A 115,343-nucleotide genomic window follows, 5' to 3' on the forward strand; every position below is an offset into this window, starting at 1 on the left:
GCTTTGCCGAAGCGGTTTGCGAGGAATGCATCAAGCGTGATGTCTTCCTGACGAACAAAGCCCTTCTGTGCAATTTCGCCCTTAGCAAGCATGTCGAGCACGGCGCAGATTGCCGATGCTGTCGTGATCTGGATGCCCGAACGAACGATCTTGCCGACCTGATTGGCATAAACCTTGTTCGCATAGGTTTCCTGAACCAGACGGCCGTTTTTGGTACCCGAAACAGTTACGAAAATGACGATAACGTCCTGAAGCGTGCTTGGCAGAGCGTTTTCAAAGATGTCTTTGAGCACTTCGCGACGATGACGCAGGCCAAGATCGTTAAGCAGTGCCTTCATCAGCGCTACGTGACCTGGATAACGGATCGTGCGGTAGTTGAGCGTGCGAACTTTGCCTTCGAGCGTGTCGCAAAGTGTGCCGAGACCGCCCGAAGTGTTGAATGCTTCATAGGTTACGCCGTCGAGCGAGAATTCTTCACGCTCTTCAAGAGCTGGGACCTTGGTCAGCTTGCCGTTTACGATGGCTTCACATGGCTCGATATATTCATTGATCAGCCCATCTGTGCTCCAGGTTAGGTTGTAGTTGAGAGCATTTGATGGGAACTCCGGCAGAGCGCCAACGCGCATACGCACGTTTTCGAGCGTGTCAAAGCGCTTTGCGAGATCGTAAGCAACGATCGAGATGAAGCCTGGAGCCAGACCACATTGCGGAATGAATGCAGTCTTTGCATCTTGTGCCAATTCCATGACGCGCTTGGTGCTGGCCACGTCTTCGGTAAGATCGAGGTAATGCACGCCAGTCTTGGCTGCAGCTTCTGCGATCAGTGTGGTGAGCTGGAATGGAGCAGCGCTCAGAACTGCAAATTTGCCAGTGAGAACGGCTTCAAGAGCCTTAGCATCTGCAATGTCGAGAGCCTGTGTCTTGACTTCCGCACCGGTATCCAGCGCGTCGAGCTGTGCCTGCGAACGGTCAACAACCGTCACAGCATAATCACCCGTCGAAGCGAGAAGATCGGCAATGGTCGCGCCAATTTTGCCCGCGCCTACAACAACGATCTCTTTCATGTCTTTTCCCCTATAAGTCTGTTTGGGTAATGCAATTTCGATAAATAAAGAATCTCACAAATTTCGGCGAAAAGAAGCATTTAAACTGACGATTTCACGTTGTTTGTTTGTGCGATATGACGTATCTAATATGCATTATGACGACAAATGCTGACCTGACCCTTATAGCCCTGCTGCGCGAAAACGCCCGCGCCTCAACCGCCGACCTTGCAAGAAGGCTCGGCGTGTCACGCACGACCGTACAAAGCAGGCTGGAAAAGCTGGAAAAGCGCGGTGTAATCGAAGGCTATACCGTTCGAATCGCTCCTGAATTTGAACGCGATCTGGTGCGTGCGCATGTGCTGGTGACAGCGTTGCCGAAGTTCGCGCCAAAGGTTGAAACAGCACTTCGCAGCATCATGGCTGTCCGAACGCTTCACTCGGTCAGCGGCCATTTCGATATGATTGTCGTGGTCGAAGCGCCGTCAATTCAGGAACTGGACATTGTTCTCGATAAGATTGGTGCGCTCGAAGGTGTCGAACGCACCATGTCTTCTATCATTCTGTCGACGCGGATTGATCGATAGTCAGTTCTTCGAACTGCCTTCCCAACCTGCATAAAACACACCGGGCTGCTTCTCCATGAAATGCGTAACGGCGTCGATTTCCTCCGGGGCAATCGATGTGCTGACGAGGGTTGCCAAAATTTCGACAGTCTCGGCGTTACGATCCGTGATTTCGACATCTCCGACTGGGTATTTCGCCTCGTCCAGCTTCTCGACTAGCAATTCGCGCATTTCTTCCATGGCCTGATGAGACGCAATCACACGCACCTCATAGGTCTGCTCTAACGCCTGCTCATCAATTGGAATACGGTTGATGAGATTAACGAGCGGTCGCAATAACGTATTTCCCAGCAAAACGTATAGGGTCAGAAGTGCAGCTTCCGCCAGCATGTCTGTGCCTGCGCAGGCACCAACGGCTGCTGAGCACCAGAGCGTCGCAGCTGTGTTCAGCCCACGGACGTTCATGCCCTCTTTCATTATCACGCCGGCGCCCAGAAACCCGACGCCAGAAACGACATAAGCGATAACACGCAACGCCTCGGCGCTACCTGCAAGACGCGCAGCCAGATCAACGAAAGCAGCTGCCCCCAGCGCAACAAGCGCGTTGGTACGCAATCCAGCAGTTCTCTGGCGATATTGACGTTCGGCGCCGATCATCGTGCCAAAGATAAACGCGGCGGTGAAGCTCACCGCCGTGTCGAGGAATGGATAAAGATCAAAGGTATTCAAAAACTGCATGGTCAAAAATCCGATTTATGCCAGTGCGTTAGCAGATCAGATTAATGCAATTATGACGATAATGTCAGTCTGCTCAGTTGCCAACAAATTCAAATTTGTCGACATCGACTAGTCCGCGATCCGTTATCTTCAGATGTGGGATAACTGGCAACGCAACAAAAGCCAGCTGCAGAAACGGTTCTTCCAATACTGAACCGAGCTCTTCAGCTGCATGGCGAAGCGCACGTAGTTGCTCTCTGACGGTTTCGTAAGGTTCAACGCTCATCAGTCCGGCAATAGGCAGAGGCATTTCCGCAAGCACTTTGCCATCGCGTACAACGACAAATCCGCCTTCGATTTCGCCCAAGCGGTTGGCCGCAGCTGCAATGTCTTCATCCGAAACACCGACCACACAGATATTGTGGCTGTCGTGGCTGACGGTTGAAGCAATAGCTCCGGCTTTAAGGCCAAAACCATGCACGAAGCCGGTGGCGATGTTGCCATTTTTACCATGTCTCTCAACGACCGCGATTTTGACCACATCGCGCTCAAGATCGGGTTCCACACCATGCGGACCAACTTTAAGATCAAACTCCAGGCTTTCCGTGATGATCTTTCCCGGAATAATGCCAATTGCACGCGTTTTGCCGCTGTTGGATTGTGATCTGAAGCTTGATGCACTGACAGTGGGCGCTTTCACGCTGTTGCGTCCGACTTCCGCAACTGATCCACGTGTTGAGAACAGTTCTTCCGAAACCACCCTGCCCGCAGACAGAACGATTTCAGCATTGCAGCCTTCAAGACTGTCGACGACCACGAGATCGGCGCGCTGCCCCGGCGCAACAAGTCCGCGATCAAACAGCCCGAAAGCGCGCGCTGCCGAAACACTTGCCGCGCGATAAATCGCCAGCGGCTCTACGCCTCCAGCAATTGCCGTGCGGATGAGATAATCAAGATGGCCCTGATCAGCGATATCGAGAGGATTGCGATCATCCGTGCAAAGCGCCAGAAACTGCGAGTGCCGTTCAGTGATGATCGGCATCAAAGCATGCAGGTCTTTGGAAACCGAGCCTTCACGCACCAGCACATGCATACCCTTGCGCATCTTTTCCAGCGCTTCTTCGGCACTGGTCGCTTCATGCTCGGTGCGAATACCGGCAGAAATATAGCCATTCAGATCCAGCCCACGCAGAAGCGGCGCATGACCGTCAATATGACGTCCCTGAAAAGCCTTGAGCTTTGCCATGCATTCAGGGTCTTTTGAAAGCACGCCGGGGAAATTCATGAACTCAGCAAGGCCGATGACCTTCGGATGATCGGCAAAGGGCAGCAGATCATCGATCAGCAGTTCGGCACCGGATGTTTCCATGTGGGTCGCAGGTACACAGCTTGAAAGCTGCACCCGAATATCCATGATCGTTTCAAGCGAGCTATCGAGGAAATATTGCAGGCCTTCTACGCCGAGAACATTGGCAATCTCATGTGGATCGCAAATGACCGTTGTGACGCCCTGTGGCAGCACACAACGATCAAATTCATGCGGTGTCACATTGGACGATTCAATATGGAGATGCGTATCGATAAAACCCGGCACAACAATGCGACCGGAAATATCAATTTGCCTCTTACCCTGATACGTGCCGAACGTTCCCACAATACGATCACCGCTAATCGCAATGTCGCTTTCAACCAGTTCGCCGGTTACAAGATCGAAGAAGCGGCCACCTTTCAACACGATATCGGCAGGCTCACGACCGGCACCCTGATCGATCATCTGTTCAAGCATTGGCTCACTCCATTCAAATCATTTTCGGAATCAATTTCCCGAAAATAACATAATGAAGCGGTTTCAACGCTGATATTCAATCATGCGGCTGCGGTTGAGTACCAATTCAAGCCTGTTGTCGCCAAGCATATGGACGCAAATGCGCTTGTTCCATGGACCATCCCGCAACGTGAACAAAGCTCTGCCATTACCGAGATCTTCAAGCGGCATAAGCTGACGCGTAGGTCCGATACCCATAATGATATGGCCGTTATCGATAGTGAAAGATGCACCATAAAGAGGAGCGCTCCAGTGACCGTCAAACTCTTTATTGACTGGTCTCGCCTGAACTGGAAGCAACTCTCGCTTCACATGGCCGATTTCGCCTTGAAGCACCTCACCGTCCCAGCGCAATTTCATTGGCGAGGATGGCGATAATGAAGAGGCCCAGTCTTCTCCTATATTGTAGAGCCGATCTTCAGCGCCAAGATAATTGGCAACACCGCCACGCATCTCAAGCCAGAATGGACCTGCATCGGCGACATATAATCCATCAGGGATAGCTGTCGTCATTTCAGGAAGCGACAGCCCGTTGAGAGCAGCCATGCAGTCACGGGCAATCTTATATGTATCAGCATCTTCTCGATTACAGACAACAATCATGCCTGTTTTGTCTGCGGGGTCGAGAAGAAAATAACTTTTATAGCCGGGATGCGATCCACCATGGCCGACGAAGCGCTTGCCATTGATTTCGTTCCACCGCAGGCCAAGGCTATAGCCTGTCGGGCGACCGTCGCTCAAAAAGTGTTCCGCTGAAAGCGTCGAAAGCAACCCACTAAATGCACCTTCACCTTTAAGTAGCGCTTGCGCCCAGTTGGTGAGAGCCATTCCACTACCTGCAAGGCTGCCCGATGCTGATAGATGCAAGCCTGCCGAACTTTCCTGCCATTTATCTCCGTTTTTCCAATAGCCGGGAACAAGCCCTTTAACCGGGTCGGCCCAGACATCTGGAACTTCAAGGGAAGTGTTCAGCACCGCATTGATTTCAGATTTCACGAAGTCGTTGAAACTCAGTCCTTTGCGCTCCAGTGCTGCTTCAACCAACCTATATCCCGTATTCGAATAGGAGATCTCACTGCCAGCACTGAAGTTCAGCCGCGTCATCGACGACAGAAAGTCGATAAGGCTATCCGCGTCCGTATGCGTGTAGACCGATAAGCCCAATAAGGTCAGACTTTCGCGCACATCGGGCAGACCTGATGTCATATCAAGTGCGCGTCCGACGGAAACATCTGCCAGTGGGTTTTGCAGTTCTGGAAGGTGATCGCCAAGCCTGTCATTCAGACTGATTACATCAGCATGACGCAACACCATGGCGCAAAACACATGCTTGGTGATGGATGCATAACGAACGACCGTATTGGCCGTAAAAGGCGTGCCGGACGGCAGGCTTTCCAAACCACCTGCATAGGCGAACTTAACGCCATGGGCGTCAAATCCGATGATTACCCCGCCGGGTTCATTCTTGCTCCACGTTCTGGAAAAAACTTTTGCAGATAAAGACGCTGCATTCCAGTCAGCATGAATGGGCATGGAAACTCCGTCAGGCGGTTCATGGAACCTTGGCGGCTCCATGTATGCGAATGTCATAATGTACGTTTGCGTAGATTGCCTGAAGATTAAGTGAAAACTCCGGCAGCGTCGCAAAATCGACAGCAGATAATTCGGATTCTTTCTCCCGCGCAAGCCCCTGAGAATATTGAATTTTATGGGTTACTTTTAATAGTGCCTTAAATACATTATCGCTTATGTAATTGGCAACGCCATAAATGGCGGCTTTGTGAGGCGGCTAACGACATACCTCCATTGACTTCTTCTCGTCAGAGACTGCTTGGCAAGCTATCCACATCTTCTCCCCAATATTTATCGATTCTTTTTCGTTTTTTTTCCTTTTAACCATTAACATTTTCGAATTTATTCTATTATTGCGAGTGAGAAGTTGATCCCGAGCAAAATTGCAGTCATAAAAGTGTAATAACCATAATGCAGGTTCCGGCACCTCGAGCGGTAAATTCGCTCTTGATGTTTACGTAACCTCATTTCCGAGGAGGAAATATGCTTACCCGTCTGATCACGACTTCAGCGCTCACTGGCGCTCTTGCTCTCACCATTGGTTCACAGGCTTTCGCTCAGACGGAGCTAAGCTGGTGGCACGGTATGACTGGCGCCAACAACGAAATGATCATTGAACTTACAAAAGAGTTCAATGAAAGCCAGAGCGATTATAAGATCGTTCCTGTTTACAAGGGTAGCTATCCTGAAACGTTGAACGCAGGCATTGCTGCATTCCGTTCCAAGCAGCCGCCAGCGATCATTCAAGTTTTCGACGCTGGTAGCGGTGTCATGATGGCTGCCGAAGGCGCTATGGTTCCAGCTGCAGACGTGCTTGAAAAGGGTGGATTCAAGTTCGACAAGTCGCAGTATCTGCCAGGCATTGTTGCTTATTATTCGAAGCCAGACGGCACGATGCTGTCGTTCCCATACAACTCGTCTTCGCCGATCCTTTATTATAATAAGGACGCATTCAAGAAGGCTGGTCTTGACGAAAACAACCCGCCAAAGACCTGGCCGGAAGTTTTTGAAGCAGCCAAGAAGATCAAGTCGAGCGGCGCTTCTGCTTGCGGCTTTACCTCGACATGGCTCACATGGATTCAGACTGAAAACTTTGCCGCATGGAACAATGTTTCCTATGGCACCAATGAAAACGGTCTTGGCGGCACCAACGTCGAACTCAAGATCAACGAGCCGCTCTTCGTTGAGCATTTCCAGGCAATTGCCGATCTCGCCAAGGATGGCACCTTCCGTTATGGCGGTCGTACATCTGAAGCCAAGCAGCTTTTCACCTCCGGTGAATGCGCAATCCTGACGGAATCGTCGGGTGGTCTTGGTGACGTTATTAAATCTGGCCTTAACTACGGTATCGGTCAGCTTCCTTATTATGAAGGCCATGGCCCTCAGAACACAATTCCGGGCGGCGCCAGTCTCTGGGTGTTTGCTGGTCTCAGCGATGACCAGTACAAAGGCATTGCGCAGTTCTTCAACTTCCTTTCGCAGACCAAAATTCAGCAGAAGCTGCATGAAAAGTCCGGCTACCTGCCTGTGACTATGGCCGCCTATGAAGCAACCAAGAACTCGGACTTCTATGAAAAGAACCCGGGTCGCGAAACGCCAATCCTTCAGATGATGGGCAAGGCACCAACGGAAAACTCCAAGGGTGTGCGTCTCGTCAACCTGCCACAGGTTCGTGATATTCTGAATGAAGAATTCGAAGCCATGCTCGGCGGCAAGCAGGATGCAAAGACTGCTCTCGATAACGCTGTAAAACGCGCGAACGAAGCGATTGCTGCAGCTCAATAATCTGATGAACTAAAGCGTGCCGCCTGCCCTAAGGGCTTGGCGGCATTGCTATCCGCAAGGAAACTCCCCGTGCAGAAAGTCACGTTTCCAAATAAAATCTTACCCTACTTCCTGCTGGCACCGCAGATCATATTGACTGTGATCTTCTTCTTCTGGCCAGCAAGTCAGGCGATTTATCAGTCCTTCATGCGTGAAGACGCATTCGGGCTGAAATCTACATTTGTCGGGTTAGCCAATTTTACCAATGTGCTATCCGACTCCAATTATCTGCATTCCGTTCAGGTTACGATTGTCTTCAATCTTCTGACCGCTTTTGTTGCCATGGGCGCAGCCTTGTTGCTTGCAACTGCTGCCGACCGTGTCATTCGCGGCAAGACATTCTACCGTACCCTGCTGATCTGGCCTTATGCCGTAGCGCCTGCCGTTGCAGGTATGTTGTGGTTATTCATGTTCAATCCTGCCATGGGCACGCTTGCCTATCTGCTTCGCAGCAGCGGCTTTGCATGGGACCCATTGCTCAATGGCAATCAAGCCATGGCCATGATCGTAGGTGCTGCGGCCTGGAAACAGATTTCCTACAATTTCCTGTTCTTCGTTGCTGGACTTCAGGCAATTCCGAAATCGCTTATTGAAGCAGCGGCCATTGATGGCGCGCGCGGCGCGCGGCGTTTCTGGTCGATCGTATTCCCGCTTCTGGCACCAACCACATTCTTCCTGCTGGTGGTCAATACGGTTTACGCGTTCTTCGATACGTTCGGCATTATCCATGCTGTAACCGGCGGCGGCCCTGCCAAAGCCACTGAAACCCTGGTCTACAAGGTTTATAACGACGGCTTCGTCAATCTTAACCTCGGCTCCTCCTCGGCGCAGTCGGTTATTCTGATGATTATCGTGATCGCCCTGACCGCATTCCAGTTCCGCTTCATTGAGAAGCGCGTGCATTATTCGTGAGTGAGGCGACCATGATTGAAAAACGCCCAGTCTCAAATCTGTTAGGCCATCTGATCCTCATTATCGGGATCATCGTGGTTGCCTTTCCGATCTATTATACCTTTGTCGCTTCGACACTTACGTCTGGCGATATTATTCGCCCGCCAATCCAGCTTCTGCCCGGTGGGCATATGATGGAGAATTATGGCGACGCCATTTTCGGTGGCGTTGAGCGTGTGGTTGGCGTGAGCCTCGAACGTCTCCTGTGGAACTCGTTCGTTGTTGCGATGTTGATCGCAGTCGGCAAGATTATCATTTCTTTTATGTCGGCTTTCGCGATTGTGTTTTTCCGCTTTCCGTTCCGCATGTTCTTCTTCTGGATGATCTTCGTCACGCTCATGCTGCCGGTCGAAGTGCGTATCCTGCCGACCTATAAGGTTATCGTCGATCTTGGTATGATCGATACCTATGCAGGTCTCACGCTACCGCTTATGGCATCGGCGACAGCGACGTTCCTCTTCCGTCAGTTCTTTCTCACCATTCCGGGTGAGCTGGTAGAAGCAGCACGCATCGACAATGCAGGGCCATTCCGCTTCATGCGCGACATCCTGCTTCCGCTGTCGAAGACGAATATCGCTGCCCTCTTCGTCATTCTCTTCATTTATGGCTGGACCCAGTATCTTTGGCCGCTGCTCGTTACCAACGATGCGAAAATGAACACCATCATCATCGGCTTGCGTCGTATGGTGGATTTCGCTGATGCTTCCACACCGTGGAACTACGTCATGGTAACGGCCATTCTGGCTATCATACCGCCGATCCTCGTTGTTGTGCTAATGCAGCGCTGGTTCGTCAAAGGTCTCGTGGAAACGGAAAAATAATGAGCAAGATCATTCTTGATAATGTCCGCAAGAACTATGGCGGCGGTATTGAAGTCATCAAAGGCGTTTCGCTGGAGATCAAGGACGGTGAATTCGTCGTTCTGGTTGGTCCATCCGGCTGCGGCAAGTCCACGCTTCTGCGCATGATTGCAGGCCTTGAAGGCATCACTGCTGGCACAATTTCTATTGGAGACCGCGTTGTAAACGATGTGGAACCAGCAGAACGCGACATCGCAATGGTGTTTCAGAACTATGCGCTCTACCCGCATATGTCAGTTCGCGATAACCTCGCCTATGGCTTGAAGAACCGTAAAACGCCAAAGGACGAGATCGAGCGCCGCATCGCCAAGGCTGCGAAGGCGCTTGAAATCGAGCAGTTCCTTGATCGCAAGCCCCGTCAGCTTTCTGGTGGCCAGCGTCAGCGCGTTGCTATGGGGCGCGCTATCGTGCGCGAACCGGCTGCATTCCTTTTTGATGAACCATTGTCGAACCTTGATGCGAAGCTTCGCGTGCAGATGCGTGTTGAAATAAAACGCCTACAGCGTTCGCTTGGAACAACCAGCGTTTATGTGACTCACGACCAGATGGAAGCCATGACCATGGCAGACCGTCTAGTGGTGCTGAACGCCGGCAATATCGAACAGGTTGGCACGCCAATCGAACTTTACGAAAAGCCAGCTTCGACCTTTGTTGCGACCTTCATCGGCTCACCGTCCATGAACCTTCTGGAAAGCGGCGAGAAGAACCTTTGGCAGCCGGGCAAGGCTGTAACGCTTCCTTCGGACAAATACACGTTCGGCGTGCGTCCGGAAGATATTCGCATCATCGAGAACGGTGAACCGGAAGCCGACGGATTCAATGCAGAAGTTCGCATCGAAGCCATCGAACTCGTTGGTGCTGAAAGCTATATCCATAGTTCACTCACTGACGGCAAGCCGCTGATCTTCCGCGTTCAGGGCCGTTCTGAACATACGATTGATGAAGTTGTGAAGATTGGTGCGTCGGCAAAAGACGTTCATATTTTTGGTGCCGACGGTCGTCGCCCAGGCAACTAATTTCAACATTGGGCGTTCAGGATTCTGAGCGCCCAATGCATTAGAATTCGATTTACAGCGGTTCAGTTAAGGATGAATCGTTGAAACCGCTGTAACTGTTTGTTTTTACGCATTATCCTACGCAAAACCGCTTCGCACTTTTGCTGGAAATGCTATAATTATCCGTTTTCGTTTTCTTTGTTATGCGCTACAAAAAGTAGAATATTTTTCTCTTTCTGAGGAATGCGCATTACATGACCCATCAGCAGATACTGTCCTTCGCAGTGATTATTCTCATGATGGGGGCATTTATCTGGGGCAAATTTCGCTACGATATTGTGGCTCTTTGTTCGCTGCTGCTGGCTGTTGCAGTTGGTGTCGTCCCTTTCGATCAGGCATTTACCGGTTTCAGCGATGATATCGTTATTATTGTCGGCAGTGCTCTGATTGTAAGTGCTGGGGTCGCCCGTTCGGGTCTGATGCAGGAAGCCGTGCAACGATTCCTGCCAGATATAAACAGCGTGCGATTGCAGCTCGCGGTACTGGTTGCCATTGTGACCGTTCTATCCGCATTCGTGAAAAATGTCGGCGCGCTCGCGATCATGATCCCGGTTGCCTTTCAGTTTGCCCGACGCTCCAACGTCTCACCTTCTACCTTTCTGATGCCGATGGCATTTGGTGCACTCCTTGGTGGCCTGATGACGCAAGTGGGTACCTCGCCCAATATCGTCGTTTCTCGAATAAGAGGTGAAATGGTTGGCGAGCCATTCACAATGTTCGACTTCACGCCAGTCGGCGCGGTTCTGGCAGCGGTAGGCCTTGTTTATCTGGTTACGTTTTATTGGCTGGTTCCGCAGCGCACGCGTGAAAACATTTCGCTTGATGAAGCCATCAAGATCAAGAATTATGCTTCAGAAGCAAGCGTGCTTGGCAACTCTACCATCGTCGGCAAGCGCATCAGCGATCTCATCAAGCCCGCCGAGGGCGAAGCTATGGTGACGTCGATCATTCGCAAAAACAGCCGCATCACTCCCTTGCCCGATACTGTGATTGTCGAGAACGATATAGTTCTGCTCGAAGGTGATCCCAAAGCACTGGATACGGTCGTCAGCTCTGGCAAGCTTACCCTGTCCAAGAACCGCAACCCATCAGAAACGAGCGGCTCAACAGAAATCGAAACTGTTGAAGCTGTGATTGGAACCAATTCCCGCCTCGTCGGCCTCAATGCGCAACAGCTTGATCTTTACGCCCGCTATGAGGTCAATCTGCTGGCGGTCAGTCGTCCCGGCCAGCGCATTTCCGAACGTCTTAGTGAAGTGCGTCTGAGTTTTGGCGATGTTGTGGTTCTGCAGGGCAGGCAGGCAAGCCTTTCAAACTTTCTGACAGAATTTGAACTACTGCCATTGGCTCGCCGCAAGTTGATGCTTGGCAGTGTGAGGCGCGGGCTTATCCCGCTTGCAATCCTGATTGCAGCGATTGGCGCTACCGCGCTCAGTCTTGTTCCCGTTGCCGTCGCATTCTTTGCTGCAGCAGTTGCGATGCTGCTTTTCAAGGTCATACCGATCAATGAGGTCTATGACGAGATTGACGGGCCTATTCTGGTGATGCTCGCAGCGCTTATCCCGGTATCCGATGCTTTAAGAACAACGGGTGGCACTGAACTGATTGCCGAAGGCTTGGCCAGTATCGGTCACCAGCTACCACCAGCTGGTGCACTGGCGCTTATTCTGGTTACGGCCATGATGGTTACGCCGTTTCTCAATAATGCGGCAACTGTGCTGGTGATGGCTCCGATTGCGACAAGCTTTGCCTCTGGCCTTGGTTTTAAACCGGAAGCTTTCCTTATGGCCGTGGCAATTGGTGCGGGTTGCGATTTCCTCACACCAATCGGACACCAGTGCAATACACTTGTGATGGGACCAGGCGGCTACAAGTTCAGTGATTATCCGAGACTTGGATTGCCACTATCAATCATTATCGCGCTTGTGACTGTGCCTGCACTGATGTTCTTCTGGCCTCTAAGATAGCTCAGCCTTCGCAGAGCGGAGCCACTCAAGGCTTTCTGCGACGATTTTCTCGATCGGATCGACAACATCCACGCGGAACACCAAAGGTTCACCAACCGGGCTTTCCAGCGTGGCAAGCTGGCTTTCCAGCATTGTTACCGGCATAAAATGGCCAGTACGATGCCCCATATGTTCATGCAGAACTTCAAAGCTTCCATCAAGAAACACGAAAGCCAGTTGCCCACCAACCGCTGCACGCAAGCAATCCCGATAGCTCTTTTTCAGCGATGAACATGAAACAATAAGCCCCTGCTCTGCAACGGCCATTCGCTCGCCGATTTTATCAAGCCACGGCCACCGGTCTTCATCCTGCAAAGGAATGCCGGACGCCATTTTATCGACGTTGGATTTTGGGTGAAGACTGTCCCCCTCCAGAAAGGGCAGATTAAGAGCTTCTGCCAGCTTTTCGCCAACCGTCGATTTTCCAGACCCGGACACACCCATAACGATGATATGCAAATTCATTGTCCTTAAAATGTTTCGAGCTTGAGATTGACGCGGCTGGCTGCACCCACGACGTGCTGGCGCATGACTTCGCGTGCTTTGAGAGGATCACGCACCGCAATCGCATCACGGATCGCCTGATGTTCCGCGATCGTGATTTCGACGATCTCTTCAAGCACAGCACGCGCGCGTGCAGCACGTATTGCCTGACTGATACGCTCCGCTATGAAACCGAGCACAAGCGGGAAATATTCATTATGCGTGGCAGCTGCGAGCGCCCGGTGAAAAGCGAGATCCGCAGCGATCCCCTCATCCGTCCACTTTTCTCGGCCAGTCATTTCAGCGAGAGCTTCGTCTAGCCTGCTCATGTCTTCGGCTGTGTGATGCACAGCGGCGAGGCCTGCGGCTTCAATCTCCAGCGCCATACGAAGCTGAAACAGGCTTTGAAAATGATCCCGGTCAGCGAGTGTTTCCGGTTCAATGCGGATCGCTTGGCGACGGTCGGGTTCGGTGACGAATGCACCAACACCCTGACGCGTTTCGATCAATCCTTCATTACGCAACTGGGCAATCGCTTCACGGATGACCGAACGGCTAACGCCGAAGCTCTGTGCAAGATTGTGTTCGGTCGGCAGTTTTTGCCCCGGCCGAAAACTGCCTTCAGTTATCTGTCGCACAATCTCTGAAGCAATACGGGCCGGAAGTTGCTCGTTGCGCCTGATTTCACCGAACACGTTCCGCTTCTCCCTCTGTATTCCTTAGATCTGATTTGTCGTCAGTCCTGAACCAAGTCAAGCGAAAGCTGACATCCGGGATTCATGATCGCATCTGGATCAAGAGCATGTTTAAGCCTTGATAGAAGAGCTTTTCTCACAGGATCAAGCCGCTTTTCGAAATCATCGCGCTTCAAACGCCCAATGCCGTGTTCGGCACTGATACTGCCAGCATAGCGATCAAGAACTGCGTTAATCGTCTCTTTAGCGAGTTTGATTTTCTTATCCTTGATTGCGAGATCGAGGTCGTTTGGCGGGATGACATTAAGATGCACATTGCCGTCACCAACATGACCATAAGAAATCGCAAGACACTCTGGCAGGACTGCAGCAAGTTCTGCCTCTGCCTCCGCTACGAATGTTGCGAGCTTTGATAAGGGTACAGAGATATCGGTGCGAAGGTGTTTACCACGCAGCGCCTGACCTTCATTCATTCCTTCACGAAATTGCCAAAGGTTTTGCGCTTGTGCACGCGACGAAGCGATGGTGCCATCAATCACAAGACCGCTTTCCAATGCTTCGCTCAAAAATGCTTCCATCAAGGCCGCAGTATCGACCAGACCCGAGCCTGAAATCTCCATCAACACATAAGCGGGATATTGCCCCAATGGAGCAACGAGATCCGGAATGGCCTCTTGTGCAAGGGTAAATGCCATCGGCGGCATGAATTCAAAGGCGGACATCAAATCGCAGCACTGAACGCGCGCGCGACGATAAAGCGCAATCGCATCTTCGAGCGAATTGAGCCCAAGCATCGCGGTTTCGACTTTGTCGGGCAAAGGCATCAGTTTGATTGCAACAGCTGTAACAATACCGAAAATGCCTTCTGCACCGATAAACAGCTGCTTGAGATCAATACCGCGGTTATCTTTTCGTAAGGTGGAAAGGCCGTTGAAAATTGAGCCGTCTGGCAGAACAACCTCAAGTCCCAACACCAATTCCCGTGTCATACCGTAGCGCAACACATTGACGCCACCGGCATTGGTGCTGACATTGCCGCCAATACGGCAACTTCCCTGCGCTCCAAGCGCTAACGGGAAAAACATGCCCTGCGCCGCGAGCTGATTCTTCATTTCGAGGAGAATGCAGCCAGCCTCGACAATCGCTGAAAAATCGTCAGGGTCGACTTGCCTGATGCGGTTCATACGCTCAAGACTGAGAATGACCACGTCACTCTGACCATCGGGTACACCGCCCTGCACCAGACCGGTGTTTCCACCCTGAGGAATGATTCCAAGCCCCTGTGCGCGGCTCGCTTTAACTGCTAGCGCAACTTCTTCTGTGCTCCGCGGACGCAAGACGGCAACTGCGCCATGTTGTACATCGCCAGGAAAATCGCGGCAGAAACGTTGCATCGCATCTGGATCGGTCAGGACCATATCATTTCCAAGCGCCTGCTTCAGCGCTTCTTGCTGTTCCGTGTTCATTTCCAGCACTTCCTGCATGTCAAAACCTCGCACCCAACGACAACACCGCTTCGCAGAAGACTTCGATCTACGCGAATAACGGCAGTTCGGCAGGCTAATTCATCCCAATTGCGTTGTTCGACGCATAAAAGAGTTTTCAAGCTTTGAATATATAGTTATCAGACAACCCTACAATATAATTTTGGAGGAGTTAGATTGTGAGCTTTTCAGCACAGACGGAAATGATCCGCCTCTGATTTGGACATAGTCGCGTCTCCGCGCCGAAACCATCCAATAGCATCTTGAACTGAACAAACCGGGAGGAATATCCGTGCAAGACAAGCATACTCTGAACTCGTCCATCATTTTGCCTGAAGACAGCGCGTCGGCAGTGCTCATTGGGCGCGTGTGGTCGAAGGCTGAAAATGGTCCCTGCCCCGTATTGGTTGTAAATGGCCATGTGCATGATCTTTCCAGCCTTTCTGCAACCGTATCGGGTCTGCTGGAGCGCAAGGACTTGGTGGGTGAGCTGAAAGATATCAGCCGTTTTGCTGACCTTGGTGCGCTTGACGATTATCTTTCTGGCGAAAAGGGTGAACTGCTTGCTCCAATTGATCTTCAGTCGATCAAGGCTGCAGGTGTTACCTTCGCCGACAGTATGCTCGAACGTGTGATCGAAGAACAGGCGAAGGGTGATCCAAGCCGTGCGCGTGAAGTACGTGACCGTCTGGCACCTGTCATCGGCGACAGTCTGCGCGGCGTAGCGGCAGGTTCTGAGAAGGCGGCACAGGTTAAGGCGTTGCTTCAGGAGATGGGCCTCTGGTCGCAGTATCTGGAAGTCGGCATTGGCCCCGATGCTGAAATTTTCACAAAGTCGCAGCCAATGTCTTCGATGGGCTGCGGTAATACTGTCGGCATTTTGCCAATTTCACAATGGAACAATCCTGAGCCGGAAGTGGTGCTTGCTGTTGCATCTGACGGTCGCATCGTGGGCGCAACGCTTGGCAATGACGTTAATTTGCGTGACGTGGAAGGCCGCTCAGCACTTCTGCTCGGCAAAGCAAAAGACAACAACGCATCATGCGCCATTGGTCCATTCATCCGGCTCTTTGACGGCAATTTCACCATGGATGTTTTGCGTAAGCTCAAGCTATCGCTGAAAGTAACTGGTACTGACGGTTTCGAGATGACCGGCGAAAGCCCGATGGAAGCGATCAGCCGTGATCCGGAAAACCTTGCCGGACAGATGATGAACCGCAACCATCAGTATCCGGATGGCGCTGTTCTTTTCCTGGGCACCATGTTTGCACCGGTCAAAGATCGTCGCGGTGCTGGTCAAGGCTTCACGCACGAAATCGGCGACAAGGTGGAGATTTCGACGCCTAAGCTTGGACGACTCGTCAACTGGGTCGATCGTACCGATAATTGCGCCGAATGGACTTTCGGTGTTCGCGCGCTGATCCAGAACCTGCAGAAGCGCAATCTGCTCGACAGAATTTGATACTGAGAAAGGCCGCATATCAGATGATATGCGGCCTTTTTTATTAGCTTAATGGAATGGCATTGCCATCTTTGGAAGATTGGTAAGTGCCCGACATTGCGTCATATTTTGCGCGAATAGCATCAAGTCGTTTTTCCAGTCGTGAGCGATCGGGCTCCGGTAGCGAAGCCACCATCTTCGGAATCGAATGACTGTGCCAGAAACTGTTGTCGCGGTTGTAACCACCTGGCTCCAGCGTGAAGACTTCTTTGAGAATTTTCAGATCATGCGGGATCGAAAAAGCGTCGCGTGAATCTTCGTGGCTGAACAGATAGTAGAAATTATCGAAACCACTCCAGGTTATCGCAGACAAACACATAGAGCATGGCTCGTGTGTGGAAAGGAAAACCATTTCCTTCGTATTCGGACGTCCCTGCTCAGGCATTTCATAGAAACGCTTCAACGTATGGACTTCGCCGTGCCACAGCGGATTTTCGGTCTCATTATTAGTTTCGGCAAGCACCAGAGATAAATCAGACTTGTTCAGCAGAGCCGCACCAAAAACCTTATTGCCTTCTGCAACACCCTGTTCTGTCAGGGGTATGACGTCTTTTTCGACAACCTCAATCAGTTTTTCGAGCAGTTTCAATTCATCCGGTGTCATTACCTCAACTCCCTTAGACTAGAAAGAAAAACGCCGGGGTGTTGCCCCGGCGTTTCGTGTTATTCTGGGAAGAATGCGAAGCGGATCACAAACAGTGCCGCGACGATCCAGGTCGCCAAGTGAACTTCACGAGCCTTGCCCGTTACAGACTTCAGCACAACGTAGCTGATGAAGCCAAAAGCCAAACCGTTGGCGATAGAGTAGGTGAACGGAATGGACAGTGCCGTAAGAGCGGCTGGAGCTGCTTCCGTGATTTCATCCCACTTGATTTCCGACAGTTCACGCATCATCAGACATGCGACATAGACAAGCGCCGGTGCCGTTGCATAAGCAGGTACAGAACCAGCCAGTGGCGAAATGAAGAGCGCTGCGAGGAATAGAAGGGCGACGACGAGTGCCGTAAGACCCGTCCGACCACCAGCCTGAACCCCAGAAGCGCTTTCAACATAAGCGGTCGTGGAAGACGTACCGAGCAGCGAACCACCGAGAATTGCGGTGCTATCCGCAAACAATGCCTTACCCAGACGGTTTGGCTTGCCCGGTTCAATCAGTCCGCCACGCTTCGCGACGCCGATCAGCGTGCCGGTCGCATCGAACACTTCAACCAGTACGAAAACCAGAATGACGTGCAGAATGCCGGTGTGCAGTGCACCCATAATATCGAGCTGCAGGAATGTAGGCGCAAGGCTCGGAGGAGCGGAGAACACACCACCAAACTGCGTAATGCCAAGCGAAATCGACGCAATGGTAACGACAAGAATACCGATCAGGATCGCACCACGAACCTTGAGCGCATCGAGAGCTGCAATGATGAAGAAACCAGCAATCGCCAGAAGAGGACCAGCTTCGCGCAGATCGCCAAGACCGACGAGCGTTGCAGGATTATCAACGACAACGCCTGCGCTCTTCAAACCGATCAGCGCCAGGAACATACCGATACCGGCAGCAATCGCACTTCTTAGCGAATGTGGAATACCTTCAACCAGCCAACGCCGAATACCTGTCACTGTCAGGAACAGGAAGATGACACCCGAAATGAAGACCGCGCCGAGTGCCTGCTGCCAGGAAAAACCCATGGCGCCAACAACGGTAAAGGCGAAGAAGGCATTGAGGCCCATGCCGGGTGCCATGCCGATTGGCCAATTGGCGACAAGCGCCATGACAATCGAACCAAGAGCTGCCGCAAGACAGGTGGCTACGAATACCGCATTGCGATCCATGCCCGTGGTGGACAGAATATCAGGATTGACGAAGATAATGTAAGACATCGTCAGGAAGGTGGTCACACCAGCGATCACTTCCGTTCTCACCGACGTGCCATGTTCCTGCAATTTGAACAGCTTTTCCAGCATGATCCCTCCAGGGCAAAAAGCGCGCATTGAAAGGCACCAATAAACAGCCGAGCGCAATTGCTTGCGACCAGCCGGTTGAAATCGGTGCAATCTGTTGCGATTGCCGTATTTGTTAGCCGCAGCCGCATTTTACGCGAGCGGATTTGTTCCCCATACACCCAACGCGATCAAAAACACAGTTCTGCCGCAAGAATGCCTGCTTATTAACGTGATTTAGTTTGGACTGACTTTCAAACCCGCGCCAGTCACCTATTCAGGCTTTAATTTTTGAAAGAGCTTCAAAAATGGTAACTGTCTAAGTTGCCAATCTTAAAGCTATCTATCTGATTAAATGGTAGTTTTTAGCAAGATGCCGGTTCCATACATGCCGAAAGCGAAAAACGTATGTGCGACAAGATTGAGGATACGGACATTTCGCGCGTTTGGCAAACGCGATGCAGCCCAACCGATTCCCAATCCTGGTTGAAGCAGAAACCATCCAGCTGCAACCGTCAGGATGCCGAATATCCATGCAGGTAGGAAAATCGGATTCGCAAACCACGCCGCGCCGCCATAAAGCGCAAAGATAATGCCATAAAGAATGCCGACCGCGTAATGACCGATCCAGCCAAGTGCAACTTCGTGTGCATAAGGCTTTGATGCTGAGATGTCATCGTGGAATATCTGCCCGTCACGCAAATGCCAGAACCAGCGGCCAACGAGCCCCCAGTTGGGACGAGATTGACCGGGAAGCAGTGATAGAACCAATGCCCAGACGTCCATCACGATCGTCGCACCAATTCCGATCAATATACCATTGACGATGAGATTAAGCATGGGCTGGTCCTCGCGGTGTCGGGTAGCCACATAAACGTGTGACCACCCGACACGCAAGGCATATAATCAGTTTGAATGAATGCCCGACAATAAGACAAACGCAAATATGCTTCGCGTTAACAGTCGAAGTAGTTTTTCGGCCATGAAAGACTCGATAATTTGGCGGCGATGAAGACTGATAAACTATCATTGGCATCTTTTGAGATGCCGTCTTCATCGCCAGCCCCCGCAACACTTGGATATATCGAGAGCGCTCTGCTGTTCAAGTGACAGAAGTCCCATATTAGATATCGTTTTGTCTCATTGGCCGTTGCCAGAACAAGGCGCGAATAAGTCTGCAGCCTTTGGTCGGATACGGAATTTTCTGAGAAACTTTACGGGCGCAGAGAACGGCCCTTCAACAGAATAAATGTATAATATACTTATTAAATAACAAAAGCGCCGGGACTGGAGCACCGACGCTTTGTTACATTATTTCAGTTTCACTTTTGGGGCGATCAATTATCAGCCGCACCATCAGTGATTACTTACCGAAAACTGCGCTCTGGATCTGCGAACGCGATACGCCGATATCGGCAAGAAGATGGTCGTCCATTGCACCCAGTTCACGGATTGCGCGACGACGGGAAACGTACTGCTGGAATTTCTGACGAATGTTCATTTCTTTTCTCCTCGTTGGATGCCTCTTAAATAGTCTTTTGCACAAAATTCCACCACGGATATGATTGCAAATGAGGCATGCGTTTTCGGTGGAGCTCGCCTTCTTGAAAACGCCGCAATCGCCTACGCCATAGGGGATAGCGGTAAGTCGATTTTTTGAGTTTTTACCAAATTGTCTTTTGCAAAACCGGCTTCAATCGATTAATCCGGTCATTGGAGGAGATTATCTCTAGCCCCCTGCGGACATCACCATGCTTTACGGTATTTTTCTCGCGTTTGCGTCCTATGCTGCATTCGCTATAAGCGACGCCTGCGTCAAGTTTCTCGACGGCACATTGTCGCCTTACGAAATCGCCTTTTATGGTGCCGTTCTGGGTGTGTTAGCCATACCGTTCATCAAGAAACCCGAAGATGAATGGCTCGATATGTTTCGAACCACAAATATAAAGCTGTGGTTACTTCGCACACTTACCGCTGCGATGGGTGTCATCGGCAGCGTTGTCGCCTTCACACATCTGTCGATGGCCGAAGCTTTCGCGCTTATCTTTCTGCTTCCGGCTTTTGTGACGATCCTTTCCGTGCTCTTTCTTAAAGAGCAGGTCGGCTGGCGTCGTTGGTCGGCCGTGATTATCGGTTTTATCGGTGTGCTTGTTGTGCTGCGCCCTGGTTTTCGCGAACTCTCTATCGGTCATCTCGGCGCGTTGGGCGGCGGGCTTGGCGGCGCATTCAGCATCGTAATCTTTCGCGCAATGGGTAAGAAGGAAAAGCGTATCTCGCTTTATACCGCTGGCCTTATCGGACCGATCCTTATCTGCGGCGCATTGATGATCCCGAGCTATCAGACACCTTCAGCCGTTCAATGGGGCTATCTCGCGGGCTATGGACTGCTTGCAGCCCTTGCAAATATTCTGCTGATGCTGGCAGCACAACGTGCACCGGCAAGCGCTATCGCCTCCCCGCAATACAGCCAGATGATCTGGGCAATTCTATTCGGCTATTTCATTTTCCATGACCATATCGATCTGCCGATGCTTATCGGCATTATCCTGATCACAATTTCCGGCCTGTTTACTTTCGTTCGCGAACGCCAGCGTGGTGTGGAAGGTCCGGCGGCAGTAGCGACTTCCGATCCATCACCCGCCTTGGCGGAAGAGAAATAGCCCAATCCTCTCACAGGATTGATTATTATAGGGCGATATCAAACCCGAAACTGGTTTTCAGTTTCGGGTGACGTGCTATAACGGCTCACGTTCATGTCCCGCCCACGCTTCTACCTGAAATTCCATCAGTCAATCAAAAGCGTCCTGCGCGGGATTTGGCACGACAACGAGATTGAAGAAGGATGAAGACGATGGCCGAGAACCGGGCAATGTGGACCTATTACAAAGGCGAATGGCATGAAGGCGATGTTCGTATTCTTGGTGCCGCCTCCCACGCGACCTGGCTTGGTTCGCTCGTATTCGACGGCGCTCGCCTTTTTGAAGGTGTGACACCTGATCTTGATCGCCACTCAGCGCGCGCAAATGATTCAGCGCGTGCGCTCGGTCTGGCACCAACGCTCAGCGGCAACGACATTGAAGCTTTGGCTCGCGAAGGCCTCAAAAAGTTCGAGCCCGGCACTGACGTATATATTCGCCCAATGTACTGGGCCGAAGAAGGCGATACCAGCACGGTTGCCGCCGCACCTGAATCGACAGATTTTGCGCTGTGTCTCGAAGCAATCCCTATGGTCGAGCCAAAAGGCTTTACCATCACGACAACATCCTTCCGTCGCCCTTATCTTGAGGTGATGCCCGTCAATGCCAAGGCCGCATGCCTTTATCCGAATAACGGCCGTATGCTCCGTGAAGCAAAAGCTAAAGGCTTTCACAATGCGCTGGTTACAGACGTTCTCGGCAATGTTGCCGAAACTGCTACATCCAACGTCTTCATGGTGCGCGGTGGAGAAGTCTTCACGCCAGTTCCGAATGGTACTTTCCTCAATGGCATTACGCGTCAACGCGTGATCGGACTGCTCCGCCAGGCAGGCGTCAGCGTTCATGAAACCACGCTCTCGGTGCAGGATTTCCGCGAAGCAGACGAAATCTTCTCTACCGGCAATATGAGCAAGGTGGTGCCGATCATCGGTTTTGGTGAACTTAAACTCGAGTATGGCGCTATAGCCAAGCGCGCGCGTTCGCTCTACTGGGAATGGGCGCATAGCTGATAAATACAGCTTAAACCCTCGTTTGATTCCAATAACGGTTACTGCCTGAATGCTTGAGCATACCCCTTTGTTTATGACAGTAGCCGTTGTTGCAGCCTTTCTGGTGGGCTTATCAAAAGGTGGCTTGCCATCTGTCGGCACGCTTTCAGTGCCTCTGATGGCGTTGGTGATCTCACCTGTAACGGCAGCAGCTCTTCTGCTGCCGATCTATGTCGTCAGCGACATGTTCGGTCTCTATCTCTACCGTCATCATTTCTCGAAACGTAATCTGGCGATCCTGACGCCAGCCGCCATCCTCGGCATCGGCCTTGGCTGGTTCTTCAGCTCGCACCTTTCAAGCACGTTCATTGGGATGCTTGTGGGGCTTGTCGGTCTCTTCTTTTGCTTCAATGTCTGGGTTGGCGCAAAGTACCGCCGTCAGGCGCGTAAAGCCGATATTCCCCGTGGCACCTTCTGGGGTATCATCACCGGTCTTACCAGCTTCGTTTCGCATTCTGGCGCACCACCATTTCAAATGTATGTCCTGCCGCAACATCTCGAAAAGCTGGTCTTCGCAGGCACTTCGACCATTCTTTTTGCAATCGTCAATGCGGTTAAGCTCATTCCTTACTGGCAGTTGCAGCAGTTTTCCAATCTCGACTGGTCACTCGGTCTCTGGCTTTTGCCTGCCGCTATTATCGGTACGTTCGTTGGCGCAAAGCTCACACGCATCATGCCGGACGGTCCGTTTTTTCTTTTGGTGCAGCTCACGCTTTTCGGTCTTTCAATCAAGTTGATCGCCGACTGGGTTCTGCCATTCCTCTCAGCCTGACGGGCACTTGCCAGCCGCATTTGCATAAGCCACTCTGCCCGTGAGGGAGGATGCGGGTATGAAAAATGCGGATGCGATCATAATTGGTGCGGGCCTTGCCGGGCTTGTGGCAGCACATGAACTGACAAGTGCGGGCAGAAAGGTCATTCTGCTTGAGCAGGAAGGCGAAAATTCGGTCGGCGGACAGGCCTTCTGGTCGCTCGGCGGCCTTTTCATGGTGGACAGCCCCGAACAACGCCGTCTTGGCATAAAAGATAATCTCGACCTCGCCCGCCAGGATTGGCTCGGATCTGCACAATTTGATCGCCCGGAGGATCATTGGCCGAAACAATGGGCAGAAGCCTATCTGCAATTTGCAGCGGGCGAGATGCGTTCCTGGCTGCACAGTCTCGGTGTGCGATGGTTTCCGGTCGTTGGCTGGGCAGAGCGCGGCGGCGGACAGGCTCATGGCCATGGCAATTCGGTTCCACGTTTTCATTTAACGTGGGGCACAGGGCCAGGCGTGGTGGCTCCTTTTGAGCGCCTTATGCGAGAAGCAATCTCTAGTGGCCTGCTGACACTCAAATGCCGCTACCGCGTCAATGAGATTATAACAAGCAATGGACGAGCAAGCGGCGTGCGCGGTGATATCCTGACTCCATCGACAGTCGAGCGCGGGCAATCATCATCACGCGATGTTGAGAGCCAGTTTGAGCTTACAGCCAATTGCGTGATTGTCACCTCGGGCGGCATTGGCGGCGATCCGGAACGTGTTCGTAAGGCATGGCCGCGTGATCGCCTTGGCAATCCACCTCAGAATATGGTGCTTGGCGTACCTGCGCATGTGGATGGGCGCGGCATAGACATCGCCATCGCCGCTGGCGGGCATGTGATCAATGGTGACCGCATGTGGCACTATACGGAGGGGCTGCGAAACTGGGACCCGATATGGCCCAATCACGGCATTCGTATTCTTCCGGGACCATCATCCATGTGGTTCGACGCGGAAGGCAACAGGATGCCCTCACCTTGCCTCCCTGGCTTCGATACGCTCGGCACGTTGAAGCACATTCTCGCAACGGGGCATGAATATTCGTGGTTCATACTGACCGAAAAAATCATTCGTAAAGAATTCTCGCTTTCCGGTTCTGAACAAAATCCCGACCTGACCGGCAAAGACTGGAAACTGCTTATCAAAAGCAGATTAGGCAAAGCCCCGCCCCCGCCAGTCAAGGCATTCATTGACCATGGTGAGGATTTCGTCACGGCGAAGAGCCTTGAAGAGCTTGTGGCCAAGATGAACAAGCTAACCGACAGTAAGCTGCTGGATGCAACACATATCCGCAACCAGATTGAAGCACGCGACCGCGAAGTCACCAATCGCTATTCCAAGGACGCGCAAATCATGGCCATCCACAATGCGCGATCCTATATCGGCGACAAGCTGACCCGCGCTGTCCCACTTCATGCTTTGCTTGATCCAGCCAATAGTCCGCTGATTGCAGTCAAACTTAATATTTTGACCCGAAAAACACTAGGCGGGCTGCATACCGACATTAACGCAGCAGTTTTGGACAAGAACGGCGCGCCGGTTGCTGGCCTTTATGCAGCTGGCGAAGCAGCAGGCTTTGGCGGCGGCGGCTATCATGGCTATAATGCGCTAGAAGGAACCTTCCTTGGTGGCTGCATCTTTTCTGGACGAACAGCGGGACGCGCTGCAGCAAAGATGCTCTGATGGTTCGCCTGTGACGGAACCAGAACCACCAGCCCTGCGTTCGTTAAACAATGACGTCATGGAGGCAAATCATTATGGTTGAACTGGTCAACAATATCGAAAACATCGAATTCATTATCGCCAAGGCGCGCGAATATGATGTGCAAGTTCCGGCGGTCGATGAAAACCCTGGTTCCAATGCTTCCGATGACGGCGATATCGATATTCTTGATGCTTCGGTTGATAATCCGACGCGCAAGGAGCTTGTCGCGGCAATTCGTTCTCTGAATGAAGACGAGAAGGTTGAGTTGTTGGCTTTGGTCTGGGTTGGTCGCGGGGATTTTAGTGCTGAAGAATGGGATGACGCTCTTGCGACCGCAAGTGATCGTCACAATGGACGCGAAGCGAAGTACCTGCTCGGCATACCACTCTTGGGCGACTACATCGAAGAAGGTTTGGAAACGCTCGGTATCGAGTTTGAAGCCTACGATAATGAATAAGAAAAATTGATGTTTCCATTGATCGTTGTGTTTTGACGGCGTCATAGCTGGCGGTTAGTCTGCGCGGCAACTAGTATGGCGAACCTGAAATTCGTATCACTGTGAAGCAACCGTCTGAACGAATTTCAGGTTCGAAGCCATACTAGTAAACTATTGAATCTAGTGTGGTTTATGGATTTGAAGTTCCAAAACGTGAATGCAACATAAATGATAGGAACTTCAAATCCACCACACTAGGGAAACGGGTGGTTCGCCACCCTTAGGATAAAATTCAAAGCATTGGAGGATTTCATCATGCTTCAGAAAAATCTGGATCAGAAAACGGATTTCTATATCGACGGTGCATGGCGGTCCCCGCTGGAAGCAAAGACCATCGAAGTCATTAATCCGGCCAATGAGAAGCCTTATGCAGCGATTTCTGCAGGCTCTGCAGCGGATATTGATCTCGCAGTAGCTGCAGCGCGCAAAGCGTTTCCTTCTTGGAGCGAAACGCCTGCTGAAGAACGTATCGGCTATCTGCGCCGTATTGTTGAAATCTACGAGCGTCGCCTTGAAGAAATGGCCCAGGCTATTTCCAAGGAAATGGGTGCCCCAATCAAGCTTGCGCGAGAATCTCAGGCCGCTGCCGGTCTGTCGCATACCAAGGCTTTCATCGCTGCCTTTGAGAATTTCGAATTCGAAGAAATTCTATCGCCAAAGCATCCTAATCAGGCCATTGTGCATGAACCAATCGGTGTTTGCGGACTGATTACGCCATGGAACTGGCCGATGAATCAGATCGCACTCAAGGTCATCCCTGCCCTTGCCGTTGGTTGCACAGTCGTGCTCAAACCATCCGAAATAGCACCAATGTCGGCGATGCTTTTCGCCGAATTCGTCGATGAAGCAGGTCTGCCGAAGGGCGTATTCAACCTCGTTAACGGCGAAGGTCCTGTCGTTGGCGAAGCCATGTCACAGCATACAGACATCGACATGATGTCGTTTACCGGTTCGACCCGCGCAGGAACGGCTGTTTCGCGCGCAGCGGCTGCGACCGTCAAACGCGTTTCGCTGGAACTCGGCGGCAAGTCACCAAATATCGTTTTTGCTGATAGCGATCTGGAAAAGGCAATCGAGCGTGGTGTGAACCATTGTTTTGAAAACACCGGCCAGTCCTGCAACGCGCCAACACGTATGCTGGTTGAACGCTCGATCTATGAACAGGCGGTCGATTTTGCCAAGAAGACTGCGGCAAAAACGTCAGTCGATGACCCATCCCAGGATGGCGAGCATATCGGCCCACTGTCGTCATCAATTCAGTTCGACAAGGTGCAGGCGTTGATCCAGAAGGGTATTGATGAAGGTGCGCGTCTCGTTGCAGGCGGCACAGGTCGCCCCGATGGCATTTCTGAAGGCGATTTCGTCAAGCCAACCATCTTCGCCGATGTGAACAACGAAATGACCATTGCACGCGAAGAAATCTTCGGGCCCGTGCTGGCGATGATCCCTTTCGATACGGAAGAGGAAGCGATCGCTATCGCCAATGATACGCCATATGGCCTGGCTGCCTATATTCAGACAGGTAGCCCGGAACGTGCAAAACGCGTGGCACGTAAACTCCGCGCTGGCATGATCCAGATCAACGGAACGTCGCGTGCGCCCGGCAGCCCATTTGGCGGCTACAAGCAATCCGGCAATGGTCGCGAAGGCGGCAAGTGGGGTCTGGAAGACTTCATGGAAGTGAAGCTCATCAGCGGCTAAACGTATCCACCTTGTTGAAATGAAAAGCGCCGGAAACCCGGCGCTTTTTTAATGGGAATCCTGCCAGCTACCCTAAGTGGCAAAACGGGCACATGATGGCTTTGTACCCCCGAACCTGTTCCTTGACGGACGAAAGACAAACACAGCAATCAACCGTCAAGGGATGGGTTTATCAGTAAGCCGCACCCAGCTTCAGACTTGCGAACTCCGGTGAATCCAGAAGATCCTGATGATGGGCGCGAGCAACATCTGGATGTGAGCGCAGACGGCTCTTCAGATTGTTCTGGCCCACTTCACGGAACAGCGTGTTAAGCGGATCAACGCTCACACCGCGCTCTTTGGTTTTAAGTTCTTCCGGCAGATCAATGACTGGGATCGTCGCGTCATAGCGAGCACCAAGGAAGAAGGCGACCGAGAAACGCTCTGTTCCGGCGGGCGGCGCAACAACACCATGAACATCGGCGCGAACAAAGCCATTGGTTGCCAATTCAAGCAATTCACCAGTGTTGATGACAAACGTACCCGGCACAGGCGGCGCATCAATCCAGACGCCATCTTCACGCTGTACACGCAGCCCAGGAACAACATCCTGGAGCAGAACGGTAACGAAACCACCGTCCTTGTGTGCGCCAACGCCCTGATCGCTTTCGGCCACATCACGACCCGGATAACGGATAATCTTCAAAAGCTGTGAAGGATGCGGATCATAAATCTGTGCGAAGAAATCTTCGCTCTGACCAAGTGCTTCGGCAATCGCCTTGAGCACATCAATGCCAACGCGGGTAACTTCCGCCTGATAGGCAAGCAGCAATGGCTTTAGTTCCGGCAAGGCGCCCGGCCACTGGTTTGGGCCGATCAGACGCTTCCACGCGGGGCTATCCGGACCGATTTCGGCAGGCTCGGCCTCGGTATTAATGTCGAGCTGCTCTCGCCAATCCTGCTCACCGCGAGTGCGCTCAAGACCTGCACGGTTATAGCCACGGAAATGCGACGTGTTAATCATCTCAATCTTGAGCTTTTCTTCGGTCGGCAACGCGAAGAAGCGCTTGGCGGTGGCCACGACATTTTCGATCAGCTTTGGATCGACTCCATGCCCGGTTAGATAGAAAAAGCCGTGGTCATGCAGCGTGCGACGAAGCTCATCGATAAAGCTTTTCCGCTCTTCCGGCGTGCCGTTGTAACGCGAAATATCGAGCAATGGCAGATTGATCGGATGCGAATGCGCGGTCATTTTGTGTCTCCTCTGAATGCTAGCGTGAGCGGCGACTGCGCGCCACGCGATGATTGACGATCCGGGCGGCATAATCGCCCGTAACCTGAATGGATTGAACGATGGCAACGAGAATGATGACGACTGCGATCATCACTTCGGGCATGAAGCGTTGATAACCAAAGCGGATACCAAGATCGCCAAGACCGCCGCCGCCGACTGTACCAGCCATCGCCGAATAGCCGACAAGGCTTACAAGTGTGACCGTCTGCCCAGCAATAATTCCGGGTAAAGCCTCGGGAAGCAAAACTTTGAAAATGATTTGCATGGGTGTTGCACCCATGCTTTCAGCAGCTTCTATAAGACTTTGATCTACCTCACGCATTGCGGTCTCAGCGAGGCGCGCATAGAGCGGAATGATTGCAACGGTCAGCGGTACGATTGCGGCGTAAGTGCCAACTGTTGTGCCTGCCACAAGGCGGGTAAATGGAATGATCGCCACCATCAAAATAATAAAGGGCGTAGACCGCACAAGATTGACGATAGTGCCTGCTATCCGGTTGAAAAGTGGGCGTTCAAGAAATTGACCGGGGGCCGTGACAACCAGTGCAATGCCGAGTGGCAGACCGATCAACGTGGAAAGAATAGCCGACGCCGCCACCATCATGATTGTCTGCTTGAGCGACTCCAGCAATAGATTGACGAGTGCGGGTGAAAGCAGGTCAGACAACATGGCCCAGCACCTCTCCGTGTAAATCAAGCGACGCTAGATAAGCGAGCACATCCGCGAGATCAGGCTCGCCGTTTTCAGCGATCAACGTCATGATCCCGAGTGGCTTCCCGCCAATGTAATCAATGCGACCATGCAGAATATTGGGATTGATGCCAAAACGCTGAACAAGCGTCCCAACCACTGGCGAATGCGCGGCCTCTCCGGAAAAGATGATACGCAGGACCGGGCTTGATCCGGGAACTGCATCATGCAGAAGCTTCTGGGCAACTTCCGGCGGCAGGTCGTGAGCCACAATGCTAGAGAGAAATGAACGCGCGATGGTTGATTTCGGAAAGGCAAAGACGTCGAATGTCGGCCCGGTTTCAACCACACGACCGCCTTCAAGCACTGTCACATGGTCGGCAATCTGGCGAACCACATCCATTTCATGCGTGATGAGAACGATGGTCAGGCCCAAGCGCCGATTGATATCTTTGAGCAGCGCCAAAATCTGTTCGGTGGTTTCGGGATCAAGAGCAGAGGTCGCTTCATCCGATAGAAGGACACTTGGCTCCAGAGCCAGTGCACGCGCAATGCCCACACGCTGCTTCTGCCCGCCAGACAGTTCCGATGGATAGGCGTCTGCCTTTCCGTTCAAACCTACCAGATCCAGCAGCTCGGTCACTCGCTTGCGAATGGTTTCGCGCGGCACACCAGCCAATTCCATAGGCAACGCTATATTAGCTGCAGCACTTCGGGAAGATAAGAGGCTAAAATGCTGAAATATCATCGATATATCGCGGCGTGCTTGGCGCAAATTACGTCCTTCAAGCTTGCTCACCTCACGCCCGGCAACAAACACCTGACCGCTGGTCGGCTGTACGAGACCGTTCAGGCAACGAACCAATGTGCTTTTACCCGCGCCTGAGCGGCCGATGATGCCATGGATAGCCCCCTTGCCGACGCGTAACGAAACATCGTCCAGAACCGCACCGGCTTTTGGATCGTAAGTCTTCGTCAGCGACTTTACATCGATGACAGGCGGCGCGGAGCCGATCCGGCTCCGCTCTGCTTCCGCTATGCGAACCGAAAGGTTCATCTCACCATCCCGCAATGATATTGCCTTCAAACTTCTTCTCGATGAAGGCTTTGACTTCTGGTGACTTGTACGCTTCGGTCAGCGTTTTCACCCACGGCGCGTCCTTGTTCTTTTCAGCAACAGCGATGAGGCAAAAATAATCAGAGAGCTGATCTTCGATCAGGATCGCATCGCGGCTCGGAACCAGCCCCGCGCTCAACGCGAAGTGAGACGTGATCACCGAAAAATCGACATCTTCCAGTGAGCGGGCGAGCTGCGCCGTTTCCATCGGGATGATCTTCACATTCTTCGGATTTTCAACAATATCGAGTTCAGTGGCATTGAAAGTTACGCCGGGTGTCAGCTTGAGGACTCCGCCCTTTTCGAGAAGCTTTAGAGCGCGTCCGGCATTGCTTGGGTCGTTAGGAATGGTGATCTGTGCACCTTCCGGAAGTTCAGCCAAAGTTTTGAACTTATGCGAATACCCGGCCATCGGCAGCAGGACCGTGTTTCCACCGACAGCTACAAGATTAAGCCCACGATCCTTGTTCTGCTGATTGAGATAAGGCGTGTGTTGGAAACCATTGGCATCGAGATCACCGTCATTCGTTGCCGGATCAATCATTGCGCCATCGGAAAACTCGACGATCTCGATCTCGAGCCCCTTGGCTTTCGCGATGGGTGCCAACGCTTCGGCGATCTGGGCGTGCGGACCTGACGTAACGCCCAAGCGGATTTTCTCAGCCAATGCGGGCGAAGCCGCAAGCATGGACAACAGAACCGCTGACAGAGCGCCACGAATGAATGGGGTATATTTCATGCAGATATTCCTCGAAGTGATTTTGGGCGGCGCATCAGGAGGCGGCGCGCCAGTTTTGTTTTTCTGACCAACGGGCAAGCCGATCGACGGCTTCAGAAAGCGTTGCTTCCGTCTTGGCGAAGCAGAAGCGGACATGGCTTTTCACGTCGCGTTCGCCATAGAAGGACGAAACCGGCACAGGTGTCACAGCAGCCTCAAGCGTCAGGCGTCGACAGAAGGCAAGGTCGTCGCCTTCAGGGTCGAGGCCGCTCACATCGGCCACGGCGAAATAGGTTGAAGGCACGTCTGCGATATCGAAGCCTGCTGCCCTTAGTCCACCAACCAGCAAGTCACGACGCGATGCAAGCGTGCTGCGCAATTTGGTGAAATAGTTGTCGGGCAGCAAAAGACCGACGGCGACTGCCGCCTGTAAGGCCGGTGGCGTGGTGAAAGTCACATATTGATGTGCGCGGGAAATGGGCGCGAGAAGTTTTGCATCGGCCGTCACATAGCCAACTTTCCAGCCTGTCACGGAAAAGCTCTTTCCAGCCGATCCAATCCGCACGACACGATCACGAATGCCGGGCACAGCAAGAAGCGAATGAAACGGTCGCCCGTCGAAAATCAGGTGTTCGTAGACCTCATCCGACACGATGGTCAGGTCGTGGTTGATCGTAAGCGAAGCTAGAAACTCAAGTTCTTGCGGATCGAATATCTTGCCAATCGGGTTCATTGGCGTATTGACGACGATCAGCTTGGTCTTTGATGTGATGGCCTTTTCCAGCGCTTCACGTGGCAATTCCCAATGTGGTGGCGTCAGACGAAGCGGGATAACTTTACCGCCCGCGCGACGAATGAGCGTGGTATAGGCATCGTAAACGGGTTCAAAGACGATGACTTCATCACCAGATTCAAGAAGCGCTAGGAACGTATCGGTCAGCGCTTCGGTGGCCCCTGACGTCACCAGAACCTCGGTCTCCCAATCGATCTCAAGACCCAGAAAGCGGCGTGCATTCTCGGCAACCGCCTTGCGCAAGGAAGGCAGCCCAAGCATCGGAGGATATTGATGAGGGCCATCACGTAAAGCCTGAATTGCTGCTTCGACAAGTTCTTGAGGTTCAAAACCTTCAGGAAATCCCTGCCCCAGATTTATGGCACCGGTTTCGGCAGCAAGGCGCGACATGGATTCAAAAATGGAAGTGCCAGATGCACCGAATATAGGATTGACCATCAAATCGCCCCGCTGCGTACTAAGAGTTACGGCGGAACGATAGGGCTTATAAAAAGAGCAAACAAAGCATCGGCTTGCTGTTCTGCATCAGCAACCGGAATGCTTTTTCCCAAAATGGCATAAGTAGAATAGTTTTCGACGCCTGCTCAAAAATTGGTCACGCAATTATCGTCATTCAGTGTTGATGGCGCGTTTTCCAAAGTTCCTCTGCCTTTTTGTAGAACTGGCCGTAACTATCATTGTCTGCAGCAAGAACAGTCATGAGCGCCATCGCGGTAGATGCGATAATCGTCAGCTCCGCACGCTCATCAACGGCAGCACCCGACCAAACGGCGAGCCAGTATTCAAACGAAGTAAGGCTGGAATGCTTATCGGTTCCTGCCTTCGACAAGGTTGGCAATGTGAGGTCCGTTTTCTGTCCGCCGAGCCATCTGTAAACCGTATGCGCATGGTGCGGCACCAGTTCCGCCACATCGCGGCTCGTCGACACGACCGAAACCGACTGCAAATCTAGCAGAGCCGACGCATCGCGATGCAACTCACGATAGGTAGGTTGAGTGACACCGAGGAACGATGTGGAAAGCTGCATCGGGTTAAGCAGATGCGCGAGACTGTTGATAGATGACCTCGAGTGAAACAGTGGATAAAGCGCGAGCAGGGCGTGAACCTGTGGTGCAAAACCAGCCAATGGCATGAAGCAGATACCATGCGCGTTCAGCGCACTTTCAGCCAATGATAGCGAACCCGCAACCGGGATATTGACGGCTTCAGCTGCGAGTTCCAGCTTCCCGGAAAGCTCACCTGTTCCGCAATTGCCATGCATAACGACCGGATAGCCAGCGCGTGCAACAAGAATTGCCGCCAGCATAAACCATGGCGACTGATGTGAATTTGGCGAGAGATATGCGGGCCAGTCAAGTGCCGGGCGGCGAATGTCGGCCTGCGTTGAGTAATATTTTCGGGCTGCCTGAGCCATACCGGCAAGTTCAGGAGCCGTTTCACCTCGATAATGAATAAGCCGCAATAAAGCACTGATTTGCATGGGATCTGCTTCGCCTGCAAATATCGTGGTGAAAGCATCTTCCGCTTCGTACATTTCGAGCGGACGTGTGTGGCCAACCTTGCGGCCGGTGATCGCAATGTATTTCGCGAGCCGCCGGACAGGATCGTTCTCATCCTGAATATTGGCAAATTGGGCCGCAAGCTGTTCAGGGGTGGGATGGTTTTCGAGCTCGATTACCTTACGAATACCTAACGGCGGCGGCGCAACAATAGCGCTCGCCCTCTCCCACCCATGCTTTCTTTTGCAATGCGTCTCCACTGCATCACTGCCGTTGAAGCTCATGAGCGCTTCAGCTTCATTGGCCAGTCTGCGCAAGCGACCACGTAAAGCTTCGGCCTTTGGCGTTGCAATCATGTTTCGACCAGAGCGCACGAGGATCGGATCATCGAACTTCTCGCGGATCTGTCCGAGTAGCCGGCTCATAGCCGCAATGCTCAATCCCATCTGCTTTGCAGCACCGCCGACACTGCCTTCCACAAGAAGTGCATCAAGCGCAATCAGCAAGCGCAGCTGCCCCAGTTTCAGGCTTTCGCCCTCCACTTTATCAACCTCTGCCTGAGTTTTCATTCGCTTGCCCGACATTGCTACGACATCCGTTCAGTTGCGTTTTCTGAAACTTGGAATTCTTATAAATCATGACGATTGACGTCACGTTATTGCCATACATAAGGAGAGCTGAAAACTCAACTTTAAGGGTGATATTTATGACCAGCTTGTTTCGGGGATTGCGTACCAATGGTTCGCAGAACAGGCAATTGGCCAGCGGATCGCTTTTTGCAAAAGCCGTTCTTGCGGGCACATGCCTTTCGACCGCACTTATTCTAAGCGGCGCAGCTTCATTCGCACAGACCGCGACCACAGCAGAAGAAGAAGCCGCGAAAAAGAAACAGGCTGAAGCCCAGGCGACCGAACAGGTAAATGCTGCCGGTGGTATCACGCTTAACCAGATCGTTGTTTCGGCGACAGGTTTTGAGCAGAACATAACCGATGCTCCAGCGAGCATTTCGGTTGTACCGGGTGAAGAACTTGAAAAAGGTTCTTATCGCGATCTTGGTGATGCATTGCGCGATGTTCAGGGCGTTGCTGTGACGGGGGCTGCAGCAGAACGGGACATCTTCATTCGCGGCCTTCCGGGCAGCTACACGCTGATCCTCGTTGACGGAAAGCGTCAGAGCACACGCGACGCGCGCACCAACGGCAACTCCGGTTTCGAACAGAGTTTCCTGCCGCCAGCCAACGCTATTGAACGCATCGAAGTTATTCGTGGCCCGATGTCATCGCTTTATGGTTCCGACGCCATGGGCGGCGTGATCAACGTCATCACCAAGAAGGTTTCGGACAAGTGGAGCGGCTCGCTGAGCATCGACACGACAGTTCAGCAGCACTCGAAGTTCGGTAATTCGCTACAGGGCTCATACTACATGACCGGCCCTCTCGTTCCGAATTTGGTTGGTGTGCAGCTGTGGGGACGCGGCCTCAAGCGTCAGGAAGACAAAATCATCAGCGGCACGCCAGAGCAGCGTGATATCGACATCACTGGTCGCGTGACGATTACGCCAAACGCCGATCACGACATCGTTTTTGAAGCCGGCAAGACGCGCTTGCGCCGCGATTCATCGGTTGGAAACACGATCAACCCTGTAGCAACCGGCAGCACGGCACCGCTCGACACTTATAATATGAACGACCGAAACCACTGGTCGATCAGTCACACAGGCCGTTGGGGTCCAACAACTTCCGAGTTCTCTTTCATGCAGGAAACTGCTCAGAGAACAAACTACACTTGGAACAAGGCTCGCGGTGATTTTGTTGAAAGCCTGCGTTCACCGCATATCCGCAACTCTACACTGGACGGCAAGTTCACCACCCCGTTCGAGCTTTATGGCAACCACACGCTCGTAACCGGCGGCCAGTTTATCGAAGGCACGCTGACAGATCAGAACCCGGGCCGTCGTACAGGCTTGGACGAAGAGTTCACGATTAAGCAGTGGGCACTTTTCGCTGAAGATGAATGGTGGATCACTCCAGACTTCGCGCTGACCGGTGGCCTGCGCATGGATCACCACGAAATCTACGGTTCGCATTGGAGCCCTCGCGGCTATGCAGTTTGGCACGCCACGGATCAGCTGACACTGAAGGGCGGCATTTCAACCGGCTTCCGCGCCCCTGAAATTCGCACCATTGCACCCGGCTATGCTTACACGACTGGCGGCGGCAACTGTACCTACGGCCCGACCGGAAACTGCGGCGTCATTATCGGGGATCCAAACCTTCAGCCAGAAAAGAGCACCAGCTATGAAGCCAGTGCGCTTTGGGACAACCAGCAGGGTCTGCGCCTCGGTGCAACCTACTTCTACACCGATTTCAAAGACAAGATCGCCAGCAACATTCAGTATGATCCAATCACAGGCCAGCCACTGCGCTGGGCTCAGGACCCGAACTACGTCCTCTATTACAGCTACAACATCGATGAAGCGACAATTCAGGGCGTAGAACTGACGGCAGATTGGGAAGCGACCGACACGATTAAGCTTCGCGGTAGCTATACCTATACCGACTCGGAACAGAAGACCGGCGAATATGCAGGTCTGCCCCTGGCTCGCACGCCAAAGCATATGGCAAACATCCGCGCAGATTGGGAAACGCCAGTCGACGGTCTGACTGCCTGGGCAGCTGGTAACTACCACGGCCCTGAAATCAACGCCGGTCTGCGTATCGGCACTGTTGGTGAGCCATATGCCTATAACAGCAGAGGTCAGGTCATCGCCCGCAAATATAAAGGCTATGCCACTTTCGACCTCGGCGGCTCTTATGAATTCAGCGAGAACGTCACGCTCAATGCTGCCGTCTACAATATCTTCGACAAGAAGGTCACAGTGGACGAAATCAACAACGTGGTTGAAGGCCGTCGTCTCTGGCTCGGCATGACCTCACGCTTCTAACGCACATTATGACGCCAGCTGATTTTGGCTGGCGTCATTTCTTTATGAAATGGATGCTCTCGTGAGCAAGACAAAGAACGTAATTTTGAAGGTTTGCCTCATGTTCGGAAGCATTCTCGTGAACGCCTCTGCACATGCAGGAAAGCCGCAAGTCGACTCCTTTGACATGCAGGCGAACGGCATCGACTATCGAATTTTCGTGGCTGCACCCGCTGAAAAAGCGCCTGCCAGTGGTTTCCCCGTTGTCTATATGAGTGATGGCAATCGGATGTTGCCGATCGCAGCCAAGCTGATGGAAGATAATCCTCAGTTCAACGCAGTGTTTGTCGGCATCGGTTATCCGACCGAAGACAAGGACGAAATCGTCCGCCTGCGCTATTTCGATCTCACGCCTCCGACACCAGACGAATTGATCCCGGTTCAGACGAATATTCCGAAAACTGGCGGTCGCGGCGCGTTCTTCGATTTTATTGATCATCAGGTAAAAGCCGAAGTCGAAAAGCGTTTTGCTATCGACAAGAGTAAGCAGGCTCTTTTTGGGCATTCGCTGGGTGGGCTTTTCACGCTTTATGCGCTCTTCAATCATCCGAATTCATTTCAGACTTATGCTGCCGCAGACCCATCGATCTGGTGGAATGGACGCTCGATTCTCACCGACAAGGATCGGTTTGTGGAGGCATTCAAAGCCGATCCGAAACCGATGCGGCTGCTTGTTGAATCATCCGGCAAGCGCGGCGAACGCCCGGGCCAGTCCAAGGAAGATACCGAGCGCCTGAAGAAGCTGCGTGGCGGACCGGCGGGTGCAGACATTCAGACCGAGTTGAAACAACTTCCGGGCTTTGAGGTTGCCTATCGTCGCTTCGATAACGAAAGCCACGGTTCGATGATCCCGCTTACGGTTGAAGACAGCTTGAAATTCATCCTGCTCAATGAGAGCCCAGACGAACAAAACAACTGAATTGTGGTCTTCCGGCTTTGACTGGAAGAAAACCGGACTATAAAGCACAAGATTGACGAAAGGATTGAACGCCATGCTGAAATTCAGCCGACATTTTTCCCGTCTGTTTGGCGCAGCACTTGTTGCCACAGCCCTTGCCTCCGGCGCGAACGCCGCCGATGTGGCAGTCAAACACGCCCAAGGCGAAACAACGGTTGCGACAAATCCTGAAAAAGTCGTGGTGTTCGATTTTGCAACGCTCGACAATCTTGATCGCCTTGGCGTGAAGATCATCGGCGTTCCTGGCAGCATCGCTTTCCCGGAATATCTCAAGAAATACGACGGCGCAGATTACGCGAAAGTCGGCACGCTTTTCGAACCTGACTATGAAGCGGTCAATGCAGCCGAACCTGACCTGATCATTGTCGGCGGTCGCTCAGCTGCAAAATATGGTGAGCTCGCAAAGATTGCACCGACCATCGATCTGACTGTTCCAGCCAAGGAATTCATTTCCGGCACCGAAGCCAATATCGAAAAGCTGGGCCAGATTTTTGGCAAGGAAACCGAAGCCAAGGCTGAAGTCGACAAGCTCAATAGCGAACTCGCAGCACTGAAAGAAAAGACCAAGGGCAAAGGCAAGGGTCTGATGATCCTGACGTCCGGCGGTAAAATCAGCGCCTATGGTCCGGGTTCACGCTTCGGCGTATTGCATGACAGCTTCGGCGTTGAACCAGCCGCGCCCGATCTTTCTGTCGGCAATCATGGCCAGCCAGTCAGCTCGGAATTCATTCTTGAAACCAATCCGGATTGGCTTTTCGTACTCGACCGCGATGCAGCCATCGGCCGTGAAGGCACCTCTGCCAAACAATTGCTCGATAATGAACTCGTACGTCAGACCAACGCCTGGAAGAACGATCAGGTCGTCTATCTGAACGCCCAGAACTGGTATCTCGTCGGCGGTGGCCTTGGTGCACTGCATAACACGATCCAGCAGCTTTCAGCGGCTTTTGACAAAGCGAAATAATATCTTCTGACCCAGTCATTTTGGGCCGCACAATTTGTGGCCCGATTTCATGACAAGGCAAGAGAACGGGAATTAAGCGTGAAGGCACTCGCCGCAGCTATAGTTGTTGTCGTCATACTGGCTTTTATCAGCCTGTTTATCGGCGTCAGCGATGTATCGCTCAGCACACTGTTTGGCGCAAATAGCACCGATCGCGCAGCAGAAGTTCTGCTGATCAGCCGTATACCGCGTACGCTTGCAATCATTCTTGCTGGCATGTCGATGGCTGTGGCTGGAATGATCATGCAGATGCTGACACGCAATCGTTTTGTTGAGCCATCAACAGCCGGAACCGTTGAATCTGCAAGCCTCGGCATTCTGCTCGTCATTCTGTTCGCCCCCGACACACCGGTTTTCGGCAAGATGCTGGTAGCATCCGTTACGGCCCTTGCCGGTACAGCCCTTTTTCTGCGCATCCTGCGCAGCATTCCATTGCGTTCGGTACTGGTGGTGCCGCTTGTCGGCATCATGCTGGGCGGCGTAATCAGCGCCGTGACGACCTTCATCGCCTATCGTTATGATCTGCTGCAAGCGCTCAATTCATGGACAACCGGCGACTTTTCGGGCGTGCTGCGCGGTCGTTATGAGTTGCTGTATCTTTCATTCGCCCTCACCGTCATCGCATATATTGCGGCTGATCGTTTCACAGTTGCTGGCATGGGCGAAGATTTCACGACCAACCTCGGTCTCAACTATCGCCGCGTCGTGACCCTCGGGCTTGTGATCGTGTCTATGGTCAGCTCTAGCGTGGTCGTGACGGTGGGCATGATCCCTTTTCTGGGCCTCATCGTACCAAATGTGGTCAGCATGTTCATTGGCGATAATATGCGCCGCGCCGTGCCATGGGTGGCCGTGCTTGGCGCTGGACTGGTGCTAGCCTGCGATATCGTCGGGCGCATCATCCGTTTTCCCTATGAAATCCCCATCGGCACGATGATGGGCGTCGTTGGCAGCGCGATCTTCCTCTATCTGCTTTTGCGTCGGGGATCACGCCTTGCTTAAACGTCCCTGCTTCATCATCACGCTTCTTTCGATCCTCGTCATTATTTCCTGCGCAGCCTTCATGACGCTGGGAGCAAAAGGCAGTTGGTCTTTCATCCTTAACTTCCGCGGCACCAAACTTGCGGCCATGGTGCTGGTTGCCTATTCGATTGCTGTCTCGACCGTGCTGTTTCAGACCGTCACCAATAACCGCATTCTCACTCCCTCCATCATGGGGTTTGATGCGCTTTATATTCTGATCCAGACTTTGGCAGTTTTCGCCTTTGGCGCTATCCATGTGAACGGGGTCGGTCCAAATGGCCGCTTCTTCGCCGAGACGGCAATCATGGTGGTCTTTGCCAGCACACTTTATGCTTGGCTGTTTTCAGGTGCTGCGCGCAGCCTGCATCTGGTCATGCTTGTCGGCATTGTGTTCGGTGTTTTCTTCCGAAGCCTGTCGAACCTCATGCAACGCATGATCGACCCGAATGAATTCGCCGTGCTTCAGGACCGTTTCTTTGCAAGCTTCAACAGCGTCAACGCGGATATTCTGTTGCTCGCAGCAATTATCGTGGCAGTGGTCACGCTTTACGGCCTGCGTTTTCTCAATGTCTTTGATGTTTTATCGCTGGGACGCGATCCGGCAATCAATCTGGGCGTAGATCATAGCCGCGTTGTGCATCGCATTCTGCTGATCGTCACGATCCTTGTTTCCGTCTCAACCGCACTCGTTGGCCCTATCACCTTCTTCGGTCTGCTTGTCGCCAATCTGGCTTACATGATTGCTGGTTCATCCAAGCATCGTATCGTGCTGCCTATTGCCGTATTGCTGGCAATCCTATGCATTGTCGGCGGACAAACCATTCTTGAGCGCGTTTTCTCGTTCAATACTGCGCTCAGTGTCATCATAGAGTTTCTGGGCGGGCTCGTCTTTATCATCCTTCTCGTCAGGGGAAACGCACGTTGATCGAAATAAACCAGGTCAGTAAATCCTATAGAGATGCGGTCGTCGTTGATGATGTGACGCTGCAATTGCCCGCACGCGGCATTACCTCGATCATCGGACCGAATGGTGCAGGAAAGTCCACCTTGCTTTCCATGGTCAGCCGCCTGCTTCCCATGTGTAAAGGCCGCATCACGGTCGATGGGCTGGATGTATCGACCACATCGGGTGATGTGCTGGCAAAACGGCTTTCGATCTTAAGGCAGGACAATGCTATTAACTCGCGCCTCACAGTGCGCGATTTGGTGACTTTCGGGCGTTATCCGCATTCCAAGGGCCGCCCAACACGCGAAGATCTCAACCACGTCGATCAGGCAATCGGCTATCTCGAACTTGAAGAGCTAGGCGACCGTTTTCTCGATGAGCTTTCGGGCGGACAGCGCCAGCGCGCTTTCGTGGCGATGGTTCTCTGCCAGAACACAGATTACGTTCTTCTGGATGAACCGCTCAACAATCTCGACATGAAGCACTCTGCTTCGATGATGAAACTGCTACGGCGTGCGGCAAATGAACTGGGCAAGACAGTCGTGCTGGTGCTGCACGACATCAATTTCGCATCCTGCTATTCCGACCATATCGTTGCGATGCGCAAGGGTAAGGTCGTCCATCAGGGATCACCGGAAGAACTCATTCAGCCGGATATTCTGCGCGATATTTACGAGATGGAGATTGCCGTCGAAATGATCGGCGGCAATCGCATTGGCATTTACTATCTTTAGAGCGCCGATCCGATTAAAACGGATCAACGCTCTAAAATTTTCTTTAACGCGCATCTTTTCCGAAAACCGTTGCACACTTTTCGGGATGCGCTTTTAGCTAAGCAATCGGCTCCCTCGGAAAGAGCAGCTGCAAAGCTTCATAAGCCGAGAGCACGGTTTCCATCTGCGCCGTATGGCCTTTGACAAAGGCATCGCCATAGATGGTTTCGTCCGGATATTCGGTAATTAGCGTCAGCGGAACCGTGTGACGATCATCGACACCGACCATACATGGGAAGCCGTTGATGATACGGAAACCCGTTTCGCCTGCATGTTGCTCGAAAAGCTTGATTTGCGCATCGTTGTAATCAAGCAGACCATCGATGGCACCAAGATGCCTGGTCACATGATCCATCAGCTGTTCGGCTTCTTTCTCCCATGATGCATGGTGGCGAATAATCAGGAAGAAGCCTTTTGGCAGCGTCCACATCGCAAAGGATCGCGGAACATATCCAGACAACGGACGTGTCCATTCATGCGACGGATAGCCATGCAGATTGACATGCAGCTTCGCATTAGTGCGCGCCTCCGCCTCTACGCGAATTGCTTTCTCAAAAAGCCCCTCGCCGCTGCGATATTCAAGATCATCGCCAAGAGCCGTATAGCGCGACGCGTGATGCATATGATGTGGCTGCAAAACGCACAGACGCTTATGGATTTCATACCCGTCCGGGTTTTCCTGTGGCGAGATCGTGAAATGCGCGCCATCGCGTGCGCTAAGACGGCTCGCGGCACGTAATGCTCCGACGATGCCAGTCGTTTCATTGGCATGTTGCCCGGCACTGATCATCATCGGCAAATCACTGCCCGAAACATAGGTCGCGCGCACGCTGCGACCTGCACGAGTCTTCGCTTCAAAAGGTGCGCCGCCAAGCTTTGCAATCTCTCTGCGGATCTGATCAGCCGAAAGGGGAGCCTGCGCATTTTCCAGAACTTGCTCGGCAGTCAGTGCATCTGACGTTGCCAGCGGACGTGTTTCCACTTTAACGGTTGGCTCGGCATCACGGAAGCGGACTTCGGGAACGATCTGACCGGGCTGCAAACCACGATCACCGACCGGACGACCAGACTTTTTCTGGAAAACTTCGAGCAATGAGAAATAGATATCCTCGTGCAGAGCTTCCGTCAGGCTCAACGCTTCCTCATCATAGGCAAGGCGTCGATCAGTAATCGGCATGTTGACCGAAATGTTCAGCTCTTCAAAATAGGGCTCGCCCCTGCCCCAGTCATGGGTGGCAATGGTCGAAATAGTATCGTGAAACAACTGTTCATAAGCGGTCTCAAAGCGCGCGTTTTCAACGCTGCCTTCATGTTCGACAATCAGCCAGCCAGTTGGTGAGACAAGCGTTTCGCCGATAAAATCTTCATGCACGCGATTGGGTGCGAAAACACGATGATTTTCAGTGCGACCATCGGCAAATGTGAGGTCGACTTCATAAAAGAAATCATCCTTACCGGACGCACTGAAGCTGATCTTTGCTTCGGGAAGAAGTGCTGTCAGCGGATAGGTTTCCAGCAGAAAACGGTTCTCTACGCAGTTGTCATGGCGCGGATAGCGAATTGTTGCAGCCTTGAGTGCTGTCCCGTCCACTTCTTCAAGAAAGAAATGCAGAAGCGGCTTATAGGCTGAACGCAGCCGCGCATCGATGCCCGCCTCGCGCAGCTTTGTTTCAGCAGCAAAGCGGCTTGGCTGGTCATCGAACAGCCAGACTTCTACGTTAGCGCCACGCATTTCCGGCTTTGAAAAGCGTTCAATCAACACATTGATTGAACGCGTATAGGTCTTTTCAAAAATCACGCTCATCGCGAAGTCCTGCCAGTTGGATCGAGGCTGTCACGCAGCCAGTCACCCAGAAGGTTGAGGCCAAGCACCGTGAAAAGAATGGCAAGGCCGGGGAACAGGCTCACCCACCACGCAGTCTGGAGATAGGTACGGCCATCGGCCAGCATTCCGCCCCAGCTTGGAATGGTTGAATCAATGCCAAAGCCCAGGAAGGTCAGGCTGGATTCAAGCAGGATGTTGTTGGCCACATTCAGCGTCATCAGAACGATGACCGGTCCGAGCAGATTTGGCAGCAGGTGTTGGAAAATGATGCGCCAGTCCTTCACCCCAATAGCGCGCGCAGACAGGATGAACTCGCGCTCGCGCAGCGAAAGCACTGAGCCGCGCACCAGTCGGGCATATTGCACGCATTGCGAAACAATCAGCAGGATGATCGTGTTGACCAGTCCTCCGCCAAGGATAGCCATGAAGGTGATCGCCAGCAAGATGAACGGCATCGCAAGCTGCACATCGACAAAGCGCATCAGCGCCATATCCCAGAAGCCGCGATAATAGCCTGCAACCAAGCCCATAATGGTGCCGATGATCACCGAACCAATGACGGAGATAAAACCCACAAAAAGCGAGATTTTGCCACCGATAACGACGCGCGCAAGTACGTCGCGGCCGAGGGGGTCAGCACCGAAAATATGAGCCGGATTGACGAATGGCGGCATCAGACGCGCCATCAGGTCGATCTTGTTCGCGCCTGCTGGAAACAGATAGCTCGAGAAAATGACTGCCAGACAGATGGTGCCGGTGAGAAGAAAACCAACAATAAACTCCAGGCTGGCAAAGCGGGAAAGCTGGAGCGTTGAGGTTTTGGTCGCCACTTTAGTCGCCATAGGCTCTACTCCGTACGAATTCGCGGATCGACAAGGCCGTAAGCGATGTCCACCAGAAGATTGACGCCGATAATCAGCATCGAAAGGATTGCGATTGTTGCCTGCAGGACCGGGTAGTCGCGTCCGGCAACCGCATCAAATGCAAGCGTGCCCATACCCGGCCAGTTGAAGACGCGTTCAACCACAACGATACCGCCCAGGAGGCCACCGAACTGCAAGCCGATATAGGTAATCAGCGGAATAGCGCAGTTACGCAGCGCGTGCTTATAGAGCACCTTGTTTTCGCTCAGACCCTTGGCACGAGCCACCATGATATATTGCGACTGCAGTGTTTCGAGCATCGACGTGCGCACAAGACGAACGTTGGTTGCAGTCAGAATAATGCCCATGGTCAGCGCAGGCATAACGAAGCTTGCAATACCGCTCATACCACTTGGCGGTAGCCATTGCAGATAAATGCCGAACAGCAGGACGAGCATCGTCGCGAGCCAGAAGTTCGGGAAAGACAGACCGACGAGCGAGCAGATGCGAATGAGCTGATCAGCCCATTTACCACGCGAAACTGCCGCCTTGATGCCAAGTGGCACCGAAATTACGATGGAAACGAACAGCGAGGCAAAAGCCAGCATAAGTGTGGCTGGCAGCGCGCTTCCGACCAGAACGGAAACCTGCGTACCGCCGAGGAAGCTGCGTCCAAGATCAAGTGTAAACAGACCTTTGAGGAACTGCCAATATTGAACCAGGAATGGCTGGTTCAAACCCAACCCCTCGCGGATGCGCTCGAGATCGGCTTCCGTGATACTGCCAGCACCTTGCGTCAACATTAGCGCCGGATCGCCCGTCAGGCGGATCGCATATGCGACAAGCAACGTCATCGCGATCAACACGAACAACGCTTGCAAAATTCGTTTTATAAGAAATCCAGCCACCAGAGCGCCTCCGAAATGCAGCGGCAAGCCGATGAACGGCTTGCCGTATCAGTTGGTTTAATCGACGGTTACGTCGGTGAGACGCAGACGGCTATCTGGAACAGGCACGAAGTTCTTCACGCGCTTATTGACGCCGAAGATTGCCTTCAGGTTGTAGAGAGGCATTTCGAGCGCGCGGTCGGCAGCATAATGCGCGATTTCCTGAAGCATCTTTTCACGTTCGCCACGGTCGAGAACCGAACGCTGTGCTTCAAGCATCTTGTCGAGCTTTTCATCCTTGTCATACGGGTTCCACTTTTCACCCGAATGGTACATCGAGTAAGCGGTGTTATCGTAATCGAAGGTCCAACCACCCCATGCCTGCTGGAACATGGCACCCGTTTTGCCTTGTGGGATGATGTCATTGAGCAGAACATTCGTGTCATAAGGCTTAATGGTTGCATTCACGCCGACCATCTGCAGGAAGCTTGCGACTGCTTGTGCAACTTCGTTGAAGCTCGCATCTTGACCGCGCACGTCAATCTGCACCGTTGCACCGGGCTGAACGCCTGCTTCTTCTAGCAATTTTTTAGCCTGCTCAGGATCATAAGGCAGCGGCTTCATGTTTGGATCGAAACCGAACGACAGTGAACCCTGGAAGCTTGCGATCGCTTCAGCCTGTCCGGCAAGGATCGACTGGATGATCGCATCGCGATCGACAGCCATAATCAACGCCTTGCGAACACGTTCGTCTTTGGTGATGCCGTCACGCGTGTTGAAACGAAGGGCATAGACCGACGGCCCCGAGGCTGTAACAAGTTCAAGCTTTGGATCGCCTTCAATCGTCGGGATCATGCCGATTGGGATAGTTGGTGGAATGACCAGATCAACGCGACCAGCTTGAAGTTCGGCTACAGCTGTCGAAGGCTCAGTAATGAAGCGATATTCAAGTTCCGAAAGCTTCGGAGCACCGCCCCAATGGTCAGCAAAAGCTTCAAGCTTGATGTTGACCTTTGGCTCATAAGATACGAATTTGAATGGGCCAGTGCCAACTGGATGTGTGTTGAAATAATCATCACCCTTCTCGGTGATGTATTTCGGTGGAACGATCATCGCGCCGTAACCGGCAAGCTTGGTGATCAACACCGGATCTGGCGTCTTGAGGTGAAAATCGACGGTCTTTTCGTCGATGACTTCGACCTTTTCGATTGCGATATAGTTGGAACGCTGCGGACCTTTCGCACCTTCCTCACCAAGCAGACGATCAAAAGTGAACTTCACCGCTTCTGCGTTGAATGGCTCGCCATCGTGGAACTTCACACCTTCACGCAGATTGAAGCGGATGCGTTTGCCTTCGTCGAGTTCTTCCCACGACGTTGCCAGACCTGGTACGATTTTCAGATCAGGGCCGCGATAGACGAGACCATCAAAAATATTTGTTGCGACCGACGCCCAGTTGACGAGGAACGTATCAATCGGATCCCAGCTGCCCGGGTCCTGCGGCGACGAAACAGTGAGCTTGCCTGCGGCGAAAGCCGGTGCCGATGCAATCACAGCTGCCGACAGGGCAGAAGCCAGAAGAGCGGCTTTCAGTGCTTTCTTTATCATTATTTTCCCCTTTGGGTTTAGTTGAAGCATTTCCAGCAAAAGTGTGAAGCGGTTTTGCGTTGGATAATGCGATGAAAAAAGCGGCAATATCTCAGGCGCTTTCGGCGACGAAATGGCCCGATGAAACCTCGCGGTGATTGTAGATCGTCGGCTTGTCGTCGATCCGACGCGTCGTGCTTGGAATTTCTCCTTCAAGCGCTGCGCGTTCAGTCCGTGCCGAAGGATCGGCAACCGGCACAGCTGAAAGCAGGCGCTGCGTATAAGGATGCGTCGGCGTTTCAAAAACCTGACGACGAGAGCCAAGCTCCATAATCTGTCCAAGATAGAGCACAGCGACGCGATGGCTCATCTTTTCAACCACGGCCATGTCATGGCTGATGAAGAGATAAGCCAGCCCATGTTCTTTCTGCAGATCCATAAACAGGTTGATAACCTGCGCCTGAATGGAAACATCGAGCGCCGAAAGCGCTTCATCAGCGATGATAAGCTTCGGCTTTGAAGCAAGCGCACGCGCAATACAGATACGCTGACGCTGACCGCCGGAAAACTCATGCGGGTAACGCGAAGCATATTCCGGACCAAGGCCAACGCGTTCCAGTAGTTCCGCCACGCGCGCATTGATCTCCTTGTTGTTATCAAGAAGACCGTGGGTGTGGATCGGCTCCGCAATCGAGAAACCAACAGTTTTGCGCGGATCGAGCGAGGCAAACGGATCCTGAAAGATATATTGCACCTCACGGCGCATCTTATAGCGCTCCGAAGAACTCATCTGCGAATAGGCTTTGCCATTAAAGCGGATATCACCGGAAAGCGGCGACTGGAGTTGCTGGATGGTGCGGCCGATGGTCGACTTGCCTGAACCGGATTCACCAACAAGCGCCAGCGTCTCACCCGGATAGATGTCGAAAGCAACCTTCGAGACCGCGTTGCAAACATGGGTGACTTTGCCCAACATGTTCTTCTTGATCGGAAAGCGCACGTAAAGATCATCGACAGCAAGAAGCGGCTTATCACTATAACGTGCCGTGTCCTGAATACGCTCTTCACCCGACAGAACAGGTACGCCATCGCGCATCACCATGACCGGCATACGCTTCGGGAACGCTTCGCCCGTCATGCTGCCGAGTTTCGGAACTGCCGACAAAAGTGTCTGTGTATATGGATGCTGTGGTGCGTCAAAGATGCGGCCAACAGGACCTTCTTCGACCTTTTTGCCCTTCCACATGACGACAACATCGTCTGCCATTTCGGCCACCACACCCATATCGTGGGTGATGAAAATGACAGCCATTTCAAGCTCTTTCTGCAAATCCTTAATGATATGCAGAATCTGCGCCTGAATGGTGACATCGAGTGCAGTGGTCGGTTCATCAGCGATAAGCAGCTTCGGACGGCAAGCGAGCGCCATCGCGATCATCACACGCTGACGCATACCGCCGGAAAGCTGGTGTGGATAGCGCTTGAGAAGCCCTTCAGCATCTGGCAGGCGTACCATTTCCAGCAGCCGCTTGCCTTCAGCCAGAGCCGCACTCTTCGACATGCCTTCATGCAACATCAACACTTCAGATATCTGATTGCCGATGGTGAAGACCGGGTTGAGCGATGTCATCGGCTCCTGAAAGATCATCGCAATGTCTTTGCCGCGAATGCCGCGCATTGCTTTCTGATCCGCTTTCAGCAGATCGCGCTCGCCTTCGGGACCATTGAACAGGATGCGCCCGTTGGGGAATTTCGCGCCGCTCATATCGGCAAGGCGCATGATCGAAAGCGACGTGATCGACTTGCCCGACCCCGATTCACCGACGACGGCCAGCGTTCGGCCAGGTGCAACCGAAAAACTTAAATCATCGACGACCCGACTGGCGCCGAATTCAACACTGAGGCCCTCGACCGTCAGCAGAGGTTTTGAAACAGATAAGTTCAACTCGGTTCCGTTCAAACTTGTAACTCTCTTATAACGTGATGGCAGACCGGGTGGCCTGATTGAATGCACCCGACATGAAGCGCAATAAGGCCGCTACTTCAGATAGGGTTTCTTCAGACGGCCGTGCGTTCGCAGTGGAATCAACCAGAAGGCGTTCGCGAATCTGCGCATAGCGAGCACAGGCTTCAGCGCCCTTCTCCGTTATTTTGACCGTCTTTTCCTTGGATGCCTTACCAGTGGTAAGCAGCCCTGCTTTCTCAAGCTTGCGGATCGCATAGGTTGCGATGTGTGTGTCTTCGATATCGAGCACGAGACAGATATCGGCCAGCTTCTTCTCACGTCCGCGATGGCGGATCGAATGCAGGATCAAAACTTCAATTGGAGAAAGCCCCGGCAGACCGGCAGCTGCCATGCAGCGAACCATCCAGCGCGAGAATGCGTGCGAAGCCAGAATGAGGCCGTATTCGACCTCTGACATGCCAGGCGAACCGCCTTCCGCAAGGTGTGCAGACGAAACAATGGGCCCTAGAGAAGCAACAGAGCGCAGATGCTTTGGAAGAGAAACTTCATCGAAGCTCTGTTCTCGCATCTCTATGGGCGTTTCCGCCATTAACTCCGAGTCTCTTTTATTCCCCATTATTGCTGCTCCCTTATTTTTGTGAATTTTATGTCACCATCTTATCGACATTTTGTCAATAAAGTGGAAGTATGAAATTCTGGAAAGATTTCAAAATACACTGTCTTCATGCATGAGGGAGCCAATAATGAGCGGAACGGGAAGCGGCGTGTGGGACTTTTGGATTGATCGTGGCGGCACATTTACCGACGTCATTGGACGCGATCCGGAAGGCATTCTGCATGCACGCAAAGTTCTCTCCGAAAACCCTTCAGCCTATCGCGATGCAGCCGTTCACGGCATCCGTTTGCATCTCGGCCTCAAGACTGGTGAGCCGGTTCCGGCTGGGTTGATCGGCGAAGTGCGCATGGGTACGACCGTTGCTACCAATGCGCTTCTCGAGCGCAAGGGCGAGCGGCTGGCACTTGTCACCACCAAGGGCTTCCGCGACGCTCTGCGCATCGGATATCAGGAACGCAAAAACATCTTTGCAACGGAGATCATTAAACCGGAAGCGCTTTATGACAGCGTAACCGAACTCAATGAGCGTATCCACGCCGATGGAACTGTCGAGCAGGCACTTGATAGCGCTGAAGCAGAAGCAGCACTCCTTTCGTTGAAAGATCAGGGCTATAAGTCTATCGCGATTGCCCTCATGCATGCCTATAAGTTCCCGGCGCATGAAGCTGAAATTGCACGCATTGCCCGTGAGATTGGCTTCGAGCAGGTTTCCGTCAGCCATGAAGTCTCACCGCTGATTAAGCTGGTGGGCCGTGGCGACACAACAGTCGTCGATGCCTACCTGTCACCGGTCCTTCGTCGCTATGTTGCACAGGTTTCCAACGAACTCGACGTTGAGCGCACCGGCGCACGCGTCATGTTTATGATGTCTTCTGGTGGTCTTACGGCAGCTGACTTGTTCCAGGGTAAGGACGCAATTCTTTCCGGCCCAGCCGGTGGTGTTGTTGGCCTTGCGCGCACTGGCGAGACGGCGGGATTTGGACAAGTCATCGGTTTCGATATGGGCGGCACATCGACGGATGTTGCCCATTTTGATGGTGAATACGAGCGCGCCTTTGAAACGGAAGTTGCAGGCGTTCGTGTTCGCGCGCCGATGATGCTGATCCATACTGTTGCTGCTGGTGGCGGCTCGATCCTGCATTATGATGCCGGGCGCTTCCGTGTGGGCCCGGATTCAGCAGGCGCCAATCCCGGCCCAGCTTGTTACCGAAATGGTGGTCCTCTTGCTGTTACTGACGCTAATGTCATGCTCGGCAAACTCATCCCAGATTACTTTCCAGCTATCTTTGGCCCTGAACAAAACCAGCCGCTTGATGTGGAACGCGTTCGCACACTTTTCACAGCTCTTGCTGATGAAATTGGCGACGGCCGCTCACCGGAATCGGTTGCTGATGGTTTCATTCGCATTGCTGTTGCGAATATGGTCGAAGCGATCAAGAAGATCTCCGTACAGCGTGGCTATGACGTCACTCGTTATGCGCTAAGCTGCTTTGGCGGTGCTGGTGGCCAGCACGCCTGCCTCGTCGCAGATGCACTTGGAATGAAGAACATTCTTCTTCATCCAATGTCCGGGCTGCTCTCCGCTTATGGCATGGGCCTGGCCGATATTCGCGCCACCCGACAGAAAGCGCTCGGCGTGTCACTCGATGCATCCGCTCCGGCAGCACTGAAAGCGCTTGGTGAAGAACTTGCGCTGGAATGTGTTGCAGAACTTGCGACGCAGGGCATCGAACAAGCCGCAATTCAGCGTCATCTTCGCGCGCATATCCGCTACGCAGGCACCGACACGGTACTTTCAATCGAAGCAACCTTCCCTACCGAGGACGATGCCGATCGTCTGCGCACTGAATTCGAAACCGCGCACAAGCGTCGCTTCGGTTTCATCGCAGAAAACAAGGCGCTGGTAATCGATGCCGTTGAAGTCGAAGCAGTCGGCGGCGGTGCGGGTGAAACCGAGACCAGCCTGCCGCTTGAAAGCGACCTTGAGGCCGAAACAGCCAAGCGCGCACGTTTCTTCTCGCAAGGTGATTTCCACGATGCTGGTGTCGTTATTCGCGAGCAGATTCAGCGTGGCCAGACCGTGACTGGTCCTGCAATCATCATCGAAAAGAACCAGACGATTGTTATCGAAGATGGCTGGCAGGCACGCCTGACCAAGCACGATCATATCGTTCTTACCCGCATCAAGGCTTTGCCGTTACGCACAGCGATCGGCACTGAAGCCGATCCGGTCATGCTTGAGATTTTTAACAATCTCTTTATGTCGATTGCAGAGCAGATGGGTGTGACGCTCCAGAACACCGCCTACTCGGTCAATATCAAGGAACGTCTCGATTTCTCTTGTGCCGTATTCGACGCCGAGGGTAATCTGGTTGCCAATGCGCCGCATATGCCTGTGCATCTGGGATCGATGGATGCTTCTGTTGCAACGGCAATCCGTGAGAACAAGGATATCAAGCCGGGCGACGTATTCCTGATCAACGCGCCTTACAATGGTGGCACTCACTTGCCCGACCTGACAGTTTGCACCCCGGTTTTCGATGACGATAATCGCGAGATCCGCTTCTGGGTTGCCAGCCGCGGCCACCACGCCGATATCGGCGGTATTGCCCCTGGTTCGATGTCGCCGCTGGCCGTTAATATCGAGCAGGAAGGCGTTTATATCGACAACTTCAAGCTCGTTGATCGCGGCACCTTCCGTGAAGATGCCCTTTCAGCTCTCCTGACCGGAGCAACCTATCCGGTGCGTAATCTCACGCAGAACGTCAATGATCTTAAAGCTCAGATCGCCGCCAATGAAAAAGGTGTCGCTGAGCTGAAAAAGATCATCGGTCTCTTCGGTGAAGACGTAGTGAAAGCCTATATGGGACACGTTCAGGACAATGCAGCTGAAAGCGTGCGCCGCGTGCTCGACAAGTTGCCTGATGGGCATTTCACCTACGATATGGATCAGGGCTGCCAGATAGAAGTTCGCGTCACTATCGACCGTGATAAGCGCGAGGCGACAGTCGACTTCACCGGCACATCGGAACAGCGTCCAGACAACTTCAACGCGCCAGAACCAGTAACACGCGCTGCCGTGCTTTACGTGTTCCGTGTGCTCGTTGAAGGCGACATTCCTATGAACGCGGGCTGCTTGCGTCCGATCAAGATCATTGTTCCACAGGGATCGATGCTTTCGCCACGCTTCCCGGCAGCTGTTGTTGCAGGCAATGTGGAGGTTAGTCAGGCCGTCACCAACTGTCTGTTTGGCGCGACCAAAGCCATGGCAGCAGCACAAGGCACCATGAACAACCTGACATTCGGCAATGATGAATATCAGTATTACGAAACCATCTGCTCCGGCGCACCAGCCGGACCGGGCTTCAATGGTGCCGATGCGGTCCATACGCATATGACCAATTCCCGCCTCACCGATCCGGAAATTCTGGAAACACGTTTCCCCGTGCTTCTTGAAGATTTCCATGTACGTGAAGGATCAGGCGGCAAAGGCAAATGGCACGCAGGCGACGGCACGAAGCGCACGATCCGTGCGTTGAAGACGCTCGACTTCGCGATCCTTTCAGGCCATCGCCGTGTGGCTCCTTTCGGGCTGGAAGGTGGTGAAGCCGGTGAGACCGGACGCAACGAAGTTCGCCGCAAGGATGGTACGATTGAAGTGCTGGGTAACTGCGATCAGACCGTACTTGAAGCAGGAGAAGCCTTCACCGTCATAACGCCAACAGGCGGCGGATTCGGCAAAGCTTAATAGCAAAACATACGAGTTAAAAACGCCGCCGCGAGGCGGCGTTTTTATTGATGTTTAGAACCAGAAATTGCCAAACCGCTGTATACGGATTCAGATTGCTATAATTGATAATAAAATAGAAATAATTTCCCCAAGTCGGGCAAAGACTGCGATTTTAGACGCTACGTTAGAATTAAATTCCTGTATTTTACGTCTCATCGAATATTTTTACAGGTGACCTTACAAATGAAGTTCGCAAAAATCCTCGCAACGGTCGGTGTTCTCAACGTAGCTCTCTTCTCGACCGCAATGGCGGGCGAAAACCTCGATGCCATCAAGTCAGCAGGCGTGTTGAAGATTGGCACGGAAGGCACCTATGCACCGTTCACCTTCCACGATAAGGACAACAAGCTTGTCGGTTTTGACGTGGAAATCGGCGAAGCGGTTGCCCAGAAGCTTGGCGTGAAGCCAGAATTCGTTGAAGGCAAGTGGGACGGCCTGATCGCCGGTCTCGACGTCAAGCGTTATGACGCCGTTATCAATCAGGTCGGCATCACCGAAGAACGCCAGAAAAAGTTCAACTTCTCGAACCCTTACATCGTTTCCAAGGTCGTTCTTATCGTCAATGACAAGAATGATACGATCAAGGATTTCGCTGACCTGAAGGACAAGAAGTCCGCACAGTCGCTGACCAGCAATTACGGTCGTATTGCCAAGGAAGCCGGTGCTGAATTGGTCGCCACCGATGGCTTTGATCAGTCGATCCAGCTGGTTTTGACGGGTCGTGCTGACGCCACGCTCAACGACAGCCTTTCCTTCCTCGATTTCAAGAAGCATCAGCCAAATGCACCTGTAAAGGTCGTTGCTGAAAAGGAAAATGCAGACGCTTCGGGGATCATCGTGCGCAAGGGCGATGACGATCTCGTCGCCGCAATCAACAAGGCGCTCGACGAAATCAAGGCCGATGGCACTTACGACAAGATTTCTCAGAAGTACTTCGGTCAGGACGTCTCCAAGTAAGTTTCGGATAAGTGCAATTTAGGAAGCCGGAACATGTTTCCGGCTTCCTTTCGTTGTGGCTATATAGAAATGTAGCAAACGTCTATTTCAGGAATCTTCCATCTAAGGACCGAACAAGTGCCCGATTGGTTTCAACTCATGGCGGATTCCCTGCCCACCCTACTTTGGGCTGGACTGCTGTTCACCATTCCTCTGACAATTCTATCCTTCATCTTCGGACTTTCGCTTGGATTGCTGACCGCACTTGTGCGTTTGTTTGCACCAGTCTGGGTTTCGGCCATTGCTCGCTTTTATGTCTGGATTTTCCGCGGCACGCCTCTACTGGTACAGCTGTTCGTGATTTTCTACGGCCTGCCAAGTGCAGGCATTTATCTTGACGCCTTCACTGCTGCAGTCATTGGCTTCTCGTTGAATGTGGGCGCTTATAGCTCCGAAGTCATCCGCGCGGTCATCTCCTCCGTGCCAAAAGGCCAGTGGGAGGCAGCCTATTCCATCGGGATGAGCTGGCGTCAGGCGCTCACACGCACGATCTTGCCACAAGCCACCCGCACAGCCGTCCCACCGCTTTCCAACACCTTCATTTCGTTGGTGAAAGATACTTCACTTGCGGCCGCCATCACCGTTCCCGAGCTATTCCAATCGGCGCAGCGCATTGTTGCGACGACATATGAACCGCTCATTCTCTACATTGAAGCAGCACTGATTTATCTGGTGCTCAGCACGATCCTGTCCAATCTTCAGGCCAGGCTTGAAAAGCGCTTCGGTCGCTATGGCGGAACTCTGGAGACAAACGCATGATCGAGCTACAGCACATCGTCAAAAGCTTCGACAATGTTGTTATCCTCAATGATATCAATGTGAAGATCGCCGAAGGCACCGTCACAGCACTTGTCGGCCCATCGGGCGGCGGCAAAAGCACGCTGCTGCGCTGCATCAATCTGCTTGAGATTCCAACCTCGGGAACGCTGGTTTTGGGCGGCCAGAGCATTACGCTCGACCCTGATCGCAAGCCAAGCTGGCAATCAGTTCAGTCGATCCGCCGCCAAACAGGCATGGTGTTTCAGAACTTCCAGCTTTTCCCGCATCAGACAGCCATTCAGAACGTGATGGAAGGTCTGGTTACGGTTCTGAAATGGCCTAAGGCAAAGGCCCAGGAACGTGCGATGGAACTTCTGACAAAGGTCGGCATGGCTCATAAAGCCGATGCGTGGCCCTCGACACTATCGGGCGGACAACAGCAGCGTATTGCTATTGCCCGCGCGCTCGCACCGTCGCCGCGTGTCCTTCTCTGTGATGAGCCGACCTCGGCACTTGATCCAGAACTTGCGTCCGAAGTGGTCGATGTTTTGAGCAAGCTTGCGAAGGAAGGCACGACCATGGTCATCGCGACCCATGATCTACGCTTAGCCTCTAAGATTGCGCAGAATGTCGTATTCCTGGAATCAGGCAACATCGTCGAGACAGGAAGCGCTCACGACGTTTTCGCAAATCCCACACGCGATCGCACAAGACAGTTTGTTGCCACGATCAACGCAGCGCATACCTACGACATATAGAAACATCTGGTTGTTTCTGTTTGCAATGAAGGGCTTTTGCATATCGCAAGAGCCCTTATTTTTATCTGCCTTACTAATATCACTCGTGTTTTATCAATTTTCCAACGGCTGTTCCGGGCCTGCCCCTTGGTAAATGCCCAAAGCGCTGTTACATTAGGGGCAACGTAAAAATTGAAGCGCCTTGATTGCGTCCTTTTAGGCTCGCGCGGCGCCATAAGGATAAAAACCTTGAAGAACCCCGAGGAGCGCCCCGCAGGAATGGCGCAACAAGGGGCGTCCGGCGGACTAGCGGGCAATTCAAAGACCCGGAATCCGTCCGAAAACGGCAAGCGCAAACCGCGCAAGAATGCTGTTTCAGAAGTCGGCAAGGCCACCCAAGCCTCCGATTCAGGGCGCTCAGACACTGAAAGCAAGGGCTCTCAAAGCCAGAGGAAGCGTGCGCGTAGGCGTAATCGCGGGAAATTGTCTCGTGGTGCAGAAGGCCCTGCGCAAAAAACTGTTTCTGCTGAACCCTCCGCAAACGAAAAGCCTTCAGACGGCAAGCCTGCCGGGAAGCTATCGAATCGTCGTCGCCGTGCTCGCAAGAAAAAGCAGGCCCGCCAGCAAACCGGTACACCGCTTCACACCGATAACACGGCAAAAACACAGAACGCACCTGCACGCTCTGATAATAACCAGGCACATCAGGCCAAGCGTAATCATACCGGATCACAACAGCCGCGTACCAGTGCGCAGGAAGCTCCGCTTTATGCGGCCCTCGATCTCGGGACCAATAATTGTCGCCTGTTGATTGCGTCACCAACGCGTCCGGGACAGTTTCGCGTTGTCGATGCTTTTTCCCGTATCGTTCGTCTTGGTGAAGGCCTCAGCTCGACCGGGCGTCTGAGCGAACACGCTATGCAGCGTGCCATTGATGCGCTCAAGATTTGTCACGATAAGCTTGCCGCACGCAAGATCAGACGTGCTCGTCTGATCGCCACTGAAGCCTGCCGTGCAGCAGAAAATGGCGAAGAGTTTCTGGCGCGCGTCCGCGAAGAAACGGGACTAGAGCTTGAAATTGTCGATCGTCAGACAGAAGCACGACTTGCGGTTTCCGGCTGTGGCACGCTGGTAACGCGTGAGACTGACGCTGTTGTTCTCTTTGACATTGGTGGCGGTTCGTCTGAGATCGCGCTCATCGACGTTTCTCAGCGTCGTTCTCCACGTCTTGCAGAGCACATTACTGCATGGACCTCCCTGCCCGTCGGCGTCGTCACGCTGGCGGAACGTTTCGGTGGTCGAAATGTTACGCCGGAAAGCTTTGGCGCCATGGTTGACCATGTCACTGATTTGCTTTCAGGTTTTGCCGAGCGTCATTGTCTTGGCAAGCTTACGGTCGGATCGCGCTTTCACCTTCTTGGAACATCCGGCACGGTGACGACACTCGCCGGCATCCATCTTGGACTTGAGCGCTATGATCGCCGCCGCGTCGATGGTATGTGGATGGGCTCGGATGACGTGACACAGATGACGCAACGTCTGCTGTCGTGGGATTTTGATGCGCGGGTTGCTAATCCTTGTATTGGCGCTGATCGTGCTGATCTTGTTTTGGCAGGCTGTGCCATTCTTGACGCCATACGCAATGTATGGCCGAGTGAAAAACTACTGGTTGCTGATCGCGGTTTGCGCGAAGGCATTTTAACGGAACTCATGTCGCGTGACGGTGCCTGGCGCCATAACCGCGCCCATACTGCCAAGACTGGCGGTAAAACCGACGTAAGAAACAGGCATTGAAGATGAGCAAAGCAGGCGGAAACAAAGGCGGCACGAAAACCGGCGGACGCGGCGGCGCGGGCACAAGCAATCTTCGCGTTCGTGTGAAGAAGAAAGCCGGAACAATCAAGGAGTCCTCGCGTCGTTGGCTGGAACGCCATCTGAACGATCCTTACGTTCACAAATCAAAGCAGGATGGCTATCGCTCGCGCGCGGCCTATAAGCTGATCGAAATCAACGACCGCTATAATCTGCTGAAGAAAGGCCAACGTATTATCGATCTTGGCGCAGCTCCGGGCGGCTGGTCGCAGATCGCGGCCAAGATCGTCGGCTCAACAGATGAGAACCCGCAGGTTGTCGGCATCGACTATCTTCATGTTGATCCGCTGGCAGGTGTCATTCTGCTTGAGATGGACTTTCTCGATGAATCAGCACCTGAAAAGCTCATGGAAGCACTTGGCGATAAGCCAGATCTCGTGATCTCTGACATGGCTGCACCGACTACAGGTCATCGCCGCACAGATCATTTGCGCACCGTGCATCTTTGTGAAGTCGCAGCTGATTTTGCTGTTTCGGTGCTCAAGCCCGGCGGCCACTTCCTGACCAAGACATTCCAGGGCGGAACAGAAAACGATCTGCTTGCTATGCTGAAACAGAAGTTTCGCTCAGTGCATCATATCAAACCGCCTGCATCGCGCGCAGAATCTGTCGAGCTTTATCTGCTCGCTCGCGATTTTAAAGGCTAGTTATCGGGCTATATCAGAATGAGAAAAGGCGGCATCAAAGCCGCCTTTTTTATTTGCCGTTTGCTGAATCTGCAGCTTCGAGTGCTGTCCGTTCTTTGCTCTTTGATTTGGTGATTTTCGGACCTGAAAGTTCATGCCCGGCATCTGGTGCAAGCTTTGCAAACCAGAAGAACGCCGTCGCAGACACCGCTGCAACAACGAAGAAGCCAACATGAAAATCTGCGAGCTGCAACGGAGCTCCGCGAAGGCCAGTACTGATTTCCAGAATTCCACCTGCCATGGCGACACCGAGCGCAATCGAAACTTGCTGCGCAACCGCTGTGATCGGCGTTGCCTGACTGGTTTTGTCATCGGGGATTTCAGCAAAAGCTAGAGCATTGACGCCCGTAAAGAACATCGAGCGGAAAAAACCACCGATCAGCAGGAAGCCGACAATGACACCATAAGGCGTTTCAGGGAAGAACAAGCCATTAGCTGCAATAAACCCGGCAGAAATCAGCGAACCATACATAAGCGTGCGCCGGAAACCGAAAAGGTTGAATACTCGCTTCGCTCCAAACTTCATGCTGATGGCGCCGATTGCCGAGACAAATGTCATCATACCTGATTGGAACGGCGTCATGCCGAAGCCAAGCTGGAACATGAGCGGCAACAAAAACGGGATGGCGCCAATCCCGAGCCGAAATACGCTACCGCCAAAAACAGCAGAGCGGAAAACCTGATTGTCAAAGAGTTTCAGGTTCAGCAGCGGATCAATCGTTCGCCGTGCGTGGAATATATAAAGCGCCGAGCAAATAAGGCCGACTGTCACGGTGACGAGCCCGATGACGGGCGGAAGTGCAGGAAGACTGACAACTGACAGTCCAAACACCACACCCGACATGGCAATGCCCGACAAAAAGAAACCCGGCCAATCAAGCGGCTTGACGATCCTCTCGTCATTATCCGGCAGAAAGCGCGTTGCAAACCAGATGCCGATTAAACCAATCGGAACATTGATGAGGAATATCCAGTGCCACGAGAAAAAGGTCGTGATGAAGCCGCCTACTGGTGGCCCGACCAAAGGGCCAACCATTGCGGGGATCGTCAGCCAGGCCATGGCCGACACAAGTTCACTTCTGGGCGTTGAACGAATAAGCACAAGTCGTCCGACTGGCGTCATCATCGCGCCGCCCATGCCCTGCAGAAAACGCGAGACAACAAAGGCTGCTAGTGAATTCGATGCAGCACAGGCGACCGAACCGACAACGAAAACCGCAATCGCTGCACGGAAAACATTCTTCGCCCCGAATCGGTCTGCCATCCAGCCGCTGACAGGAATAAAAACCGCAAGCGCCACGAGATAGGCGGTTAGCGCCAGCTTTAATGCGATAGGGCTGGTGCCGATATCAGCGGCGATAGCAGGAAGCGATGTTGAAATAACATTCGAGTCCATCTGCTCCATGAAAAGAGCAATTGCCAGCACGAGAGGAACGATCCGGTTCACATTGAAAATCCGAATAAAAGCAGCGAATTAAACACGACTTTGCCAGTCGATTATATCTTTCGCTTTATGTAGCGTCCGTCTGAATTTTTCCAGTTAATTCGCCGTCACATTACGGTGACTGTCTTGAGATTTGAGATGTGCCGACCCATCTCATGATATCTCACGCAGCGTTACATTCGTTCACATTTATGTAAAATGGGTTGCGCTACCCGTAACAGGCTGTTACATTTCGTTACAGTTCTCGAGCTTTAGAATCCGATGTGGAGGCGTCGTGGTTCAAGGAGGTAGAAAATGAATGACATTACTAGAACAGCGCTCGTTTATGGAATGATGATCATTTCACTGAACACCGCACTGGCAATTGGTCTTCTTGGGCTGGACTTCCTGCGCTAGGCGCGGCATCCACAAAAATAGAATTTTGCCCTCCAGGCAAGCATGAAAAAGGGTGTTCCCGAATTTGGGAGCACCCTTTTCATTTGAGCCTCAGTGATAGAAGTCAGATCTTTCACCAACTCTAATTGCCTGGCTGATAAGCAAAACTCAGTCCCTCGCCCAGTCCGCACTTGAACGCTGTACCCTTGCCGATTTCTTCAAGCGTTTTGGCTGAGAAGGTCTTCATCGAAACAGTAGCCGTTTTATCCGGCAGCACCCGATAACGAATAAATTCGAAAATCGGATTCCCGTCCATGGCGACGGTTTGATGTGTGCTGGAATAAACAATAGCCTTTTGAGGTTCAGGCAAGCTCATGAATGCATCGATCACAAAACCACCGGCGATGTTCTTGGATTTAAGCGTCTCGCCCGAAATCTGCTCGCATTTTTCCAATCGTAAGACAGACGTTGTTCTTTTTCCTGCGAATAGGTTGTGTTTCAATTCATCGAACGGGTTCATGCCTTCAGCATGGCCGACGCCACTTCCTCCAACGATCAGTGCCATGACTAGCAAGCTCGACTTCCAGCGCATATTTTGACCTCTGGTTCAAAAACATGCGCTGGAAAGTAAACCTATAATAATTCGAGGCTATTCCAATAGATTGCTAACTATCTACTCGGCTTAAAGCGCATCCCGAAAAGTGCGCAGCGGTTTTCGGAGTAAGATGCGCGTAAAAACAGTTAGATAGAGCGGTTCCTATGACTCAGTATTAGCTGGAACCGCTCTAAAGAATACGGGCCTGCGTTTTCGGATCGAAGAATACGGCCTTGTCGAGATTGAAAGCCAGGCGTGAACGCTGGCCTGCCGAAATGCGTGCATCTGCACGAAGGCGCGCCACAACTTGTTTTCCACCAATCCGCGTCACCGCGAAAGTGTCGGAACCAGCCGGTTCGACCACATCAATAAGGCAATCGCCTTCCACAACCGAGCTTGCATTGCGATCCGCACCATCAGGATCTGTCAGCGCTTCCGGGCGGATGCCGAAGATCACTTCCTGCCCTACAAAATCACCAAGGCTCTCGGGGGCAACCTTCAGCGGCAACGTCAGAGCCTCTCCTTCGCCCTGTGTGAGCGTAATCGCAAACTCCGAGCCATTCTTTTCGACATTCGCTTTGAGCAGGTTCATCGCAGGAGAACCCATGAAGTCTGCAACGAACATATTGGCCGGATTGTTGTAGATTTCAGCAGGCGTACCGAATTGCTGCAAAATACCGTCTTTGAGTACCGCGATCTTGGTTGCAAGCGTCATGGCCTCAATCTGGTCGTGCGTCACATAAACGATTGTCGTCTTCATGCGGTGATGCAGACGCTTGATCTCGGTACGCATATCCACGCGCAGCTTGGCGTCCAGATTCGACAACGGTTCGTCGAACAGGAAGACCTGCGGATTACGAACAAGCGCGCGCCCCATCGCAACGCGCTGACGCTGACCGCCGGAAAGCTGGCTTGGCTTACGGTCGAGGAGATGACCGATCTGCAGAATATCAGCAACTTCCTGAATAGCCTTGTCACGCTCAGGCTTCGGCACTTTACGAATTTCCATGCCGAAGGCGATATTGCCGCCCACTGTCATGTTTGGATAAAGCGCATAGGACTGAAAAACCATCGCGATATCGCGCTGCGAAGGATGCAGACCTGATACCGAGCGGCCATTGATCGAAATATCGCCCGACGTAATTGGCTCAAGACCGGCAATCGTGTTGAGCAACGTAGACTTGCCGCAACCTGAAGGGCCGACGAGAACCAGAAAGCCGCCTTCTTCAATTTCGATATTGATGTCCTTCAAGACCGAAACATTGCCGTAGGATTTGTAGAGATCGGTTATTTTCAGAAATGACATATGAGACTTATCCCTTAACGGCACCGGACATCAGGCCGCGCACGAAGTAGCGCCCGGAAACGATGTAAACGATCAGCGTCGGCAGAGCGGCCAGAATAGCAGCTGCGAAATGGACGTTATATTCCTTGACGCCTGTGGAGGAGGAAACGAGGTTGTTCAACGCCACCGTCATCGGCGTTGAATTTGCACCAGAGAAGGAAGCACCGAACAGGAAGTCGTTCCAGATATTGGTGAACTGCCAGATGACCGACACAACGATGATCGGGCCTGACGACGGCAGGAGAATGCGCCAGAAAATCTGGAAGAAGCTCGCACCATCGATCTGCGCTGCGCGCACCAATTCAGTCGGGAACGCCTCGTAATAATTGCGGAAGTAAAGCGTCGTAAAGCCGATACCATAGACCACATGAACGAGGATCAGGCCCCAGATCGTACCGGCAATGCCGAGCATACCAAGCACACGCGCCATCGGGATCAGAACAATCTGAAACGGAATGAAGCATGAAAGCAGCAGCAAACCGAAGAAGATGTTGGAGCCACGGAACCGCCATTTCGTCAGCACGTAACCGTTCAATGCGCCGACAATTGTCGAAATCGCAACCGCTGGCACGACCATCAGGATCGAGTTGATGAAGAATGGCTTGAGGCCCGTTGGCTGCACACCAATCTGTGCGGTTGACCAGGCCGAAAGCCATGGCTCAATCGTCCATTGCTGCGGCAGACCTAACATACCGCCCTGACGGATTTCATCCAGCGGCTTGAACGAGTTTACCAGCATCACATAGAGCGGCAACAGGTAGTAGATCGCAAACAGCAGCAGCGCGGAATAGATCAGGGCGCGCGTGAGCTTGCCGCTGTTGATCGCATTTTCCTGGGTCTGAGCACTCATGAGCGCGACCCTCCACGAATTTCAGAATAGAGATACGGAATGATGATGGAGAAGATCATCACCAGCATGATGATTGCCGACGAGGCACCAATACCCATCTGATTTCGCGTAAATGTGTAGGAATACATGAAGGTCGCAGGCAACTCGGTCGCCTGTCCCGGCCCCCCGCCGGTGAGCGCAATCACAAGATCATAAGCCTTGATTGCAAGATGGGCGAGCACCACGAAAGCCGACAAGAATACCGGACGCATCAATGGGATGATAATGCGGCGGTAGATCGTGCTGGTCGAAGCACCGTCAATTTGAGCAGCCTTGATGATTTCATTATCGACGCCGCGCAGACCTGCCAGGAACATCGCCATGACAAAGCCCGACGACTGCCAGACAGCCGCAATCACAAGGCAATAGATGGCCATCGTGTTGCTTTTGATCCAGTTAAAGGTGAAGCCTTCCCAGCCCCACAGCCGCATCGTGTGCTCAAGACCGATGCCCGGATCGAGGAACCATTTCCATGCCGTGCCAGTCACGATGAATGAAAGCGCCATCGGATAGAGATAGATCGGGCGCAGGAAGCCTTCGCCACGGATTTTCTGATCGAGCAGAATAGCCAGAAACAGGCCTATAACCGAACAAATGATGATATAGAGCGATGCGAAGATCGCGAGATTGGTGACAGCGCGCCACCAATGCGGCAAGGCCCATAATTTTTCGTAATTCGACAGACCGACAAAGCCATAGGAAGGCAGCATTCGGCTGTTGGTGACGGAAAGAACGCCTGTGTAAATGATGAATCCATAGACAAAGACGAGGACGATGAGAAAGCTCGGCGCCAATACCAGCTTGGGCACCAGTTCCTGTAGTCGTCTGTTACGCTGCATATTTGCGCCACCCATTTCTGCGCTGCGCACCCGGTGCCGTTCAATCGCGGCGCTCTTGATGCGGGCTATTGTTTCAACGGCATTATTGTCTGCCGTTCACTGCAATGAATTTGTTCAGGCGAAAAATCCGCCGATCGTTCAATGAATTGTCATGCTTGAAAGGAGAGCGCCCGGAAGTGCCGGGCGCTCACTTTTGCTTACTTCGCGCCTTCGACAGCGGAGACCAGTTCCTTGACAGCGTCTTCAGAAGACAGCTGGCCGTTGAACTGGCGGGTCACAACGTCATAGATCGCGTTCTTGACGGAAGCCGGGTTTGCATAGCCGTGAGCCATCGAGCCGAGCATTGTGCCCTTCCCTGCAGCTTCCTTCACGTCAGCGATGGCCTTCTTGCCGCAAGCGTCGAAATCGGTATCAGGCACGTCAGTACGTGCAGGAGCCGAACCCTTGACCACGTTAAAGGCCGACTGGAATGCCGGGCTTTCAATAGCCGAAGCCATTTCGAGCTGTGCTGGCACCTTGTCTTCAGCAACCTTGAACATTGCGAACATGTCAGAGTTGAAGGTTACAGAGCCCTGCGTTTCAGGGTAACGCATGCACACAAAGTCTTCACCTGGCTTCTTGCCAGCCTTGACGAACTCGCCCTTCGCCCAGTCACCCATGAACTGAACACCAGCCTTACCTTCGATCACCATGGCCGAAGCAAGGTTCCAGTCACGACCGGAGAAGTTGTCATCCACATAGGAACGCAGCTTGGTCATGCGGTCGAACGCCTGCTTCATCGTATCGCTGCCCAGAGCTTCTGGATCGAGATCAACGAAAGCCTTTTTGTAGAAGTCAGGACCAAAAGAAAGCACAACAGCGTCGAAAATCGTCGCGTCCTGCCATGGCTGACCGCCGTGAGCAATCGGGGTGATGCCCTGTTCCTTGAACTTGTCGAGAAGAGCTACGAGTTCATCCCAGTTGGTTGGCTCTTTGCCGCCAGCCTTGTCGAGAGCAGCCTTGTTGATCCACATCCAGTTGGTGGAGTGAACGTTGACGGGTGCTGCAATCCAGTGGCCATCATGCTTGGCGAATTCCTGCAAAGGTGCCGGAATAACCTTATCCCAGCCTTCCTTGCCAGCAATCTCGTCAAGATTGCCAAGCGCGCCCTGCTCTGCCCAATCGCGAATGTCGAAGCCGAGCATCTGCACAGCGGTCGGCGCATTGCCTGCAGTAACGCGTGCGCGCAGAACGGTCATGGCTTCCGTACCGCCACCACCTGCAACTGGCATATCCGTCCAGCTGATACCCTTGCCTTCGAGATCTTTCTTCAGAACATCGAGAGCCGCAGCTTCACCACCGGCTGTCCACCAATGCAGGACTTCAACGTTCTGCTTGTCCTGAGCGCTGGCTGTAACAGGCGCCATTGCTGCAAGCATTGCACAGGCAGCTGTGCCCATTGCGGCCATTCTGAAAAATTTATGCATATGTCTACCTCCCGTAGAACTCTACAAAACAAAATTTCGTCGGACGTTATGCGAGCCTCAGACCCGCACATCCAGAAGAGCATTCAATCTGCTTTGAGACCTCCATCCCACTATGTTTCTCGCAGCTCCTCCTGCGATTGACAACGTTGTCTTTTTTAAATGAAAGCCTTCGCCCAAGACAAGATGTACCCTTAACATAGGCTCAGATACCGGATGTGTGTCAATATGGTTTGAACAGGGAAGAGCGAAATAACGCGTTCATTGAAACCTGAAGCTGAAATTTTCATCTAAATAATGAAGCAATAATAGTGACTTAGTTCGATTAAAATATTTCTGGCGACAAGCTTTCACCACCTTATGAGAATGAGCCAAAAATTGCCGCCAAGCGATGCTGGTATCAGCATAAATTTCCCGTGAGCGCACTGGACATTGCGCTCTGAAATGCATAATTTCCGGCTGCTCGCACAATGGTGTGCGGGTTTGTTCTCGGGGCGGGGTGAAACTCCCCACCGGCGGTATGAAGAGCGATCTTCGAGCCCGCGAGCGCCTGTAGCAAACGCCTTTTGGGGTGTAGTTTCAGGGTCAGCAGATCCGGTGAGATGCCGGAGCCGACGGTTAAAGTCCGGATGGAAGAGAGCGAAAGAGCGTTAAACCCGGCTATTGCGCGGGCTTGCGTTCCTTTGTGCGCCCTGATTCTAGTTTCGTGAGGAACCTATGAACCAGAGCTATCCGAACAAGACATCTTTCAAAATTGCCTTCATTCAGGCTCGCTGGCACGCCGACATCGTCGACGAAGCGCGCAAGAGCTTCATTGCTGAACTGGAAGCCAAGACCGGCACCAATGTCGTAGTTGAAGTCTTCGATGTTCCCGGCGCTTATGAAATTCCACTTCATGCCAAAACGCTCGCCAAGACCGGTCGCTATGCGGCAATCGTTGGTGCTGCATTCGTTATTGATGGCGGTATTTATCGTCATGATTTCGTGGCTACTGCCGTCATCAACGGCATGATGCAGGTGCAGCTGGAGACCGAAGTTCCCGTTCTCAGCGTTTCGCTCACGCCGCATCATTACCACGACAGCAAGGAACATCACGAGTTCTTCTTCAACCATTTCAAGAAGAAGGGCGTGGAAGCTGCACATGCAGCGCTACAGATCGTCAGCGAACGCGCACGTATCGCAGCTCTGGTGTAAGCCAACGTCTAAACGACATAGCCGACCTTGCATTTTCGAGGTCGGCTACTCGCTTATGATGCGCTCGGGATGCGAATAGACATCGAAGTCGTCGCCCCGAACAAGCGCTACAAGCGTTAGATTGGCTTCATCTGCGGTGCGGATTGCCAATGCGGTCGGTGCCGAAATTGCGGCCAATAATGGCACGCCAAGAATGACGGCTTTTTGCACCATTTCGACAGATACGCGGCTGGTAATCGCTACCAAACCCTGCTCCGCAGGCCGGTCAGCACGCGCCATTGCGCCAATGAGCTTATCTAAAGCATTGTGTCGTCCGACATCCTCGCGAACGGCAAACAGCCCCTCACCCGGAATATAGAAACCCGCACCATGCACCGCGCTCGTTTCTGCATTCAAAGTCTGCGAACCACCTAAAGCGCCCATAGCGGCAATGATCGATCCAGATTTGAACCGTAAACTGTCGGCAGACAATGCCGATAATGGTCGCAGAGCCTGATCAATGGAATCGATCCCGCACAAGCCACAGCCAACAGGTCCGGCCATAAACCTGCGCCGCGCGGCAAGCGCATCGCCCGGCTGTACAGCCAGTCGCATCTGAACATCGATACCTTTTTCAAAGACCTCAATGCTCAAATCTTCGATTTCGGAAATGTTGGATATGATACCTTCCGTCAGGCTGAAACCGACCGCAAAGTCTTCCAGATTGGCAGGCGTTGCCATCATGACGGCATGGGTTGTGCCATTGTAGCTCATGGCAACCGGCACCTCTTCCGGCACCTCGCGGGAGCTTTCATGAAAGCCTGCCTCGCGACGCGCAAGGCGCGGCAGATTCTGGCTGATCTTCGGTATCCTCATATCATTCCGTCAATGGTCGTTAAGATTTCCGACCTGTCTTATCATTTACCGTCAGCTACTCAATGTCTTTGAAGCGACAGACAAGCTAATCTTACCGGAGCAAATGAGCTCAAATATTGGATAATTTTCTTATTCAGAGGGCCGATCTGCTCTCTTTCATTTCAAGCGGAATCTTATCGATCCTCGTTTCATTCCGATGGCACTTATACTCCAAGCGGCGGCATCATGCCCTTGCGGCAAGCATTGCGAACAAGCTATACCTGCAGGCCTCAAAACGTCTGAACAAGACGTGAGCTCCCGCTTCCGACAGCTAATCTTTTAGGTGCAAAACGATGGATATTCGCCAGATCGACGACAATTACTCAGTCACCGGACAAATTTCGCCGGATGACGTGCGCGATATTGCGGCCGAAGGCTTTCAGACGATCATCTGCAATCGTCCAGATGGCGAAGAAGGACCGGACCAGCCAACTTTTGCGGAAGTCGCGAAGGTAGCGGAAAAGGCTGGCATCAAGACCTATTACATCCCGGTCATTGGTGGACAACTGACGCAGGAGAATGTCGATGAAATGGCCTCGGCACTTGCCGAAGCCGAAGGCCCAATTCTGGGCTATTGCCGTTCAGGCACGCGCTCTACGAATATTTACGGTATCGTGCAGAACCAAAAGCGCGGATAAAGAAAGAGCGCAAGCTATACGGGCGGTGTTGCCGCAAAGGCATTTGAACAGTCTTTGCAAACATGGTGATCACCGTCCAGTAGCGCGCGGGCCGGAAAAGCGCGGATTTGCAAACTTGGCGCGGCGAACATTATGAGCCGAATACTGGCGATAATAGCTCATGCCCATCCGAGTAGCTGTTGCGATCACACCGCCAGCAACCATCACCCAGCCAACAATCTGCGGCCAGTTAAAGCTTTCAATACCGGTGCTCAGAGCAACGATGACAACACCGGCCCAAAGAACAGCGGCCGTACGGCGCCAGAAAACCGGGTTGAGTTCGTCAAAAACTGCCTTCCACAGCGAAAGCACAAGACAGGCGAAGAAAACGGCTGCTGCCAAACCGATGTTCAGCAACTCGACCGGAAGCCATTGTTGCGTATTCAGCATAGTTTCCATCATCTCATTCCTTCCGCGATCCTGACATCGACCTTCATGGCCATTTGCATCTCAGATTGCGCGGTCTTGTTTCAATTGTGACCATTGAGCTTTCGCTTTGTGGTAGAAGCATGGAAACGGCTTCATAATACAGTCACATATTATTGCGTTCACGCGAAATATCGTGTTGAAAACATTCATATATCTCCGCTGAGCGCGAGGCTGCATACGCCTCAAACCCCTTGATAGATCAGCATTTTTTGAATTTATGGAACTTCGGCAACCATACCGGGCATCACGTTAAAGTCGCGAACCATAACGACATTGTAACAATTTGATATTGCAGAACTTCTGCAATTAGCCGCGAGCGCCGCCCAAACGACGCCCTACACGCGAAAGCAGAATGACTGGCAATATCCCGACGGCCACAATTGCCAATGCTGCAACCGAAGCCTCTTCATAGGTTCCGCGTGCGGCCTCGCCATAAAGATGCGTGGCAAAAGTCTCGATATTGAGCGGGCGCAACAGAAGGGTGGCAGGCAGTTCCTTCACGCAATCGACAAAAACCAGCAGGCCAGCGGCAACGATGGCCGTCTTTGAAAGCGGCAGATGCACCTGGCAGAAGGTTGCAGTCACGCCACGACCAAGCGTACGGGAAGCTTGGTCCAGCGATTGTGGGATGCGCTCAAGACCGGCATCAATGCCGCCCGCAGATATAGCCAGAAAGCGTGCGACATAAGCATACACAATGGCCGCGCCGGTACTGATCAGCAGTAGTCCCGTGGAGATACCGAAAAACGTGCTGAACACATGATCGAAAAAACGGTCAACCGCACCGGACACGATCATAATGCCAATGGCAATCACTGTTCCGGGGGCAGCATAGCCCATGGTCGAGAAGCGATAGAACCATCGCGAAGCCGTGCCCGGAAAAAGCCGCATCGCATAGGCCACCATCATGCCAAACAGCAGCACCAGAATGGTTGCGACAGATGCCAGCATGACGGTGTTGAATGCTTCACCCGCCAGACGGGGCGAGATACCCGCAAAGCGCATCCGCTTGACTGCTTCAATGACGAGATAGGTCGCGGGCATGATGAAGCCGATAATGATCGGTACGGCGCAGATAATGAACAGCCAAATGCCCTTTACGCCGCTAACCTTCAGCGGTTCAAAGCCGCGCGAGTGGCGGATATTGGAAGAGAAGCGCTGTTTCCGCCTCGCCCATCGCTCGATTGATACAATGGCGACAACCAGCAATAAAAGCGCCAAGGCGAGTTGTGCTGCTCCCGGCAGATCGAAGCGCGTGACCCATGTGGTGTAGATCGAAACCGTCAGCGTTCGCACGCCGAGAAACTCGGCAGCCCCAACATCGTTGAGCGTTTCCATCAATGCAAGGCTGACACCAACAGCCACAGCTGGACGTGCGAGCGGCAGGGCGACGCGCCAGAATATTCCTCTGCGGCTGACGCCCAATGTTCGTGCTGCTTCAATCAGGCTCGCTGACTGCGTGAGGAACATGGCGCGTGTTGGTATATAAACATAAGGATAAAGTACAAAGCCGAGCAGGATTATGCAGCCCGTCATTGATCTTATATCCGGCAAGCGAAACTGGCGCGGCGATTCATAACCCAGCACAAAGCGGATCGCGCTTTGTATCGGGCCGATCGGATGCAAAATATCAAGATAAGCATAGGCGATGATATAGGTCGGCACCGCTAAGGGCAGCAAAAGCGCCCATTCCAGCACACCGCGTCCACGAAAATCATAGGCCGTCACCAGCCATGCTGCGGACGTGCCGACAAATGCAGTGATAAGCCCAACGCCTGCTAGAAGAATGATCGTATCAGTAAAAGCTGTCGCGAAAATCGTCGAGAAAAGATGGCTCCACAGGCCAGATGAGCCGCGAAGCGCTTCGATAACCAGTGCAAGCACAGGCAGGCAGACCAGCAGCGCAATCAATCCTGAAAGCCACAACCAGCCTCGCCCCGAACGGGTACGATAAGGCATGGATGATGACGCGGCTTGCACAGGTTCCGGCACTCTGGTCGACCTTTATATTATAACGCCGGCGCAATGGTTTTGCACCGGCGTCATTTTTACAGGGATAATCAGCTTTTAGTTATCAAAGCCGACTTTGTCGACCAGTTCGCTAGCCTGCTTGCGATGCTTGACGATTTCCGAAAGCGGAACCGTATCGATCTTCAGTTCGCCGAAGGATTCAACGATTGGATCAACCGGAGCGCCTGCCTTGACCGGATATTCGTAGTTGGCCTTCGCATAAAGCTGCTGGGCTTCGTCCGAAGCAAGATATTCGAGAAGCTTGACGGCTTCGTCCTTGTTCGGAGCGTTCTTGGCAACAGATGCGCCGCTGATGTTTACCTGGGTGCCGCCATCAGCAAAGGTTGGGAGAATGACCTTGATGCCGTCGCCCCACGCCTTCTGTTCGTCGCCGCTCTTACCTGAGCGCATCAGACCAACATAATAGGAGTTGGCAACTGCGATATCGCAGATACCACCGACGATATCCTTGGCGCCATCACGATCACCACCGGCTGCCTTGCGTGCCAGATTGGCTTTGAGGCCAGTCAGCCACTCTTCGGTCTTTTCTGCGCCGTGATGAGCGATGTAATCGGCGATCAGGGCCGTATTATATGGATGCTGACCAGCGCGAATACAGATCTTGCCCTTCCACTTCGGATCGGCCAGCTCTTCATAGGTGATCTTGTCGAGTTCCAGATCCTTGGCGGCATAGACAACGCGCGCGCGCATCGAAAGGCCAAACCAGTTGCCATTTGCATCGCGGAGCTGCTCAGGAATTGCATCCTTCAAAGCCTTTGAATCGATAGGCTGGGTAAGGCCCTTGTCGACGAGATCAACCAGATTGCCTGCATCGACCGTCATCAGAATATCGGCGGGAGATTTTTCGCCCTCGGAAGCTACACGCTCAGCGAGACCATCCTTAAGGAAAACGGTATTGACGGTGGTGCCCGTCTTTTCCTTATAGGCATCGAGCAAAGGCTGAATCAGGCCTGGCTCACGCGTCGTGTAAATATTAATCTCATTTGCATTTGCAGCACCTGAGAGAAACGTCGCAGCCATGAGTGCAAGTCCAGCACGCGCGATCTTGGGCATTTTACCTCCGAAAAAATATGGTTCATTTGGAACTATATGGTATGCAATTGGAATATAAGAACTCGGTTTTGCAGGGTCAATTGCGCGGCACTCTAAATATGACCTGTTTACTCATTATTTTGCAAAAACCAGCACTCTGCTCCAATTTATTCGAAGGAAGACCGAATTAGCACTTTCCGGAACATGATGGTCGGTTCGCACACGCAGACGCTGCTCGCTTCCGTCAAGGCGGATTAGCAACTCTTCGGTTTCACCAAGATAGATTCGCGTTTCGATCTGTCCGCTTAAAGCGCCCGCAGTAGCATCCGGCAGAATTTCAATGTCGCGCGGTCTGATATAAACGAGAACTTCGCCAGTGCTTGCGAAGTCCGCTGCAGCATCAAAGACGCCCTGCTCTGTTTCAATCATTTTGCCGCGGACACTGCCTTCAAACGCATTGAAGTCGCAGAAGAAATCGGCTGCATAGCGAGAGTTCGGGCGGTTATGGAGATCACGGGCAGAGCCTTGCTGCACGATTTCGCCAGAGCGCATCAGGACAACACGGTCGCCCGTTGAAAGCGCTTCTTCCGCCTCATGCGTAACGATAATGACCGGCGTGCCGAGTGCGCGCAACAGTGCCATCGTCTCACTACGAACGCGCGCGCGCAAGCCGCGATCCAGATTGGAGAACGGTTCATCCATCAACAGCAGATCAGGCTTCGGTGCCAAAGCCCGAATAAGTGCCACACGCTGCTGCTCCCCACCCGACAACATATGCGGGTAACGATCCGCCATCGAAGAAAGACCGACAAGTTCGAGCAATTCATCCACGCGGCTGAGCGCTTGTTCCTTGCGAACCTTGCGCAGACCGAACAGCACATTTTCACGCACGGTCAGATGTGGAAACAATGCGTAGTCCTGAAAGACTACGCCGATGTTTCGCTTTTCCGGCTCAACGAAGATCGATGGCCCGACGAGCGTGCGCCCGCCCATCGTAAGCTGGCCTTCATCGGGTGCATCAATGCCAGCAATAATCCGCAAGAGTGAAGTCTTGCCGCAACCGGAATGCCCAACCAGACAGATGATCTCACCGGGCTGCACATCCAGCGATATTTTGTCGAGTGCGCGCACGGTTCCAAACTGCCGACCAATTCCCGAGAGGGTCAGTGCCGGAGCCGTTTCATTACCGAGCTTCGTATCCTGCAGAGTGCGTGCATCCATAGATGAGGCCGAGAGTCCTGTTATCATCAATCCGCATATAAATGCACTTGGACGACTTTGCCAATAAAACCCGACCAAACGCGTCAGGCATTTGTCGAAACACCCTTTAAAGCGCAATAGTTTGCTGCACTATCCAGTTGAACTGGCTTGCAAATCGCGCAATTCTGCTCACAAATCATTTCGTATTCGCATTGCAGGAGTCTGATCATGGGGCCGATCACCGACAAAGTGGCAACCGCCGAGCGTTTGCCGCAGGAAACGAAGGTCGCCATTATCGGCGGTGGTGTGATCGGGGTATCGACAGCGCTTTTTCTGGCCGAGCGCGGCATTCCTGTTGCCCTCTTTGAAAAGGGTGAAATCGAAGGGGAGCAATCCAGTCGCAACTGGGGCTGGTGCCGTCGGACCGGGCGCGACAGCCGCGAAATGCCGTTGATTGTCGAAAGTATGCGTCTCTGGGACGGCATGAATGAACGTGTGGGTCGCGAAACCGGATTTCGCGTTACCGGCATTGCCTACACTGCCGAGAAGGAAGAGGAAGTCGAACGCTACGCAGAGTGGATCAAAATTGCCAGCGAGCACGGCATCGAAACCCAACTGCTGAACGGCCAGCAGGCAGCAAGTCTCGCACCGGGACTAACGCGTCCACTCAAAGGTGGCATGATCACGCCGCTCGATGGCCGTGCGGAGCCGCAAAAGGCAGTACCTGCTTTTGCCGCAAAGGCGCAGGAACTCGGTGCTGTCATTCTGCAACACTGTGCCGTGCGCGGGATCGAAACCACCAATGGACGTGTGTCAGCTGTCCTGACTGAAAAAGGCCGCGTGGCTTGCGAAGCGATTGTCGTTGCTGGCGGCGCATGGTCACGACTGATCATATCGTCCTTTGATGCCCATCTACCACAGCTCAAAGTGCGCTCGTCCGTCTTCCGCACCTCGCCTATCGAGAGTGGCGTTGAACCGGCAATCGCATTTTCGGACTTCGCACTGCGCAAGCGACTTGATGGCGGATATACAGTTGCGAGCCTTGGCGGCTCCATTGCCGACATTGTGCCTGACAGTTTTCGCTTCTTCCGCGACTTCCTTCCATCGCTCTCAACAGAATGGAAATCCCTGCGTTTCCGTTTCGGTGAACGCTTTTTTGAAGAAGCTTTCCAATGGAAGCTCCGTCCGGCAGATCAGGTCTCGGTGTTTGAAAAAATCCGCACGCTTGATCCCGAACCGCACCGGGCAGCGAATGCAGCAGTGCTGAGCAAACTTAAAGCCGCCATCCCATCTTTTGCATCCGCAACGATCGCGCAGGAATGGGCCGGTCTGATTGATACGATGCCGGATGTCATTCCGGTTATCTCGCCCCTGCCCGGCATTGACGGGTTGATCGTCGCCACAGGCTTTTCAGGCCATGGCTTTGGCATCGGCCCCGGTGCAGGGCGATTGGTCGCCGATATGGTCAGCGGCGAAACGCCGGTTGTCGATCCGTCGCCGTTCCATATCTCGCGTTTCTCCGACGGCTCGAAAATCCGTATCGAGAACTGGGGTTAAGGCAGTACCGGTAAAAGCGTGCAAACACAGATGAAGTTTATTCAATCACACCACAGGCGAAGCGCGCACCGCCGCCACCGAGCGGCTTAGGCTTGTCGGAATAATTATCGCCACCAACATGAACCATCAATGCGCGACCTTTGACTTCATCCAGTGATTTCAAACGGGGTGCGACAACGGTTTCACTAACCTTGCCATCCGCATTGGCCTTCAGAAGCGGCAAGTCACCCATATGACCATGTCCTTCTGGACCCATGTGGTGTTTTGAGCCGTCCGGATCGTAGTGACCACCAGCAGCTTGCGCCGGCGTCATTTTTCCATCTTGTTCAGCGGGCGCACAACTTCCCTTCTCATGAACATGAAAACCATGCTCACCTGCAGGCAAACCACTCAAATCTGCTTTGAAAGAAAGACCATCGGCGCTCTGGGAAACTGTAACAGTACCCATTTCTTTGCCTTGGCCGGATTCCAATGCCTCAAACATTTTTACGGTTACGCCCTCCGCCAAAGCCGGACCGGCGATAAGAACAATAGTCGAAGCTAAAATCAGAGACCGCATTATCTCCTCCTATAATTTGGTGTGGGATAAGCGGTAAACGCGTAGACGCGCGAAATGTTCGAAATTTAAAAAACTGCGCGCCAGTTTTGCCAGCGCGCAGAACATTTGAAACTTAGACCGTAACGAATTGCGCCATCATGCCAACATCCTCATGTTCCAGCACATGGCAATGGAACATAAATGGATGATCGCGTTTCGCTTCACGATCAAAATGTACAAGAATTTCTGCCTTGCCGTTAATCAGTGCTGTGTCTTTCCAGCCTGATTGATGCAGTGGCGGCGTTTCTCCGTTCAATGTCAGGATGCGGAACGAAGCTCCGTGAATATGAAATGGATGCGCCATTTCTTTCGTCGACAACTCCCAGATCTCCCACGATCCAAGCTTAACCTCGGCGTCGATGCGGTTCATGTCGAAAGGCTTCTCCGCAATCGCCATCTGAACGCCTGATGTCAAAGCCTGCAACGCAGGTCCGGCGTCCGCATTGCTCCGCCCACCATGCATATCATGGTCACTCATGTTCGCCATGTTGTGACCAGCATGCGGATCGCTCGACTTGCCACCCATCATAAGCTTCATATTATCCGCCATACGTTCATCGAAGAAGTATGAACGTCTGCGAACAGAAAGCTTTTCATCCGGCTGTTCCGGACCATCGAGCTTTGTCGGCAAGGTTTTGATTGCGCCTTCGATTTTGTCATCGATGATGAACTGCATCAAAGGCTGGTCATCGCCACCGCTGTCATCACTGGCTGTCAGCAGGTCGAGCATATCATTCGCCTTGGAAAAATCGACCAACACCTCGTAGCGCTCGCCCGGACTGATTGTCAGTCGTTTAACCGGATCAAGCGTACTTATAAAGCCGCCATCAGATGCAATGACTTGCAACGGCTGGTCGTCGCTAAGACGGATGTGGAAGTTGCGTGCATTTGCACCGTTCAGAATACGCAACCGAACCACTGAAGCAGGAACATGCGCTTGCGGCGCGATAACGCCATTCACAATAAGCTTGTCGCCGCGAAAGCCATGCATCAGATCCATAATGTCAGGCTGGTAAACCTTATCGCCATCGATCACCCTGCGATCCTGCAAGACGAGCGGAATATCATCAACACCATAGGTTTGAGGCAAGCCGCGTTCCCCGTCCTTGCCGTCGCTGACAATCATCAACCCGGCAATTCCCATATGCGCCTGCCGCGCAGTGTCCCCATGCATATGCGGGTGGAACCAGTTGAACGAAGCTGGCTGGTTGACCGTAACCTTTGGCTCCCAGCTAGTGCCTGCCGCAATGACATTATGCGGCCCGCCATCGAGAACAGACGGAACAAAAAGACCATGCCAATGGAGCGTTATGTCTTCGTCCATGCCGTTACTTACCGAAAGCGTGACCGCTTCACCGTTTTTGAGGCGGACGACCGGCCCAAGATAGGTGCCGTTTATCCCGGCAGAGGCCGCATCGCTGCCTTGTGTGAAAGCGTGGCGTCCCTTCTGGACGGTCAGCTTCACCACGCCTGCAGCATCAGGCTCAATTAAAGCCGGAATAGGCAGCGCCTGCGCCTTTGCCTGTGTGCTGGCTCCACCATGCTTCATATGCTGCTGATGTGGGTCCTGCGCAAAGGCCTCAAAAGGCCGGACGACGGATAAGGCAGCAGCGCTTGCTCCAAGCGTCAAAAGACGACGGCGAGTCATACTCGTCATAATAATTCTCCAGATAAATCTCAATCAACGCGCATCGAAACCTTCGAAATGCGCTTATTGCGGCCGAAAAACCGGCAGCGTTTCAGAAGATCAGATCTGACTGGATATTGGAGGTCGGAGAACACCGAAGGGGTCGTTGCTGTTCAATGCTGCGACGCGGGGCGGCGGGCCGAATTCGTGATCGGGGGTGAACAGAGCAACGCTGGAGCTAAGCTGTACGATGCCGCCACAGCTCATCATTACACAGGCGGCAGATGCCTTCTTGCCATGATCCGTCGGCATTGAATGCCCACCGTCATGTTTTGCAACCTGCACAGTCGTGTGACAGTCAGTAACGGCTGCCGTCAGTGGCAGATCATGCGCCATGGCATAACAAAATTGCGTTGAAACCAGAAACAGCAACGAGAACAGCGCAATCAGCATACGGGAAGGCATTCGCAAAACAGAATGTTTGCGAAAACGCATACCAATATTGCTGTTTCTGAAAACCTGCGCAGTCATTGTGATTCCATGTTCTGAATTTCAGCTTAAAGCTGCCTTAAGGCAATTGAAAGACCTCCATCCTTTTCCTTGAAACTACCTGAAACATTCATTTTGTTTCGAAAACAGCACATTCGAAATTAGAAAATTACGTGATAGCCCTTTTAAGCTTGCTGTTTCGTATTTTGTGGCACTAAGAAGGCAATATCTCGGGCTTTCCCCCAAAACGTACAGCCCACAAATATGGATATGAAACAATGACTGTAGCTCAAGCAGTTGTTCCGAAGAAAAATTCTGCGCGCCGCGTTTTGGCCGCGAGCATGATCGGCACAACAATCGAATTCTTTGACTTTTATATTTATGCTACCGCCGCGGTAATCGTTTTCCCGCACCTTTTCTTCCCGGCAAGTGACGGTAACTCGGCGCTGCTCCAGTCTTTGGCAACTTTCGCTATTGCCTTCTTTGCACGCCCGATCGGCGGCGCTTTGTTCGGCCACTTCGGCGATAAGGTTGGCCGTAAGGCAACGCTCGTTGCAGCGCTTATGACCATGGGCATTTCCACAGTCGCTATCGGCTTCCTGCCAACTTATGAATCCATCGGCGTATGGGCGGCTCTCCTGCTCGCACTCTGCCGTCTGGGTCAGGGCCTTGGCCTTGGTGGCGAATGGGGCGGTGCAGTTCTGCTCGCAACCGAAAATGCACCGGAAGGCAAGCGTACCTGGTACGGCATGTTCCCACAGCTCGGTGCGCCTGTTGGCTTCATCCTTGCAACGGGTATCTTCCTGGTCTTGGCTGAACTCCTGACCGAAGAACAGTTCATGTCGTTCGGCTGGCGTATTCCTTTCATCGCCAGTGCACTGCTGGTTGGCGTCGGCCTCTTCATTCGCTTGAAGATTGCTGAAACACCAGAATTCCAGAAGGCTATCGACAAGGCTGAACGCGTTGAAGTTCCAGTCGCAACACTTTTCAAGAAGCATAAGGCGAGCCTGTTTCTCGGCACCATCGGCGCTGTTGCAACCTTCGTTCTGTTCTATCTCATGACAGTGTTCTCGCTCGGTTGGGGTACGCGTGCGCTCGGCTATAGCCGTGAGCAGTTCCTCATCCTGCAAATGGTCGGCGTGATCTTCTTCGGCCTCACCATCCCGGTCGCAGCGCTGCTTTCCGATAAATACGGAATGCGTCCGGTCATGATCATCGTCACGGTGCTGATTGGTATCTATGGCTTCCTCATGGCTCCGCTTTTCCTGAGCGGAACAGCTGGCGTTCTCGCCTTCCTCATCATCGGTTTCGGCCTGATGGGGCTGACCTATGGTCCGATTGGCGCGGCTCTTGCTGAACCATTCCCGACTTCGGTTCGCTATACCGGCGCTTCGCTTACCTTTAATCTGGCAGGCATTCTCGGCGCATCGGTTGCACCTTACATCGCAACATGGCTCGCAACGCATTATAGCTTTGCTTATGTTGGTTACTACATGACTGCTGCTGCCGTGATTTCGCTGATCGGCTTTGCATTCATCTCGTTCAAGCGCGGCGAATAAGCCAAACTAAATACCAAACAAAAAAAGCCCGCGTGGAGCGATCCACGCGGGCTTTTCTTTTAAATATAAGCTCGACTAACCTTATTCGGTGTCAGCAGCTTCCAGAGCAATCGCAACAGACTGAATGATCGAGGCGAAGCGTGCAGCGGTCTGGATTGCTTCCGTTGAAACGCCAGCCTTACGCAGCACGTCTTCGTGGGCGTCGATGCACATGCCGCAGCCATTGATTGCCGAAACGGCCAGTGACCACAGTTCAAAGTCAACCTTGTCGACGCCTGGGTTGCCAATCACATTCATGCGCAGCTTGGCTGGAAGCGTGCGATATTCCTTGTTGGTGGCAAGATGGACAAAACGATAATAAACGTTGTTCATGCCCATGATGGAGGCAGCAGATTTTGCAGCCTGCACTACGGTAGAATCAACCTTACCTGCTGCTTCAGCAGTCAGCGCCTTGCGCACATCAGCATTGCGCGAAGCAATACCGCAGGCAATGAACAGGCCGTATTTCTGCTGTGGCGTCAGCGTTTCATCGCTCGCCATGGACGAAAGGTTAAGACGAACATCCTTGGCGAAATCCGGGATTTTAGACTTCAGATCATCAATGGACATGGAACCCTCTTTAAAATGTCATGTGTCAGTTCTTGATAAACAAAAGGCGGGTTTTAACCCGCCTCGTATCAGATAATTTATGCTGATTAAGCAGCCTTGAGCGTTTCGCCACCGACTTCGCGGTTGCATGGGCAAAGCTCATCGGTCTGCAGAGCGTCGAGAACGCGCAGCGTGTCCTTAGGAGCGCGGCCAACATTGAGGTTGGTTGCGTAAACGTGCTGGATCGTGTTGTCAGGATCAACAACAAAGGTGTAGCGGTAAGCAACGCCATCTGGCGAACGAACGCCGAGGCCATCAACCAGCGAACCGTTGGTGTCAGCAAACGACCAGATTGGCAGTTTGTTGAGATCCTGATGATCGCGGCGCCATGCGAGCTTCACGAATTCGTTGTCGGTCGAACCGCCGAGAACAACCGCATCACGATCTTCGAAATCCGAAGCCAGACGTGCGAATTCTGCGATTTCCGTAGGGCAAACGAAAGTGAAGTCCTTAGGGTAGAAGAAGATGACCTTCCACTTGCCTTCGAAACTTGCTTCAGTGACTTCTTCAAAAGCCGAAACGCCGTTTTCTTCGTGGAAGTTGAAGCCTGGCTTTACGCCAGTTACTTTGAAAGAAGGAAGCTTGTCACCGATACCGAGCATCTCATACCTGCCTGTAAATTCGTTGTTATGCAGAAAATTCAGAAGTTTCAGAACTATCCGCTTGCGAGTCATATATAGGCACTCTAAATCAATCGGTCAAAGCGATTAAAACGATCAATTCCATCGATTTTAACGATGGGGATAAGTTTAGCCCAAGACCATGCTCAATATCAGCGTTCGCCAGCTCCACTATTTTATCGCCCTCGTCAAAGCAGGCTCCTTTTCGCGTGCAGCTGAGGCCGTCGGCGTGACACAATCCACGTTAAGTGCAGCAATTCAGGCGCTAGAAGCGGAGATCGGGGTTACTCTGATCGACCGCACCGGGCGGCGGATGCAACTGCTGCCAGCAGGCGAAGACTTCCTCAATCGTGCGCAGGAAATCGTCGCCTCAATCGAAGAACTACCGGAACATGCACGTCAGGCAGAGCGCCCTTTGACCACACGTTTGCGGCTCGGTGTCATTCCGTCAATTGCACCGTTTCTTCTGCCCAAAGTGCTGCCCACGACGGCCAAGGCCTTTCCAGAACTGCAACTGAGCGTGCGCGAAGGCCTGACACGCACTCTGCTCGACAGTCTGCGCTCAGGCTCCCTTGACGTGGCACTCGTCGCCCATCCCTACGATCTTGATGATTTTGAAGTGGCCGAGATCGGTCAGGACCCGTTCTTTCTTGCCGTGCGCCGCGATCATGCACTGGCCAATCGTGACCACATCGACGCAAGCGATCTTCAGGATCAACCCTTTCTGTTGCTTGAAACCGGCCATTGTCTGCGTGAACACGTCATGGCGGCAATCGGTTCAAAGCCAACGCAAACAGGCGGCGATGTTCATGCAACCAGCATTATGACGCTGGTGCAGTTGGTGGAATTCGGAATGGGAGTGACACTGCTGCCGGAAGTCGCCATCAAGGCGGGCGTGACACGCGGCAGCGAGATCAGCACCGTGCCCTATGAAGGGCAGCACAATTACCGTTCGCTTGCTTTGGCATGGCGCGCCAATGCTGCCCGCCGCAACGAGTATCAGCTTTTTGCGGCCCATCTACGCAATCACTGCATGAAGAAATAAATCACAAAACGCCCCAGGCGCGGAACCTGCCGCGTCCGGTAATTTCTCGCAAATTGAGATCGGATATCAGCTTCAACGCACCCTGTTGCGTGACTGCAAGCTCTTTCTCAACCATCTGGCTCGAAACCAGAGGGCTGCGCATCATCATATCAACCAATTGCGGAAGACGTGAATTTGATCGCCGTCCTCTGAGCTTGCGTTGCATTTGTTCACGCGCAAGCATCAGGCGGTCATGTTCTTTCATGCCTGCGTCCGCCGCGTCCTCAATTGCCGACAAAAATGTCTTCAACCGTATCAACCGGTTTGACGAGCGGCGCTCATCTGGCCTTTTCGTCCGAAGGCCTATGCTGATTGCAGGCAGGTGATTAGTCGTAATCCCCGACTGACGCAGATATGCAGACGTCAACAAACGGCCGATCCAGTTTGAACGCTGCACCACTTCAAGAGAATACCAGGCATCATGCATAATTGCAGCGCATAGTATCGAAGGCAGATGTGCAGTCTTGGCAAACAGGTCGCGCCATTCCTGCAAACGCGCATCTTCATCCCAGTCATCGTCATAAAGTAGGGCTTCCGCCTCAACAGGCTGCGGCTTTGGTTTCTCTTTGACAACGCCTTTTAACAAAGCATCCGTACGAGCTAGCAGAGCGTCGATATCTTCCAGCAGCGGATCAACTTCGCCCTCCGCCACTTCGCTATAATCACGCTTTTCTTCCTCACGTACCTCGATATTTCGGCCAATCAATTGCTGAATACCTGCCGTGCTTAAAGCCCAGCCCGGCGCACGACTGACAATCTGCCGACGCAGTCGCAACACAGAATACGCAATCGTCAGAGCATGGCTGGGCGTGCGCGTATCCATAAGCGCATCATGCAGAACAAGATCTTCCAGATGCACCAGCTCACCCTCAAGCCACATGGATGCGACAGCGTCCTGCATATGCATACGCTCCAGCATTCCGTCGCGGATTGGAGAACGGGCGAGCCGCTCGTCAAGCCGCGTTAATGCAGCCGTGGCATTCGTCACGGGCACAAAAAGCTCATCGAGCGGCAGTTTGTCGAATTCATAAGCCATGTTCCGCATATCGCAACCGATTGCGGAAAAAGGCAAACGAAAATGAGCGGTTAGAACAATTTCTATTTAAGCAGGAGCATTCGAACTGCTCTAACTCTTTTTTCCACGCATTATCCTACGCGAAACCGCTTCGCACTTTTGCTGGAAATGCTCTAAGCCAGAACTTCCGCAACTTTCACAGTGCGGCCTTCTTTGACTGAAAGGAGGGCCGCCTCCGCAAGCGCCAAAGCCTGCAAACCATCTTCAGCCGAAGGTGTTGGTGCCTTGCCGCCATCAATCGCATCGATGAAGGAAGCAATTTCAGCCGCATAAGCATCCGTGTAGCGGGTCATGAAGAAATCATGCAGCGGCGGACGGGTATAGCCGTTCTTCGATGCCACTTCGATGGAAACCGGGCGCTGGTTTTCAGCAGACACCGCGCCGTCCGAGCCATGCACTTCGATGCGCTGGTCGTAACCGTAGGAAGCCCGACGCGAATTGGAAATCACACATTGGCGACCGGAAGCCGTGGTCAGGATCACGCTTGCGCTGTCAAAATCACCCAGTTCACCGATCTTTGGATCGACAAGAACCGAAGCCGATGCAGAAACCGTTGCAATTTCTTCACCCAGCAGAAAACGCGCCATATCAAAATCATGGATCGTCATGTCGCGGAAAATACCGCCAGAAACCTTAATATATTCCGCAGGCGGTGCGCCCGGATCGCGACTGGTGATCGTGACCATTTCGACCTTGCCAATCCGGCCGTCATCAATCGCCTTGCGAACAGCCGCAAAATGCGGATCGAAACGCCGATTGAACCCGAGCATAACCTTGCCGCCGGTTTCCTTGATGACATCGAGACACGCACGCACGCGCTCAATGTTGAGATCGATCGGCTTTTCGCAGAACACGGCTTTGCCAGCGCGGGAGAAACGTTCGATCAGATCGGCATGAGTGTTGGTTGGTGTACAGATCAGCACCGCATCCACATCAGACGACGTTTCAATCTCGTCGATGGTGCGCACTTCAGCACCCGCAGAATCGGCAATGGCGCGTGCTGCGTCCTGATTGGCATCCGCCACTGCGATAAGCTTCGCGCGCTTGTCGGAAGCGATCGCGCCTGCATGAACCTTACCAATACGGCCAGCACCGAGCAGAGCAAGACGTGTAACCATTGCCTTCATCCTCCCAAAACGGTCATCCTCGATTGACCGACAAAACAGTTTCGCTATTCCGTTTTGCGCGATTCCCGACTATTCGGGAGAAACAAAGCGCAATGGAATATTTATTCTATTTTGCTAGATTGTGATATATAGGATGTCAAGAGACCGTTTCTGAAAGGATGGTAATGGACACCGAACAAGCTGTTGCAGCACAAGCCGATACTCCCGCCAGTGTGCCAGCCCCAACGAATGTGAAAGAATTTGAGGCGAGACTGCTCGAAATCGCAGACCGATTGCCAAAACGTCTCAAACAATGCGCCGATTTTGTTGCTGCCAATCAGGACCGTATCGCTGTTTCGACGGTCGCGGAAATGGCAGAAGGCGCAGGCGTTCAAAGTTCGGCCTTCATGCGCTTTTGTCAGATATTGGGCTTTTCCGGCTTTTCGGAAATGCAGAAACTTTTTCGCGACTCCTATGCTGGCGGTTGGCCTGATTATTCCACGCGGCTTGAACATTTGCGTGAAACGGCGGCAGGAAGCGCCCCGGCCCTTCTGGCAGAGTTTGCCGAGGCAGGCCGCACTTCACTTGAAAGCCTGTTGAAGACCATCGAGCCGGAAGCACTTGAGAAAGCCGTCAAGCTGCTGGCAACGGCAGAAACCATTCACATCATTGGCGTTCGGCGCGCATTTCCGGTTGCGAGCTATCTGGCCTATGCTCTTGAAAAGATGCAGGTTCCAGCGATGCTTCACAGCACTGTCGGAAAATTGGAGAACCAGCACGCCATTCGCAAAGGCGATGTGCTCCTTGCCATTTCCTTTTCGCCATACTCGCCTGAAACCATAGCAATGGCGGAAAATGCGAGCGAGCGCGGCATCGATGTTGTTGCGATTACCGACACCATTGTCAGCCCAATGAGCAAGTTTGCTCAGCAATCGCTGCTTGTTTCCGAAGTGGACTTCGGCGCATTCCGGTCGCTTTCGGCCACACTCTGCCTTGCTATTACCCTCGCCGTTGCCGTCGGTACGGAACGTCAATCGTAAAATGATACAGCATTCTATTTTTCGGTTGAAATGGAATAATAAATCCATTTTAATCAGAAATAGAATGGCTGCTGCGTAATGTGAGTCACACACAGCCTTCCCAAGCTAAAAAAGACGCATGCGCCGAGGGAGGAATAGGATGAAGCGGCTGGATTTGATTACGATTGGCCGATCTTCGGTAGATCTTTACGGCGCACAGGTCGGCGGTCTTCTCGAGGATATGTCGTCCTTCAACAAATATGTTGGCGGCTCCCCCACAAATATAGCAACCGGCACCGCAAGACTTGGTCTCAAATCTGCTCTCATAACCCGCGTTGGCGACGAGCATATGGGGCGCTTTCTGCTGCGCGAGCTTGCGCGTGAAGGCGTGGATACACGCGGCGTTGTCACCGATCCGCAGCGTCTGACAGCACTTGTCATCCTCGGCATCCGGGATCAGGAACATTTCCCGCTGATCTTCTATCGTGAGAACTGCGCCGACATGGCGCTTTGCGAAGATGATATTGATCCCGACTTCATCGCGGAGGCCGAATGTGTGCTCGCCACTGGCACGCATCTTTCGCATCCGCGCACTGAAGCAGCCGTCCTCAAGGCGCTTAGGCTTGCGCGCGAAAACAACAGCCGAACCGTGCTCGACATTGATTACCGCCCCAATCTCTGGGGGCTTTCAGGCCATGGTGATGGCGAGAACCGTTTCATCGAATCCCTTGCCGTAACCAAGAAGCTGCAATCAACGCTCCATCTCTTCGATCTCATTGTCGGCACAGAAGAAGAGTTTCATATCGCTGGCGGCTCAACCGATACGCTTGAGGCGCTCAAAGCCGTCCGCAAAGTTACCAAGGCAGCACTGGTCTGCAAACGTGGGCCGATGGGTGCTGTGGTTTTGGAAGGCGACATTCCTGACCATCTCGACAAGGGGCAATCAGGACAAGGATTTCCGATTGAAGTTTTCAATGTGCTTGGCGCGGGCGATGGATTCATGTCTGGCCTTTTGCGCGGATGGCTCAAGGGGGAAGATTGGCCGACCAGCCTGAAGTTCGCCAATGCCTGCGGTGCCTTTGCCGTGTCACGTCATGGTTGCACACCCGCCTATCCAAGCTGGGAAGAGCTGCAGTATTTCTTCAAGGCCGGCATTCGCGACAAGGCATTGCGCAAGGATCAGGCGCTTGAACAGGTGCATTGGTCAACCAACCGCAATGGCGACTGGCCGCATATGCGGGTCTTCGCTTTTGACCACCGTATCCAGTTGGAAGAAATGGCGCAGGAAACTGGTGCCACAGATGAAAAGATCGGTGAATTCAAGGAACTATGCTTGAAAGCTGCATTAGAGGTTTCGGGCGGTGAAAACGGCTATGGCATCCTATGCGATGGACGACTTGGCCGCGATGCACTCCACCGCGCGGCTGGCAGCGGCCTGTGGATCGGACGCCCGACGGAATGGCCGGGGTCACGTCCCCTGGAGCTTGAACCAGAACTCGGCCCTGATTGCGGTGGCCTTGTGGAATGGCCCGTCGAAAATGTTGTGAAGCTTCTTTGCTTCTACCACCCTGACGACAGCGACGACGTGAAGGCGCAGCAGGAAGCCACCGTAAAGAGGCTTTTCACTGCTGCCCGGCGTAATCGTCTGGAGTTTCTGCTGGAAATCATTCCATCAAAGGTCGCCCCCGTCGATGATATGAGCACGGCAAAAGTCATTGAGCGCTTCTATGAGATTGGTGTCTATCCAGACTGGTGGAAGCTTGAGCCACTGAAGACCACAGAAGCATGGCGCAATGCTTGTGAGGCGATCACCCGCAATGATCCTCATACGCGTGGCATTGTTGTTCTGGGGCTTGATGCGCCTGCAGAAGAGCTGGAAGCAAGCCTGAAAGTTGCTGCCGATTTTGATCTGGTGAAAGGCTTTGCCATTGGTCGAACCATTCTGGGCGATGTTGCGCGCCAGTGGCTTGCGAACAAGATAAGCGATGCAGAAGCCATTGCAGAGATGGCAAAACGCTATCGCGGTTTCTGTGATCTTTGGGATAGGCTGCGACAGAAATAAACGCATCTCGGAAACAGGTGGAGGCCTGAATCTGAAATTGCGAGAAAGCGGATTTCCGCTGGGAGGAAAAATGAAGACCGTTCGACTGACAGCGGCACAGGCTCTTGTGCGCTATATTGCCAATCAGATGACATCCGAAGGTGAACCCTTTATTGCTGGTGTCTGGGCGATTTTTGGCCATGGCAATGTGGCTGGGCTTGGAGAGGCGCTGCATGGCATCCGCGACAAGCTCGTGACCTGGCGCGGCCATAATGAGCAAACCATGGCTCATGCGGCCATCGCCTATACCAAGCAACTCGGTCGCAAACGCGCTTGCGCTGTCACGTCCTCCATCGGCCCCGGCGCAACCAATATGGTCACAGCGGCGGCACTCGCCCATGTGAATCGACTGCCGGTCCTGTTCATTCCCGGCGATGTCTTCGCCAATCGCGGTCCCGATCCAGTATTGCAGCAGATTGAGGATTTCAACGACGGTACCATGACCGTCAATGACTGTTTCCGGCCCGTAAGCCGCTATTTTGATCGCATCACCCGCCCCGAGCAGCTTCTCACTGCTCTACCGCGCGCCTTCCGCACAATGACCGATCCTGCGGATTGCGGACCCGTAACGCTGTCTTTCTGTCAGGATGTGCAGGCCGAAGCCTATGACTGGCCAGAGGAGTTCTTCGCGCCAAAGGTCTGGCATTGGCGGCGACCGCCAGCCGATGAACATGAGCTGGCAACGGCAATTGCAGCGATCAAAGCTGCCAAGACCCCGGTTATCGTTGCGGGCGGCGGCGTACATTATTCAGGCGCCCATGAAGCGCTGAAAAGCTTTGCGAAAACCCACAACATTCCGGTTATCGAAACACAGGCAGGCAAATCGGCTTTGCCGTGGGATCATGCGCTCAATTTCGGTCCGGTCGGCGTTACTGGTGCAGACAGTGCAAACGCAGTTGCAGCAAGCGCTGATCTGGTCATTGGGGTGGGAACACGTTTTCAGGATTTCACCACCGGCTCGTGGGCATTGTTCAAACATCCGGGACGAAAGCTGCTCTTGGTCAATGTTCAGCCATATGATAGCCACAAGAATGCCGCGATTTCACTCGTTGCAGATGCAAAAATTGCGCTAAAAATGCTCTCAAATGGCCTAAAAGACTATAAACGCAGCGCACTCGACACCACGCTTAAAGCACGCTGGTTTGAAGCAGCAGACCGTTTCACAGCTACTCCCGGTGATGCCAACCAGCTTCCCACAGACATGCAGGTGATCGGCGCGGTCCAGCGCCAGTCGAAAGAAAATACCGTCGTCATGTGCGCGGCTGGCACCATGCCGGGTGAATTGCACCAGCTCTGGAAAGCCGGTCGCCCGATGTCCTATCACATGGAGTATGGCTTCTCCTGCATGGGCTATGAGATTGCAGGCGGACTTGGCATCAAGATGGCTGAACCGGATCGCGACGTGATCGTGATGATCGGTGATGGCTCCTATATGATGGCCAATTCGGAGCTTGCGACCTCTGTGATGATGGGCATCAAGATCACAGTCGTGCTTACCGACAATCGCGGTTATGGCTGCATCAACCGATTGCAAATGGCGACCGGCGGTGCCGAGTTCAACAATCTGCTCGACCACACAACCCATGTGAATGCATCTAATATCGACTTCGCAGCCCATGCAGGTGCGATGGGTGCCGACAGTAGGAAAGTCGGTTCTATCCGCGAACTTGAAGATGCGCTGGCAGAAGCGCGCAACAGCCCGCGCACCACAGTTATCGTAATCGATACCGATCCTTACCCGACGCCTGAAACCGGCGGCTGGTGGTGGGACGTGGCTGTGCCGGAAGTCTCGGACCGCGACCAAGTACGCGCCGCGCGTGAAAATTATGAAGCTCAGATCAAAGAAAGAAACTGACCGATGATCCTCTATGGCACCAACCCGATTGCCTGGTCGAACGATGATGATCGCAGCCTTGGCGCGCATATAAGCCTTGATCAATGCCTTGATGAGACTTCAAAAATCGGCTTCGATGGAATCGAAAAAGGCCATAAATTTCCGCAAGTTGCAGCGGAACTTAAAGCAGTACTCGAACCACGCAATCTCCGCTACGTTTCCGGTTGGCATTCGCTGAACCTTCTTACCAATTCCGTTGAGGATGAGAAGGCTGCAATGCAGCCAGCACTTGATCTTCTGAACGCCATGGGATGCAAGGTCATCATCGTTTGCGAAACGTCGAACGCCATTCACGGCGACGATGGCAAGTCTTTATCCGAACGCCCGGTGCTGGAAGAAGCACGCTGGGCAGAGTTTGGTGCAGGCGTTGAAGCACTTGCCGAATATGCGAGCGCGCAGGGTATTGCACTCGTCTATCACCATCACATGGGCACGATTGTTCAGAGCGAAGACGAGATCGACCTTCTGATGAAACATACCGGCCCACATGCTAAATTGCTGCTTGATACAGGTCATTGTCTGTTTGGCGGCGGTGATCCTGAACGCGTTGCAAAGAACCATATGGGGCGTGTTCGCCATATCCATGCCAAAAATGTGCGCCCAGCGATTGCGGCACAGGTACGCGACCAGAGCCTCTCCTTTCTGGAAGGTGTGCGCCGCGGCGTATTCACGGTTCCCGGCGATCATGAAGGCGGTGTCGATTTTGTACCGGTGCTTACAGTCGCAGCCCAGCATGGCTATCAGGGCTGGCTGGTGATTGAAGCCGAACAGGACCCTGATGTGCGCAATCCATTTGAATATCAGTCGCTGGGGCTGAAATCGCTCAAAGCATTTGCGCGCGAAGCAGGGTTAGACAAAGGAGACTGAGCTATGGCCAATCTGTTACGCAAACCGAGCGGCAAGCATGGCAAGGTGCACGACATCACGCCGGAAAGCGCCAATTGGGGCTATGTTGGCTTTGGCCTCTATCGTCTGAAAGCAGGTGAAACCGCAACCGAGAAAACCGGCGACCGGGAAGTCATTCTGGTGCTGGTCGAAGGCAAGGCAAAGTTCAAAGCCTCTGGAGAAGATTTCGGCGAAATGGGCGAACGAATGAGCGTGTTTGAAAAACTCGCTCCGCATTGCCTCTATGTGCCTGCTGAGAGCGACTGGGATGCGGTGGCAACAACTGATTGCGTGCTTGCTGTCTGCACAGCACCTGGCAAACCGGGCCGCAAGGCACAAAAACTCGGACCGGAAGGGCTGACATTCGATACACGTGGACAAGGTGCGAATACCCGCAACATCTTCAACATTGCCATGGAAGGCCGCGATGTCGCCGATAGTTTGCTGGTGACAGAAGTTTTCACGCCACAGGGCAACTGGTCATCCTACCCGCCACACCGGCATGATGAAGATAACTTCCCGGATATGACCTATCTGGAAGAAACCTATTATCATCGCCTAAACCCATCGCAGGGCTATGGTATTCAGCGGGTCTTTACCGAAGATGGCAGCCTCGATGAATCCATGGCCGTTTCTGACGGCGATGTCGTTCTGGTGCCAAAGGGACATCACCCATGCGGCGCGCCCTATGGTTATGAGATGTATTATCTCAACGTCATGGCCGGACCGATCCGCAAATGGCGATTTAAAAACCATCCTGATCACGACTGGATTTATAAGCGCGATAATCCATCAGCATAAAAAGAAAGCCCCGGATTTCCGGGGCTTTTTTCTTAGAGTTTTGCCACTTTTTTCAAATCGTCCACCGCACCGGGTGCAGCAACGAAAACCTTGCTACCCTTGGTCAGTTGCTCGCCTTCCGTTGGAAATGGGTGCGTATAGCCGCCTGCTTCGCGGACCAGGCAAAAACCTGCCATGCAATCCCAAGCGTGCATATATGGCTCGTAATAGCCCACCAGACGCCCTGCTGCCACATAGGCAATCATCAGCGCGCCAGAGCCATTGCGAATGAATGTGCCGCCTGCTTCAAGCAAATCTTCAACAATCTTTGCAACCACCTGCGGGGTTACGTAATTATTGGCACCAATGCCCGTCACCGAGTTGCGAATTGTGCGCGTTTCATCAAGCACAAGCTTTTTGCCATTAAGCGTTGCACCCTGCCCCTTGGCGGATGCGTAAAGCTCATCAAAACATGGCGCCTGAATAACACCGATCACCGGCTCGCCATCTTTCAGCACGGCAATCGAAACGCACCAGTTCGGCATTCCATTGACAAAAGGGCTGGTGCCATCGATGGGATCAACCACCCATGTGTAGCCTGATCTGCCCGCATTCAGTCCATATTCTTCACCCAGAAAGCCATCGTCGCTGAAAGCCGCCGATACGCGCTCATTGATCAGCTGTTCGACATTGCGGTCAGCAATGGAAACCACATCCTGCGGATCGCGCTTGATTTCAATCACAAGCGTCTCGCGGCGATTGAAATAATCGAGTGCCAGCACACCAGCCTCGCGCGCAATGTCCTGCGCAAGCTTAAACCGTGCTTCAAGCTCTTTTGAAATGTCTGATGTCATGCTTGGTTTCCAGTCAGAGGGAATAAAGGCGCATGGTTCATGCGCTCAATTGTTGATGATGGCAAGGCCGCGCGGCTTGAAATGGATAGCCACATCCGTTTGTGGCGGAAGCGCTTCTTCCACAGCCGGATCGACAATGAAAAGCTTGCCGTGTTCAGTCTCAATTTCATATTCGATATGATCACCGAGATAGGCGGAATGGGCCACGCGTCCCGGAAAGTCTCCGCCACTCTGGGCTTGCAGGCTCACCGCATTTGGGCGCACCGCCAGCTGCGCTGGTCCTAGCCTTGCATGTGATGATGCCAGTCGATGACTGAGCTTCCCGATACGAATGACAGCTTCTCCATTTTCTGCGCTGACGACTTCACAGGGCACGACATTGGCCTCACCCATGAAGTCTGCAATGAAGGCAGATGCGGGAGACTCATAAAGGTCACGCGGACTACCTTGCTGCGCTATATCGCCGTCTTTCATGACAATAATTGTATCGGACACAGCCAAAGCTTCGTCCTGATCGTGGGTGACATATACTGCAGTAAAACCAAGCCTTTGCTGAAGTTCTCTGATTTCCGTTCTCACACGGCGGCGCAGACGCGCATCAAGATTGGAAAGCGGCTCATCAAGCAGCAGTACCTGTGGTTCCAGCACAAGTGCGCGGGCCACGGCCACACGCTGTTGCTGCCCACCTGAAAGCTCGGCCGGAAGGCGATGCCCCATACCGGCAAGGCCAACAAGCTTCAGCCCTTCCTCCGCCCGCTCACGCGCTTCCTTCTTCTTTAATCCGGAAGATTCGAGCCCATAAGCAACGTTGTCGAGCGAACTCATATGTGGAAACAGCGCATAGGACTGAAACACCATGGACACATCGCGCTCATTGGCGGGCAGCATGGTCACATCCTTGCCACCGATCAGAATGCGGCCCGATGTCGGATGTTCCAGCCCCGCCAAAAGGCGAAGGGTCGTGGTTTTGCCGCAACCCGAAGGACCAAGCAGCGTAACAAGCGTGCCGGGTTCCACTGTCAGTGACAGATCGGGCAGAGCGGTGAAATTGCCGAACTTCTTGGTGACGTTTTGAAAGGTAACGGAGCCGGGACGGATCGTGGTCATACGGCTTTCTCCTGTTGAACGGTTTTGATCGGCGTGAGCGTGGCAACGCGGTTTTCACGCCGCAACCGGCGCTCGCCGACAAGAAGCTGGAAGGTGACAATCACAACCACCATCACCAGAATGAGTGCCGACGAATAGGCAATCGCCACACCGAATTCGCCATTTTCGACGAGGCCGACGATATAAGAGGTCGCCATGTTGTATTCCGCCGAAACAAGGAAGATTACAGCACTGATCGATGTGATCGCACGCACGAACGAATAGACCAAAGCCGCAGTAATCGCCGGTCGCAGAAGCGGCAGGATCACCTTGCGGATCGTGCGGAAACTGCCTGCACGCAGCGTGAGCGATGCTTCATCAAGGCTTTTGTCGAGCTGGCTCATGGCGGCGATACCGCCGCGCACGCCGACCGGCATATTGCGGAACACGAAGCAGGCAATCAGGATCAGCGCCGTGCCGGTCATTTCAAGCGGTGGCAGGTTAAATGCCATGATATAGCTGACACCAATAACGGTACCCGGAATGGCGAAGCTCAACATCAGGGCAAACTCAAACACGTTGCGTCCGAAGAAGCGCTGCCGCACGATCAGATACGCGGTGAGCAATCCGACTGCAGCAGTGAGCGGTGCCGAGATCAGTGATATTTCCATTGTCGTCCAGAACGAGTTCCAGGCAACGCCCGTCCATGCAAAGCCGCTATCCGTCCATGCCACCGAGAAAGCGCGGCGATAATGGTCAAGTGTCAGCGAATTATCGAGACCCCATGTGCGCACGAACCCGCCAATCAGGATCATGACATAGACGACAACAGTGAAGACCATCCAAGGAATAACAAGGGCGTACACGCCGATCTTCAATCCTTTTGGCAGGCCAGCATGAATGCCGGAATCACCCTTGCCAGTGACGGTTGCAAAGTTTTTGCCGGACAGCCAAAGACGCTGGATGAGGAAGGCTGAAAGCGTGAAGCAGAGCAGCACAATCGCCAGAACGGCCGCACGCGACGGATCGTTTTGCGCTCCCACAACGGCAAAGAATATCTCCGTCGAAAGCACACCATGACTACCGCCAAGCACCATCGGATTGCCGAAATCAGCCATGCTTTCGATGAAAGCAATCAGGAATGCATTGGCCAGCCCCGGCGCCATAAGCGGCAATGAAACACGGTTGAACGTCCGCCAGCGGTCGGCACGCAGAGTTTGCGATGCTTCTTCCATGGAAGGCGAAACACCTTCGACCACACCGATTAGCACCAGAAAAGTGATCGGTGTGAAGGATAGCACCTGCGCGATCCAGATGCCCGTAAGACCATAAAGCCAACGGCCCGGTTCAACGCCGAAGAGATTGGAAATCTGTTCTGTCACAACGCCAGCGCGGCCAAACAGCAATGTCAGCGCCAGACCAATCACGAAGGGAGGCGTGATGATCGGCAGCACTGTGAGAATGCGCAAGCCTTTCTTGAACGGAAAGCCTGTGCGGGTTGCAACGAGTGCGAAGGAAAGCCCAAGCACTGTCGAGCCGGTTGCCGTCATCAGCGCCAGCCAGAGCGTGCGCCATGCAACACCACAACGCCCCTCGCCGATCACACAGGCAAGGCTCCAGATCGAAGAATCCTGAATATTGCCGATAAAGCCATCTGGCTTGAATGAACCGTCAAAATCCTGAACCGAACCGGCAAACATGCTGAAGATCGGATAGAAAACAAAGACACTGACGAGAGCGACAAGCAGCGTAATCGAGGAAACGACAAAGGCATCTCCTTTCATTACTCCGCGTTCGGCAAGCCCGAAGGAAAAGATCAGCAAAAAACAAAGGCCTGTCAGGACGGCACCTGCACCGAAGGCCGGTTGTCCGTCGGCAAGCTGACCGAAGAGGGTTTCGCTTACCATCCAGTTCCAGCCGGTGAAACCGATTGCCAGTCCTTGCAGCGAAAGGAAGCCTGCGCCCAGAAGGCTAGCGCCGATCAGAACGGATGTTCGTTTTTCCGGCGTCATCGCAAAGCGTGCGAAGCCGCAAATGAGCATCAGTACCGCGACAACAGCCAGCCATGGTCGGCCATAAGCGAATATTTGCAGAATACCGGGACCGTTTTCGGCCTGACTGAAAAACCCTTCAAGCCAGCTGAACCGGAAGAAGCCTTGCTCGATGCGATACCAGGGCAGGATCAGGAACGCGACCAAAGCCAGCGCCAGAACCAGATCAAGCCGTCGATTGTGTTGTTTCATACCTATCCGCTTTTCTGCTCATTTTTTGCTCATGGCGGGCAAAGTGGACGCAATTATCCGTCTCCCGCCTGATAACGGCGGGAGGGTCGATAACGAAAATGGATTGCTAACCGCAGGGGCGGTTAAGGTTTAATTCGCCTTTGCGCCGATTTCCTTGTCCCAGCGTTCAAGGATTTCCTTGCGCTTGGTCGGTTCGCCATAGGTCTTGAAGTCGTAGTCGATCAGCTTGATATCCTCAAAGCGTGGCGACTCTTTCGGCACTTCGGCGTTCTTGTTGGATGGCAGCTGGAAGGATTTTGCATCCTTCATCTTCGACTGAACTTCTGCTGTCAGCGCCCAGTCATACCATTTCTTGGCGTTTTCGAGATTGCGCGCGCCCTTGATGATCGACATGGAGCCGATTTCATAGCCGGTGCCTTCGCAAGGCGCGATGGACTTAATCGGGAAGCCTTCGGCAGTCATCGCAACCGCATCATGCATGAACACAATACCGATGCCGTTTTCACCACGCGCAGCTGACTTTACAGGTGCCGAGCCCGACTTGGTGTATTGGGCCACATTTGCATTCAGCTTTGCCAGATATTCAAACGCCTTCTCCTCGCCCATCAACTGGATAAGCGTTGCCAGCGCCGTATAGGCTGTGCCGGAAGAATTCGGATTAGCCATCTGAATTTCGCCCTTATAGGACGGATCGAGCAGATCGGCCCAGCAGGCTGGTTCCTTCAGGTTTTTCTTCTTGAAAATATCGGTGTTATAGCCCCATCCGAGCGCACCGGCATAGACGCCCACAGTGCGGAACTCCGAGCTTTCTGCCTGCTTTTTTGCCCAATCCTGCAACTGGTCGAGCATTGGCGATTTATATTCGAGCGTCAGGCCTTCGGAAGCAGCTTGCAAATGCGGATCGCCTGTACCGGCCCACCAGATATCGGTCTTCGGATTGCGCGCTTCGGCGCGAACCTTGGCATAGGTTTCGCCAGAAGACAGGCGCACCATATTGACCTTGATATCGGTTTCTTTTTCGAAATTGTTCTTCATCTGCTCGCAGATCACCACATCCGCCGAACAAATGAGATTGAGATTACCAGAAGCCTGTGCCGAAACCGCAAATGATGAAACGCCAGCGGCAAGTGCCGCGGCTGTGAGTGCCCAACGCATCATTATTCCTCCCTTTAGAGCAAGGTTTGATCGGCTGAAAGCCCATCGCGCTCTACCTCCACTTGTTATGCAGCGCCTCCACGCTGCGGCTTTTTGCAAGCCTGTGCACAGTCTTTGCCTTTTAAGCTTATGTGTCAATCTGCTTTTGTAAATTTCATTCTGAAAATTCTGGAAACGGTCTAATAATTCTGTTTCTGCACAGCCTTGCAATAATGCACAAAAACAAAAAAGGCGACCCGAAGATCGCCTCTTTCTAACTGATTTAGAGCTTAATCCGACCGGTTTGAAACGAGGTCGATAAGACTAAACTTCAAATAAAAACGGTTAGAGCGCCGACCTGTTTCATTCAGATCGGCACCCTAAAGGCCAATCAGCCGATTGCCATCAGGCTGGCATTGCCGCCTGCAGCCGTTGTGTTGATGGAGGTCGAAACCTCTTCAAGCAACCAGCTCAGGCAATAACAATCAGCGCTCTCGGCAAGCTGCGCCGAAGTTGCTGCCTGTGTCAGCACGAGCGGGCCTGGAAGAGCTGCCAGCTTCTTGTTGATGTCGGTCAGGCGTTCGCCCTCTCCTTCAACAAGCGCGCCAGCGAAAGGCGCATCGGCCTGCCAGTCCTTTGTCCAGACAACACGAGCAGCGACGCTTGAAGGCAAGTCCTTCAGAACAATGCGCAAGCCTGAAGCCTCGTCGATTACCGCTTCGTTGCCAGTGGCGAGTGCCGCTGTCAGCTGACGATAGAGACCCGTTTCAGTCTGTGGAACCAGAAGAATGCGACCACGCGCATGAAGCGCATAGAGGTTGCGTTCACCAACCGGACCCGGAAGCTCGATATTCAAACCAAGTGCAGAAGCACTGCCGGTTTCACGAGCGGCCTGTGCCAGTTCGTTCATGCCGCGATTGCCAAGCCACTTTGCGAAATCGTTGAGCGCGGCATCGGTGTGAACCGAAGCCATACGCGGCGGAATTGGCGCTGTTTCAACGAGGCGACCGAGATAGAGCGGACCGCCAGCCTTCGGGCCCGTGCCGGACAGACCACGGCCACCGAAAGGCTGGACGCCCACAATCGCACCGATAACGTTGCGATTGATATAGACGTTGCCAACGCGGATGCGATCAGCAACGTGAGCGATAGTTTCATCAAGACGCGTATGCAGGCCGAAAGTCAGGCCATAGCCGGTTGCGTTAATGTCATCAATCAGGCGGTCCATGTCGTTACGCTTGTAGCGCACAACATGCAGAACCGGACCAAACACTTCACGCTTCAGATCGCGCAGACTGTCGATTTCAACGATGGTTGGAGCAACGAAGGTGCCCTTCCCTGTTTCAGGCCCAAGCGGAAGCTGCTCCACCTTACGACCCATATCGCGCATCGTCTGAACGTGCTTTTCGATGATGTCCTTGGCTTCAGCAGTAATTACGGCGCCAATATCAACTTTCAGCTTGTCTGTGCGGCCAATCGACAGTTCCTTGAGCGCGCCCTTGAGCATGGTCAGAATGCGGTCAGCAACATCTTCCTGCAGGCAAAGAACGCGCAGAGCCGAACAACGCTGACCGGCACTGTCAAAAGCCGAACCGATCACGTCGAACACGACCTGCTCGGCAAGAGCGGACGAATCCACGATCATGGCGTTCTGGCCGCCGGTTTCAGCAATCAGCGGGATCGGCTTGCCATTTGGCAGCAAACGCGACGCAAGCTGTGCCTGAATAAGACGTGCAACTTCGGTCGAGCCGGTGAACATCACACCACAGGTTTCTTGTGCTGCGACAAGAGCTGCACCAATACGGCCATCGCCCGGCAGAAGCTGCAATGCATCGGCAGGAATGCCAGCTTCATGCAGAATACGCACGCCCTGTGCTGCGATGAGCGGGGTTTCTTCAGCAGGCTTTGCCAGAACCGGATTGCCTGCAACAAGGGCTGCTGCAATCTGGCCGGTGAAGATCGCCAGCGGGAAGTTCCACGGGCTGATACAGACGATCGGACCAAGCGGCTTGTGCGCAACGCCCAACGTGCGGCGGGTCTGTTCGGCATAATAGCGCAGGAAGTCGATGGCTTCGCGTACTTCTGCAATAGCGTTTGGCATGGACTTGCCAGCTTCACGCATGATGAGGCCAAGCAGTTCTGCCATTTCACGCTGCATGATATCGGCAGCGCGATCAAGGCAGGCTGCACGATCAGCAGGCGAAACCTGAGACCAGCTTGCAACAGCCTTTTCAGCCGCCTTCATTGCTTGCGCAACATCGTCGGCGGCGATTTCCGTGACCGTACCCACGACATCAGAATGATCGCCGGGGTTCAGAACCGGGCGGCTTTCACCCTTAACCTTGGCGCCAGCAATCTGCGGTTCCGCAGTCCAGGCGCGTGTAGCATTGGACTTGAGCGTTTCGCTCAGTTCTGCCAGCTGCTCTTCATTGGAAAGGTCGAAACCTGCTGAGTTTTTGCGAATGCCATAAAGGCCTTCCGGCAGGTTGATCTGGTCGTGACGCGCACCGACAACGGCCATCGAACGAACGACTTCCGCAGGATCGGCAATCAGTTCATCAACCGACACGCTCTTGTCGCCAATGCGATTGACGAAAGACGAGTTCGCACCGTTTTCGAGCAGACGACGCACCAGATAGGCCAGCAGCGTTTCATGCGTACCAACCGGCGCATAAATGCGAGCTGGACGACCTAGCTTCGATGCACCGACAACTTCGTCATAAAGCGGCTCGCCCATGCCATGCAGGCACTGGAATTCATAAGAGCCGGTTTTGAAGTCCGGGCCTGCCAGATGATAGATCGTGGCAAGTGTCTGCGCATTATGCGTTGCAAACTGCGGGAAGATCACATCGCGGGCGCCAAGCAATTTGCGGGCGCAAGCAATGTAGGAAACGTCGGTATGAACCTTGCGGGTGTAGACCGGGAAATCTTCAAGACCATCAACCTGCGCGCGCTTGATTTCGGCATCCCAGTAAGCGCCCTTGACGAGACGAACCATGACGCGACGATTGTTGCGGCGAGCAAGATCGATAATGAAATCAAGCACAAACGGGCAGCGCTTGCCATAGGCCTGCACCACGAAGCCGATGCCTTCCCAATCAGCCAGATCAGGATCTTCAATCAAGCTCTGCAGAAGGTCGAGCGAAAGCTCCAGACGGTCTGCTTCTTCAGCATCGATGTTGAGGCCGATATTGTACTTCTTGGAAAGGGCTGCGAGCGCCTTCACCTTTGGCAGAAGTTCGCCCATGACGCGTTCGCTCTGAGCGCGAACATAACGCGGATGCAGCGCCGAAAGCTTGATCGAAATGCCCGGACCATCATAAATGCCGCGGCCGGCGGAAGCGCGACCAATCGCGTGGATCGCAGTCTCGTAGTCCTTGTAATAACGTTCTGCGTCGGCAGCAGTCGTGGCAGCTTCACCGAGCATGTCGTAGGAATAACGGAATCCGCGTTCTTCAAGCGATTTTGCGCGCTTCAGTGCTTCATCGATAGTTTCGCCGGTGACGAACTGCTCACCCATCATGCGCATGGCCATATCCACGCCACGGCGGATGACCGGCTCACCACAACGGGCGATCAGGCGAGTAAGCGCTGCCGAAAGACCGCTGTCATTGACGGTGTTGGTGAGTTTGCCGGTGACAACAAGACCCCAGGTTGCAGCATTGACGAACAGCGAACGACCACCGCCGACATGCGACTTCCAATCGCCATTGGAAATCTTGTCGCGGATCAGCGCATCACGCGTTGCCATATCCGGAATACGCAGCAGAGCTTCGGCAAGGCACATCAGCGCCACGCCTTCCTGGCTCGACAGCGAATATTCATGCACCAGACCTTCAACGCCCGTTCCCTTGTGCTTGGCACGCAGGGCTTCGATCAGCTTGCGAGCGGTCGCTCTGATCTGCTTAGTCGTTTCTTCAGGTAGGGTCGCCTGCTGAACCAGTGCGGTCACGCATTCAGCTTCTGGCCGACGATAGGCATCGGTGATCGCCTTGCGCAGAGGTGTCTTCTCGCGGATTGGCGGCGCGAAGCTCTGGAAAACAGGAGTGGTGTGAGCGGATACTTTATCAGTCATGGTGCAATGCTCGCAAAAACAGGCTTAAGCCCAATTCAACTATGCTTCCGAGCGCATTTCGATCTGATTATATCAGATCGGCGCTCTCATTCTTTGTTTTAAAGCGCATCCCGAAAACCGTTTCACACTTTTCGGGATGCGCTATATGTGGTCGCACACTATCATCGACGCAAATTGCATTCTGTCTTCATTTGATCCATATAAAGGCAAATCGATCTTATTAAAGCGACTTCAAGAGGCAGTTTGAATGCGAAAGATAGACTCTGTAGACGATCTGGATCAGTTCGATCGTCGCATTCTTGAAGTGCTGAGCGATGATGGTCGCATTGCCATGACGGAGTTGTCAAAAAAAGTCGGCCTTTCCAAGACGCCGTGTCAGGCACGCGTCAAAAGATTGGTCGATGAAGGCTATATTATCGGCTTTCGCGCGGCGATTGATCCCGAAAAGCTTGGCCTTGATCATATCGCTTTTACGACCGTGAAATTATCCGACACGCGCGAAGCGGCCCTCACCGCCTTTAATGTTGCGGTGCGAAAGATACGCGAAGTCGAAGAATGCCACATGATTGCAAGCTCGTTCGACTATCTGCTGAAAGTGCGTACGCCCAACATCCGGCGTTACCGCGAGGTGCTGGGCGAGAAAATCTCGAGCCTGCCCAATGTGGCAAGCACGTCAACTTTTGTGGTGATGGAGTCTGTAAAAGACAACCGCCCGGTCAGAGTTTATCCGGGCGCATTGTAACTGTTCACTTCACGCTTATCCCGAAAAAATGGTTCCGCTTTTCGGGATAGATTTTATAGCGGCTGATCTGCCAGATAGCGTTCGAGCGTTTTGGCAGTACCATCCTGCCAGATACGCTTGAGCGCCGCCGAGAAGGCATCGATATAGGCAGGATTGGTAGCTAATGCGCCGAAAATGTCGGTCATTTCGAGCCAGCGCGCCGGCTCGTCCTTGGCAAGCACAGCCTGCTTCGCCAGACGATCCCATGACGGATCATTGGGTTCGATCACCGCACCGCTGTCCGTCGTTCCATAGCAGTAGCGGCACCAGAGAGCAGATACCAGTGCAAGGCCCGTGACCGAATGACCTTTGGCCAGGCGATCTGAAACTGTCGGCAGAATAAATTTTGGCTGACGGTTGGACCCGTCAAGACACAAGCGGCGGATCGTATCGCCGATCTTTGGATTGGCAAAACGCTTGTCGATAAGCAGGCGATAGTCTTCAAGAACCGTATTTGGAACCGGTGGCACCTCAGGAATGATTTCTTCCTTTGTGAGTTTTTCCAGATATTGCCGGATCAACGGATTTTCCATTGCTTCATGCACGAAATGGATGTCGAGAAGCCCACCCGGATAGGCAATCGCCGCATGTCCGCCGTTGAGGATACGGATTTTCATCAGCTCATAAGCATCGACCTGATCGGAGAAGATCACGCCTACTTTATGCAGTCGTGGACGTCCGGTCGGGAACTTGTCTTCGACCACCCACTGTTTGAAACCTTCGCAGAAGACCGGCCAGCCATCTTCAACTTCAAACTCCTGCAGCGCGATATCGCGTTCGCGAGCACCGGTCGCCGGTGTGATGCGATCCACCATTGAATTCGGGAAAGCCACATTGGCCGCAATCCAGTCAGCAAATTCCGGATCGCTGAGTTTGGCAAGACCAACAATAGCATCTTCGGTAACATGACCATTGCCGGGAATATTATCGCAGGACATGACCGTGAACGGCTCAACTTCGGCTTGCTTGCGCAGTTTCAGCGCCCGCACGATGAGGCCGAAGACGGTATTCGGCTTGTCGGTATGAACGCTGTCATAGACAATATCCGGATGCGCGGGATCAAAATGCTGGCTTGCCGGATCGATATAATAGCCGCCTTCAGTGATCGTCATCGAAACGATGCGAATATCCGGCGATGTAAGATAGGTCATCAAGGCCTTCCGGCCCTCATCCGTCGATATAGTCACGTAATCGACCATCGAAGCAGTTACACGCGCTTCTGAATGTTCTGCTTCCTGATCGACCACCGTGGTGAGCCAATCCTGAGCTTTCAGCGTATCGCGCATGGCATCGTCGCTGGCCCGCACGCCTGCGCCGACCAAAGCCCAATCGTGATCGAGCCCCAGACCAAACAGGTCATCGAGATAAACGGCCTGATGCGCGCGATGGAAATTACCCACGCCAAAATGCACAATTCCCGGTGTCAGCGCCTCCAGATCATAACCAGGCTTATCAACTTTGTTGAAGCTCTTGAGCGTTGCGCGGGACAGCTTGGTCATGACTTACAATTCTCCTCAATGAATCCAGACAACCCAGCCTATGGCTTGATATCGCAGTGGGCAATATCTCTTTATAAGTATCGTACATTACAAATAAAAATGGCGGACCAAGCCCGCCATTTTTAGTGCAACTTAAAAGCATTTCCAGCAAAAGTGCGAAGCAGTTATGCGTCGGATAATGCGTAAAATCAAACAGCGGCTCCAACGATTCAGTCTTAAATGGAACCGCTGTAAATGCCTTAATTAAGGCCCAGCGTACCGCGCAGTGTCGAAAGATCTTCTGCCAGCGTGGTGATGGCACCAGCCATGACCTTGCGATCTTCCTCGGTCAGCTTGTCGTATAATTCATAACCATCGCCCTTCTTGTATTTCACAAGAATGTCGTTGACGGTTTTGAAATTGGCATCCGACTTCTTCAGAAGCTCAGGATTTTCCTTTTCAATCAGCGGACGGAAGAGTTCGACGATCTTCTGCGAGCCATCAACATTAGCCTGAAAATCCCAGATATCCGTGTGGCTGTAGCGATCTTCTTCACCGGAAATCTTGGTTGCTGCAACTTCTTCCATAAGTGCTGCTGCACCACCAACAACCTTTTCAGGTGGGAAGGTCATGTCCTTGATACGCTTCTGCAGCTCGACAACATCTGCGTAGAGCTTGTCAGCATATTTATCGAGTCCTTCAGTCGAATTCTGTGCGAACAGGCCGTATTCGAGGCGATGGAATCCGGTAAAGTCTTCCGACTTCTCCGCATCTTCGTGATCGTCAGCACGGCTATCGATAGAAGCATCGAGATCCGCAAAAAGCTCTGCGATTGGCTCGATTTTTTCATAGGAAACGCGTGAAGACGGATAAAGCTCTTTCGCCTTATCCAGTTCGCCAGCCTTGATCGCATCGGTGAAAGCCTTGGTGTCTTTCACGAGCGTATCGAGATTTTCCTGCACGTAAATCTTGTAGTCAGCAATTGGCTGAACGAGATCGAGTGGGGACACTTCGGCCTTTGCAGCACCGAAGCTGAGAGACAGGGCGACGACGCAAGCCGACGCGAGCAATGGCAGACGATATTTCATGTTTACCTCTCCGTGGTGATAAGACCTTCACCCACGCGCATTCTGCGGCCCACTCGCCTGCAAAAGAGCACTTGCGTAAAAGTCATCTTGATTTTTCACGCCGGGTAGCGTGAAGAAATAACCGCCGCCGATTGGCTTGATATACTCTTCCAGAGGCTCGCCATCGAGGCGCTTCTGAACAGTGATAAAGCCCTTTTCCAGATCGGCCTGATAAGCGATGAACAGCAGCCCCATATCGAGCTGGCCGGACTTCGTGACCCCATTGGAATAGTTGAACGGACGACGCAAAATCAGATGTTGTACGGCATTGGCATCGCGTGGATTGGCCAGCCGAATATGAGAATCCATCGGCGTAACCTTGCCTTCCGGATCTTTTGAATAGTCGGGCACATCAGCTTCGGTTTTGCCATCGAATGGCGCACCGCTATCCTTGTGACGGCCAAAAATTGTCTGCTGTTCCTGCAGCGGCGTGCGATCCCAGCGCTCGACAAAATTGCGGATGATACGCACGGCCATATAATTGCCGTGAGAAGCCCATTCCGGCTCATCCTTGCCGGGCTGGATCCAGACGATGCGGTCCATCAAGGCTTTATCAGCGGCATCAGGATTGGCAGAACCATCACGGAAACCGAGGAAGTTGCGTGCGCTTTCCTTGGCTTTCGGTGAATGCGGCGGCTGCACCGGCACAGAACCTTCCTGCTTCCAGCGGACCATCAGAAGATCAGGCATGTTCTTCATGATATCGCGCAGCGCATGAATATTCGTGTCTGCGGTGTTCGAGCAGAACTGGATTACCAGATCGCCATGACAGAGATCTTTTTGCAATGCATCATTGGGAAAGCCCGTCATGCGCTGCAACTGCTTTGGCTTGAACGGCTTGAGCCCAAAACGATCATCAAAAAGCGAGCTACCCAGCCCCACGGTGATCGTCAGGTTATCAGGGGTTACGGTCGGCCCGAGAATGCCGGAATCGGATGGCGGAAACTTGGGATCAAGCGCCGGTGGCTCACCACCCTTCATGAGAAAGGCTGCGCGCTCTGTCAAAAGTCTGAACATGCGTTCGAGACCCGCGCAATCCCGCGCCAGAACATCGAAAGAGGCCACGAGACCAGTGGCAGGGCGCGGCGTCACAATGCCGGGCTGATGCACGCCATAAAATGGCTGGCTCTCCTGCAGCTTGTCGCTTTCAGGGGCATTGGTCACGCTTTCCGATGAAAGCGCGTTGTTAGAGGCGCGTGCGTTAGCCGCCTGCGATGCAAGCACGCTCGCGACACCTGTGGCACCGGCACCGAGCAAAAGGGCGCGGCGCGTTGGCGACGTTGGGTTGTCTGTTTCAGAACTATCGTCTTTGAAAAATTTCTTGGTCATTAATCCACTCCAAGTTGATCGCGGAGTTTTGAAAACTGGTCGGCGAGAGCAGTCGCGCCGTCCTTGATCTTCGCCTTCTCGTCAGCAGAAAGCGTGTCATATGCCTTGCCATTCTGAGCACTTAGCAGCGCCTTCACGGCAGACACCTGAGCATCAATCCCTTCAAATGCCTTGGGATCGACTTTTACAACAATCGGACGCAATACGTCCGCCGTCTTTGCGGAGCCCTCAACAAGGCCTGCAAATACCTGCAAATCTGTGTGTGCGTAGCGATCGTCACCTGCGTCAGCAGCGGTAGACGCAAAGCGGTTGAGCGCTGACGATGTGCCTGCCAGCATCCGGTCAGGCGAAATACGCAACGCGCGGATACGATCCTTCAGACCAGCCGCGTCCTGAACAAGCTTTGTGGCGACGGGCTGCAAGCCGTCCAGCGACTTCTGTTCAAACAGCCCATATTCAATGCGATGCAGACCACCAAATGCAGGGTCCTGCTCACGCTTTTCAAAGAAATCGGCGCGTGCATTGATCGCTGTATCAAGATCAGAGAAAGCTTCTGAAACGGGAGCAATACGGGCATAAGCTTCCCGCGCCGGTGCATAAGCAGCCTGTGCGGCTTCGATATTGCCGCTTGAAACGGCATCCGAAAGCGTTGCAACAGCCTTCTGGAACTCAGCGACTTCGGTAGCGAGATAAATCTGATATTCAGCCAACGCACCAAGGAAAGCGGTTAGCGGCATCTTACCCTTTTCGGCTTCGCTGCTTGCCGATGGCGTCACGATCAGCTTTCCTCGCGGATTGGAAAGAAGGCCGCAAGTAATCTGATATTCGCCCGGCGAAAGCTTGGCGGATAGTGTCTGCTTGAAGCCTGGTGCGATATTCTCGCGCTCTTCGAGAACCATCACGCCGTCGAGAATTTCCCATTCAACCGAGCGGTCAGACTTGTTGACGATTTCAAAAACCGTGCGCCCAGCCGGAACCGTCAGTTCATTTGGATCGCAGCTTTTCGCATTGACCACGATCTGCACTTTGCCATCACCATCTGCATGGCGCGATTTATCTGAAACGCGCGAGGCGTAATAGAAAGCCGCGCCTGCCGCCAGCACCAGCAGAACGGCCAGCACCAGAACCGCTCGCACAAGGTTGCGGGAGAATGGTGCAACAGGTTTTGGGCTTTGCGGCTTGGTCATGGATAATCTCTTCGATTAAACTGTGTGCTTCGCGGCTGCGCTCTGCGCAGGTGCGGAAGACGGCATCAGGAAAATAATGAGCGCAGGCACGAGGAAGCCGAGATAGGCAACCACTTCGCTGATCGTCGGCGTCGCGATATAGCCGAAGACACCAGCCAGAACCGAGCCAAGCGTGCTGTCGAGCGGCAGGATTTCGCTCGTGTCGAACACCACCGTCTGGAAGTGGTTCCAGATGCCAGCCTCATGCAGCGCCATCACCGAATTTGCGAGAATGCCAGCTGCGATAATCAGGATGAAAACACCCGTCCAGCGGAAGAAGCGGCGCAGATTGAGTTTCAGGCCACCACGATAGATCCCGTAACCAACCAGAGCGGCAAGCAGAACACCGAGCAATGCACCAAGCGGCGCCGCGCCACCCTCGCTCTGCTGGAATGCGGCGAGCAGGAAGAAGACCGACTCAAGCCCCTCACGAGCCACAGCAAAGAATACCATCAGGATCAGGCCGAAGCCCTTATGCGTAGGCGTTTCAAATGCCGCATCAATCGAATGATGCAGTTCCGCCTTGATGGAACGGGCAGCCTTACGCATCCAGAAAACCATGGAAGTCAGCACGAAAACAGCTATGAGCCCGATAATGGCCTCGAAAAGCTCCTGCGCCTTCTGTGGGAATTCTGCGCTTACGAGCTGGAGGATTGCGCCAACTGCCAGAGACATCGCCAAGGCCAGCAGGACACCAATCCACACAACCGGCATCCAGGCGCTGCGTCCGGTCTGGTGCAAATAGCTCGCGATAATGCCAACGATTAGCGCAGCTTCCACGCCTTCGCGGAACATGATGAGAAATGGTACGAGCATTCGATTTCATCCAAAAGGCGGAGTGATCAATCCGCCCCTTGATTGACACTCTTCACAACCGGCATAAGCCTTCGTCTATTAGAGCGCCATGCTCCCTCTTGGGCGCACAAAGGACGCTCTAAACTATTGAACACACGCATCGTGCTTTCCGAAAATCGATTCCGATTTTTTGAGCCGATGCTCTAGTCATCTTTCTATATCTACGCGCGCATCACTGCAAGCCAAATGAAGTTGACTACCATGGGAATGTTTTAGAATTATTCTAACTATTTCAGAAGCTTACAGCGATGTAAGTTAGCTAGTCCTGATGAGGATGCAAGTTTTATGGAGGTGCAGTAAGCCTTTGAAAAGGCTTCATAGTGAAGCCTTTTCACGTATTGAATTGTGGCTATCAAGCCTCCGCTGCCGTCCGAATTTCTATCGAATTACCGTTCAATATTTCCGGGCAATCCCGCTTTGCCCGCTTCCGACGGGTTTAGCCTCACATAGTCAGCCTTCAAATCTTCAGAGGTTTTGCGGCTTCCATCATGGCTCCAGCCGGGTGGCGCAATCATATACATCAGCCGCTGACGAAGACTAAGACCGGATGAGAACACGTCTTTGAACATGCCAACCCATTCATGGAACGCCACGCGCACAGGATTGAATGTGCCGACATTCTTCACAATGCCGTATCGCGGCATATCTTCGGGCAATTCTTCAACAAAAGTGCCGAACATGCGATCCCAGATAATCAGCGTGCCTGCATAATTGGCATCGAGATAACGCGGATTGGTCGCGTGATGGACACGGTGATGCGAAGGCGTATTGAAGATAAGCTCGATAGGCTTCGGCAGTTTGTCGATGGCTTCGGTGTGAATCCAGAATTGATAAATCAGATTGAAGCCATAAACGAAGGCAATCACCGCCGGATGAAATCCGAGCAAAACCAACGGCACCTGCAGCACGAACATGCCGGTCATCTGGCCGGTCCACGACTGCCGCAAGGCGGTTGTGAGGTTATAATGCTGGCTGGAATGATGGTTGACGTGCTCCGCCCAAACCCAGCGAACGCGATGCGCAATCCGGTGATACCAATAATAACGCAGATCATCGAAGATGAAGGCTATTACAAACACCCACCAATGCAGCCCAAGATCGAAAAAGCGGAACTGCCAAACCCAAAGCAGCGCCGTCACTGAAACGAAGCCGAGCAGCAGCCCCGCCGCGACATTGCCTGCTCCCATCAGCAGACTTGTGAAAGCATCGCGCGTTTCAAATTCGCCTTTGCGCTGCCAGTAGCGGATTGCCACCAGTTCAATCAAAATTCCCAGCACATAAAGCGGGATTGCAACACGCGTCACATCGAAGAATACCGGATTGCTATCCATTTCGGCCCCTCTCCCCATCTGAGCCTGAAAGCCAGTCTATCACTCTTTGCCGATCTGCAGCATCGCTGAAAAGAAGCCTTGCCTTGGGCCAGGTAAAATCCTTCATGTGCAATATCAGTTCGGCGCTACCCTTCTCCTCAAGGGCAAGCACATCTGATGCTGCCACACATCGCGTAAGAAACCGATCGCCAACACCGTGAACTATCCCCGTTTCGGCCTCCCTCAACGGGAAAAACGCTGTGCGACGATCTTCCGTATAACAAATCTCACTGATTGCGATTTCCGGATAGTCGATATGAAAGCGCGCTTTGACGATTTCGTCACTCGCAAGAATGCTGCGCTTTACACCTCCACCCAGAAAATGAATTGCCAATACGCCGAAACCTATCCCGGCGATAACCATAAGTAGAAGCAGCCGCAAATCCATGAACTCTCCCGTTCGCAGCGATGCCAGTATGTTCCCACAAACATCCTAGCCATCAGCCAGCGCGAATACATCCCAAAACTTTGGGGGACCGATTTACGAGTCGCACCTGTCCCGGCATTGCAACAGGAGATTGTTTCGATTTGGAGCACTCTGAAAGCCCGGACGGAAACAAATATTGACCAATAAGCTTCCTGAAACAGTCAAAATTCCGAAAAGTTTCAGAATTTTCCGAAATGGTCAAAAATTTCGCGTTTCAGGGGTTGAAGAATGGTTGCAACCGGTCCATATGACAGGTGCTTACCGCTTGCGCCTCCTCCCATTGCGCGCGGTAAGTGTTCCCCTCTGGAGGTTTGCCTTTATGGCACCTTCATAACTTAGCCGGACTTTTTAGTCCGGCTCTTTTTTTGCCTAAATTTCAGTAAGTTAGAACTAAAATAAAAAGCGCCGCGTTACCGCAGCGCTTTCAAAAACAATGCCTGTTTTCTCGCCGGAAATGACTGTCAAAGAACATGGTTCTCATCATTATTCAGGCTGTAAAAAGGCATTCCAACTTCTTTCGCCGACAAACAAAATCTGCGTCCGAACGTGGTAATTTTATTTCTGTCGGAGCGATAGAGTACCGCTCCGACCTGTCACTTTACAAAGCGTTAATATGCGACCGATGAGTTGTATCAGCCGTAAGATGCAACCGGTGGGCAAGAACAGATTAGATTTCTGTCGCCGCCCACATTGTCGATGCGGCTGACAGGCGGCCAATATTTCGCCGTCGTGTCAAAATCACCACTTAACGCGCTTCCCGGAAACACTGCTTCCTCACGGGTGTAAGGATGTGTCCATTCCGTTGCCAGCGTGTCGCCTGCGGTGTGCGGTGCATTGGCAAGTGGATTGTCATCCGCAGGCCAGACACCATCGGCAACCTTCTTTGCTTCGCCTGCAATGGCAATCATTGCATCGCAAAGACGATCGATTTCCGACTTCGGCTCAGACTCGGTTGGCTCAATCATCAGCGTTCCGGCAACCGGCCATGACATGGTCGGTGCATGGAAACCATAGTCGATGAGGCGCTTGGCCACGTCTTCCACGGTGATGCCTGCGCTATCCTTGAGAACACGCGTATCCACGATGCACTCATGCGCCACACGATCATGTGCGCCGGTGTAAAGGATCGGATAAGCGTCCTTCAGACGATGCGCGATGTAGTTGGCGTTGAGGATTGCAGCCTCGGTTGCCTTCTTGAGACCCGCGCCGCCCATCATGCGGATATACATCCACGTAATGACCAGAATGGATGCACTGCCAAACGGTGCTGCGGAAACAGCGTGCTTGGAACCGAGATCAACATGGCCCGGCAGGTAAGGCACCAGATGCTTGGCCACACCAATCGGACCAACACCCGGACCGCCGCCGCCATGCGGAATGCAGAAGGTCTTGTGCAGATTCATGTGGCAAACGTCAGCACCAATATCGCAAGGACGCGCGAGGCCGACGAGTGCATTGAGGTTTGCGCCGTCGAAATAGACCTGACCGCCATTGTCATGGACGATCTCGCAGAAAGCCTTGATGCCTTCTTCGAACACGCCATAGGTCGACGGATAGGTAATCATGAACGCCGCAAGATTATCGCGATGCTTCTCAGCCTTGGCTTTCAGATCATCAATGTCGATATCGCCATCCGGACGGCAATTGACGACCACAACGCTCATGCCAGCCATCGATGCGCTGGCAGGATTGGTGCCATGTGCAGACGATGGGATAAGGCAGATGTTGCGATGACCTTCGCCACGTGACTGGTGATAGTGACGGATTGCGAGAAGACCCGCATATTCGCCCTGACTACCAGCATTTGGCTGCAGCGATACGCCTGCAAACCCGGTGATTTCGCAAAGCCATGCTTCGACGTCCGAGGTCATCTTGGCATAGCCGGTCGTCTGTGCGGCCGGCGCGAACGGATGCAGATTGGCAACCGTGTTCCAGCTCACCGGCATCATTTCTGCTGCCGCATTGAGCTTCATCGTGCAGGAGCCGAGCGGGATCATCGCACGATCAAGCGCCAGATCCTTGTCCGCCAGACGACGCAGGAAGCGCATCATCTCGGTTTCCGAACGGTGCGAATGGAATACGTCCTGTGTCAGGAAGCCTTCACCACGGCCTTTGCCCGGAACCAGCAGATCGTCGTTACCGACTGGCTTTGCGCCAAACAGAACGGCGAGTGCTGCAAGATCGTCTTCCGTCGAAGTTTCGTCAAAGGTGACGCCAACCGTATCCGCATCAATGATGCGGATGAGACGACCGCCCTTGTCAGCTTCGTCAGCAATGGCCTGCGCCTTGCCGGAAACCTTGACGCTTACGGTGTCGAATAGGCTATCGCCCGCGATTTCGACGCCAGCAGCCTTGAGGCCCGTTGCGAAGCGAGACGCAAGACCGGCAACACGCGTTGCAATAGCCTGAAGGCCAGCAGGACCATGCCAGATGGCAAAGGATGCAGCCATATTGGCGAGGAGTGCCTGCGCGGTACAGATGTTGGAAGTCGCCTTGTCGCGGCGGATATGCTGCTCACGCGTCTGAAGAGCCAGACGATAAGCGGCACGGCCATGCGCATCGACCGACTGACCAACGATACGGCCCGGAATGATACGCGTCAGTGGCTCAGATACTGCGAGATATGCAGCGTGTGGACCGCCAAAGCCCATTGGAACGCCATAGCGCTGCATGGAGCCGACAGCCATGTCAGCGCCCCACTTGGCAGGCGCTTCCAGAATGGTCAGCGCCAGCGGATCGGCAACGGCGATAACCAAAGCACCCTTGGCCTTTGCATCGGCGATGACAGCGGTGAAGTCACCATAAACGCCGCGCGTATCCGGCCATGGAACGATGACGGCAGCGGTGTTGTCGTCAACAGCACTTCCGGCTTCAATCTGCCAGCCAAGCGGCTCTGCGCGGGTGTTGATCACATCTACGCTCTGCGGATGCAGATCCCCTGCAAGCAGAATGCGCGAGCGCTTGTCGCGGTGATGACGAACAGCAACGCCCACAGCTTCAGCAACGGCAGTTGCTTCATCCAGCAGCGATGCACAGGCAACCGGCAAACCGGAAAGCTCGGCAACGAGCGTCTGGAAGTGGAACAGAAGCTCCAGACGACCCTGGCTGATTTCCGACTGGTAAGGCGTGTAAGCCGTGTACCAGGCCGGATTTTCAAACAGGTTGCGCTGAATGACAGGTGGCGTCTGCACACCATGATAGCCCGCACCGATGAAGCTCTTCTTCACCACATTGCGGCCCATGATTTCATTGAGCTCGGCAAGTGCTGCGTGTTCGCTCAAAGCCGCTGGCAGATCAAGCGCGCGGTTCAAGCGGATGGATGCCGGAACAGCCTGCGTGATCAGTGTTTCCATGGAAGGAAGACCGAGCGCTGCAAGCATTGCGCGCTCGTCTTCTACGCGTGGCCCGATATGACGGGCAACAAAGGGGAGAACCTGTTGCGTCATCTTTTTATCCTACAAGTTTGTCGTAACCAGCCTTGTCGAGAAGTCCAGAAAGCTGGCCTTCATCGGAAAGCTTGAGCTTGAACAGCCAGCCTTCACCTTCTGCAGCCTGATTGATCAGAGCTGGATCACTCGAAACGGCGTCGTTAACTTCAACCACTTCGCCATCGACCGGAGCATAAACGTCGGAAGCGGCCTTGACCGATTCAACAACGACGATGCCTTCGCCCTTGGAAACGGTGCGGCCGACTTCCGGAAGATCTACGAATACGAGGTCGCCCAGCTGTTCCTGTGCGTGGATCGTGATGCCGACAGTGGCAACGCCACCTTCGACGCTGATCCACTCATGATCTTCGGTGAACAGGATATTGGCCATGGAAATCATCCTTTGCGATAGCGATGCGGTGTGAAGGGAAGTGCATGAACATCAACGGGAACCTTGTTACCGCGGACGTCTGCGAAAATGCGGGTGCCGGGGACTGCGAGGCTTGCCTCGACATAACCCATAGCAACCGGGAAACCTGCGGATGGGCCGAAGCCACCCGATGTGACGGTGCCGATCTGAAAACCGGATTCGTCGAAAAGTTCTGCGCCGCCACGCACTGGCTGGCGGCCTTCCGGCTTAAGGCCAACACGCTTGGCGGTTGCACCCTTGGCAATCGCATCCAGAACGGCTTTGGCGCCATTAAAGGCAGCCTTTTCACGCACTGACTTGGTGATTGCCCATGTAAGACCAGCAGAGACCGGATCGGTTTCCGGCGTAATATCCTGACCGTGCAGGCAAAGACCCGCTTCAAGGCGTAAGGAATCGCGGGCAGCAAGACCGATCCATTCGACGCGTTCGTCAGCCAGAAGCTTGGTTGCAAGCGCGCGCGCCTCATCGGCAGGCAAGCCAACTTCAAAACCATCTTCGCCGGTATAGCCCGAACGGGTCATGAACCAGTTAGGATTAGGTTCAAAGCCGCTCATAAAGCCGAGCTCTGCACCTTTAAGACCGGCATCGGTAATGACGCTTTCGGCTTCCGGACCCTGAATGGCCAGGAAAACGCGATCCAGTGGATTGACCGTTACATCCTTGCCAGATGCTGCTTCATTGAGATGCTCAATATCGGCATCAGCGTTGCCCGCATTGGCAACGACCATGAAACTGTCTTCGCCAAGGCGCGTGACGATAAGATCATCAAGAACGCCGCCTTGGTCATTGAGAAAGAAAGTATATTTCGACTGACCGGTTTTCAGAACCGAAGGATCAAGCGGACAGGTTTCGCTCAAAAGCGCGATTGCATCTGCGCCCGAAACTTCAATCAGCTTCATATGAGAAATATCGAAAAGACCGACATGCTCACGCGTATGAAGATGTTCCTTCATCACGCCAAGCGGATAGGTGATCGGCATGTTCCAGCCAGCAAAACCGCCAAAGCGTGCGCCAGCTTCCTCATGCAGATCCTGCAAAGGCAGGGTATTCAAGTGTGCGGTATCGCCCATAACAACTCCAGAGTCGCACGTATGCCTCCGCGAAATGCGGTTGCTTCGTGCCCCTCTGTCTCAAGCCTGAGAGACTCGCATAGCTATAAAGCTATACTTACACCTTCGGCGCGGGGTTTCCCCCGACTTTCCAGAGTTGCCTTACCCGTCTGCGGTTCCTTGTACCTGAGAGATTTCGGGCGATTTCCCCTTCGGTGGCCAACTTGCGTCAGCTCTCTCCCGCAGACAAACAGTGACAGAACATTCTCGTAAAACGCAACGCTCCATCACACGACATAAGTCACTTAGCTTAAACCGTTTCTGGTGTCATGTATAATTATTGTCACGAGACGACAATTCCCGGGGATTTTGCGACAAAAATCGATCTTTCCCGAAAGCGCAAAAGAACCCTCTAACAAAGTCCCTTACATTAGTGAATATGGCTGGAAATTTACAATCCATTAAGGATTGAGGCCATAAAGGGCGCTCAAATTGGTGATTTGGGCAGTCGGCATGATGATTGTGATTATAAAATGACCAAGCTGCGCAAAAGCCATGCAATCGACAGGCTAAATTGCACAGCAGCTATGCAAATCTGTCTCTCCACTTCCGAAATCATCGAGCCTATATGCTGTTCGCAACACAGAGAGATAAGATTTTACTAGGTGAGAAAAATGAACCTGATCCGCTCGTACAACAACTGGCGCCGCTACCGTAACACGGTAAATGAACTGAGCCGCCTGAGCCCACGCGAACTGAACGACCTTGGCATTCTTGCTTCGGAAATCCCGTTCGTTGCACGCAAGGCAGCTGCTCGCTAATAGCGCCTCGAAAGGCACACGCCTTTTTCTGGACCGCGACCCTTTAAACCACGCGGTCCTCACAGTTTCCAAGGTTTTTGCCGGGGCGTTTTCCTCCCATTCCCCCGGTGACCGCAAGACCGGAACTCCTCCTCCCAAGCCGGTCTTACCCTAAATGACACCCGCCGCTCCTCCCGCGGCGGGTGTTGTTTTTTTTAACAGCGGCTCCAGTTAAGACTGAATCATTGGAGCCGCTGTAAGTTTTTGTTTTTACGCATTATCCTATGCAAAACCGTTTCGCACTTTTGCTGGAAATGCTTTATGCAGCCTCCTGTATCGCAAGCGCCGACTTTTCGCGACCCATCCGATCCAGTGCGATAGAGATTGCAAACACGACAAGACCGGCAACTGCCAGAAGCGCACCGACCGTTCCGGTTGAAGTCCAGCCAAATCCCCATGCAACCGCCAAACCACCCAGTGACGCGCCAATCGCATTGGCAAGATTGAGTGCTGAATGATTAAGCGCTGCTGCCAATGTCTGCGCATCCGCCGCAACATCCATAAGGCGCGTCTGCAATGCTGGAACTAGCGCAAAGCCACCGCCAACCAGCAATATGTTTAAGAATGCTGTGGCTGGATGCTGCATCAAAAATGGAAATGCCAGCATGACGGCCATGTCGTAGAGCAGCACCATTCCAACAGTGCCCATCACAGTGCGGTCAGTCAGCTTTGAACCAACGATGTTGCCAAGCACCATACCAAGCCCGAATGTGGCAAAGACCAGTGGCATCCATTTCACGTCGACATGCGAAACTTCAGTCACGGTAGCAGCCACATAAGTGAAGACGGAGAACAGTCCGCCGGTGCCAATCGCGCCTATTCCAAGGGTCAGCCAGACCTGCTTGCGACGGAAGGCACCAAGCTCACGTAGCGGAGAAGCGCCTTCGTCTGCAGGCTGCTTGGGCACATATATCGTAACCAACACCATCGTGACGATAGCGATCAGGCCAACAGCTGCAAACATTGCACGCCAACCGGCCACTTGTCCGAGCCATGTCGCCAAAGGCGTTCCGCACAATGTTGCAACGGTCAGCCCCATCATCACGCGGCCAACGGCTTGCGCACGCTTTCCGGGCGCCGCCATGGAAGCAGCCACCAGCGACGCAACCCCAAAATAAGCGCCATGCGGAAAGCCCGCAACAAAACGCATGATATAAAGACCGGTATAGTCCTGCATGAATGCACTGGCCAGATTGCCGAGTGCAAACAGTCCCATGAAAAGAAAGAGCAGTTTGCGGCGATCAAGCTTTGCACCAATAACTGCAAGCACCGGCGCACCGATCAACACACCCAACGCATAAGAACTTATGAGATGACCCGCTGAGGGCATATCGACCTGAAGATCGCGTGCGATATCCGGCAAAAGTGCCATGATCGCGAATTCGCCTGTGCCGATACCGAAGCCGCCAATAGCGAGTGCGAGTTCCGCCAGTCGCGCAGGCGAACGTGACGAAGTTTCCGGCAACGAAGCCGAAGTTTGAATTTTTGACATGAATGTGCCTGAAGGGAATGGAGGATGTCGGACAACCCTACCACTCCTTTCAGGCAAAGGCGATACGCTTTATCGTGATAAGCGCATGGGAAATCGCTGCTTACTTAGAGCGCCGTGCGCCCTTTTGGGCGCGCAAAGGTCGCTCTAACAGTTTATATTTACAGCATAATTTTACCTTAAACTGATTCAGGTTTAAGGAATTATGCTGTAGCCGCCACAACCTCGATTTCGACCTTGAATTCTTCCCGTGTAAAGCCGGAAACGATCATCAGCGTTGAAGCCGGTGCGGGCTGCGGAAACAGGCGATCACGCACATCCATATAGGGACGCATATAAGCGCGATCCGTCACATAGGCATTGATACGCACGACATCGAAAAGTTCCATGCCGCCATTGCGCAAAATGCGACCGATGTTTTCAAAGCAAAGCTCTGCCTGCGCGCCTGCATCTTCCGGCACCGATCCATCTGGCGCAATGCCAAGCTGGCCGGAGCAGAATATCAGCTCGGCACCCGCACCCACCTTCACGCCATGACTATAGGCGGCAAAGGGAGCAGCCATATCGGCTGGCAGCAAATGTTTCAAAACAGTCATTTTATGTCCTTAGGCTTTTGGTGCTGATGCCAGCAATTCTTTGAGCCGTGCAGCACCCGCTGCAATATCGTCTTCGGTGGGATTGATACCCGCTGCAAGCAGCCGCCGGGCAATCATGTGATCAGCCGGACGGTTAATAGAATCGACCGCAACCAGCTTTTCGCCTGCAAAATGAAACACCGAGAATGCATTATCTTCGAGATTGCCTGACAGAATATGACGGTCGGCATCAAACGACAGCCCAGCGGTCTGCAATTTCATGTCACCCTGATCCGACCAGAACCAAGCCACATCACGAAACGGCGTACCGCGCCCGACAATCGAGCGCGCAACATGCTTGGCCTGATCGGTTGCATTCTGCACCGATTCCAGTCGTACGCGACGACCTGCATGGAAATGGTCATAGCTCACGCAATCGCCAATCGCATAAACATACTCACTCGACGCACGCATATGCTCATCCACCACGATGCCATTATCGACAACAAGTCCGGCTTCGGTCGCAAGCTCGACATTTGGAACAGCACCCGTCCCCAGCACCACCATATCAGCTGGAAAAAGCGTGCCGTTGGCCGCTTTCACACCTGTAACGCGGCCGTCTTTACCCTCAATCGCGTCAACGCCAACGCCCGTCAGAAGCGTAATATCCGACGCACGGCTGCGTGTTTCAACATGCGCCGAAATATGTGTGGCAACCGAACGACCCAACACACGAGGGGCTGCTTCGATCAG

96 protein-coding genes and 2 riboswitches (2 of these 98 cut by a window edge) are annotated in these 115,343 nt (G+C 53.1%); of the genes, 37 read left to right on the top strand and 59 right to left on the bottom strand.

Annotated elements, in window-relative coordinates:
• Positions 1 to 1,064: the 5' portion of a saccharopine dehydrogenase family protein gene (locus RT142_RS06765; RefSeq protein ID WP_007879351.1), read on the bottom strand. The gene continues 40 nt to the left of window position 1, outside the view; the window shows 1,064 of its 1,104 coding nt (coding positions 1–1,064); the start codon lies at positions 1,062 to 1,064; the stop codon falls past the left edge of the window.
• 137 nt (positions 1,065 to 1,201) lie between these two features.
• Here RT142_RS06765 and RT142_RS06770 point away from each other — a divergent pair, with 137 nt between their 5' ends.
• A complete protein-coding gene (locus tag RT142_RS06770; RefSeq protein WP_039860826.1) occupies positions 1,202 to 1,630 on the top strand; it encodes an Lrp/AsnC family transcriptional regulator in 429 nt (142 codons plus the stop codon).
• Here the strand turns inward: RT142_RS06770 and RT142_RS06775 are convergent, their stop codons facing one another.
• From RT142_RS06775 to RT142_RS06785, 3 genes are all read right to left on the bottom strand, one after another.
• Positions 1,631 to 2,347 carry an MgtC/SapB family protein gene (locus tag RT142_RS06775; protein WP_105519603.1) on the bottom strand — a complete coding sequence of 239 codons (717 nt, stop codon included), beginning with the start codon at positions 2,345 to 2,347 and terminating at the stop codon, positions 1,631 to 1,633.
• Positions 2,348 to 2,420: 73 nt separating this feature from the next.
• The gene (gene ade / locus RT142_RS06780) at positions 2,421 to 4,112 is read right to left on the bottom strand and encodes an adenine deaminase (protein ID WP_105519604.1); all 1,692 of its coding nucleotides are present in this window, start codon (positions 4,110 to 4,112) and stop codon (positions 2,421 to 2,423) included.
• 63 nt (positions 4,113 to 4,175) lie between these two features.
• Positions 4,176 to 5,684 carry a serine hydrolase domain-containing protein gene (locus tag RT142_RS06785; RefSeq protein ID WP_105519605.1) on the bottom strand — a complete coding sequence of 503 codons (1,509 nt, stop codon included), beginning with the start codon at positions 5,682 to 5,684 and terminating at the stop codon, positions 4,176 to 4,178.
• 522 nt (positions 5,685 to 6,206) lie between these two features.
• On the opposite strand from RT142_RS06785, the gene ugpB reads away from it, so the two are divergent.
• The 5 genes from ugpB to RT142_RS06810 all read left to right on the top strand — a co-directional run bounded on the left by ugpB (position 6,207) and on the right by RT142_RS06810 (position 12,380).
• The gene (gene ugpB, locus RT142_RS06790) at positions 6,207 to 7,508 is read left to right on the top strand and encodes a sn-glycerol-3-phosphate ABC transporter substrate-binding protein UgpB (protein ID WP_162699719.1); all 1,302 of its coding nucleotides are present in this window, start codon (positions 6,207 to 6,209) and stop codon (positions 7,506 to 7,508) included.
• A gap of 69 nt (positions 7,509 to 7,577) precedes the next feature.
• The gene (gene ugpA / locus RT142_RS06795; protein ID WP_064321775.1) at positions 7,578 to 8,459 is read left to right on the top strand and encodes a sn-glycerol-3-phosphate ABC transporter permease UgpA; all 882 of its coding nucleotides are present in this window, start codon (positions 7,578 to 7,580) and stop codon (positions 8,457 to 8,459) included.
• 11 nt (positions 8,460 to 8,470) lie between these two features.
• Positions 8,471 to 9,319 (top strand): sn-glycerol-3-phosphate ABC transporter permease UgpE, encoded by an 849-nt coding sequence (gene ugpE / locus RT142_RS06800; protein WP_007879365.1) that lies wholly within the window; start codon positions 8,471 to 8,473, stop codon positions 9,317 to 9,319.
• A complete protein-coding gene (locus RT142_RS06805; RefSeq protein WP_112806699.1) occupies positions 9,319 to 10,374 on the top strand; it encodes a sn-glycerol-3-phosphate import ATP-binding protein UgpC in 1,056 nt (351 codons plus the stop codon). The genes ugpE and RT142_RS06805 overlap by 1 nt, the downstream gene beginning before the upstream one ends.
• A gap of 233 nt (positions 10,375 to 10,607) precedes the next feature.
• On the top strand, positions 10,608 to 12,380 hold the full coding sequence (locus RT142_RS06810) for an SLC13 family permease (RefSeq protein ID WP_007879373.1): 1,773 nt from the start codon (positions 10,608 to 10,610) through the stop codon (positions 12,378 to 12,380).
• On the opposite strand, the gene RT142_RS06815 is transcribed toward RT142_RS06810, so the two are convergent.
• The 3 genes from RT142_RS06815 to RT142_RS06825 are packed head-to-tail and all read right to left on the bottom strand — an operon-like array spanning position 12,372 to position 15,081.
• Positions 12,372 to 12,884, bottom strand: coding sequence for a gluconokinase (locus RT142_RS06815; protein WP_112806701.1), 513 nt, complete (start codon positions 12,882 to 12,884; stop codon positions 12,372 to 12,374). The genes RT142_RS06810 and RT142_RS06815 overlap by 9 nt on opposite strands.
• 5 nt (positions 12,885 to 12,889) lie before the next feature.
• Positions 12,890 to 13,597, bottom strand: a complete 708-nt coding sequence (locus tag RT142_RS06820; RefSeq protein WP_112806703.1) for a FadR/GntR family transcriptional regulator — start codon at positions 13,595 to 13,597, stop codon at positions 12,890 to 12,892.
• 41 nt (positions 13,598 to 13,638) lie between these two features.
• A complete protein-coding gene (locus RT142_RS06825) occupies positions 13,639 to 15,081 on the bottom strand; it encodes an FAD-binding oxidoreductase (RefSeq protein ID WP_112806705.1) in 1,443 nt (480 codons plus the stop codon).
• Positions 15,082 to 15,373: 292 nt separating this feature from the next.
• On the opposite strand from RT142_RS06825, the gene RT142_RS06830 reads away from it, so the two are divergent.
• On the top strand, positions 15,374 to 16,543 hold the full coding sequence (locus RT142_RS06830; protein ID WP_151563012.1) for a fumarylacetoacetate hydrolase family protein: 1,170 nt from the start codon (positions 15,374 to 15,376) through the stop codon (positions 16,541 to 16,543).
• Between the two features lie 43 nt (positions 16,544 to 16,586).
• On the opposite strand, the gene RT142_RS06835 is transcribed toward RT142_RS06830, so the two are convergent.
• From RT142_RS06835 to RT142_RS06850, 4 genes are all read right to left on the bottom strand, one after another.
• Positions 16,587 to 17,186, bottom strand: a complete 600-nt coding sequence (locus tag RT142_RS06835; RefSeq protein ID WP_064321782.1) for a deaminase — start codon at positions 17,184 to 17,186, stop codon at positions 16,587 to 16,589.
• A gap of 59 nt (positions 17,187 to 17,245) precedes the next feature.
• Positions 17,246 to 18,538 (bottom strand): NCS2 family permease, encoded by a 1,293-nt coding sequence (locus RT142_RS06840; RefSeq protein WP_112806707.1) that lies wholly within the window; start codon positions 18,536 to 18,538, stop codon positions 17,246 to 17,248.
• A 327-nt stretch (positions 18,539 to 18,865) separates the two neighbouring features.
• Positions 18,866 to 19,354 carry a DUF2938 domain-containing protein gene (locus tag RT142_RS06845; RefSeq protein WP_064321783.1) on the bottom strand — a complete coding sequence of 163 codons (489 nt, stop codon included), beginning with the start codon at positions 19,352 to 19,354 and terminating at the stop codon, positions 18,866 to 18,868.
• 523 nt (positions 19,355 to 19,877) lie between these two features.
• Positions 19,878 to 20,015 carry a DUF1127 domain-containing protein gene (locus RT142_RS06850; RefSeq protein WP_007879385.1) on the bottom strand — a complete coding sequence of 46 codons (138 nt, stop codon included), beginning with the start codon at positions 20,013 to 20,015 and terminating at the stop codon, positions 19,878 to 19,880.
• Between the two features lie 250 nt (positions 20,016 to 20,265).
• Between RT142_RS06850 and RT142_RS06855 the strand changes: the two genes are divergently transcribed.
• From RT142_RS06855 to RT142_RS06880, 6 genes are all read left to right on the top strand, one after another.
• A complete protein-coding gene (locus tag RT142_RS06855) occupies positions 20,266 to 21,174 on the top strand; it encodes a DMT family transporter (protein ID WP_007879386.1) in 909 nt (302 codons plus the stop codon).
• A gap of 191 nt (positions 21,175 to 21,365) precedes the next feature.
• Positions 21,366 to 22,220, top strand: a complete 855-nt coding sequence (locus tag RT142_RS06860; protein ID WP_313028069.1) for a branched-chain amino acid aminotransferase — start codon at positions 21,366 to 21,368, stop codon at positions 22,218 to 22,220.
• A gap of 49 nt (positions 22,221 to 22,269) precedes the next feature.
• Positions 22,270 to 23,031, top strand: coding sequence for a sulfite exporter TauE/SafE family protein (locus RT142_RS06865; protein WP_079213776.1), 762 nt, complete (start codon positions 22,270 to 22,272; stop codon positions 23,029 to 23,031).
• 58 nt (positions 23,032 to 23,089) lie between these two features.
• Entirely contained in the window at positions 23,090 to 24,745 is a 1,656-nt protein-coding gene (locus RT142_RS06870) for an FAD-binding dehydrogenase (protein ID WP_313028070.1), read from the top strand.
• A gap of 74 nt (positions 24,746 to 24,819) precedes the next feature.
• Positions 24,820 to 25,224, top strand: a complete 405-nt coding sequence (locus tag RT142_RS06875) for a DUF3775 domain-containing protein (RefSeq protein ID WP_007879395.1) — start codon at positions 24,820 to 24,822, stop codon at positions 25,222 to 25,224.
• A 294-nt stretch (positions 25,225 to 25,518) separates the two neighbouring features.
• Positions 25,519 to 26,964 carry an aldehyde dehydrogenase family protein gene (locus RT142_RS06880; RefSeq protein WP_313028072.1) on the top strand — a complete coding sequence of 482 codons (1,446 nt, stop codon included), beginning with the start codon at positions 25,519 to 25,521 and terminating at the stop codon, positions 26,962 to 26,964.
• 172 nt (positions 26,965 to 27,136) lie between these two features.
• On the opposite strand, the gene RT142_RS06885 is transcribed toward RT142_RS06880, so the two are convergent.
• The 6 genes from RT142_RS06885 to RT142_RS06910 form a co-directional block, all read right to left on the bottom strand.
• A complete protein-coding gene (locus RT142_RS06885; protein WP_113158133.1) occupies positions 27,137 to 28,195 on the bottom strand; it encodes an isopenicillin N synthase family dioxygenase in 1,059 nt (352 codons plus the stop codon).
• Between the two features lie 19 nt (positions 28,196 to 28,214).
• On the bottom strand, positions 28,215 to 28,907 hold the full coding sequence (locus RT142_RS06890) for a methionine ABC transporter permease (protein ID WP_007879400.1): 693 nt from the start codon (positions 28,905 to 28,907) through the stop codon (positions 28,215 to 28,217).
• Entirely contained in the window at positions 28,897 to 29,985 is a 1,089-nt protein-coding gene (locus RT142_RS06895; RefSeq protein WP_313028074.1) for a methionine ABC transporter ATP-binding protein, read from the bottom strand. Before RT142_RS06895 ends, RT142_RS06890 begins: the two co-directional genes overlap by 11 nt.
• 1 nt (position 29,986) lies before the next feature.
• Positions 29,987 to 30,784, bottom strand: a complete 798-nt coding sequence (locus RT142_RS06900; protein WP_105519616.1) for a MetQ/NlpA family ABC transporter substrate-binding protein — start codon at positions 30,782 to 30,784, stop codon at positions 29,987 to 29,989.
• Between the two features lie 34 nt (positions 30,785 to 30,818).
• The gene (locus RT142_RS06905; RefSeq protein ID WP_313028076.1) at positions 30,819 to 31,994 is read right to left on the bottom strand and encodes an aminotransferase; all 1,176 of its coding nucleotides are present in this window, start codon (positions 31,992 to 31,994) and stop codon (positions 30,819 to 30,821) included.
• 175 nt (positions 31,995 to 32,169) lie between these two features.
• The gene (locus tag RT142_RS06910; protein ID WP_235820894.1) at positions 32,170 to 33,624 is read right to left on the bottom strand and encodes a glycosyl transferase family protein; all 1,455 of its coding nucleotides are present in this window, start codon (positions 33,622 to 33,624) and stop codon (positions 32,170 to 32,172) included.
• A 137-nt stretch (positions 33,625 to 33,761) separates the two neighbouring features.
• Here RT142_RS06910 and RT142_RS06915 point away from each other — a divergent pair, with 137 nt between their 5' ends.
• The 6 genes from RT142_RS06915 to RT142_RS06940 all read left to right on the top strand — a co-directional run bounded on the left by RT142_RS06915 (position 33,762) and on the right by RT142_RS06940 (position 40,702).
• Positions 33,762 to 35,999 (top strand): TonB-dependent receptor domain-containing protein, encoded by a 2,238-nt coding sequence (locus RT142_RS06915; RefSeq protein ID WP_313028078.1) that lies wholly within the window; start codon positions 33,762 to 33,764, stop codon positions 35,997 to 35,999.
• 61 nt (positions 36,000 to 36,060) lie between these two features.
• Positions 36,061 to 36,957, top strand: a complete 897-nt coding sequence (locus RT142_RS06920; protein WP_313028079.1) for an alpha/beta hydrolase — start codon at positions 36,061 to 36,063, stop codon at positions 36,955 to 36,957.
• 73 nt (positions 36,958 to 37,030) lie between these two features.
• Complete coding sequence (locus RT142_RS06925; RefSeq protein WP_112806722.1) at positions 37,031 to 37,960, top strand: siderophore ABC transporter substrate-binding protein; 930 nt, start codon at positions 37,031 to 37,033, stop codon at positions 37,958 to 37,960.
• Positions 37,961 to 38,038: 78 nt separating this feature from the next.
• Complete coding sequence (locus RT142_RS06930) at positions 38,039 to 39,001, top strand: ABC transporter permease (RefSeq protein ID WP_112806724.1); 963 nt, start codon at positions 38,039 to 38,041, stop codon at positions 38,999 to 39,001.
• Positions 38,994 to 39,947, top strand: a complete 954-nt coding sequence (locus RT142_RS06935; RefSeq protein ID WP_313028081.1) for an iron chelate uptake ABC transporter family permease subunit — start codon at positions 38,994 to 38,996, stop codon at positions 39,945 to 39,947. Before RT142_RS06930 ends, RT142_RS06935 begins: the two co-directional genes overlap by 8 nt.
• On the top strand, positions 39,944 to 40,702 hold the full coding sequence (locus tag RT142_RS06940; RefSeq protein WP_112806728.1) for an ABC transporter ATP-binding protein: 759 nt from the start codon (positions 39,944 to 39,946) through the stop codon (positions 40,700 to 40,702). The genes RT142_RS06935 and RT142_RS06940 overlap by 4 nt, the downstream gene beginning before the upstream one ends.
• 97 nt (positions 40,703 to 40,799) lie before the next feature.
• Here RT142_RS06940 and RT142_RS06945 read toward each other — a convergent pair whose 3' ends face one another.
• The 6 genes from RT142_RS06945 to RT142_RS06970 all read right to left on the bottom strand — a co-directional run bounded on the left by RT142_RS06945 (position 40,800) and on the right by RT142_RS06970 (position 48,485).
• Positions 40,800 to 42,545 carry a peptidase M14 gene (locus RT142_RS06945; RefSeq protein ID WP_313028083.1) on the bottom strand — a complete coding sequence of 582 codons (1,746 nt, stop codon included), beginning with the start codon at positions 42,543 to 42,545 and terminating at the stop codon, positions 40,800 to 40,802.
• Positions 42,542 to 43,396 carry an ABC transporter permease gene (locus tag RT142_RS06950; protein ID WP_039860841.1) on the bottom strand — a complete coding sequence of 285 codons (855 nt, stop codon included), beginning with the start codon at positions 43,394 to 43,396 and terminating at the stop codon, positions 42,542 to 42,544. Before RT142_RS06950 ends, RT142_RS06945 begins: the two co-directional genes overlap by 4 nt.
• A 17-nt stretch (positions 43,397 to 43,413) precedes the next feature.
• The gene (locus RT142_RS06955; RefSeq protein ID WP_007879420.1) at positions 43,414 to 44,337 is read right to left on the bottom strand and encodes an ABC transporter permease; all 924 of its coding nucleotides are present in this window, start codon (positions 44,335 to 44,337) and stop codon (positions 43,414 to 43,416) included.
• A gap of 57 nt (positions 44,338 to 44,394) precedes the next feature.
• On the bottom strand, positions 44,395 to 45,924 hold the full coding sequence (locus tag RT142_RS06960; protein ID WP_112806732.1) for an ABC transporter substrate-binding protein: 1,530 nt from the start codon (positions 45,922 to 45,924) through the stop codon (positions 44,395 to 44,397).
• 91 nt (positions 45,925 to 46,015) lie between these two features.
• The gene (locus RT142_RS06965) at positions 46,016 to 47,863 is read right to left on the bottom strand and encodes an ABC transporter ATP-binding protein (protein WP_313028085.1); all 1,848 of its coding nucleotides are present in this window, start codon (positions 47,861 to 47,863) and stop codon (positions 46,016 to 46,018) included.
• A gap of 13 nt (positions 47,864 to 47,876) precedes the next feature.
• Positions 47,877 to 48,485 (bottom strand): winged helix DNA-binding protein, encoded by a 609-nt coding sequence (locus tag RT142_RS06970; protein WP_039860837.1) that lies wholly within the window; start codon positions 48,483 to 48,485, stop codon positions 47,877 to 47,879.
• A 112-nt stretch (positions 48,486 to 48,597) separates the two neighbouring features.
• Between RT142_RS06970 and RT142_RS06975 the strand changes: the two genes are divergently transcribed.
• The 6 genes from RT142_RS06975 to RT142_RS07000 all read left to right on the top strand — a co-directional run bounded on the left by RT142_RS06975 (position 48,598) and on the right by RT142_RS07000 (position 57,286).
• Positions 48,598 to 52,233, top strand: a complete 3,636-nt coding sequence (locus RT142_RS06975; protein ID WP_313028086.1) for a hydantoinase B/oxoprolinase family protein — start codon at positions 48,598 to 48,600, stop codon at positions 52,231 to 52,233.
• A 225-nt stretch (positions 52,234 to 52,458) separates the two neighbouring features.
• Entirely contained in the window at positions 52,459 to 53,232 is a 774-nt protein-coding gene (locus RT142_RS06980) for an amino acid ABC transporter substrate-binding protein (protein ID WP_007879427.1), read from the top strand.
• Between the two features lie 117 nt (positions 53,233 to 53,349).
• A complete protein-coding gene (locus RT142_RS06985) occupies positions 53,350 to 54,030 on the top strand; it encodes an amino acid ABC transporter permease (protein ID WP_007879428.1) in 681 nt (226 codons plus the stop codon).
• Positions 54,027 to 54,788 carry an amino acid ABC transporter ATP-binding protein gene (locus tag RT142_RS06990; RefSeq protein WP_007879429.1) on the top strand — a complete coding sequence of 254 codons (762 nt, stop codon included), beginning with the start codon at positions 54,027 to 54,029 and terminating at the stop codon, positions 54,786 to 54,788. The genes RT142_RS06985 and RT142_RS06990 overlap by 4 nt, the downstream gene beginning before the upstream one ends.
• A 228-nt stretch (positions 54,789 to 55,016) precedes the next feature.
• On the top strand, positions 55,017 to 56,561 hold the full coding sequence (locus RT142_RS06995) for a Ppx/GppA phosphatase family protein (protein ID WP_237853883.1): 1,545 nt from the start codon (positions 55,017 to 55,019) through the stop codon (positions 56,559 to 56,561).
• Between the two features lie 2 nt (positions 56,562 to 56,563).
• Positions 56,564 to 57,286, top strand: a complete 723-nt coding sequence (locus RT142_RS07000; RefSeq protein WP_007879442.1) for an RlmE family RNA methyltransferase — start codon at positions 56,564 to 56,566, stop codon at positions 57,284 to 57,286.
• A gap of 49 nt (positions 57,287 to 57,335) precedes the next feature.
• On the opposite strand, the gene RT142_RS07005 is transcribed toward RT142_RS07000, so the two are convergent.
• From RT142_RS07005 to RT142_RS07030, 6 genes are all read right to left on the bottom strand, one after another.
• Positions 57,336 to 58,772, bottom strand: a complete 1,437-nt coding sequence (locus tag RT142_RS07005) for an MFS transporter (RefSeq protein ID WP_151562974.1) — start codon at positions 58,770 to 58,772, stop codon at positions 57,336 to 57,338.
• 514 nt (positions 58,773 to 59,286) lie between these two features.
• Entirely contained in the window at positions 59,287 to 59,709 is a 423-nt protein-coding gene (locus RT142_RS07010) for a VirK family protein (RefSeq protein ID WP_313028088.1), read from the bottom strand.
• Between the two features lie 220 nt (positions 59,710 to 59,929).
• Complete coding sequence (locus RT142_RS07015) at positions 59,930 to 61,045, bottom strand: sn-glycerol-3-phosphate ABC transporter ATP-binding protein UgpC (protein WP_313028090.1); 1,116 nt, start codon at positions 61,043 to 61,045, stop codon at positions 59,930 to 59,932.
• 7 nt (positions 61,046 to 61,052) lie between these two features.
• On the bottom strand, positions 61,053 to 61,934 hold the full coding sequence (locus RT142_RS07020) for a carbohydrate ABC transporter permease (protein WP_064321805.1): 882 nt from the start codon (positions 61,932 to 61,934) through the stop codon (positions 61,053 to 61,055).
• Positions 61,931 to 62,812: a carbohydrate ABC transporter permease gene (locus RT142_RS07025; RefSeq protein ID WP_007879460.1), complete on the bottom strand. Its 882-nt coding sequence runs from the start codon at positions 62,810 to 62,812 to the stop codon at positions 61,931 to 61,933. Before RT142_RS07025 ends, RT142_RS07020 begins: the two co-directional genes overlap by 4 nt.
• A gap of 197 nt (positions 62,813 to 63,009) precedes the next feature.
• A complete protein-coding gene (locus RT142_RS07030; RefSeq protein ID WP_113158145.1) occupies positions 63,010 to 64,278 on the bottom strand; it encodes an ABC transporter substrate-binding protein in 1,269 nt (422 codons plus the stop codon).
• 478 nt (positions 64,279 to 64,756) lie between these two features.
• A riboswitch (FMN riboswitch) is annotated at positions 64,757 to 64,920 on the top strand.
• 72 nt (positions 64,921 to 64,992) lie between these two features.
• Here RT142_RS07030 and RT142_RS07035 point away from each other — a divergent pair.
• A complete protein-coding gene (locus RT142_RS07035) occupies positions 64,993 to 65,469 on the top strand; it encodes a 6,7-dimethyl-8-ribityllumazine synthase (protein ID WP_194779577.1) in 477 nt (158 codons plus the stop codon).
• A 45-nt stretch (positions 65,470 to 65,514) separates the two neighbouring features.
• Here the strand turns inward: RT142_RS07035 and fdhD are convergent, their stop codons facing one another.
• On the bottom strand, positions 65,515 to 66,324 hold the full coding sequence (gene fdhD, locus RT142_RS07040; RefSeq protein ID WP_105519633.1) for a formate dehydrogenase accessory sulfurtransferase FdhD: 810 nt from the start codon (positions 66,322 to 66,324) through the stop codon (positions 65,515 to 65,517).
• Positions 66,325 to 66,656: 332 nt separating this feature from the next.
• Between fdhD and RT142_RS07045 the strand changes: the two genes are divergently transcribed.
• Complete coding sequence (locus RT142_RS07045; RefSeq protein ID WP_007879466.1) at positions 66,657 to 67,001, top strand: TIGR01244 family sulfur transferase; 345 nt, start codon at positions 66,657 to 66,659, stop codon at positions 66,999 to 67,001.
• Positions 67,002 to 67,070: 69 nt separating this feature from the next.
• Here RT142_RS07045 and RT142_RS07050 read toward each other — a convergent pair whose 3' ends face one another.
• From RT142_RS07050 to RT142_RS07065, 4 genes are all read right to left on the bottom strand, one after another.
• On the bottom strand, positions 67,071 to 67,442 hold the full coding sequence (locus RT142_RS07050; RefSeq protein WP_192798042.1) for a hypothetical protein: 372 nt from the start codon (positions 67,440 to 67,442) through the stop codon (positions 67,071 to 67,073).
• 333 nt (positions 67,443 to 67,775) lie between these two features.
• Complete coding sequence (locus RT142_RS07055) at positions 67,776 to 69,428, bottom strand: ABC transporter permease (RefSeq protein WP_112806746.1); 1,653 nt, start codon at positions 69,426 to 69,428, stop codon at positions 67,776 to 67,778.
• A gap of 108 nt (positions 69,429 to 69,536) precedes the next feature.
• A complete protein-coding gene (locus RT142_RS07060) occupies positions 69,537 to 70,553 on the bottom strand; it encodes a Fe(3+) ABC transporter substrate-binding protein (protein WP_007879474.1) in 1,017 nt (338 codons plus the stop codon).
• Positions 70,554 to 70,667: 114 nt separating this feature from the next.
• Positions 70,668 to 71,753, bottom strand: coding sequence for an ABC transporter ATP-binding protein (locus RT142_RS07065; RefSeq protein ID WP_007879476.1), 1,086 nt, complete (start codon positions 71,751 to 71,753; stop codon positions 70,668 to 70,670).
• Positions 71,754 to 71,960: 207 nt separating this feature from the next.
• On the opposite strand from RT142_RS07065, the gene RT142_RS07070 reads away from it, so the two are divergent.
• Positions 71,961 to 73,289: an FAD-binding oxidoreductase gene (locus RT142_RS07070; RefSeq protein ID WP_313028092.1), complete on the top strand. Its 1,329-nt coding sequence runs from the start codon at positions 71,961 to 71,963 to the stop codon at positions 73,287 to 73,289.
• 37 nt (positions 73,290 to 73,326) lie between these two features.
• Here RT142_RS07070 and sodC read toward each other — a convergent pair whose 3' ends face one another.
• From sodC to RT142_RS07085, 3 genes are all read right to left on the bottom strand, one after another.
• Positions 73,327 to 73,848, bottom strand: coding sequence for a superoxide dismutase family protein (gene sodC, locus RT142_RS07075; protein WP_007879478.1), 522 nt, complete (start codon positions 73,846 to 73,848; stop codon positions 73,327 to 73,329).
• Between the two features lie 112 nt (positions 73,849 to 73,960).
• Complete coding sequence (cueO, locus tag RT142_RS07080; RefSeq protein WP_313028094.1) at positions 73,961 to 75,544, bottom strand: multicopper oxidase CueO; 1,584 nt, start codon at positions 75,542 to 75,544, stop codon at positions 73,961 to 73,963.
• A 90-nt stretch (positions 75,545 to 75,634) separates the two neighbouring features.
• Positions 75,635 to 76,045, bottom strand: coding sequence for a hypothetical protein (locus tag RT142_RS07085; RefSeq protein ID WP_313028096.1), 411 nt, complete (start codon positions 76,043 to 76,045; stop codon positions 75,635 to 75,637).
• A gap of 236 nt (positions 76,046 to 76,281) precedes the next feature.
• Here RT142_RS07085 and RT142_RS07090 point away from each other — a divergent pair, with 236 nt between their 5' ends.
• Complete coding sequence (locus RT142_RS07090) at positions 76,282 to 77,562, top strand: MFS transporter (RefSeq protein WP_112806756.1); 1,281 nt, start codon at positions 76,282 to 76,284, stop codon at positions 77,560 to 77,562.
• Positions 77,563 to 77,643: 81 nt separating this feature from the next.
• Here the strand turns inward: RT142_RS07090 and RT142_RS07095 are convergent, their stop codons facing one another.
• Positions 77,644 to 78,171 (bottom strand): carboxymuconolactone decarboxylase family protein, encoded by a 528-nt coding sequence (locus RT142_RS07095; protein ID WP_313028098.1) that lies wholly within the window; start codon positions 78,169 to 78,171, stop codon positions 77,644 to 77,646.
• A gap of 86 nt (positions 78,172 to 78,257) precedes the next feature.
• Positions 78,258 to 78,812: a peroxiredoxin gene (locus RT142_RS07100; RefSeq protein ID WP_064321814.1), complete on the bottom strand. Its 555-nt coding sequence runs from the start codon at positions 78,810 to 78,812 to the stop codon at positions 78,258 to 78,260.
• Between the two features lie 160 nt (positions 78,813 to 78,972).
• Here RT142_RS07100 and RT142_RS07105 point away from each other — a divergent pair, with 160 nt between their 5' ends.
• Positions 78,973 to 79,875 (top strand): hydrogen peroxide-inducible genes activator, encoded by a 903-nt coding sequence (locus RT142_RS07105; RefSeq protein ID WP_313028101.1) that lies wholly within the window; start codon positions 78,973 to 78,975, stop codon positions 79,873 to 79,875.
• Between the two features lies 1 nt (position 79,876).
• On the opposite strand, the gene RT142_RS07110 is transcribed toward RT142_RS07105, so the two are convergent.
• Positions 79,877 to 80,950 carry an RHE_PE00001 family protein gene (locus RT142_RS07110; protein WP_007879489.1) on the bottom strand — a complete coding sequence of 358 codons (1,074 nt, stop codon included), beginning with the start codon at positions 80,948 to 80,950 and terminating at the stop codon, positions 79,877 to 79,879.
• A 152-nt stretch (positions 80,951 to 81,102) separates the two neighbouring features.
• Positions 81,103 to 82,107, bottom strand: a complete 1,005-nt coding sequence (gene iolG, locus RT142_RS07115; RefSeq protein ID WP_313028102.1) for an inositol 2-dehydrogenase — start codon at positions 82,105 to 82,107, stop codon at positions 81,103 to 81,105.
• Positions 82,108 to 82,280: 173 nt separating this feature from the next.
• Here iolG and RT142_RS07120 point away from each other — a divergent pair, with 173 nt between their 5' ends.
• From RT142_RS07120 to iolB, 5 genes are all read left to right on the top strand, one after another.
• Positions 82,281 to 83,135 carry a MurR/RpiR family transcriptional regulator gene (locus tag RT142_RS07120; RefSeq protein ID WP_313028105.1) on the top strand — a complete coding sequence of 285 codons (855 nt, stop codon included), beginning with the start codon at positions 82,281 to 82,283 and terminating at the stop codon, positions 83,133 to 83,135.
• 139 nt (positions 83,136 to 83,274) lie between these two features.
• On the top strand, positions 83,275 to 85,176 hold the full coding sequence (iolC, locus tag RT142_RS07125; protein WP_313028107.1) for a bifunctional 5-dehydro-2-deoxygluconokinase/5-dehydro-2-deoxyphosphogluconate aldolase: 1,902 nt from the start codon (positions 83,275 to 83,277) through the stop codon (positions 85,174 to 85,176).
• Positions 85,177 to 85,246: 70 nt separating this feature from the next.
• Positions 85,247 to 87,070, top strand: a complete 1,824-nt coding sequence (gene iolD, locus RT142_RS07130) for a 3D-(3,5/4)-trihydroxycyclohexane-1,2-dione acylhydrolase (decyclizing) (RefSeq protein WP_313028109.1) — start codon at positions 85,247 to 85,249, stop codon at positions 87,068 to 87,070.
• A gap of 3 nt (positions 87,071 to 87,073) precedes the next feature.
• A complete protein-coding gene (gene iolE / locus RT142_RS07135) occupies positions 87,074 to 87,976 on the top strand; it encodes a myo-inosose-2 dehydratase (RefSeq protein ID WP_151562947.1) in 903 nt (300 codons plus the stop codon).
• A gap of 3 nt (positions 87,977 to 87,979) precedes the next feature.
• A complete protein-coding gene (gene iolB, locus RT142_RS07140) occupies positions 87,980 to 88,795 on the top strand; it encodes a 5-deoxy-glucuronate isomerase (RefSeq protein WP_313028111.1) in 816 nt (271 codons plus the stop codon).
• Positions 88,796 to 88,827: 32 nt separating this feature from the next.
• Here the strand turns inward: iolB and RT142_RS07145 are convergent, their stop codons facing one another.
• The 5 genes from RT142_RS07145 to putA form a co-directional block, all read right to left on the bottom strand.
• On the bottom strand, positions 88,828 to 89,628 hold the full coding sequence (locus RT142_RS07145; protein WP_313028113.1) for an inositol monophosphatase family protein: 801 nt from the start codon (positions 89,626 to 89,628) through the stop codon (positions 88,828 to 88,830).
• Between the two features lie 45 nt (positions 89,629 to 89,673).
• Positions 89,674 to 90,735 (bottom strand): ABC transporter ATP-binding protein, encoded by a 1,062-nt coding sequence (locus RT142_RS07150; protein ID WP_007879519.1) that lies wholly within the window; start codon positions 90,733 to 90,735, stop codon positions 89,674 to 89,676.
• On the bottom strand, positions 90,732 to 92,957 hold the full coding sequence (locus RT142_RS07155) for an iron ABC transporter permease (RefSeq protein ID WP_313028115.1): 2,226 nt from the start codon (positions 92,955 to 92,957) through the stop codon (positions 90,732 to 90,734). Before RT142_RS07155 ends, RT142_RS07150 begins: the two co-directional genes overlap by 4 nt.
• A gap of 129 nt (positions 92,958 to 93,086) precedes the next feature.
• Positions 93,087 to 94,112 carry an ABC transporter substrate-binding protein gene (locus tag RT142_RS07160; protein WP_007879521.1) on the bottom strand — a complete coding sequence of 342 codons (1,026 nt, stop codon included), beginning with the start codon at positions 94,110 to 94,112 and terminating at the stop codon, positions 93,087 to 93,089.
• Between the two features lie 370 nt (positions 94,113 to 94,482).
• Positions 94,483 to 98,166: a trifunctional transcriptional regulator/proline dehydrogenase/L-glutamate gamma-semialdehyde dehydrogenase gene (gene putA, locus RT142_RS07165; RefSeq protein WP_313028117.1), complete on the bottom strand. Its 3,684-nt coding sequence runs from the start codon at positions 98,164 to 98,166 to the stop codon at positions 94,483 to 94,485.
• A gap of 247 nt (positions 98,167 to 98,413) precedes the next feature.
• Here putA and RT142_RS07170 point away from each other — a divergent pair, with 247 nt between their 5' ends.
• Positions 98,414 to 98,908: an Lrp/AsnC family transcriptional regulator gene (locus tag RT142_RS07170; RefSeq protein ID WP_007879523.1), complete on the top strand. Its 495-nt coding sequence runs from the start codon at positions 98,414 to 98,416 to the stop codon at positions 98,906 to 98,908.
• Between the two features lie 53 nt (positions 98,909 to 98,961).
• Here RT142_RS07170 and RT142_RS07175 read toward each other — a convergent pair whose 3' ends face one another.
• The 10 genes from RT142_RS07175 to gcvT all read right to left on the bottom strand — a co-directional run bounded on the left by RT142_RS07175 (position 98,962) and on the right by gcvT (position 111,687).
• Positions 98,962 to 100,446, bottom strand: a complete 1,485-nt coding sequence (locus RT142_RS07175; RefSeq protein WP_313028119.1) for a mannitol dehydrogenase family protein — start codon at positions 100,444 to 100,446, stop codon at positions 98,962 to 98,964.
• Positions 100,447 to 100,685: 239 nt separating this feature from the next.
• Positions 100,686 to 101,513: an iron uptake system protein EfeO gene (efeO, locus tag RT142_RS07180; protein ID WP_007879525.1), complete on the bottom strand. Its 828-nt coding sequence runs from the start codon at positions 101,511 to 101,513 to the stop codon at positions 100,686 to 100,688.
• A 27-nt stretch (positions 101,514 to 101,540) separates the two neighbouring features.
• Positions 101,541 to 102,881: an iron uptake transporter deferrochelatase/peroxidase subunit gene (gene efeB, locus RT142_RS07185; protein WP_313028121.1), complete on the bottom strand. Its 1,341-nt coding sequence runs from the start codon at positions 102,879 to 102,881 to the stop codon at positions 101,541 to 101,543.
• Positions 102,881 to 104,068: an iron uptake system protein EfeO gene (efeO, locus tag RT142_RS07190; protein ID WP_200635917.1), complete on the bottom strand. Its 1,188-nt coding sequence runs from the start codon at positions 104,066 to 104,068 to the stop codon at positions 102,881 to 102,883. Before efeO (RT142_RS07190) ends, efeB begins: the two co-directional genes overlap by 1 nt.
• A 15-nt stretch (positions 104,069 to 104,083) precedes the next feature.
• Positions 104,084 to 104,923, bottom strand: coding sequence for an iron uptake transporter permease EfeU (gene efeU, locus RT142_RS07195; RefSeq protein WP_313028123.1), 840 nt, complete (start codon positions 104,921 to 104,923; stop codon positions 104,084 to 104,086).
• 425 nt (positions 104,924 to 105,348) lie between these two features.
• Positions 105,349 to 106,293: a sterol desaturase family protein gene (locus RT142_RS07200; RefSeq protein WP_079213741.1), complete on the bottom strand. Its 945-nt coding sequence runs from the start codon at positions 106,291 to 106,293 to the stop codon at positions 105,349 to 105,351.
• Entirely contained in the window at positions 106,286 to 106,720 is a 435-nt protein-coding gene (locus RT142_RS07205; protein WP_231195469.1) for a hypothetical protein, read from the bottom strand. The genes RT142_RS07200 and RT142_RS07205 overlap by 8 nt, the downstream gene beginning before the upstream one ends.
• A gap of 671 nt (positions 106,721 to 107,391) precedes the next feature.
• Positions 107,392 to 110,205, bottom strand: a complete 2,814-nt coding sequence (gene gcvP / locus RT142_RS07210) for an aminomethyl-transferring glycine dehydrogenase (RefSeq protein ID WP_313028126.1) — start codon at positions 110,203 to 110,205, stop codon at positions 107,392 to 107,394.
• Positions 110,206 to 110,209: 4 nt separating this feature from the next.
• Positions 110,210 to 110,578 carry a glycine cleavage system protein GcvH gene (gcvH, locus tag RT142_RS07215; protein ID WP_007879538.1) on the bottom strand — a complete coding sequence of 123 codons (369 nt, stop codon included), beginning with the start codon at positions 110,576 to 110,578 and terminating at the stop codon, positions 110,210 to 110,212.
• A 5-nt stretch (positions 110,579 to 110,583) separates the two neighbouring features.
• Positions 110,584 to 111,687 carry a glycine cleavage system aminomethyltransferase GcvT gene (gene gcvT, locus RT142_RS07220; protein WP_313028127.1) on the bottom strand — a complete coding sequence of 368 codons (1,104 nt, stop codon included), beginning with the start codon at positions 111,685 to 111,687 and terminating at the stop codon, positions 110,584 to 110,586.
• A gap of 142 nt (positions 111,688 to 111,829) precedes the next feature.
• A riboswitch (glycine riboswitch) is annotated at positions 111,830 to 111,919 on the bottom strand.
• A gap of 421 nt (positions 111,920 to 112,340) precedes the next feature.
• On the opposite strand from gcvT, the gene RT142_RS07225 reads away from it, so the two are divergent.
• Complete coding sequence (locus RT142_RS07225; protein WP_007879540.1) at positions 112,341 to 112,487, top strand: DUF1127 domain-containing protein; 147 nt, start codon at positions 112,341 to 112,343, stop codon at positions 112,485 to 112,487.
• A gap of 298 nt (positions 112,488 to 112,785) precedes the next feature.
• Here RT142_RS07225 and RT142_RS07230 read toward each other — a convergent pair whose 3' ends face one another.
• From RT142_RS07230 to RT142_RS07240, 3 genes are all read right to left on the bottom strand, one after another.
• Positions 112,786 to 114,018 carry an MFS transporter gene (locus RT142_RS07230; protein WP_313028129.1) on the bottom strand — a complete coding sequence of 411 codons (1,233 nt, stop codon included), beginning with the start codon at positions 114,016 to 114,018 and terminating at the stop codon, positions 112,786 to 112,788.
• A gap of 200 nt (positions 114,019 to 114,218) precedes the next feature.
• Positions 114,219 to 114,611, bottom strand: coding sequence for a RidA family protein (locus tag RT142_RS07235; protein WP_313028130.1), 393 nt, complete (start codon positions 114,609 to 114,611; stop codon positions 114,219 to 114,221).
• 9 nt (positions 114,612 to 114,620) lie between these two features.
• Positions 114,621 to 115,343, bottom strand: the 3' portion of a protein-coding gene (locus RT142_RS07240; RefSeq protein ID WP_313028132.1) for an NAD(P)/FAD-dependent oxidoreductase. Its footprint extends 510 nt past the window's final position; 723 of the gene's 1,233 nt are visible here — the last part of the coding sequence; its start codon lies beyond the right edge, outside the window — the gene reads right to left on this strand; the stop codon is at positions 114,621 to 114,623.

Source organism: Brucella sp., assembly GCF_032066345.1.
In the GTDB taxonomy this organism is placed as follows: Bacteria; Pseudomonadota; Alphaproteobacteria; order Rhizobiales; family Rhizobiaceae; genus Brucella; species Brucella pseudogrignonensis.

Bases quoted from the DNA above. Each gene is read 5' to 3' on its own strand.
- RT142_RS06770 (WP_039860826.1), top strand. From the start codon at position 1,202: ATGACGACAAATGCTGACCTGACCCTTATAGCCCTGCTGCGCGAAAAC.
- RT142_RS06775 (WP_105519603.1), bottom strand. From the start codon at position 2,347: ATGCAGTTTTTGAATACCTTTGATCTTTATCCATTCCTCGACACGGCG.
- ade (WP_105519604.1), bottom strand. From the start codon at position 4,112: ATGCTTGAACAGATGATCGATCAGGGTGCCGGTCGTGAGCCTGCCGAT.
- RT142_RS06785 (WP_105519605.1), bottom strand. From the start codon at position 5,684: ATGCCCATTCATGCTGACTGGAATGCAGCGTCTTTATCTGCAAAAGTT.
- ugpB (WP_162699719.1), top strand. From the start codon at position 6,207: ATGCTTACCCGTCTGATCACGACTTCAGCGCTCACTGGCGCTCTTGCT.
- ugpE (WP_007879365.1), top strand. From the start codon at position 8,471: ATGATTGAAAAACGCCCAGTCTCAAATCTGTTAGGCCATCTGATCCTC.
- RT142_RS06805 (WP_112806699.1), top strand. From the start codon at position 9,319: ATGAGCAAGATCATTCTTGATAATGTCCGCAAGAACTATGGCGGCGGT.
- RT142_RS06810 (WP_007879373.1), top strand. From the start codon at position 10,608: ATGACCCATCAGCAGATACTGTCCTTCGCAGTGATTATTCTCATGATG.
- RT142_RS06815 (WP_112806701.1), bottom strand. From the start codon at position 12,884: ATGAATTTGCATATCATCGTTATGGGTGTGTCCGGGTCTGGAAAATCG.
- RT142_RS06825 (WP_112806705.1), bottom strand. From the start codon at position 15,081: ATGCAGGAAGTGCTGGAAATGAACACGGAACAGCAAGAAGCGCTGAAG.
- RT142_RS06835 (WP_064321782.1), bottom strand. From the start codon at position 17,186: ATGACACCGGATGAATTGAAACTGCTCGAAAAACTGATTGAGGTTGTC.
- RT142_RS06840 (WP_112806707.1), bottom strand. From the start codon at position 18,538: ATGCTGGAAAAGCTGTTCAAATTGCAGGAACATGGCACGTCGGTGAGA.
- RT142_RS06845 (WP_064321783.1), bottom strand. From the start codon at position 19,354: ATGCTTAATCTCATCGTCAATGGTATATTGATCGGAATTGGTGCGACG.
- RT142_RS06850 (WP_007879385.1), bottom strand. From the start codon at position 20,015: ATGAACATTCGTCAGAAATTCCAGCAGTACGTTTCCCGTCGTCGCGCA.
- RT142_RS06855 (WP_007879386.1), top strand. From the start codon at position 20,266: ATGCTTTACGGTATTTTTCTCGCGTTTGCGTCCTATGCTGCATTCGCT.
- RT142_RS06860 (WP_313028069.1), top strand. From the start codon at position 21,366: ATGGCCGAGAACCGGGCAATGTGGACCTATTACAAAGGCGAATGGCAT.
- RT142_RS06865 (WP_079213776.1), top strand. From the start codon at position 22,270: ATGCTTGAGCATACCCCTTTGTTTATGACAGTAGCCGTTGTTGCAGCC.
- RT142_RS06870 (WP_313028070.1), top strand. From the start codon at position 23,090: ATGAAAAATGCGGATGCGATCATAATTGGTGCGGGCCTTGCCGGGCTT.
- RT142_RS06875 (WP_007879395.1), top strand. From the start codon at position 24,820: ATGGTTGAACTGGTCAACAATATCGAAAACATCGAATTCATTATCGCC.
- RT142_RS06880 (WP_313028072.1), top strand. From the start codon at position 25,519: ATGCTTCAGAAAAATCTGGATCAGAAAACGGATTTCTATATCGACGGT.
- RT142_RS06885 (WP_113158133.1), bottom strand. From the start codon at position 28,195: ATGACCGCGCATTCGCATCCGATCAATCTGCCATTGCTCGATATTTCG.
- RT142_RS06890 (WP_007879400.1), bottom strand. From the start codon at position 28,907: ATGTTGTCTGACCTGCTTTCACCCGCACTCGTCAATCTATTGCTGGAG.
- RT142_RS06895 (WP_313028074.1), bottom strand. From the start codon at position 29,985: ATGAACCTTTCGGTTCGCATAGCGGAAGCAGAGCGGAGCCGGATCGGC.
- RT142_RS06900 (WP_105519616.1), bottom strand. From the start codon at position 30,784: ATGAAATATACCCCATTCATTCGTGGCGCTCTGTCAGCGGTTCTGTTG.
- RT142_RS06905 (WP_313028076.1), bottom strand. From the start codon at position 31,994: ATGGTCAATCCTATATTCGGTGCATCTGGCACTTCCATTTTTGAATCC.
- RT142_RS06910 (WP_235820894.1), bottom strand. From the start codon at position 33,624: ATGAAAACTCAGGCAGAGGTTGATAAAGTGGAGGGCGAAAGCCTGAAA.
- RT142_RS06915 (WP_313028078.1), top strand. From the start codon at position 33,762: ATGACCAGCTTGTTTCGGGGATTGCGTACCAATGGTTCGCAGAACAGG.
- RT142_RS06925 (WP_112806722.1), top strand. From the start codon at position 37,031: ATGCTGAAATTCAGCCGACATTTTTCCCGTCTGTTTGGCGCAGCACTT.
- RT142_RS06945 (WP_313028083.1), bottom strand. From the start codon at position 42,545: ATGAGCGTGATTTTTGAAAAGACCTATACGCGTTCAATCAATGTGTTG.
- RT142_RS06960 (WP_112806732.1), bottom strand. From the start codon at position 45,924: ATGATAAAGAAAGCACTGAAAGCCGCTCTTCTGGCTTCTGCCCTGTCG.
- RT142_RS06970 (WP_039860837.1), bottom strand. From the start codon at position 48,485: ATGGGGAATAAAAGAGACTCGGAGTTAATGGCGGAAACGCCCATAGAG.
- RT142_RS06975 (WP_313028086.1), top strand. From the start codon at position 48,598: ATGAGGGAGCCAATAATGAGCGGAACGGGAAGCGGCGTGTGGGACTTT.
- RT142_RS06980 (WP_007879427.1), top strand. From the start codon at position 52,459: ATGAAGTTCGCAAAAATCCTCGCAACGGTCGGTGTTCTCAACGTAGCT.
- RT142_RS06990 (WP_007879429.1), top strand. From the start codon at position 54,027: ATGATCGAGCTACAGCACATCGTCAAAAGCTTCGACAATGTTGTTATC.
- RT142_RS07000 (WP_007879442.1), top strand. From the start codon at position 56,564: ATGAGCAAAGCAGGCGGAAACAAAGGCGGCACGAAAACCGGCGGACGC.
- RT142_RS07010 (WP_313028088.1), bottom strand. From the start codon at position 59,709: ATGGCACTGATCGTTGGAGGAAGTGGCGTCGGCCATGCTGAAGGCATG.
- RT142_RS07015 (WP_313028090.1), bottom strand. From the start codon at position 61,045: ATGTCATTTCTGAAAATAACCGATCTCTACAAATCCTACGGCAATGTT.
- RT142_RS07020 (WP_064321805.1), bottom strand. From the start codon at position 61,934: ATGAGTGCTCAGACCCAGGAAAATGCGATCAACAGCGGCAAGCTCACG.
- RT142_RS07025 (WP_007879460.1), bottom strand. From the start codon at position 62,812: ATGCAGCGTAACAGACGACTACAGGAACTGGTGCCCAAGCTGGTATTG.
- RT142_RS07030 (WP_113158145.1), bottom strand. From the start codon at position 64,278: ATGCATAAATTTTTCAGAATGGCCGCAATGGGCACAGCTGCCTGTGCA.
- RT142_RS07035 (WP_194779577.1), top strand. From the start codon at position 64,993: ATGAACCAGAGCTATCCGAACAAGACATCTTTCAAAATTGCCTTCATT.
- fdhD (WP_105519633.1), bottom strand. From the start codon at position 66,324: ATGAGGATACCGAAGATCAGCCAGAATCTGCCGCGCCTTGCGCGTCGC.
- RT142_RS07045 (WP_007879466.1), top strand. From the start codon at position 66,657: ATGGATATTCGCCAGATCGACGACAATTACTCAGTCACCGGACAAATT.
- RT142_RS07050 (WP_192798042.1), bottom strand. From the start codon at position 67,442: ATGATGGAAACTATGCTGAATACGCAACAATGGCTTCCGGTCGAGTTG.
- RT142_RS07055 (WP_112806746.1), bottom strand. From the start codon at position 69,428: ATGCCTTATCGTACCCGTTCGGGGCGAGGCTGGTTGTGGCTTTCAGGA.
- RT142_RS07060 (WP_007879474.1), bottom strand. From the start codon at position 70,553: ATGCCCAAGATCGCGCGTGCTGGACTTGCACTCATGGCTGCGACGTTT.
- RT142_RS07065 (WP_007879476.1), bottom strand. From the start codon at position 71,753: ATGGATGCACGCACTCTGCAGGATACGAAGCTCGGTAATGAAACGGCT.
- RT142_RS07070 (WP_313028092.1), top strand. From the start codon at position 71,961: ATGGGGCCGATCACCGACAAAGTGGCAACCGCCGAGCGTTTGCCGCAG.
- sodC (WP_007879478.1), bottom strand. From the start codon at position 73,848: ATGCGGTCTCTGATTTTAGCTTCGACTATTGTTCTTATCGCCGGTCCG.
- cueO (WP_313028094.1), bottom strand. From the start codon at position 75,544: ATGACGAGTATGACTCGCCGTCGTCTTTTGACGCTTGGAGCAAGCGCT.
- RT142_RS07085 (WP_313028096.1), bottom strand. From the start codon at position 76,045: ATGACTGCGCAGGTTTTCAGAAACAGCAATATTGGTATGCGTTTTCGC.
- RT142_RS07090 (WP_112806756.1), top strand. From the start codon at position 76,282: ATGACTGTAGCTCAAGCAGTTGTTCCGAAGAAAAATTCTGCGCGCCGC.
- RT142_RS07095 (WP_313028098.1), bottom strand. From the start codon at position 78,171: ATGTCCATTGATGATCTGAAGTCTAAAATCCCGGATTTCGCCAAGGAT.
- RT142_RS07100 (WP_064321814.1), bottom strand. From the start codon at position 78,812: ATGCTCGGTATCGGTGACAAGCTTCCTTCTTTCAAAGTAACTGGCGTA.
- RT142_RS07105 (WP_313028101.1), top strand. From the start codon at position 78,973: ATGCTCAATATCAGCGTTCGCCAGCTCCACTATTTTATCGCCCTCGTC.
- RT142_RS07110 (WP_007879489.1), bottom strand. From the start codon at position 80,950: ATGGCTTATGAATTCGACAAACTGCCGCTCGATGAGCTTTTTGTGCCC.
- iolG (WP_313028102.1), bottom strand. From the start codon at position 82,107: ATGGTTACACGTCTTGCTCTGCTCGGTGCTGGCCGTATTGGTAAGGTT.
- RT142_RS07120 (WP_313028105.1), top strand. From the start codon at position 82,281: ATGGACACCGAACAAGCTGTTGCAGCACAAGCCGATACTCCCGCCAGT.
- iolC (WP_313028107.1), top strand. From the start codon at position 83,275: ATGAAGCGGCTGGATTTGATTACGATTGGCCGATCTTCGGTAGATCTT.
- iolD (WP_313028109.1), top strand. From the start codon at position 85,247: ATGAAGACCGTTCGACTGACAGCGGCACAGGCTCTTGTGCGCTATATT.
- iolE (WP_151562947.1), top strand. From the start codon at position 87,074: ATGATCCTCTATGGCACCAACCCGATTGCCTGGTCGAACGATGATGAT.
- iolB (WP_313028111.1), top strand. From the start codon at position 87,980: ATGGCCAATCTGTTACGCAAACCGAGCGGCAAGCATGGCAAGGTGCAC.
- RT142_RS07145 (WP_313028113.1), bottom strand. From the start codon at position 89,628: ATGACATCAGACATTTCAAAAGAGCTTGAAGCACGGTTTAAGCTTGCG.
- RT142_RS07150 (WP_007879519.1), bottom strand. From the start codon at position 90,735: ATGACCACGATCCGTCCCGGCTCCGTTACCTTTCAAAACGTCACCAAG.
- RT142_RS07155 (WP_313028115.1), bottom strand. From the start codon at position 92,957: ATGAAACAACACAATCGACGGCTTGATCTGGTTCTGGCGCTGGCTTTG.
- RT142_RS07160 (WP_007879521.1), bottom strand. From the start codon at position 94,112: ATGCGTTGGGCACTCACAGCCGCGGCACTTGCCGCTGGCGTTTCATCA.
- putA (WP_313028117.1), bottom strand. From the start codon at position 98,166: ATGACTGATAAAGTATCCGCTCACACCACTCCTGTTTTCCAGAGCTTC.
- RT142_RS07170 (WP_007879523.1), top strand. From the start codon at position 98,414: ATGCGAAAGATAGACTCTGTAGACGATCTGGATCAGTTCGATCGTCGC.
- RT142_RS07175 (WP_313028119.1), bottom strand. From the start codon at position 100,446: ATGACCAAGCTGTCCCGCGCAACGCTCAAGAGCTTCAACAAAGTTGAT.
- efeO (WP_007879525.1), bottom strand. From the start codon at position 101,513: ATGAAATATCGTCTGCCATTGCTCGCGTCGGCTTGCGTCGTCGCCCTG.
- efeB (WP_313028121.1), bottom strand. From the start codon at position 102,881: ATGACCAAGAAATTTTTCAAAGACGATAGTTCTGAAACAGACAACCCA.
- efeO (WP_200635917.1), bottom strand. From the start codon at position 104,068: ATGACCAAGCCGCAAAGCCCAAAACCTGTTGCACCATTCTCCCGCAAC.
- efeU (WP_313028123.1), bottom strand. From the start codon at position 104,923: ATGCTCGTACCATTTCTCATCATGTTCCGCGAAGGCGTGGAAGCTGCG.
- RT142_RS07200 (WP_079213741.1), bottom strand. From the start codon at position 106,293: ATGGATAGCAATCCGGTATTCTTCGATGTGACGCGTGTTGCAATCCCG.
- RT142_RS07205 (WP_231195469.1), bottom strand. From the start codon at position 106,720: ATGGATTTGCGGCTGCTTCTACTTATGGTTATCGCCGGGATAGGTTTC.
- gcvP (WP_313028126.1), bottom strand. From the start codon at position 110,205: ATGACGCAACAGGTTCTCCCCTTTGTTGCCCGTCATATCGGGCCACGC.
- gcvH (WP_007879538.1), bottom strand. From the start codon at position 110,578: ATGGCCAATATCCTGTTCACCGAAGATCATGAGTGGATCAGCGTCGAA.
- gcvT (WP_313028127.1), bottom strand. From the start codon at position 111,687: ATGGGCGATACCGCACACTTGAATACCCTGCCTTTGCAGGATCTGCAT.
- RT142_RS07225 (WP_007879540.1), top strand. From the start codon at position 112,341: ATGAACCTGATCCGCTCGTACAACAACTGGCGCCGCTACCGTAACACG.
- RT142_RS07230 (WP_313028129.1), bottom strand. From the start codon at position 114,018: ATGTCAAAAATTCAAACTTCGGCTTCGTTGCCGGAAACTTCGTCACGT.
- RT142_RS07235 (WP_313028130.1), bottom strand. From the start codon at position 114,611: ATGACTGTTTTGAAACATTTGCTGCCAGCCGATATGGCTGCTCCCTTT.